Origin of the sequence: Bradyrhizobium prioriisuperbiae (genome assembly GCF_032397745.1) — a bacterium.
Taxonomy (GTDB): Bacteria; Pseudomonadota; Alphaproteobacteria; order Rhizobiales; family Xanthobacteraceae; genus Bradyrhizobium_A; species Bradyrhizobium_A prioriisuperbiae.
Genome location: NZ_CP135921.1, coordinates 6,526,682 through 6,642,024 on the forward strand (window position 1 = coordinate 6,526,682; position 115,343 = coordinate 6,642,024).

Here is a 115,343-nt window from a genome sequence, read left to right on the forward strand (position 1 = left end):
CGGCAGCCCGCACCACAGCCTGCGCCGCCTCCGCAGGGATATATCCCGCCGGCGCAGCCGCGGCCGCAGCCTCAGCAGCAGCCATCCGGCTTCTTCCCGCCGTTCCGCCAATAAGGCAGCGTGACCGGTCGCGGCCGCGCACACCAGGGTTTCCAGCAAACCGGATTGCGGTTCATCGCAAGAAAATCCAAGCTTCGCACAGCGTCACGTCGCAAAATCGACGTTCGCGAGGGCGCATGATGCGCCGTCTCCGTTTAACGTAAAGGCTGTGCCATGACCGTTTCCGTTGCGCAGAAGCGCGCCGACTTTCGCAAGCTGCATGAGAGTGGCTGTTTCGTACTGCCCAATCCCTGGGATCTCGGCAGCGCGCGCCTCCTGGAGTCGCTGGGCTTCAAGGCGCTGGCGTCGACCAGCGCCGGATTTGCCTGGTCGACGGCACGGCCGGACTACGGCCTGAGCTGCGACGATGTGGTGAACCACCTGCATGTGCTGTGCGCCGGCTCCGATCTGCCCGTCAACGCCGACTATGAAAACGGTTTTGCCGACGATCCGCAGGGCGTCGCCGCCAATGTGCGCAGGGCGGTCGACGCCGGTGTCGCCGGCCTCTCGATCGAAAACCGCTCATCCGACAAGGCCAAGCCGCTTTATGACAACGTGCTCGCGGTCGAGCGCATCAAGGCGGCGCGTGCGGCCATCGATTCCGATCGCAGCGGCGCCGTGCTGGTGGCGCGATGCGAAGGGTTTCTGGTGGGAGAGGCCGACCTTGATGCCACCATCGCCCGCCTGGTTGCGTTTGCGCAGGCCGGCGCCGATTGCCTCTATGCGCCTGGACTGCGGACCAAGGAGCAGATCGCGACGGTGGTCAAAGCCGTGGCGCCGAAGCCGGTCAATGTGCTGGTCGGAGGTGCTCCCGGTTTCAGCGTGGCCGAACTCGCCGAACTCGGCGTGCGTCGTGTCAGCGTCGGTGGCGCGCTGGCGCGCACCGCGTGGGGCGGCTTCATGCGTGCGGCGAAGGAGATCGCGGAGCACGGGACGTTCTCGGAATTCAGCAATGGCTATCCGGGTGGCGATCTGCAGAAGGTGTTCGCGCAGCGAGGCTGACTCAAGCCTCAGTGAGAACGGCCAGCGCCTCACGGCCTGACACCGGGCGATCGAGCGGCAGACTGGTAAAGTCGCCGATGCCATCCAGCGCGTCGTCGAGCAGCGTACGATACCGCGTGCGCGACACCTCGACGGCGCCCAGACTGCGCAGATGCTCGGTGACGAACTGGGTGTCGAGCAGCACGAAGCCGCCGGCCACCAGCCGCGCGACGAGGTGCACCAGCCCAACTTTGGAGGCATCGCGTGCGCGGTGAAACATGCTTTCGCCGAAAAACGCCCGTCCCAGGCTGATGCCATAAAGTCCGCCGGCCAGATCGTCGCCGTCCCAGACCTCGACGCTGTGGCAGTGGCCGATCTCGTGCAGCGCCGTGTAAAGCTCGCGGATGCGCCGGTTGATCCAGGTGTCCTCGCGCCCGGCCTGGGGCGCCGCACAGCCGTCGATGACCTGTCGAAACGCAGTATCCACGGTGACACGGAAATGGTCGCTGCGGACGGTGCGGGCGAGGCGGGACGAGATGTGCAGGCCGCGCAGCGGAATGAGGCCGCGGTGCTCGGGCTCGACCCAGAAGATGGTCGGGTCGTCGGCGCTCTCGGCCATCGGAAAGATGCCGCAGGCATAGGCCCGCAACAGCACTTCCGGCGTGATTTCGGACGAGGTGGAGTCGCGCGACGTCATAGCCTTTTATAGCAGGACGGGGCGATCGATGCGACGGTTGCCGTCCCCTGCTATTTTGCCGGGATAGCGGTGGCGGTGGTGCGCGGGAAACGCAGGACAATGCGTGTTCCCTGATGCGCCGGGTCGCGCTCGCTGGTGGCGCCGAGCTTGGTTGCCATCGCGCCGACGATGCGCTGGCCCATCCCGGTCGAGCGAGGATCCGGCCTGGTCTGAAAGCCGACGCCGTCGTCTTTGATCGCCAGCTCAAGGTTCGATCCGTCGGCGCGCAGGTCGACATGGATTGGGCCGGCGCCGTCGGGATAGGCATATTTGACGGCGTTCATCACCAGTTCGTTGACAATGATACCGATGGCGACCGCGCGATCCGGGTCGATCTCGATCGCCTCGGACGTCAGCGTCAGCCGCGACATTCGGTTGCCTTCCGCAGAGCGGCGCAGGTCCTCGAGCAGCGCCTCGAGATACTGGTTCAGCATCACGCTCTTGAGGTCGTGCGATGTGTAGAGACGCCGATGCACCTGCGCCACCGCGGCCACCCGTCCCATGGCGTTGGTCAGCGCGGCCTTGACGTCATCCTGGGTGCTGCTGGTGGCCTGCAGATGCAGCAGCGACGCGATGATCTGCAGGCTGTTTCCGACACGGTGATTGACTTCGCGCAGCAGCACCTCGCGCTCGGCCGCCAGTGCGGCGTAACGGTCGCGCGCGATGCGGATTTCCTCTTCGGCGGCAAGCTGCGCGCGCAGGATGTGCGAGCGTTCCAGCGCGCTGGTCACAGCGACATGGAGCAGGGTGATGAAATCGCCGTGGGTGTCCTTGACCAGATAGTCGGCGGCGCCGGCCTTCAGCGCGGTCACCGCGATGCTGGAATCCTGCGACGCCGTAACGAACACCACCGGCGGCGCGTCCGCAATGGCCTGGATCTGCTCGAGCGTCTCCAGTCCGTCGAGGCCCGGCATGTACTGGTCCAGCGCCACGACGTCGATACCGCCCTGGCTGATACGGGCGACGCCGTCGGCGCCACTGCTGGCGTGCTCGACTGCGAAGCCCTGATGTCGCAGGCCGCGATCGACCAGCCGCGCCAGCGCGGCGTCGTCGTCGATGTAGAGGAGCGTGGGCGTTTCGCTGGTCATGCGTCGGCGGGCGGGACCTGGATCACCGAGAAGAACAGCCCCAACTGGCGAATGGCGTTGGCGAAGCTCTCATAATTGACCGGCTTGGTGATGTAGACGTTGCATCCGAGCTCGTAGCAACGCTTGATTTCCTGGACATCGTCGGTGGTGGTGAGCACCACGACCGGCGCGGCCTTGAGATGCGGACTTTCCTTGACGCGCTTGAGAATGTCGATCCCGGTCATGTCGGGCAGATTGAGATCGAGCAGGATCAGCAGCGCGCTGCCCTTGTGGGCGTTTCCCTGGGCGTCGCTGCCGAACAGATATTTGAGCGCATCGGTGCCGTTGGTGAACGGCACGATCTCGTTATTGACGCCGGCTCGACGAATATTGCGTTCGATCAGACGAGCGTGTCCCTCGTCATCCTCGATCATGATGATTTTCACGGGCAGGCTCACGACCGTCGTCCTTCCTTGATCTGGTTGAGGGGCAGGGTCACGATAAACGTGCTGCCGTTGTTGAGTTCCGAATCGACGCTCATTGAGCCGCCGAGACGTCGCACCAGGGCACGCACGTGCGCAAGCCCGATCCCCTGGCCGGGACGATCCTGCGTGCCGGCGCGGCGAAACAGTTCGAAGATGCGCTGATGATCCTTGGGGTCGATCCCGCGTCCGTTGTCAGATACCTCGAAAATTGCAAATCCCAGCTTGCGGCGGCCCCGCACGACGATCTGGCCCGGAACTCCGGGGGTTAAGTATTTCAGTGCGTTATCAATCAAGTTGGAGAAGATTTGTTCCATTGCCAGGCGGTCGCCAAAGACGCCGGGCAGCTGCTCCACTTCGATATGGGCCTCGGCTTCGAGGGCCTGGTGGGCCACCGTTGCACCGATACCCTTGACCAGTTCTTGCATATCGAGCGACTCGGGGCGGAATTCGCGGCGCCCCTCGCGCGTGAGATTGAGGATCGCCGCGATCAGCCGGTCCATCTTGCCGATCGACGATTTGATGAAGCCGAGCGCTTCGGAAAAATCGTCGGCCAGCTTTTTGTCTTCGTCAGCGAGAACTGGTTGGTGCGGTTCGGCCGTCGGCGGCGCGCCTGCCTGGGCGTCGTGCAGCTTGGCGATCCGGTTGAAGATGTCGGAGCGCAGCTCTTCGAGCTCGCTGGTGAACCCCATGATGTTGACAAGCGGAGAGCGCAGATCGTGACTGACGATGTAGGCGAAGCGCTGGATCTCCTCGTTGGCCTCGCGCAGGTCAACCGTGCGTTCGTCGACCATGGCCTCGAGGTTGAGATTGTTGTCCCGCAGCCTCTGGTCGGCCTGATCGCGCTCCCTTGAGCTTTGCCGCACTAGATAGATCGACAATCCGCCGAGCAAGACGATGAGGGCCGCGCCGGCAAGGGTGACGACCGTCGACAGCGAGCGGCTGCGGCTGGCGGTCTCGCCACGCAGCGCCAGCAACCGGTCTTCCTCGCGCTGCATGCGGTTGGAAATGTCACCGATGAGATTGACCGTGGCCGGCGGTCCGCTGTTGCGGATCATGTCCATCGCGGCCGCCAGGTCGTTCCGCTTGATCAGGTCGATGGATGTCTGCAATTCTTTCAGCCGCGCTTCTGCCGCCGCGCGCAGATCGGCTGTGTTGCGGATCTGGATCGGGTTATCCGTTGTCAGGCGCGCCAGCGTGTCGGTCGCGGGGATGACTTCGGCGGCTCCGCGCTCGTAGTCGTCGAGGAATTGGCGGTTCTGGGTGAGCAGATAACCGCGTGCCGCGCTCTCCGCGCTGCGCAGGTCGAGCAGGACGCGGGAGATCTGGTTTTCCGCCTCGATGGTGTGGACGACCCAGGCGGCTTCGTTTCGCGCCACGTTGAGCAGATACAGCGAGGTCGCGCCGATTGCGATCAGGATCGCGAAGCCCGCGGAGAGCAGCGCAATCTGCCAGATTGTTCGTTGTCGCATGGCGCTATCGGGCACTAATGCCTATGCCCATCTGGCCGAAAAAGAGCCGGGCTATTCCCGGCTTTATATGGTCTGCAATGCTCTGCAATCGAAATACCCGTTCCACGGAAATGTCCCGCCGTGTAACGCGGAGATGGGGGATCGGTTCCCGATCGGAGATGCGATTGCTCGGATACAATGCGTGAGCCGCGATCGGCCTCACTCCGTGGCCGCGCCTCGGGCCAGATATTGTTCGAGCCAGTGGATGTGATAGTCGCCGTCGATGATCTCGGGTTCGCGCACCAGCGCGCGAAACAGCGGCAGGGTGGTTTCGACACCGTCGACCACCATTTCATCGAGCGCGCGACGCAGCCGCATCAGGCATTCCGCGCGGGTCTTGCCATGGACGATCAGCTTGCCGACCATCGAGTCGTAATAGGGCGGGATCACATAACCCTGGTAGGCAGCAGAATCGATCCGGACGCCGAGGCCACCCGGCGGATGATACTGCGTGATCTTGCCGGGGGACGGGCGGAAGGTGACGGGATTTTCCGCGTTGATGCGGCACTCGATCGAGTGACCGCTGATGGCGATGTCCTTTTGCGCGACCGGCAGTTCGCCGCCGGCAGCAACCCGGATCTGCTCCAGCACCAGATCGATGTCGGTGATCATTTCGGTCACCGGATGTTCGACCTGGATGCGCGTGTTCATCTCGATGAAGTAGAATTCGCCGTCCTCATAGAGGAACTCGATGGTGCCGACGCCGAGATACTGCATGTCGCGCATCGCCTTGGCGCAGATCTCGCCGATCCGCGCGCGCGCGGTGGCATCGAGTACCGGAGAGGGGCCTTCTTCCCACACCTTCTGATGCCGGCGCTGCAGCGAGCAATCGCGTTCGCCGAGATGGACCGCGCCACCGCGGCCGTCACCGAGAATCTGGATTTCGATGTGCCGCGGCCTGGTGAGGTATTTCTCCAGATAGACCGTGGCGTCGCCGAAGGCGGATTTGGCTTCATTGCGGGCGGTCGAGAGCGCCAGCGCCAAATCGGCTTCGGTCTGGGCCACCTTCATGCCGCGTCCACCGCCGCCGGCGGCCGCCTTGACCAGCACCGGGAAACCGATTTTTCGGGCGATCTCCAGCGCATCGTCCTCGGGCCCGACCCCGCCGTCAGAGCCGGGCACGACGGGAATGCCGAGCTTGATCGCGGTTTTCTTGGCCTCGATCTTGTCGCCCATCAGGCGGATGTGTTCGGCCTTGGGACCGATGAAGTGCAAATTGTGGTCGGCCAGGATCTCCGCGAAGCGCGCGTTCTCCGACAGGAAGCCGTAGCCCGGATGCACGGCATCCGCGCCGGTGATCTCGCAGGCGGCGAGCAGGGCCGGCACGTTGAGATAACTGTCCTTCGAAGGCGGCGGCCCGATGCAGACGCTCTCGTCCGCAAGCCGCACATGCATGGCATTGGCGTCGGCGGTCGAATGCACCGCGACGGTGGCGATGCCGAGCTCCTTGCAGGCGCGCAGCACTCGCAATGCAATCTCGCCGCGATTGGCTATCAAAATCTTGTCGAACATCGCAGCGGGGCCTTCGGCAGAATTATTCGATGATGACCAGCGGCTCGCCGAATTCCACCGGCTGGCCGTCTTCGATCAGGATTTGGGTGACGGTTCCCGCGCGCGGCGCCGGAATCTGGTTCATGGTCTTCATGGCTTCGATGATGAGCAGAGTCTCACCGGCCTTGACCTTGCTGCCGACGTCGATGAACGGCTTGGCGCCGGGCTCGGAGGCCATGTAAGCGGTGCCGACCATGGGCGAGGGCACGACGCCGGGATGTTTGGAGATGTCCGCCGCAGCGGCGACGGCGGCCGCGCCTGGGGCCACCATGACCGGCTGAAGCGCCGCCGGCAGCACTGCCGATGTCGTGATGTTGCGCGCAACTCGCACGCGCAGGCCCGCACGCTCGATCTCGATCTCGGTGAGATTGGTCTGGTCGAGCAAGGTGGCGAGATCGCGGATCATCTCGCGCTCCTCGGTCAGCTTGCCGTTGGTCGGCTCGGAAGCGGTGGATTTGTCTTGCGGCTGACTGGCCATGTGTCGATCCGAAACTCTCAAATGTCGAATGGAAGATATCAGGCTTTCGCCGCGATGCCGATCTTGGCGGCAAGACCCAGGATCGCGAGCCGATACCCCTCGATACCGAAGCCGGCGAGGCTTGCGAACGCCGCCTTGGCGATGAAGGAATGGTGACGGAAGCTTTCCCGCGCATGGACGTTGGTCACGTGCACCTCGACGGCGGGCAGGTTGACGCCGGTCAACGCGTCATGCAGGGCGATGGAGGTGTGGGTGTAGCCGCCCGCATTGATGATGATGCCCGCGGCCTTTTGAGCGCCGGCCTCGTGGATGAAGTCGATCAATTCGCCTTCGCGGTTTGATTGACGGCAGTCGACATCGAGGCCGTAGCGGGCAGCCGTCTCGCGACACAGCGCCTCGACGTCGGCCAGGGTCGCGTGACCGTATTTCTCGGGTTCGCGGGTGCCGAGCAAATTCAGGTTCGGACCGTTGAGGACGAAGATTGTCTTTGCCATCCAGAATCCAGCTAAATCCATGCCGCAGAGTCTGGCGGGTTATAGGTAACCTCGCCCGCAAGGGGAAGCCCGGGAGGTCCGCCATCCCGGCCTAAAAGCTTCATGTGGCTGACAAAACCCTTGCGGGAACAGCCGGATAATCGGCATTAACCAATTCTTAACGAATGTGGCGGCGATGGTGTTGAAATCGCTGGGATATTATCCCGCCGCCATTTCGGACGGCGGCAGGATCAGGACATCAGGCTCTCAGCAGGTGGCCTTGCCGCAGCGGGCTTCGCCGATCTTCTTGGTCAGATTATCCAGCCCGACCGCGCCCACCACGACCTGCTTGCCGATAACGTAGCTCGGGGTGCCGTTCAGGCCCATGTCCTCGGCGAGCTTGAAATTCTCCTCCAGGGTGGCCCGCACCTCCGGGCTCGCCATGTCCTTGTCGAGCCGCGCCATGTCGAGGCCGGCCTCCTTGGCCGCCGCGACCGCCCGCGCCTTGTCGGCCTGGCCGCGACCGCTGAGCAGCTTCTGGTGGAAGTCGAGATACTTCTTGCCCGTCGGATCCTGCATGCGCACGGCGACTGCGACTTGGGCGGCTTCGACCGAGCCTGGGCCCAACACCGGGAATTCCTTCAGCACGACCTTCAGCTTCGGATCGGACTTCATCAGGCTGAGCATGTCGGTCATGGCATGCTTGCAGTAGCCGCAATTGTAATCGAAGAACTCGACAAAGGTGACGTCGCCATCACGGTTGCCGACAACCACGCCACGCGGCGAGTTGAAGATGACGTCGGCATTCTTCTTCACCGCCGCCTGGTGCTTTTCTGCTTCCGCGACCGCCTGCCGCTTGGTCAGTTCGGCCGACATCTCCTCGAGCACTTCGGGGTGGGCGACGAGATAGTCCTTGATGATGCGCTCGATCTCGCCGCGCTGCGTGTCCGAGAAGCTCTGCGCTCGCACGGCCACAGGCGCGACGCAGAGGGCGAGGGCGACGATGGCGAGGCTGCGAAATGTCGGCATTTCAGATCCTTTGAAAATCTCTGTTCAACCTGTGGCTCAAGCCTGATCGATTTGCGTTAAATCGGACTTTAGCGATTATATTTCCGTTCTGCTGCATGATCGTGTCGAAAAGCCGGTGTGGTCGGCCCTGCGCCAGTCTTCGTGCGCCAGTTTCTTGTTCCCTTATCAGTTTTTTTGTCCCGGCATCGGTTTGGCTGACACGATGTCATCCGCCTTGACCCAGCCCGGGGTTCCGACCGCGAAGCGGGTCTTGGCGCGGGATGCGAGATCGCGCGCGGTCTTGCTGTCGCCGCGCATGAAGGCCGCCTGGGCCGATGCAAGATCGGCTTCCGCATAGTTACCCTTGCGGCCATACGCCATTGCGAGCTGGGTATAGCCAATGGGAGCTTCCGGTTCTCTGCTAAGGGCGGCGCGCAAAATAGCGATCGCCTCGTCCGCGTACGCTGTATTATCCGATGCGACCAGGGCCTGCCCAAGTAACATCTCGATGAGGGGGGCGTTATTTGACAGTTGCACCGCCTTGCGCAGCGGTGCGATCGCCTCCGCCGGCTTGCCGCCTTCCAGCAGGGCCTGGCCCCGGACCTCATAGAAATAGGCATTGGCCGGTTGTTCCCGGATCAGGCCGTCGATCTGGGCCAGCGCCAGCCGCAGATCGCCGTGACGGTAGGTCGAAATCGCCCGCGCATACCTGGCCGGCAGGGTGTCGTTGGAGGACGGATACTTGCGCGCCACGGTATCGGGCCGATCCATGAAGCCGGAGATTTTCGCGCGCATCAGCTCGTGCCTCAGCTGCAGCGCCGGATCGTCTTTCTTGTCCCAATACGGGCTCGAGCGCGCCAGCTGTTCCAGCGCGTTGACACGTTCGGCCGGCATCGGGTGCGACATCAGGTAGGGATCGGAGCCCTGGGCGGCGAACAGGATCTGGTCGGAAAACCGCTTGAAGGTCTCGTGCATGCCCTTCGCGGACTGCCCCGTCGCGGTGAGGAACTTCACGCCGGCCTTGTCGGCGTTTTCTTCCTGCTGGCGCTGATATGACAGCAGGTTCCTGCGGATGACCTCCTGCGGCGCACTGATGGCGGCCGCGCCGATGCTCGCCGCACCGTTGTTGCTGTTGCTGCGCGCCCCGGCGACCATGGCGCCGACGCCAAGCAGCATCGCGATGATGATCTGGGTTTGCGCCTGCGCCAGTTGCTCGCGCAGTTTCGACAGGTGGCCGCCTGCGAGATGGCCGGTTTCGTGGGCCAGCACGCCGATGATCTGGTTCGGCGTCTGCGAATCCATCAGCGCGCCGTAATTGACGAAGATGCGCCGACCATCGGCGACGAAAGCATTGAACGAGCGATCGCTGATGATGGTGACCTGGATGTTCTGCTTCTCCAGACCCGCCGAACGCAGGATCGGGCGGGTATAATCGCGCAGCAACTGCTCGATTTCGGCGTCGCGCAGGGTCGGCGGGCCCTTGGCCTGCTGGGCGGAAGCGGGCATCGATCCCCATGCCACCGCGGCGGCGGTGATCATCGCCGTGATGCGTCCGGCGATCGGCCATCGACCGGGGCCGCGCCGCCCGCGGCCATGCCCGGCAGATCGCGGCGATGACGGCGACCGATCGGGCTGAAGGAGCGATGGCGGCATGTTTTCCAAGATGAATTTGGCGTCTAAGATGGCGGTCGAACGGCTATGGATTCTCTGAATTCTGCCTAACAAACCGCCGAATACGGCAACAGAGCGGCATCTTCGCACAGTCGCGCTCCGGAACCGTTTTCACGCACCCTAATAGCAGATTTGATGCTGGATTGAGACCTTGAGCGACAATTTGAAAGATCGGGCAACCAGGCTTTTGACCCCCTCGGGCCGCAGCGACGTTCCCCCCTTTATGGTGATGGACGTCATGGCGGCCGCGGCGCGGATCGAGGCCTCCGGCGGTCATGTCATCCACATGGAGGTGGGCCAGCCTGCGGCGTCCGCCCCGTCGGTCGCCATCGCCGCAACCCATGCCGCACTGGACCAGGGCCGGATCGACTATACCTCGGCGCTCGGCATTCCCTCGCTGCGTGCCCGCATTGCCCGCCATTATCGGGAGACTTATGCATGCGACGTCGATCCCGAGCGGGTCATCGTCACCACCGGCTCGTCTGGAGCGTTCATCCTGGCCTTTCTGTCGATGTTCGAGCCGGGCGATCGGATCGCCGTGACCGTGCCGGGCTATCCGCCCTATCGCCACATCCTGACGGCGCTGGGCTGTGAGCCCGTGCTGATCGAAACCACCAATGACACCCGCCATGCGCTGACTGGCGAGATGCTGCTCGCAGCACATCGCAAGACGCCACTGAAGGGCGTGCTGGTAGGAAGCCCAGCCAACCCGACCGGGACGATGATGACGCGGGAGGCGCTGGCGACCCTGATCGCGGCGGCGGAAAGCGAGGGTATCCGCTTCATCTCCGATGAAATCTATCACGGCCTCGATTACGCGTTCCCGGCCGTTACCGCTGCGGAACTGTCGCCGCATGCGCTGGTGATCAATTCGTTCTCGAAATACTTCTGCATGACCGGCTGGCGGGTCGGATGGATGGTCGCGCCGGAGCCGCTGGTGCGGCCGATCGAGCGGCTGCAGCAGAATCTGGCGATCTCAGTGCCGATGCTGTCGCAGGTCGCCGCCGAAGCCGCGTTCGATGGCCGCATCGAAATGGATGCCGTCAAGCACAGTTATCAGGACAACAGGAGCGTGCTGATCGAAGGCTTGCCGAAGGCCGGGCTCGACCGGTTTCTTCCGGCGGATGGGGCGTTCTATCTCTACGCGGACGTCTCGAAATTCACCGATGACAGCTTTGTGTTCGCGACACGAATGCTGGAAGAGGCGCATGTGGCCGCGACGCCTGGAGTCGACTTCGATCCGATCCACGGCCGGTCCTTCATCCGTTTCTCATATGCGCGCTCGACCGACGACATGCGCACCGCCGTCGCGCGCATTACGCGCTGGCTGGGGCAGGCTTCGTTTTAGCCGTGCGACTGCGATGGCTCCCGAGGCGTGGCGCAATTGCGGCATCGCAGCGTATCGCCAGTCTGCCGTGGACGCCGTCGGTCCCGTTCACAAACGCGGGGTCTGCACGCGAATAGCATTGGCAGTCCCCCGATCGGACCGTATAGGGTGCGACAGTATGTCCAATCCGACGGGGGGACCTCATGTCACCAACAACAATGCCGGCAACAGCCGGAAAAAAAGCATCGAAGCCCTGGTACAAGGTTCTCTATGTGCAAGTGCTGATCGCCATCGTGCTCGGTGTGCTGCTGGGCTGGCTGGAGCCGGGCATAGCCACCAACGACTGGATCAAGGCGCTTGGTGACGGCTTCATCAAGCTGATCAAGATGGTGATCGCACCGATCATCTTCTGCACGGTGGTGTCGGGGATCTCCCACATCCAGGACGCCAAGAAGGTCGGGCGCATCGGCGTCAAGGCGCTGGTCTATTTCGAGGTCGTGTCCACCCTGGCGCTGCTGATCGGACTTGTGGTCGGCAACCTGGCCCGTCCCGGTGCCGGCCAGGGGAATCGCATATGGCTTTGCGTCCCCTATTGCATTGGAAGGCAAGACGGATTCTGAACATGACTCCCGGATCACGGAGGGAGTCGGATGGAGCAGTTCAGGAGCAGTTTTCGGCAACTGCCGGACCCGCGGGCGGAGAATGCAAGGCACGACCTGCTGGAAGTGTTGTTCATCGCGCTGGCGGCAACGTTGTGTGGGGCGGAGTCCTGCTCGGATATGGCGGACTTCGGCCAGTCCAAAGAGGGGCTGTTGCGGCTGTTCCTGCGTCTGGAGCATGGCATCCCGAGCCACGATACGTTCAGCCGGGTGTTCCGCCTGCTCAAGCCGCAGGCCTTCGAGAACGCATTCCGTCGTTTCATGGCCGCCTTTGCCAAGGCCAATGGGCTCAAGCTTTCTGGAGTGGTGGCAGTCGACGGCAAGGCTTTGCGCGGGGCCTACGAACGCGGTGGCAAGGCCACGCCGCTGCATCTGGTCAACGTCTTTGCGGTGGACGCCCGTATGGCTTTGGCCCAGCAGAAAGCACCCGGTCGCAACGAGACGGCGGGCGCTTTGGAAGTGCTCGAGCTTCTGTCCCTCGAAGGCTGCATCGTTACAGCCGACGCACTGCATTGCCACCGAGCCTTTGCGGCAGCGGTGCGCGAGCGTGGCGGCCACTATGTTCTGGCGATCAAGGCAAACCGCGGGCGTTTGTTCACCGCGGTTACGCAACAGTTTGCGCGATCGGGCAAGCGCAGCGTCGCCGAGCAGATCAACCAATCCACCCACGATCGGCGCGAAGCTCGGCGCGCGACCATCATGCGCAATACCAGCTTGGCCACCCTCTACGGCTTCCCGGGCGCGGCTGCGGTGGGCCGCGTCACATCGCGCAGGCGCTTGCGGGGTCGGCGGGCCGATGCCCCGGCCGTGCGATACTATTTGCTGTCCAAATACATCTCCCCCAAGCGGCTGCTGCACGTCACGCGCAGTCACTGGGGCATCGAGAACCAGCTTCATTGGGTCCTCGACGTCCATTTCGCCGAGGATGGCAATCGTGCGCGAAAAGACAACGCTCCCGAGAACCTCGCCATTCTGCGAAGGCTGGCCCTCAACATTCTGCGAACTCACCCGGATCGAGCTTCTCTGCGCCGCAAAATCAAGCGCGCCGGCTGGGACGATACCTTCCTCATGCAGATCCTCAGCCATATGCGATAGCCCTGCGGTGCCGGCTTTGGCGGCGCCATGGCCAACGCCCAGGCGGTTTCGACTTACGCAAAGCAGGCGGAGGCGCAAAAGAGTGTCGACTTCTTCCTGCATATCATCCCCGATACCGTGGTCGGGGCCTTCGCTAACGGTGAAATCCTGCAAGTCTTGTTGTTTTCGATCCTGTTCGGCTTCGCGCTGATGGCATTGGGCGAGCGTGGGCACACCCTGCGATCGTTTATCGATGACGGAGCGCATGCGGTGTTCGGCGTGATTGCCATCGTCATGAAGGCGGCGCCGATCGGCGCGTTCGGCGCCATGGCGTTCACGATCGGAAAGTTCGGCACGGGAGCGATCCTGAACCTGCTCGGCGTGATCGCCACATTCTACATCACGGCCGCGTTGTTCGTGTTCGTCGTGCTGGGTCTGATCGCGAGGACGGTCGGTTTCTCGATCTTCAAGTTCGTGGCTTATATCAAGGACGAACTGCTGATCGTGCTGGGCACGTCATCGTCGGAAAGCGCGCTGCCGTCGTTGATGGAAAAGCTCGAGCGGGCCGGGTGTTCGAAACCGGTGGTCGGGCTTGTCGTGCCGACCGGCTATTCCTTCAATCTCGACGGCACCAATATCTACATGACGCTGGCGACGCTGTTCATCGCGCAAGCGCTGAGCATCGATCTGACCCTGGGGCAGCAGATCACGATCCTGATCGTCGCCATGCTGACCTCCAAGGGCGCTTCCGGTATCACCGGCGCGGGCTTCATTACGCTCGCCGCTACCCTGGCGGTGGTCGATCCGCGACTGGTCCCCGGCATGGCGATCGTGCTCGGCATCGACAAGTTCATGAGCGAATGTCGAGCGCTGACGAACCTGACCGGCAACGGCGTCGCCTGTGTTGTCGTCGCCTGGTGGGAGGGTGAACTCGATCGCGAGAAGCTGAATGCGGCTTTGAGTGCGCAGGTCGATCCGTCCGATGTCGAGACGGCGGTCACCACGGGCTGACGGGTTCCAAGGTACGCTTCAAAAGAAAACGCCCGGCACATGGTGCCGGGCGTTTCCATATCGATGAAGCGTTGAGGGGTTATTCCCCGTTGCCGAACCGGCGCGACCACCAGCCGGCGCGTCGCGGCGCGGATGCCTCCGTCGCTGCAGGTTCCGGCGCAGGCTCATGTGTTGCGGCTGAGTGCGAAGGTTCCTCGACGCGCGTCTCCTGGTGGGGAGCCGTCGTCGTGTCGGGCTCAGTCTCCGGCTCGACGAAGAAACTGACCTTTTCCCGGATGGTCGAACGACGCCGCGGCTTGTCGGTCTCGTCGGAACCACGATCGTCGGTTGTTTCACTCGTAGCGGCGACAGGGCTTGCCTGCGGCGGTTCGACCGGCGCGGGCTGCGGATCGTGCCAGCTGCTGGAGGCTGCGGGGGATTGCTCGGGCTGCGATGCAGGGGCCGCGAGATCGGCGACGGCCTCCGCCGCCTCCGGAATCGAGGGCGGAATGAATTCGTCGGCGATCGCAGCAACCGATCCTTCTGAATTCGAGCCTTCCGAACCCAAACCTTCTGAGCCTTCCTCATTGCCACCACGCCGGCGACGGCCACCACGGCGTCCGCGCCGCCGCGGGCGGCGTTCGCCGTTCTGATCGGCACGGTCCTGGCCATCGCGCTCCTCGGAGTCATCTTCCGACGATCCCGATTCTTCGCCTTCGGAAACCTCAAGCTGGTCACCTTCGGCTGCAGCGACGTCCGGTGCTGCTTCCTGATCGTCGGACTGGGTGCCCGGATCACGTTGATCACCGGGACGTCCACGGCGCCGACGACGGCGCTTGCGGCGCCGCCCGCTGTCGTCCTCGGCGGCTTCTCCGGTCTGCGGGCCCTCGGCAATCTCTTCGACTTCGTCGGTCTCGCCGTCGAGCTCGGCATCGAGCAGTTCATCCTCCTCGAACGGCTCTTCCAGGGCTGGCGGCGCCGCCGCGGCCTGGGCCACGAGCAGGGCCTTTGCTGCCTCGAGGGTATGCACCTGTTCGCCGCGATCGATCACGAACGACTGCTGGCCGCTGACGGTCGGGTCGGCGATCACCGACAGGGTGACCTTGAAGCTGTTTTCCAGGTCGCGCAGATGGCCGCGCTTGTGGTTGAGAACGTACAACGCAACCTCGGTGCGAGTCCGCACCACCAGATTGTGCGTGGCGCCCTTCATCAGGACCTCTTCCAGGCCGCGCAGCAGCTGCAGCGCAACGGAGGCGACGGAGCGGACGTGGCCGGTGCCGCCGCAATGCGGGCAGGGCTCGGTCGAACTCTCCAGCACGCTGGCGCGGATGCGCTGGCGCGACATCTCCAGCAGGCCGAAATGCGAGATCCGTCCGACCTGGATGCGCGCGCGGTCGTGCTTGAGGCACTCGCTCAGCTTGCGTTCGACGGAGCGGTTGTTGCGCTTCTCGTCCATGTCGATGAAGTCGATGACGATCAGGCCGGCGAGATCGCGCAGGCGCAGTTGTCGCGCCACTTCCTCGGCCGCTTCGAGGTTGGTCTTGAGGGCCGTATCCTCGATGTGATGCTCGCGGGTGGAGCGTCCGGAGTTGACGTCGATCGAGACCAGCGCCTCGGTCTGGTTGATGACGATATAGCCGCCGGAGCGCAACTGCACCGTCGGCGAGAACATGGCGTCGAGCTGGCTCTCCACGCCCATCCGGGAGAACAGCGGCTGTCCGTCGCGATATTGCCTGACCGCGCGGGTATGCGTCGGCATCAGCATCTTCATGAAGTCGCGGGCTTCGCTGTAGCCGGCGTCACCGGCCACCTGGATCTCTTCGATTTCCTTGTTGTAGAGGTCGCGCAACGACCGCTTGATCAGCGATCCCTCTTCATAGACCAGGTTGGGGGCCTGCGACTTCAGCGTCAGGTCGCGAACGGTTTCCCACATCCGGATCAGGTATTCGAAGTCGCGCTTGATCTCGGGCTTGGTGCGCGAGGCACCGGCGGTGCGCAGGATGATGCCCATGCCTTCCGGAACATCGAGGTCCTGCACCACTTCCTTCAGGCGCGAGCGATCCTGGGCCGAGGTGATCTTGCGGCTGATGCCGCCGCCGCGTGCGGTGTTGGGCATCAGCACGGCGTAGCGGCCGGCGAGGGACAGGTAGGTCGTCAGCGCGGCGCCCTTGTTGCCGCGCTCTTCCTTGACCACCTGCACCAGCATGACCTGGCGGCGCTTGATCACTTCCTGAATTTTGTACTGTCGGCGCGGGCGGAAGGTGCGCTCGGGCACCTCTTCGAGGGCATCGTCGCCACCGACGGATTCGACAGCTTCCTCTTCGCTGCCCTCTTCGTCGTCGTCTTCGTCCTCGTCGTCATCGTCTTCGTCGCCGTCGTCGGCATGGGACGGCCCGGCGGTGTGCTCATCGTCGTGGTGCGAGACGAGGTCCGCGTGCTCGTGATCCGCGTGCTCGTGGTCGCCATGATCGGCGTCGTGGCCCTCGTCCTGATGATCGTCTTCCTGCGCTGCGGCGGCTCTCGCCTCGGCGGGATGGTGATCATCGTGCGCAGGTTCCGAGAACACAGGTGCCGAAAACAACGGAGCGGAATCCGCGCTCTCCGTGCGGGCGACCGCGGGGGTCTCGGCGGACGTGTCGTGTTCGCCGTGCCCGTCGTTATGTCCGTGGGCCTCGACAGCCGTTGCATCCGGATGGGAATGCGCGTGGTCGTGATGATCATCGCCGTGGTCGTGATCATGCCCGTGATCGCCATGATGCGCGTGGTCATGCGTCTCATGATCACGGGCTTCATGCGCGTGATCGCCATGAGCATGATCGTGCGAATGATCAGGAACGTGCTCGTCGTGGTGTCCGGCCTCGAAAGGCTGCGGCGCGATCGCGGGATCGACAGTTGCGCCCTCGACGACCTCGCTCCTCACGCGCTCGCCATGGCCGCGGCGACGGGCGCCGCGATGGCGCGAGCGCCGACGGTTGGAGCGGTTCTCGGTTTCCTCTTCAGCTTCGCGATGAGCGCGCTCGTCTGCCTCGATCAGCGCCTGCCGATCGGCGACGGGGATCTGGTAGTAGTCGGGATGAATTTCGCTGAAGGCGAGGAAGCCGTGGCGGTTGCCACCATATTCGATGAAGGCTGCCTGCAGCGACGGTTCAACGCGGGTGACCTTGGCGAGGTAGATATTGCCGCGAAGCTGTTTGCGTTGGGCGGACTCGAAATCAAACTCTTCGACGCGATTGCCGCGGACCACCACGACCCGGGTTTCTTCCGGATGGGTGGCATCGATCAACATCTTGTTGGGCATATGAAAACTCTCGGCGGCGGAGCGCGCGTCTGTCAGCCGGCGCAATGCGCGCGGCGGGGTACCGCGACGGTCCACCTGATTCGGGGGTGAGGGGAAGGCCAAAAGGCAACCCGAGGCGCTCTGCCGACCACGAGCGAGACGCAGGCTGGCGCGCGAACACGTCGCGTCGTCCTGGCGCAGTCGTTGCGTGGGGGTTCGGCAGCACAGTCTGGCGCATCAAGCGTCGGCCCGTTCTATACAGTGCGGCAGGGGAGCCGCGGTAATCATCGCTGGCGGGCCAGCGCGGCGCGGGTGCGCTCGCCGGTTGATTGCAAATCGCCGCCTTGCGGCCGCGATAACCGATTGCGACATGCGAACCCAAAGTCCTGGAGGAGGTTATTCACCTGGACCGGGTGGCCACTCGGGCTTGAAACCGCAGCTTCCGCCGGTCGCGCACTGCGCTGGCCGTGGAGGGCTTCGGAAAGGCACGCAAGACCCGCGAACAAACTCTCATTCGAAGGACCGGCGCTGCACCGGGAGGCTAACGCGACACAACCGGTAGTTTATGCCGTCAGCCCAAGATACATACGTTGATTGGGGGGCCGTGGCAAGGGAAGCGTCTCCGGCCTGCAACACTCGACCTGAATCGATTTCGCGATCTTAAGGCCTGATTAACCCTGTGGTTTTAATCGGGTAGTAAGGTCAGCACGGAGGCTCGGGATTCGTTGGCTAGCCGCGCAAACCAGCGTGTTTTGCTTCGGGTCGCACTTGTGTGCGCCGCAGCATTGCTGTGTCTCGGAGGAACTGCCGGGCAGGCCGTTGAAAGTCAGTCGGTGCAGCCGGTGGTTGCGGCCATTTTTCCAGTCGCGTCCGACGTGCGTATCGCCGGGGACGACAAACAAACCCGTTTTGTCCTGGATCTCGACCGTAAGATCGACGTGCGGGCCTTTACGTTGGCCGATCCCTACCGTGTGATTCTGGACGTTCCCCAGGTCAATTTTCAGCTTCCGGCGGGAGTTGGCCAAGCGGGCCGCGGCCTGATCAAGGCGTTCCGTTATGGACTTGTCATGCCGGGCGGCTCGCGCATCGTGTTCGACCTGACAGGACCGGCAAAAATCGAAAAGGCCTACGTGCTCGACGCTGCCAATGGACAGCCGTCGCGCCTGGTCGTGGAACTGGCAACCGTCGATAAGGCGACGTTCAAGCAAGCCATGGTGGTCCAAGCCTTGGTGGTCGACGGCAAAACCCAGCTGCGCCCGTCGGTCGACGAGCAGGCCAAGACGACCGTCGTTGCAGACGCGGCCGGAGCTCCGAAGGGACCCGGCGGACCCGATTTGCGGCCGGTGATCGTCATCGATCCCGGGCATGGCGGTATCGACAACGGCACCGTGGCAGCCAGCGGCGAAGCCGAGAAAACGCTGGTGCTCGACTTTGCGAAGGCGCTGCGCGAGCACATCGAAAAAGGCGGTAAATACCGGGTGGTGATGACCCGCAGCGACGATACCTTCATCCCGCTCGGGGAACGGGTGCGGATCGCCCGCAATCAGAAGGCCGCGCTATTCGTCTCGATTCATGCCGACGCGCTGCCCCGCGGCGAGGGCGATGCGCAGGGCGCGACCGTCTATACGCTGTCCGACAAGGCGTCGGACGCCGAGGCGGAACGGCTGGCGGAATCCGAAAACAGGGCCGATGCCATCGGTGGCGTCAATCTCACCGAAGAGCCGACCGATGTCGCTGACATCCTGATCGACCTTGCCCAGCGCGAGACCCGGACCTTCTCCAATCGGTTCGCCCGGCTGGTGGTGAACGAATTGAAAAATGTCGCGCGCCTGCACAAGCATCCGCTGAAATCAGCGGGCTTCAAGGTGCTGAAGGCGCCCGACGTGCCTTCGGTGCTGGTCGAGCTCGGTTACGTGTCCAACAAGGACGACCTGCAGCAGCTGGTGTCGGAAAACTGGCGGACCCGGACAGTCGGTTCCATCGGACAGGCCGTCGAGGCGTTCTTCGGCAAACGGGTGGTTTCCGCAGGCTCGGAACACTGACGGATCAGTATTTATTTAGAGGCTGCGAGCCCTAGTTTGGCCACAGCCACCGCAGTATAAAAAATCGATATGCCGCCCCCGGAATCGGCCGGGATTGCGCATGGATGGGCTTGGGGACGGAAAGAGCGAATGCGGTTGCTGCTGCGGTTCATGGGGTTCCTGTTTGCAGCCGGAACAATCGTATTCCTGGTCGGCGTCGCTGCCGCAGCCGGGCTGATCTGGCATTACTCGAAAGACCTGCCGGACTATTCGCAGTTGCAGGACTATGAGCCGCCGGTGATGACCCGCGTGCATGCGGCCGATGGATCGCTGCTCGCTGAGTATTCCAAGGAACGGCGGCTGTATCTGCCGATCCAGGCGATCCCCAAACCGGTGATCAACGCGTTCCTCGCCGCCGAAGACAAGAATTTCTATGAGCACGGCGGTATCGACTTCTCGGGCCTTGCGCGCGCGGCGCTGCTGTATGCCCAGAATTTCGGTTCGAACAAGCGCCCTCAGGGCGCCTCGACGATCACCCAGCAGGTCGCGAAAAATTTTCTTCTGACCAACGAGGTGTCGTTCACCCGCAAGATCAAGGAAGCGTTGCTGGCGATGCGCATCGAGCGCGCCTATTCCAAGGACAAGATCCTCGAGCTTTATCTGAACGAGATCTTTCTCGGCCTCAACGCTTACGGCATCGCGGCAGCCTCGCTGGTGTACTTTGACAAATCGGTCAACGAACTGACCGTCTCGGAAGCCGCCTATCTCGCGGCGTTGCCGAAAGCGCCGTCGAATCTGCATCCGGTGCGCAACCGCGACCGCGCCATCGAGCGCCGCAACTATGTCATCGATCGTCTCTTGGAAAACGGCTGGATCAAGCAGGCTGAAGCCGACAAGGCCCGCAAGGACCCGCTGATCGTCACCAGCCGTTCCAATGCCGCACACATTTTCGCCGGCGAATATTTTGCCGAGGAAGTCCGGCGCGACATCTTCGAGCGCTACGGCGAAAAGAAGCTCTATGAGGGCGGCCTGTCGGTCCGCACCACACTGAACCCCAAGCTGCAGATTGCTGCGCGCAAGGCGCTGACTGATGGCCTCATTGCCTATGATGAGGCGCAGGGTTGGCGCGGCGCGACCAGCAAGCTCGACATCTCCGGCGACTGGGGTCCGAAGCTTGCCGATGTGAAAGCGCTCAACGACATTTCGCCGTGGCGGATGGCGGTGGTGCTGGAGACCAGCGACCAGTCGGCGCGGATCGGATTCCAGCCCGGGCGTGAACTCGGCGGGGCGGTGTTGAAGGAGCGGCAGACCGGCTTGATCAGCCTCGACGGAGTGAAGTGGGCGCGGCCGACGTCGGGGCCGACACGCGGCAAGACGCCGTCATCGATCTCCCAGGTGCTGTCGCCCGGGGACGTGATCTATGTCGATCCGCTGGTCGCCAAGGATGGCACCAAGGTCGAAGGCCAGTTCCGCCTGCGGCAGCTGCCGGAGATCTCCGGCGCGCTGGTGGCGATGGATCCGCTGACGGGGCGCGTCCAGGCCATGGTCGGAGGCTTCTCGTTCGACCAGAGCCAGTTCAACCGTGCCACGCAGGCGTATCGCCAGCCGGGATCGTCTTTCAAGCCGCTGGTGTATTCGGCGGCGATGGACAACGGCTACACGCCGTCGACCGTAGTGATCGACGCGCCGATCGAGGTCGATCAGGGCGCCGGCATCGGCATCTGGCGACCGGAGAACTATTCGACCGGCAAATACTACGGGCCGACCACACTGCGCCAGGCGCTGACCAAGTCGCTCAATACCGTGACCGTGCGGCTGGCGCAGGACGTCGGCATGCCGCTGATCGGCGAGTATGCCAAGCGCTTCGGCGTCTATGACGAACTGCCGAACTATCTGTCCTACGCGCTTGGCGCGGGCGAGACGACGGTGATGCGCATGGTCACCGCCTATTCGATGTTCGACAATGGCGGCAAGCGGATCAAGCCGACCTTGATTGATCGGATCCAGGATCGTTACGGCCGCACCATCTTCCGGCATGATCAGCGGGAATGCCGCGGCTGCGACGCCGACACCTGGAAAAACCAGCCTGAGCCGACCCTGGTGGACCGGCGCGAGCAGGTGCTCGATCCCATGACCGCCTACCAGATCACCTCGATGATGGAGGGCGTGGTCCAGTACGGCACCGCGACCGTGGTGAAGGAGGTCGGCAAGCCGATCGCGGGCAAGACGGGAACGACCAATGACGAGAAGGATGCCTGGTTCATCGGCTTCTCGCCGGACGTCGTGGTCGGCGTCTACATGGGCTACGACAAGCCGAAGCATCTCGGCCGGGGCGGCACCGGTGGCCATCTTGCGGCCCCGGTGGCAAAGGATTTCCTGAAGATGGCGCTTGCCGACAAGCCGGCGATTCCGTTCCGGGTTCCGGCCGGCATCAAGCTGATCCGGGTCGATCCGAAGAGCGGCACGCGGGTTAGCCCGGGGTCGGGCGGTCCCTCGATCCTTGAGGCCTTCAAGCCGGGCACGGCGCCGCCGGACAATTATTCGGTGATCGGCGTGGCCGATGCCGACGGGCGATCGATGCAGATGTCGCCTGATGCCGACCGCGCCATCATGCGGCCGGGCACCGGCGGGCTTTATTGACCCGGGATTGCGTTCCCGGGAACGCAATTGCTTTCCCTGGAACGCAATTGCGTTCCGGGGGTGGAGCCGCTACATCCCGGTTGTCATCATACCCAGCGAATCGACTTCGATACCGTCGAAGCCAATTAAGCGTTGCAAAGCAAAGTTATGCGCCCTGAAATTGAAAGACTTGTCGAAGAGATCAAGCAGTCAGTCGGGCTGCTGAGGAGGCATCTTTGACGTCGATGCATCGACGGCCCGACTTGCGGAGCTGAACAAGCTCGCGGAATCTCCTGATCTCTGGAACGATCCCCAGAAAGCCCAGAAGCTGATGCAGGAGCGCACGGCGCTTGAGGATTCGCTCGGCGGCATCGGCAAGGTCACGCGTGAACTCGAGGATCAGGTCGGCATGATCGAACTCGGCGAGGCCGAGAACGATCAGAGCGTGGTGGTCGAGGCCGAATCTGCCCTTCAAGCCCTGAAAAAAGAGGTTGCGCGACGCGAGCTCGAAGCCCTGCTGTCGGGTGAGGCGGATGGCTTCGACAGCTATCTGGAAGTTCATGCTGGAGCAGGAGGAACCGAGAGCCAGGACTGGGCCAGCATGCTGTTGCGCATGTACACCCGCTGGGCCGAGCAGCATGGCTTCAAGGTCGAATATCTCGAAGAGACCGAGGGCGAAGAAGCCGGCATCAAATCCGCGACCATCCAGATCTCGGGCCGCAATGCCTATGGCTGGCTGAAGACCGAGGGTGGGGTGCATCGTCTGGTGCGCATTTCGCCATTCGATTCCAACGCACGGCGGCATACGTCGTTCTCGAGCGTCGCGGTGTTTCCGGTGGTCGACGATCGCATCCAGATCGACATCAAGGAATCCGACGTGCGCACCGACACCATGCGCTCCGGCGGTGCCGGCGGTCAGCACGTCAACAAGACGGAATCGGCCGTTCGTTTGACCCATATCCCGACCGGAGTTGCTGTGGTTTGTCAGGCCGGACGTTCGCAGCACAAGAATCGCGCTCAGGCGTGGGACATGTTGCGGGCCCGGCTCTACGAAATCGAATTGAAGAAGCGGGAAGCCCAGGCGGTTGCCGATCAGGCCGCCAAGACCGATATCGGCTGGGGTCACCAGATCCGCTCTTACGTGCTGCAGCCCTATCAGATGGTGAAGGACCTGCGCACCGGCGTTCAGACGTCGGATACCCAGGGCGTGCTGAACGGCGAACTCGACGAGTTCATGGCGGCGACGCTGGCGCAGAAGGCGTTCGGAACGTCGCCCGGCGCGATCGAAGACGTCGACTAAGCAGGCGGCCGCATGGCACGGCTTCCCGGAAAACGGGTGGCCGTGGTTGCCGGAGCGGTGATACGGCATCCTCGTTTTGTCGAGGACTGCAGGTGCCTGCGAATTCCACCATCGACGGCGGCACATGGGGCCGTCTTGGATTGCTGTCCGTGCTGTGGGGCGGCTCGTTCTTCTTCAACGGTGTTGCGGTCAGGGATCTGCCGCCGCTGACGATTGTTTTCGTCAGGGTGGCACTCGCCGCCGTCTTGCTCTGGCCTGTCCTGGAATTCGCCGGACTGAAGCTCCCATCCAGCATAGCCGGCTGGTGGCCGTTCATTGGAATGGGACTGCTCAACAACGTAATCCCGATGTCGTTGATCGTCACCGGGCAGACGGAGATCGCAGCGGGCATGGCCTCGGTGCTCAATGCGACGACGCCGATCTTTAGCGTCCTGGTACTGGCGGCGTCCGGGGATGAGCGACTGACCATGCCGCGGATCGCCGGCGTGATCTGCGGGTTTGCCGGCGTTGTTGTGTTGCGCGGCGCTATGTTTGCTGCGCCCGGTGAGACTGTCGGCATGACGCTGTGTGTGGTGGCGGCGCTGAGTTACGGGCTGGCTGGGCTGTGGGGACGGCGCAAGCTTGCCGGTGTGCCGCCGCTGGTCGCGGCTGCAGGGCAGTTGACCGCGTCTGGCGTGATGATGGCGGTGCTGGCCGCGGCCGTGGAGCATCCCTGGCAATTGCCCGTGCCGGGCATTGCGACGTGGCTGTCGTTGCTGGGACTTGCATCCTTGTCCACGGCGTTCGCCTATATCCTGTTCTTTCAGATCCTGGCGCGCTCGGGTGCGACCAACGTCATGCTGGTGACGCTATTGGTTCCGATCACGGCGATCCTGCTCGGATACCTGGTGCTCGGCGAGCGGCTCGGTGCGCGCGAGGTTCTGGGGGCGCTCATGATCGCCAGCGCGCTTTTGATCATGGATGGGCGGATCCTGCGCATGGTCCGGAGAGAGCGACCGACGACAACGCCATGAGCGCGCGATCGTTCGTGGCAGGGGGTTAAACCGACTGCGCCCCGACTGTCCGCTTGGCGCTCCAGGTCTCGAACCAGCCGGTGAAGCGGCCGCTGTCGCGGTCGCCGCCATGCCAGACCGCGAACACCTGGCCGTCGCTGCCGACCATCAGAACCACGTCGAGGCCCTTTGATTTGCGCAGGGTCTCGACGGCGTGCAGGGGCGTCTGCGCAATCGGCCCCGCCACATTGAACGACGTGTTGACCGAGACCTCGACGCCGATATGGCGTCCCAGCGCCTTCAGATAGGCATGGGTCAGGGGATCGTCGTCCTCGCGCACGATCTGCACGCGTCCGGTGCCGTCGGCATGAATGACCGCCGGAATTTTGTCCTGTGCATGCGGTTTCGCGCGCGCCGTCAGCACCATGTAATTGTAGGCGTTGTAGTCCGCGTCGGAGGCGCCATCGAGCAGGTCGAAATAGGCAAGCGCGGCCTCGCGCGTCGCCATCGGTGCCAGCGGGCGGATGGCCTCGCGGTATTTCACCCGTTCGTTCAGCCGCTCGCGGGTGCCGGCATCGCAGGGGTTGGCGAGGATGGAGCGGTGGCCCAGCGCGCGCGGTCCGGTTTCCGCCGCGCCTTGATAGAGCGCAATGACGCCGTTCTCCGCGACCATGTAAGCCATCAGATCGGCAATAGCTTCGCGTCCAGCTGTGGTGGAGATGTCGCCGATTTTTCGCGACGCGATTTCTGGTGCCGCGAGGGCCTGCGCGATGTCGTCCGAGGTCGGCGAGGGGCCACAGTAGAAGGCGTGGCTAATCGGAGCGCCGCGCGCGGCGCCGGCCATATGAGCAAAGTGCCATGCCGCGCCCATGGTGACGCCGGGATCGCCCGGTGTCGGCGGCACCCACAGATGCAGGCGCGCGTCGCGGTTCTGTGCGTCGGCGAACCAGGCTTTGTCGAAATGCTCCAGCAGCCGCATGTTGCCGACCGCGTTGAGCGCCACGCCGCCGGTCAGCACCAGCCTGTTGGCGCCGGTCCTGCGCAGCAGGTCGTCGACGATATGGATCATCGCGTCTTCGAACACCATCTGGGTGGCGGCGGCCTTGTCGAGACGGTACTGGGTGTCGGGACGGTGATGGATGTCCTCGACGCGCAACATGGCGTCGGGATTCCACAGCTCGTTCGGCTTCAGTGGAGGTCCGAGCAGATCGATCAGGGCCGGCGAGTAGGGCTCGACAAAGGGATCGCTGTGCCAGTGGGCGAGCGCGCGATTGAGCTTGATTTCGCCATTGGTGCCGAAATGAAGCACCTCGCGCAGCCGCTTGTAGTAGCGGTTGCTGTCACGGTTGGTGTCGCCCCAGGCGGCGGCGCCCATGTAGCGGCCTTCGCAGGAGAGCCAGGTCCAGCCCCCCTGGGTCGAGGAGATCACGCTGTAGAATGCGCCGAGCGAGTCGAACAGGCTGTCATTGGAGTAGAGCTGGCGCATCTCACCGGCCAGCGTCACGTACAGCGAAATCGATCCACGATCGCCGGTGCCGTCGAGTACCGCGATCGCGACCGGCTCGTTGGTATCGTTGAACGGCGAGACGGCGAATGAATACCAGGCGTGGTTGTCGTGGTGCGACATCAGGATCAGCGGCACACGGCTGTCGCGCCCGAGCTGCCGCCCAACAATTTTGGGCGTCCGCGTCATGGTCTCGATCTGGCGCGGATCCATCGCAACCGTATTGGCCGGATGCAGCAGTTTGAAACTGCGCGGGGCTTCTTCCAGCACCGAGCGGATTCCCATGCCGATCAGCGCCGGATAATCCCAGGTGGTCAGCCAGGCTGCGATATCGTCGACGTCGCGGCCCAAACCGTGCAGCGTCGCCACCATGGCGTCGATGGACAGTCTTGGATACTCGGTGGAATGCTTGTGGCCGGAAAAGCGCTCCTCTTCGTTATTGACGATGAGGCGCGGGCCGCCGGCTTTGGTCACCTCAATTAGCGCCACGCCGGAATTGTGTGTGCCCGACGGGCCGATGCCGGCGAGATAAATGGTCTCGCCTCGCGCCAATCGTTCGCGAACATGGGCGATCCGCTGCTGCGCGAACGTGCTGTCCAGGCTGTGAAAGCCCAACGCTTTCAACAGCCGCGCGCTAAGCCAGCGAGCCGTTGAAAACCCCACGCTGCCCAAACGGGGATACCGGGGACCGATGCGCGTCTCAGCCAGAACTCAACTCCAGGAAACCGGATTGCGGACCATTCGTTCGGGGCCGCAGAAAACACGTTTCGGGATGGCCGACAAGGATCGGACGAATGCTGGAACCGCGGTCAGTTCGAGCTGAGCCGGACGCCCGCGCGCAGGAATTTCTGCGGATCGACCGCTTCGCCCTCGATCCGGGTCTCATAGTGCAGATGCGGGCCGGTCGAGCGTCCGGTCGATCCCACGGCGCCGATGATCTGGCCGATCTTGATGATGTCGCCGACCTTGACCTTGATGTCCGACAGATGCCCGTAGCGTGTGGAGAGGCCATTGCCGTGGTCGATTTCGATCATCCGCCCGTAGCCGCCGCTCCAGCCGGCGTTGTCGACCCTGCCGTTGGCGGTCGCGCGGACCGGATCACCCATCGAGGCCCGGAAGTCGAGGCCGGTGTGCATCGCAGGACGCCCCAGAAACGGATCGGTGCGAACACCAAAACCGGATGAGAATTCGACCTCGCCCAGCACCGGCTTGCGGTAGGGGACTAGCGACAAGGTCCGGTTCAACCTGTCGATCTGCGTCCGTGTCACGTTGATCCGGTAGATCTGGCGCTCGAAGGTCTCGGCGTCCTTTGGCGGTTTGACCGGCACAAACGGCCCGCCGACGCCGCCACGGGGCGGCGGCGGTGCCGCGCCCTGCATCTGGTTGAGATCGAGGCCGAGATCAGTGAAGACGCCACGCATGCGTCGGATGCGCGATTCGTATTGCTCTTCGACCGCATTCAGGGTGGCGATCTGGCGGGTCTCGACCTGATCGAGCGATGTCTGCAGTCGCACCAGGGTGGTGTCGAGACCCTGGATCTTGGCGAATTGGGTTGGCTGGTTGGTCGTCGGCGCGGGTGTACGCGACTCCAGCCGGGCTTCCCGGTCCGGCGGCGCGACAAAAATCACGGTGTCATTGATCGGCGACGGCTTCGGAATTGCGGAACTGCCGGAATCGCTCGACAGGCTGCTGCGCGGTGCGGGTTTGATCGAGCCCGTCACTCCGACATCCGGCATCGCGGTCAGCGCCGATGCGCGCGATTCCAGTGCGGTCTGTCGGCGGACGATCTGGTCGAGCTTCTGGTCGAATTGCTCCTGGTCGAGCAATTGGCGGCTGGTGGTGCGGTCGAGCCGGGCGCGCAGTTCTGCGATGCGGTCTTCGTAGGCATATTGCATGGATGCCTGCCGGGCGAGCAGGCGGGTGAGGACATCGTCCCGGAACGCAAAATAGGTCGCCGTCGCAGCCGACCACGCCCCCATGATGACGACGGTTCCGACCACGATCCAGAACACCACCGGCCCGAAACGGACCTGCTTGCCGGCATGGGCGATGGTGTAGCTGCTCTGGGCCGCCGGACTTGGCGCGGGAGTCAGGAGCGGAGCAGGGCGGCGAGCATGCGGCCGCGCATGATCATGCGGCTGATAGTGTGAATGATCTGCCTGGTGGTTCGCTCGGTACGACATCAGCACTCCCGCAACTCGCCGCGGATACACAGGGGCGGCGAGCTCTACTCCGAGCCTGATTTGACCTCCTCATGGTTAATTTTTGGAAAACGGTTTTGGTTGAATTAGAGCGATCGGACCGCGGCAAGCACCTCTTCGGCGTGTCCTTCGACCTTCACATTGCGCCATATGCGCGCGATCTTGCCGTTTGGGGCAATCAGAATTGTTGTGCGAATAATTCCGAGGAACTTCCTGCCATACATCGATTTTTCGCCCCAGACTCCATACGCTTTCAACATCTCCTGTTGCTCATCTGAAATAAGAGGAGTTTGCAGTTTATGTTTGTTTCTAAACGACTCTTGCTTTTTGGAGGAGTCCGCTGAGGCGCCGACGACATCGGCCCCGGCGGCAGCGAACTCCTTGGCGAGTCGGCTGAAGTCGATGGCCTCCTTGGTGCAGCCCGGGGTGTCGGCGCGGGGGTAGAAAAACAGCACCAGCTTTCGGCCAGCATAGTCGCGCAGCGAAGCGCGCTGCCCGCCGTCGCGTGGCAGGTCGAACGCCGGCGCCGTCTGTCCTTCGCTCAGAATGGGCGCCAAGGGTGTTTTTGCCGGTGCAGGGGCCTTTGATGAAGATTTCTTCACCGAAACAGTTTTAGATGTCTTCAAACTTGCGCGGGCGGCAGTTTTGGCCGCGGCCTCGAGGGGCTTCCCGGAAGGCTTCGAGGGAGATTTCTTGCGCGTTTTCTTGGACATACGCCTTCCTTTCGTCGCTTTCGGCGGGTCTCTAACGGGGCAGGGATTCCCGCGGCCGGGGTGCGGTAATCTGTTTGTTGGCGCGGTGCAAATCTGACCAGTGGAGCGTAGGGTGGCAAGGGATTCTCGAACCCCAGCGTTTCCGGATCAGAGCAGCCGAGCGAAAGAGTACAAGAGTACATTTGAACCGGGGAATGGGCAGCGATGCCGGCAAACGAGCGATCGTTAGACGTCGACGCTCGCGCTTTGGCCGGCAACCATCCTCAACGACAGCGCCATTATCGAGAGACCCTAAACCAAGAGGCAATGGTAAGAACTGAGCCCAAACAGGCGCGGAATTCGCGTGCCGACGATCAGTTGTCCGAGTGGGACGACGCTGGCTGGCAGCTTCATGACGATGAAGCGGCCGGCGCGCGTGCGCGTCGGCTGCTGGCGAGCCCGTCGGGATCGGTGTTGGACCATTGTGGTGACTGGCTGCGCGGTCTGCGGCGCAACCTTCTCGGTGCGCGCTGGGTCAGACTGCTGGCGACAATAGCCGCCGTGCTGCTGGTGGTGTGTGCCAGCAGCTTCGGGATTCTCTGGTGGCGGCTTGGCACCGGGCCGATCAACCTCGATGTGATGACGCCATGGCTGGTGAAGGCGATCGAGGACAATCTCGGAAGGGATCACACGGTCGAAGTCGGTGGCACGCAGATCGAGCGGGCCGGGCGAGTCCGCATCGCGGTACGGATCCGCGATATTGTCGTTCGTGATCGCGCGAAAGCGGTGGTTGCGAGTGCACCGAAAGCGGAAGTCCGAATCTCGACCATGGCGTTGCTGCTCGGGCGTCTGCGCGCCGAGAGCCTCAATCTTGTCGGCGCCGAGTTGTCGGTCCGCATCACCCCGGACGGCCGGGTCATCGTGTCGACAGGAGACAACGCCCGGCCGCTGGCCACCGCGCGCGCGGTGCCGGCCTCCGCGCCAACACAGGTCGTGCCGCTGCAGGCTCCTACGCCGCTGCCAACGGGAGCGGCTCCGGCCGGCAAATCCGTTGTCGCTCCCGCTTCTCCAGTTGCGCCACTGAGCCCGACGACCGGTGGGCTGGCAGGCGTGCTGGCAGGGCTCGACTGGCTCGACGGCCTGGGCAAGAGCGGCCTCGACGGCGAGAATCTCGACGAGGTCGGCCTCAAGAACGGCAACCTGATCGTCGACGACCAGCGTACTGGTAATCGCCTCACATTCGAGAACATCAGTCTGAGCCTGCGCCGTCCAAGCGGCGGCGGCGTTGCGGTCAGTCTCGGGGAAGATGGCAAGAACGCCTGGTATCTGCGGGCCACCGTCGGCGCGCCATCCAACGGGGTGCGTTCGATCGATCTGCAGGCCGACAAGGTGCCGTCGAAGAACATCCTGCTCGCATTGCGGATGAAGGAATTGCACTACTCTGCGGATATGCCTCTGAGCGGGCGGATCCGCGGAGAAATTGGTCGCGACGGCCTGCCGACCTATCTCAACGGCAAGGTGACGATCGGCGCGGGACGCATCATCGATTTCGACACGCCTGATTATCCGATGGATATCGACCAGGCGGACGTCAACATCGAATGGGATGCCGGGCGGCGCGTCATGGTCGCGCCGTTCCAGATCGTGTCGGGCACCAATCGCATCACGCTGCTCGCCCATCTGGAGCCACCGAACGACAGCGTGCCGAACTGGCAGCTCGGCTTGAGCGGTGGCACCATCCTGTTCGGTGGAGCAAAAGGCGACGAGCCGCTGATCTTCAACCGTATCGCGGTTCGCGTTCGTTTCGACACCGACAATCGCCGCGTGCTGCTGACGCAAATGGATTTCAGCAATGGCGAGATCAGCATCGCCGGCTCAGGAAGCGTGGACTATTCGACATCCGAGCCGCGCCTGACGCTGGGACTGGCCGGCACGCCGATGCCGGTGTCCGCCCTTAAGCGTATCTGGCCCATCGTGATTGTGCCTGAGGTCCGGGAATGGATCATCGAACGGGTCGACAAGGGAACGCTGCAACGCATGGAAATCGGCGTCAATGCGCCTGTGCACACGCTGTCACGCAGCGGGCCGCCGATTCCCGACGATGGCCTGGCGATTACCTTCGTCGGCAGTAACGTGACGATGCATCCGGTCGATGAGTTGCCGGGATTGCGCGACGCCGATCTGCGGGCGCGGGTGACAGGCCGTACTGCGACCATCAACATCGGACAGGCGGCGGTCGACACTCCGGCGGGCCGCAAGCTCACCGTGTCCGACCTGGTGTTCGAGATTCCCGACTTCGTGCCGAAGCCGCCGCCGGCGCGGGTCCGCTTCCGCATCGATGGAACGGTTCCGGCGGCAGCGGAGATTCTCGCCTCCGATCGCCTCAGCGAATTCAGCGGCTCGACACCGATCGACCCCAACAACAGCAAGGGCAATGTTTCCGCGCAGGTGATGCTGGGTCTGCCGATCAAGCGAGCGCTCAGCAAGGCGGATACGACCTACACCGTCAACGTCGATCTCAACGGCTTCTCGGCCGAAAAGATGGTGATGAACCAGAAGCTCGAGGGCAACGCGCTGAAGGTGGTGGCCAACAACCAAGGCTATCAGGTTAAGGGCGACGTCAAAATCGGCGGCCAGCCCGCCAGCCTCGAGTACCGCAAGCTGAACGATGGCGATGCCGATGTGCGCTTGCAGGCGACCCTCGACGACGCGAGCCGCGCCAAGCTGGGGGTCGATCTCGGGCCCGCGGTCTCCGGCGCCATTCCGGTGAAAATGACCGGCAAGATCGGCGCGCCTGATCGTGAAAATCGGCTTGGCATCGAGGCCGATCTCACCGCGGCAAAGATCGACAATATCCTTCCGGGCTGGGTCAAGGTCGCCGGCAAGGCGGGTCGGGTCGTTTTCAATGTGGTGCAGAAGCCGCAATCGACCCGGTTGGAAGATATCGTCATTGACGGCGGCGGCGTGCAGATCAAGGGCGCGCTCGAAATCGACCAGAATGGCGACGTCATGAACGCGGCGTTCCCGACGTTTGCGCCCTCGGAGGGCGACAAGGCCTCGCTGAAGGCGGAGCGGGGAGCCGACGGCGCGTTGAAAGTGACCATGCGCGGCGATGTGTTCGACGCGCGCGGTTTCATCAAGTCTGCCGTCTCCGGCAAGGACGCCGACACCAAGAGCAAGCAGAAAGCGCTCGACCTGGATCTCGATCTGAAGATGGGGGCGGTGGCCGGCTACAACGGCGAAGCCGTCCGCAGCGTCGATGTCAAGCTGTCGCGCCGCGCGGGCGTGGTGAAGACATTCCAACTGAGTGGCAAGCTCGGCCGTGATACGCCGCTGATCGGCGACATGCGCCGCAAGAATCAGGGCCGCGAGTTGCTGAACGTCGAAACCAACGACGCCGGCGCGCTGCTGCGCTTCACCGATTCCTATTCCAAGGTAATTGGCGGCAAGATGTTGCTGGCGATGGATCCGCCGGCGTCCGATGCTTCCGCCCAGGAAGGCCTGCTGAACGTCTATGACTTCTCGGTCAAGGGTGAGGCGTCACTGGATCGGACTGTCGCCAACGGGCCGGCTGGCACATCAAGTGGCGTCGGGTTCTCCCACCTGCGCGCGGAATTCACCCGGCAAAGCGGGCAGCTGTCGGTTCGCGAAGGCATGTTGCGCGGGCCGACGGTCGGCGGCACCATCGAGGGCAGCATCAACTATCCCGCCAACCAGGTGCGGATGAGCGGCACTTTCGTGCCGGTGTATGGGCTGAACAATATGTTCGGCCAGATCCCTGTGTTCGGGCTATTGCTTGGCGGCAGCAATGAAGGTCTGTTTGGCATCACCTACGAGGTGGTCGGGTCACCCAGCGCGCCGGTGCTGCGGGTGAATCCAGTCTCGGCCATCGCGCCAGGCATCGTCCGCAAGGTTTTCGAGTTCGGAACGGGCAAGCAGAATAATCAGAGCGACAGCTTCACGGCTCCGTCACCGAACAATAACTGATCCGCAGGGATATCGATGTCGGCCGGTCAAACCGGCCGCAGCAGCACGTGCTTCTTGCGTCCCAGCGACAGCTTGATCACGCCTTCCGGGGTGAGGTGCGAGGCGTTGATGCTCAGCTTCTCGTCGCTCACCGGTGCATCATTGACGCGGATGCCGCCGCCCTTGATCTGCCGCCGCGCTTCGCCGTTCGATGCCACGAGCTCCGCCTTGACGAACAGCGTCAGCACGCCGATCCCGCCGTCCAGCTCGGCGCGGGGAATGGTGAGGGTCGGCAGGCTTTCGGCAATCGCGCCTTCCTCGAAGGTGCGGCGTGCCGTCTCGGAGGCGGCAACAGCAGCGTCGCGGCCGTGCACGAGAGCGGTCGCTTCCGTCGCCAGGATCTTCTTGGCTTCGTTGATTTCCTGGCCCTGCAGCTTGCTCAGCCGCGCGACTTCGTCGAGCGGCATCACGGTGAACAGTTTCAGGAAGCGCTCGACGTCGTCGTCCTCGGTATTGCGCCAGAACTGCCAGTAATCGTAAGCGCTGAGCTTATCGGCGTTGAGCCAAATGGCGCCCGCCGCGGTCTTGCCCATCTTGGCGCCGGTCGAGGTGGTGAGCAGGGGCGAGGTCAAAGCGAACAGCTGCGCATTCGCCATGCGCCGGCCCAGATCGATGCCGTTGACGATGTTGCCCCACTGATCCGAGCCGCCCATCTGCAGCACGCAGCCGGTGCGCTTGTGCAGTTCGACGAAATCGTAGGCCTGCAGGATCATGTAGTTGAATTCGAGGAACGACAGCTCGTGCTGCCGCTCCAGCCGCAGCTTGACGCTGTCGAAGGCCAGCATCCGGTTGACCGAGAAATGCTTGCCGACGTCGCGCAGAAAATCGATGTAGTTGAGTGGCGCCAGCCAGTCGTTGTTGTTGACCATGATGGCGTCGGTCTTGCCGTCGCCGAAGGCGAGAAATTTGTCGAACACGGTGCGGATGCCGGCGAGGTTCTCCGCGATGTCGGAATCGGTCAGGATCTTGCGGGATTCGTCCTTGCCCGAGGGGTCGCCGACGCGGGTGGTGCCTCCGCCCATCAGCGCGATCGGCTTGTGTCCGGTCTGCTGCATCCAGTGCAGCATCATGATCGGCAGCAGCGAGCCGACATGCAGCGAGGGGGCGGTACAATCAAACCCGATATAGCCAGTAATCGGCCCCTTCTGGGCCAGCGCGTCCAGCGCCTCCGGCTCGGAGACCTGGTGGATAAACCCACGGCTTTGCAGCACGTTCAGGAAATCGGATTTAAAGGCGGTCATGTGTGTGTGGTCTGCTTGATTAAATGGTAACCGCTTCGAACGAGGTTCGCTCGAGGGCTCTGCCGCGGGGACGCGCCCTGTGGCATTATAAGAACTGGATGTTCGACACAAGGTTGGGCTCCCGTCGGCCGGCACAGCGGCATTGCTGCCGGTTCCCGGCACCCCTCCAGAGGCCGTTGCTGCCATGGTCATGACCGCGATCGGATTAATGAGCGGCACCTCGCTTGACGGGGTGGACGTTGCGCTGATCGAGACCGACGGCAAGCAGGTGACGTCGTTCGGACCCTCCGGTTATCGTCCCTACAGCGCGCAGGAGCGATCACTGTTGCGCCATGCCCTGGTCGATGCCGTTAATCTGCCCAACCGGGAGGCGCGGCCAGGCGTTCTCAGCGAGGCGGAGCGTGCCGTCACGGTGGCGCATGCGGAGGCGGTGGCTGCCTTCACCGCGCAGCATCATATCGCGCGAGAACAAATCGATATCGTCGGCTTTCATGGTCAGACCGTGCTGCATCGCCCCGAGCAACGCATGACGGTCCAGATCGGCGACGGCCTGGCGCTGGCCAAGGCCATTCATATTCCGGTCATGCACGACTTCCGTGCCGCCGACGTCGCCGCCGGTGGGCAGGGGGCGCCGCTCGTCCCGGTCTATCATCGGGCGCTGGCGACGGCGCTGGGCCGCGAGGGGCCGATCGTGGTGGTCAATATCGGCGGTGTCTCCAACATCACCTATATCGACGGCTTCGATGCCCTGATCGCCTGCGACACCGGGCCGGGCAATGCACTGCTTGACGACTACATGTTTCGCACCACCGGCCAGCCGTTCGACCAGGACGGCCGGCTGGCCGTGCAGGGCACGATCGATGAGGGCTGGGTCGCGCGCGCCCTGCAGCATCCGTTTTTCGGCCAGCGTCCGCCCAAGTCGCTGGACCGCAACCAGTTCGCGTCGCTGGTACTGCCGAACATGATGTCGGCCGCCGACGGTGCCGCGACGCTGACCGCGTTCACGGTCGAAGCGATCGTCAGCATCATTCCGCAACTGCCGAAATCGCCGGGCAGCTGGATCATCGCCGGCGGCGGCGCCCGTAACCTGATGATGTTGCGGATGCTGCGGCAGCGGCTCGATCCGGCGCGGGTCGAAGTCGCCGATTCGCTGGGCTGGGCGGGCGACGCCATCGAGGCGCAGGCGTTCGCATTCCTGGCGGCGCGCAGCCTGCAGGGGCTGCCGCTGAGCTACCCCGCGACCACCGGCGTAGCGATGCCGATGACCGGCGGCGTCATCGCTCGTCCCTGATCCCGATCACGGCTGCTTGATCCGAAACCAGCGGGTTTCTTACATTGAAACCCCCTCATTGAGAAACCCCCTCATTGACTTTTTCATGCATTTGCATCTTGATACATGCAGTTGCATTTAACTGGCCAAGGGAGGGTATTCATGCCCGGGAAACTGAAGCTGATCAGCCACAAACTGTGTCCCTATGTGCAGCGCGCGGTGATCGCACTGACGGAAAAAGGCGTCGCGTTCGAGCGCATCGACATCGATCTCGACAACAAGCCGGACTGGTTTCTGGCCATTTCGCCGCTCGGCAAGACGCCGGTCCTGCAGGTCGGCGACAAGGCGATTTTCGAATCCGCCGTCATTCTCGAATATCTCGAGGAAACCCAGCCCAATCCGCTGCACCCGACCGATCCGCTGACGCGGGCCGAACATCGGGCGTGGATCGAATTCAACTCCGCGGTGCTTGGCGATATCTGGGGTCTCGAGACCGCCAAGGACGAGGCAACGTTTCGCGCCAAGGTCACGGCGGTCGAGCAGAAGTTTGCGAGGCTGGAAACCCGGCTGGTTGCGACGCCGTGGTTCGACGGTGCGACGTTCTCGCTGGTCGACGCGGTGTTTGCGCCGGCGTTTCGTTATTTCGACCTGATCGACCAGATCGGCGATTTCGGCATCTTTGCCGGCAAGCCGAAGCTGAACCGCTGGCGCGCGAGTCTTTCGGAGCGTCCATCGGTGCGCACCGCTGTCAGCGAGACCTATCCGGCGCTGCTGCGTGACTTCTTGAAAAAGCACAGCGCCTATCTGCTGCAGCTCGAAGGCCGTGCCGCAGCCTGACAACAGCAAGTCTTGAACAAACAGGGCGTCAAAAAACAAAGCCAAAAAAACAAGGCCCGGGCGATGAGCCCGGGCCTTGCAAAAACAGACCAGCGCGTGCGGTCAGCGAACGTTGGCGAGGCGCATGTCCAGATAGGACGTGACCGACTCCATCAGCGGCTCGAGCTTGCCGTCAAAGAAATGGTTGGCGCCCGGGATGACCTGATGGTCGATCACGATGCCCTTCTGCGTCTTCAGCTTCTCGACCAGCGTGTTGACGTCCTTTTGCGGGACCACGATGTCCTTGTCGCCATGGACGATCAGGCCCGACGACGGGCAGGGTGCGAGGAACGAGAAATCATAAAGATTCGCCGGCGGCGCGATCGAGATGAAGCCCTCGACTTCCGGGCGGCGCATCAGGAGTTGCATGCCGATCCAGGCGCCGAATGAGAATCCGGCAACCCAGCAGGCGCGTGCTTCCGGATTGATGGTCTGGGCCCAGTCGAGTGCGGCGGCGGCATCCGACAGCTCACCCGTGCCGTGATCGAACGATCCCTGGCTGCGGCCGACGCCGCGGAAATTGAAACGCAGCACGGAAAAGCCGCGCGCGACGAACGAATAATAGACCTGATAGACAATCTGGTGGTTCATGGTGCCGTGGAACTGCGGATGCGGGTGCAGCACCATCGCAATCGGCGCGTTCTTTTGTTTGGCGGGATGGTAGCGGCCTTCAAGCCGGCCAGCCGGACCGGTGAAAATAACTTCGGGCATTCAGGTTCCTTAAAACCGTCTCGGCGGGCGATCCGCGGACTGGAGCCACGCAATCGAGCCGATGTCAGGGCTCTCAGCGCACGACGCCGGATGAACAGAGGCCGCGTTCTAACATAGGGCAAGGGGCAAAAAGCAAGCATATTGCACGCTGCAAGGCCGCTTTTGGGTTTTGCGGAACCGGCAAATCGCCATATGCCAGAGCGCGCGACAGCCACGGCCGGACACTCAAGAGAATGCAGCGAACACGGGTCTATCTCGACTGGAATGCCACCACGCCGCTGCGGCCAGAAGCCAGGGCCGCGATGGCGGCTGCCTGGGATATTGCCGGCAATCCCTCATCGGTCCACACGGAAGGGCGGCTGGCGCGAAAGCTGGTCGAGGAGGCAAGGGCGTCGGTCGCCGCTGCGCTCGGAGCCGACCCGCGCAATGTGGTCTTCACCTCCGGCGGTACCGAGGCCAATGGGCTTGCGCTGGCACCCGGGCTTCGCGATGCCCGCGGCGCGGCGGTCGAGCGGCTGATCGTGTCGGCCATCGAGCATGCCTCGGTTCTGGCCGGGGGGCGATTCCCTGCCGATCGCATCGCACGACTGGCGGTGACGGTGGACGGAGTGGTCGATCTGGACGATCTCAGGCGATTGCTTGCGAGCGGGCCGCCGGCGCTGGTCTCGGTCATGCTGGCTAACAACGAGACCGGGGCCATTCAGCCGATCGCCGAGATCGCCGACATCGTGCATGCGGCAGGTGGGCTGCTGCATGTCGACGCGATCCAGGCGCTGGGGCGAATCGACTGTCACATCAACCGGCTGAATGCCGACCTTTTGGCGCTGTCGTCCCACAAAGTCGGCGGCCCGAAAGGCGTGGGCGCGCTGGTCGTCCGCGATGGCATCGTGCTCCCCGGTCCCCTGATCAAGGGCGGCGGTCAGGAGCAGAACCGCCGCGGCGGCACCGAGAACGTTCCCGGCATTGCGGGCTTTGGCGCGGCCGTGAACGCGGCCATGGCGGCCGAGCGCGACGAGGCCGCCAACATGGAGCGGCTCCAGGCGCGGCTCGAAACGGGTCTGAGGGCCCACGGAGGTGCGGTCATTTTCGGAGAGGGAGTTCGACGGTTGCCCAATACCACATTGTTCTCGGCTCCCGGGCTGAAGGCAGAAACCGCCGTGATCGCCTTCGATCTGGAGGGCATCGCGGTATCGTCGGGCTCGGCCTGTTCCTCAGGAAAAGTGACGCCGTCTCATGTTTTGGCCGCCATGGGCGTGCCGGCCGACATGGCCCAGGGAGCTATTCGATTAAGCACGGGCTGGAATACGACAGAATCCGAGGTCGATCGTGTCCTGGAGGCTTGGAGAAAAGTGTCAGCCGTATTACGTAGAACCTATCTAAGAACCGGGGCTTGAACGGTTCTAAAAAAGGGGTGATTTCCAGAACGAAAGCCCCTACATAAACCCCTTGAAGAGTTCCACCGCGGTCCTTGAAACCGCGAGCGGAGGATACAGATGCCGGCCGTACAAGAGACGGTCGATCGGGTTCGCCAGATCGACGTCGACCAATATCGTTATGGGTTCGAGACCCTCATCGAATCCGAGAAGGCCCCGAAGGGGCTTTCGGAAGACACCGTCCGTTTCATTTCGGCGAAGAAGGACGAACCCGCCTGGATGCTGGAGTGGCGGCTCGAAGCCTATCGCCGCTGGCTGACCATGCAGGAGCCCACCTGGGCGCGCGTGGATTACCCCAAGATCGATTATCAGGATCTGTATTACTACTCCGCGCCGAAGCGCAACGCGCTGGCGTCGCTGGACGAGGTCGATCCGGAGATCCTGAAGACCTACGAGAAACTCGGCATTCCGCTGCGCGAGCAGGAGATGCTGGCCGGCGTGGTGCGCCCCGAGGGCGAGCGCCGCGTCGCTGTCGACGCCGTGTTCGATTCGGTTTCGGTCGCGACCACCTTCAAGGACGAGCTGATGAAGGCCGGCGTGATCTTCATGCCGATCTCGGAAGCGATCCGCGAGTACCCCGACCTGGTGCGGAAGTATCTGGGCACAGTGGTGCCGACATCGGACAATTACTTCGCAACGCTGAATTCAGCAGTGTTCTCTGATGGCTCGTTCGTCTATGTGCCGCCGGGCGTGCGCTGCCCGATGGAGCTGTCGACCTACTTCCGCATCAATGAGCGCAACACCGGCCAGTTCGAGCGCACGCTCATCATTGCCGATAAGGGCGCCTACGTCAGCTATCTCGAAGGCTGCACCGCGCCGCAGCGCGACGAGAACCAGCTGCACGCCGCCGTGGTCGAACTCGTCACCCTCGACGACGCCGAGATTAAATATTCGACGGTGCAGAACTGGTACCCCGGCAATGCCGAGGGCAAGGGCGGCATCTACAACTTCGTCACCAAGCGTGGCGACTGCCGCGGCAAGAACTCCAAGATCTCCTGGACCCAGGTCGAGACCGGCTCCGCGATCACCTGGAAGTATCCGAGCTGCATCCTGCGTGGCGACAATTCGCGCGGCGAGTTCTACTCGATTGCGATTTCGAACGGTTACCAGCAGGTCGATTCCGGCACCAAGATGCTGCATCTGGGCAAGAACACCACCAGCCGCATCATCTCGAAGGGTATCGCGGCAGGCAAGTCGCAGAACACCTATCGCGGCCTCGTCACTGCGCACCGCAAGGCGACCGGCGCGCGCAACTTCACCGCATGCGATTCGCTTCTGATCGGCGACAAGTGCGGCGCGCACACCGTGCCCTACATCGAAGCCAAGAATTCGTCGGCGCTGTTCGAGCACGAAGCGACGACGTCGAAGATCTCCGAAGACATGCTGTTCTATTGCGTGCAGCGCGGCCTGTCGCAGGAAGAAGCCGTGGCGCTGGTCGTCAACGGCTTCGTCAAGGACGTGCTGCAGCAATTGCCAATGGAATTTGCGGTCGAGGCACAAAAGCTGATCTCGATCTCGCTGGAAGGAAGTGTGGGATGAGCGCACTGCTCGAAGTCAAGAATCTGCAAGTCCGTGTCGAGGAACGCGAGATCCTCCATGGGTTGTCGCTGACCGTGAACAAGGGCGAAGTGCACGCCATCATGGGGCCGAACGGCTCCGGCAAGTCGACGCTGAGCCATGTGATCGCCGGCAAGCCGGGTTACGAAGTCACCGGTGGCGAGATCCTGTTCAACGGCGAAGACGTGCTGGAGATGGCGCCGGACGTGCGCGCCGCCAAGGGCGTGTTCCTGGCGTTCCAGTATCCGGTCGAAATCCCCGGCGTCGCCACCATGACCTTCCTGCGCACTGCGCTGAACGCGCAGCGCAAGGCTCGCGGCGAGAGCGAATATTCGACGCCTGACTTCCTGAAGAAGGTGCGCGAGGTCGCTGCTCGTCTCAACATTCCGCAGGACATGCTGCGCCGTGGCGTCAATGTCGGGTTCTCCGGCGGCGAGAAAAAGCGCAACGAAGTGCTGCAGATGGCGCTGTTCGAGCCGAGCCTGTGCATCCTCGACGAGATGGATTCCGGCCTCGACATCGACGCGCTGCGCGTCGCCGCCGACGGCGTCAATGCGCTGCGCTCGAAAGATCGCGCGATGGTCGTGATCACCCACTACCAGCGGCTGTTGAACTACATCATTCCGGATTTCGTGCACGTCATGTCGAAGGGCCGGGTGGTGAAGAGCGGCGGCAAGGAACTGGCGCTCGAACTGGAGGCGTCGGGTTACGCACAGTTCGAAGACGTGGCCGCGTAGGTGAGACAAGCATGAACGTCGCATTGGTGAAATCGAACAGCGAACGGGCGCTCGGCGAGATTTTCGTCGCTGCGCGTGGCCGCTTGCCGGGAACGGGTGCCGTCGCGGAAACGCGACAGCAGGCGTTCGAAGACTTCGTGCAACGGGGACTGCCGCATCGTCGCATCGAAGAATGGAAATACACCGACCTGCGCGTGCTGCTGCGTGAGGTCGCATCGCTGGCCGACGCGCCCGATCAGGCCGCGTTCGCGCGCGCCGCGGTCGCCGTCAAGGCGCTCGGGATCAACGGCAGCCAGAAGCTCGTGCTGGTCGATGGCGTGTTCGCGCCGCAGCTGTCGGACGTGAGCGCGCCGCAGGCCGGCGTCAGTGTCCAGGCTCTGCGCGAGGCGCTGGAAGGTGCCAAGGGACGCGGTGAGCTGCTGAAGACCGACGTACCTGTCGACGCGATGATCTCGCTCAATGCGGCGATGGTCACCGACGGTGTCGTGATCGACATCGAAGATGGAGCCACGCCGGCCAAGCCGATTCATGTCGTGCATGTCGCAACCCGTTCCGGGGCTGCGGCGTTTACCCGTTCGCGGCTGGTTGTCGGGAAGGGCGCGCGCGTCACGTTCATCGAGAGCTTTGTCGCGGCCGAAGGGGCAAAAGCCTATCAGGCGCATGATGCCGTGATCGTCACCATCGGTGACGAGGCCGAGCTTCAGCATATCCGCCTGATGGAGGACGCGCACGATGCCGCCAACATCACCACCGGCATCTTCACGCTTGGCGCGAAAGCGAAGCTTAACACCTTCAACCTGACCCGCGGCGGCAGCGTCAGCCGTTACCAGGGTTTCATCAAGTTCGCCGGCGAGGGCAGCGAACTCGCCACCAACGGGGTCAATCTGCTGGGCGGCCGCCGCCACGGCGATACCACGCTGCTGGTCGATCACGCGGTGCCGCATTGCAGCAGCCGTGAAGTGTTCCGCTCGGTGCTCAACGATCGCGCTCATTCGGTGTTTCAGGGGCGCATCATCGTGCGTCCCCATGCGCAGAAGACCGATGGCAAGATGATGACCCGCGCGCTGCTGTTGTCCGACGAAGCCGAGATGGACAACAAGCCGGAGCTGGAAATCTTCGCCGACGACGTCACCTGCGGTCATGGCGCTACGACCGGCGCGCTGGACGAAAGCCTGCTGTTCTATCTGCGGGCTCGTGGGTTGCCCGAACAGGAAGCCCAGGCATTGCTGATCGAAGCCTTTGTCGGCGAAGCGATCGAGTCGATCGTCGATGACGATCTGCGCGATTTCGCCGTTGCCAGCGCCCAGCGGTGGCTGATCGCGCGGGACTGAATCATGCATCCAGCAATTGCCAACGGATCATACGACGTCAACCGGGTGCGGGAAGATTTCCCTGCACTCGCCATGAAGGTTTACGGCAAGCCGCTGGTCTATCTCGACAACGCAGCGTCGGCGCAAAAGCCGAATGCGGTGCTCGACCGCATGACCCAGGCCTACAAGTCCGAATACGCCAACGTGCATCGCGGCCTGCATTATCTCGCCAATGCCGCCACCGAAGGCTACGAGGGCGGCCGCGAGCGGGTGGCGAAATTCCTCAACGCCAAACGCAACGAAGAGATCATCTTTGCCCGCAATGCCACCGAGGCGATCAACCTCGTGGCGTCGTCCTGGGGCGCGCCGAACATCGGCGCCGGCGACGAGATCGTGATCTCGATCATGGAGCACCACTCCAACATCGTTCCCTGGCATTTCCTGCGCGAGAGACAGGGCGCGGTGATCAAGTGGGCGCCGGTGGACGACGAGGGCAACTTCCTGCTCGACGAGTTCGAGAAGCTACTGACGCCGAAAACCAAACTTGTCGCCATCACCCAGATGTCCAACATGCTGGGCACCATCGTGCCGGTGAAGGATGTGGTGAAGCTGGCTCATGCCCGCGGCATCCCGGTGCTGATCGATGGCAGCCAGGCCGCCGTGCACATGGCGATCGACGTGCAGGATCTGGACTGCGACTTCTACGTCTTCACCGGTCACAAGCTGTACGGTCCGAGCGGGATCGGCGTGCTCTACGCCAAGTACGATCACCTGGTGGCGATGCGGCCGTATACCGGCGGCGGCGAGATGATCCGCGAGGTCACCCGGGACTGGATCACGTATGGCGACCCGCCGCACAAATTCGAATCCGGGACACCGGCGATCGTCGAGGCGATCGGCCTTGGCGCGGCCATCGACTATGTCAATTCGATCGGCAAGGAGCGGATTGCCGCCCATGAGCACGATCTGACGCTGTATGCTCACGAGCGGTTGCGCGAGATCAACTCGCTGCGGATCATCGGCACGGCGCGTGACAAAGGCAGCGTCGTTTCATTTGAAATGCAGGGCGCGCATCCCCATGATATCGCGACCATCATCGATCGTTCCGGTGTCGCCGTGCGCGCCGGCACCCATTGCGTGATGCCGCTTTTGGAGCGGTTCCAGGTGACGGCCACCTGCCGGGCGTCGTTTGCGATGTATAATACCCGCGACGAGGTGGATGCCCTCGTGCAGGCCCTGATCAAGGCACAGGACATGTTCTCATGAGTGAAGCTCAGCAAGAGGCTGCGACGGCGGCCCCTGTCGCGGCTCCCAATAAGGTTCAGACCCAATCGGCGTTGCCGCCGGAGGAGACCGAACGGCTGGGCAGCGACATCGTTGCCGCGCTGAAGACGGTCTATGACCCGGAAATCCCGGCGGATATCTATGAACTCGGCCTGATCTACAAGGTCGACATCAAGGACGACCGCGCCGTGGACGTGGAAATGACCCTGACTACGCCGAATTGCCCGGCTGCGGCCGAGCTGCCGACCATGGTTGAGAACGCCGTCGCCAGTGTCGCCGGCGTGGGACCGGTCAGCGTGAGTATTGTCTGGGATCCGGCCTGGACCCCGGAGCGTATGTCCGACGAGGCCCGCCTCGTCCTCAATATGTGGTGAGGTTGCAAGTTAACCCGACTCAGGCCTCAATGAGGTCCATGCAAGGGCATTGAATTGCCGACGGACGTGACCAAATGACTGGTATGACATCGGATCCCTCAGTTCCCGCCAGCAAGCCGGCCCGCCGGCCGCGGCCACAGGTCATGCGCCTGACGGAAGCAGCCGCCACGCGGGTGCGCGAATTGTCGGCGCGGGCGGATTCCGAAATCGTGGGCTTGCGGGTGGGCGTCAAGAACGGCGGCTGCGCCGGCATGTCCTATACCGTGGAATACGCCCACGACATCCGTCCCAGCGATGAGGTGGTGGAAGACAAGGGCGTGAAGATCCTGGTCGACCCGAAGGCCGTGCTGTTCCTGCTGGGAACGGAGATGGACTTCAAGGTCGACAGAATGGCTGCGCAGTTTGTGTTCAACAACCCGAACCAGACCGGCGCCTGCGGCTGCGGTGAATCGGTGCAGCTGACGCCGGCCAAGATGCCGGTCTAAAGGACAGCGGTTCGGCGATGGACCGCGATTTCCTGCAAGAGCTGTTTTCCGAGTTCGGCCCGGTGGTCCTGCGCCGCATGTTCAGCGGCTATGGCGTGTCCGTCGAGGGCACCAACTTCGCTCTGGTGCTGCGGGGTTCGATCTATTTTCGGGTTGATGATCAGAACAGACCGCAGTTCGCGGACGAGGGCTCAAAGCCCTTCCAGTACGACGCCCGCGGCAAGGTGGTGACGATCAACTCGTATTGGCAGCTCCCCGATCGGCTCTACGACGACCCTGAGGAGCTCGCGCATTGGGCGCGCGGCTCGCTGGCGGCGGCCGAGCGCGCCGCGGCCTCCAAGCGTGCCCGACGCCCACGTGCGAAGCCCAGCAAGACCGACGTAACACCTGCCAAGAAGACGATCAAAAAAGCGGTGACGAAGAAGGTCGTCAAGAAAGCTGCAAAGAAAGCGGCCAAAGCGGCGGTCAAGCCGCGGACATCCAAAGACGCGCGAAAGCGAACGGCGAAAGCGCGGCGCTGAAGAGCGTGACGCGATGCGGCAGTAGAAGCGCAAACGAGTTCGATCAAGCGAACTCGTTTAACCCGTCTTCGCGGATTGGCGGGTTTTTGAAGGGTCGACATCAGCCAGATCAATGGCTTAGCTCGAAAGGTCTTCACTACAGCGGCTGGCTTGGTTGACGGCGGCTGTGGTGATCCTGGGCGGCGGTTGCGGTGGCAGCCGGAGCTTCAGCCGATCAATCAGGAGCTGCAGTTCCGGTTCGGGATGGGTGTAGCGGGTGAGCAGGATCTCGCGCCCATCTGTGGTCGGCAGATGGACGTCGATCATCTGGATGGCGGCGAACTTTTCGAGCGCGCGACGTGCGGTCAAGCCCGATGCGAGGGCATGAAGCCGGCGCGTCAGCGTGACCTGCATGCAGTAGGCCAGGAAGGCGATGAAGATGTGGGCCTCGATCCGGACCTCGTCTTGATGGAACACCGGACGAATCGCCAGGTCGCCCTTGAGATTGCGGAACGCTTCTTCGACGGCAACGAGTTGGACGTAGTATTGCCAGAGCTGGGCGGGGTCATTGTCGGCGAGGTTGGTGCGCAGCAGATAACGGCCTTCGCGACGTCGGGTCTTTCTCAATCTGTTTCGATTGAGTGCGAAGCTGAAGCTCGGGCGCTGCTTGTCGATCTCGATATCGACCAGACGCCAGGCCGCCGGCGCTTTGGATCGCGCGCCGCCAAGCTTCATCAGCAATTCTTCGCGCGTGATCTCCATCGCATCGATTTGCCTGAGCCGTTTCCACAACCACTTCAGCTGCCGCCGGCGCATCGCGCGTTCCTTACTGATCCGATCGGCGCTTTGAGCGAAGACGTAGAGCTCACCGTCCTCGGACAACAATTTGACCTGCACGCCCTCCCGCGCGTCCTGCCAGGGCTTGTCCAGCAGATGCTTCTCCAGCCGGTTCAGGCGTCCCTTCGGCGTACCGACCAGATATTGCACTGGCGGATCGCTGTGGCGCATTTCGGCCAGCACGGCCTCGGTCGGCACGCCACGATCCATCACCCAGACCCGGCGCGCCTTGCCGTATTGCTGCTCGATCTTGGCAAGGAACATCCGCAGTGTCTTGTTGTCAGCGGTGTTGCCGGGCAGCACCTCGTAAGCCAACGGCAAGCCATCGGGCGTCACCACCAGCGCGATTACCACTTGCGGGCAATCCGGCCGCTTGTCGCGGCTGTAGCCGTGGCGGCGCTTGCTGCCTTCCGGCAAGTCCGATGCGTTGACCTCGAAGTAGCTGCTGGTCAGATCGTACAGCAGCACGTCGAAGTCGGCATTGAACAAATCGCGCCAACGCCCGACCAGATGCGAGAATAGCGCCTCCTTATGCGCGAGCAGCAGATCGTGGCAGGCATAGAGTTTGTGCTCTTCCGCGAGGCCGAAGTCTGCTCCCAGAAGATCGGCCATTGCGCTCTGACCGAACCATTGCCGATGCAGCCGCCACTCGCTGCCCGGCGCGATCAGCCGGTAGGTTGCCAGCACCTGCAGGATCTGGTCCCACCTCGTCTTCTTGCGGCTTGGCGGCAGCCGCTCTGCCCAGAACCAATCGAGCTGAAGCTCCTGCCACAACTGTCCGGCCAGCCAGCAGGCGCCCCATTGCCGCGGACGTCGAAGCTGCATCTCGGACAGGCGTAGCTGGACGATCGACGCATCGCCCGCGATCGCCTCGCATCGATCTTCCGGAAACAGCGACAACGTTCGCGCATGTCCGGCGTCTTCGTCGAGCACGTCGATCGCCTTGCGCCACGCCGCTGCCTGCGAGGAATTGATCTCACCGAGATACAGCACATGCCGCTGCACCACTCGCCCGTTATCGAGACGCTTGTTCTCGACAACGTTCCAGTAGCTGTGCGTCTTGCCGTTCTTCTTTCGCTCGGTGCGTCGCAGGAACATGGCGCTGCGAATCTATCCGCACCGTCACGTCATTGGGAATCCGGTAGGTCTTCACTACAGCCGTTTTCGGCCGATTCCGGACACCTCACCCTTTGCAGATCAAAGACTTAGCTCGCCAAAAAATCGCAAAATCGCGATTTTCCAGCGCGAATCCGCGAACTCGGGTTAAGCAACCTGGATGATCAAGCGACCTGGATATGGTCGGTGGGTGCATATTCCGGATCGGCTTCGCAAACCACCCGGTTGCGGCCGTTGCGTTTGGCGGCATACAGGCACGCATCGGCGCGTTCGATCAGCGAGTCGGTGTTGTCACCATTCTGCAGCATCGAGACACCAACCGAAATCGTGACGCGTCCCAGAATTTCGCCGGTCGATTTCTTCTTCAGTTCTTTGGACATCACGGCGCGACGAATGTGGTCGGCGACCGTCAGGGCCTGGCGCAGCGCGGTGTTGGGCAGCACCACCGCGAATTCCTCGCCGCCATAACGGGCGGTGACGTCCTGGCCCTTGATCGAGGCCCGCAGCGACATCGCAACCAGCCGCAGCACCTGGTCGCCGGTGAGATGGCCGTAATTGTCGTTGAACGACTTGAAATGGTCGATGTCGAACATCAGCAGCGACAGCGGCTCGCTGTGCTGAAGGGCGTGCTGCACCGAATCCTCGATGGTGCGATCGAAATACTTGCGGTTGCCAAGGCCGGTGAGGGGATCGGTCAGGGTCTCGGCACGGATCGCCTCCAGGCTCTGCTGGAGGTTGCCGATTTCCTGCTTCGAGACGATCAGTCTGGCTTCCAGCAGCTTGTTGTTTTCACGCATTTCCAGCGTCGACTTCACCAGCGACTGCACCAGGGTCATCACCGTGTTCAGGTCGTGCGCCTTGCCGAGCTTTTGCGTGGCGCCGTCGAGATTATGACCGAACGCGGTGGTCATGCTCAGCGCATCGGTGATCAGCGTCATCACGTCATCGATTTCGTTGATGACGCGCGCGCCGACCTTGTCGATACGGTCGGTGGTTCTGAGCTGGGAGAGGTACGTCTCGTAGATCTGTTCAAGATCCGAGTCGGTCAGGCGGCCCTGACGCGCCAGTGTCTCGTTGATGATCTTGTTCAGCGCCGCGTTGTAACCCGTGGCGTAGACATACCAAATCTCATAATTGCGCGGCACAGCAGGTTGCTTCAGCGACCTGATCTGACCCAATGCGACCTCGGCAAACGCCAGGGTGCGCTGATGTTCGTCCAGCAGTCCAATCACGTCGGCGTCCCCGAGGATGAGCTAAAATGCTCATCGCAACATCCCGTAACAGCCACAAAATCATAAACAACGACAGTGAGGTTACGCCACGACAGTGAATCAGGGGTTAAGCGGTTCTGGGCAGGCAGGCTGAATTCAAAAAAGCGATTTGGGCAATGTCGGTTAGGCGACATTGCTTGTTAGCCGGCTTGGATAAGCCGGCTTCAAACAAATCGCGGTGCCGTCTGATTTTAGACGCGCGCGCGGATCGGGCGCAGCAGGAAGGCCGGCAGATGTGAATGGTCAGCCGGCTCGGAATGCTGGTCGCGCGGGGATTGCGGTGCCGGTGCGCGGCCGATCGAGGGCGGCGGGCTGGCCGCCAGCGGTGCATTCTTACGCTCGCCGCGCGCACCGGTGCGCTCACCGCGATTGTCGTCGTGTCCACGTGTACCCTCAGAACGTGCGCCCTCAGAACGCGCGGCCTCGGAACGTGCACCTTCAGAACGTGCAGCTTCGGGGCGTCCGCCTTCACCACGGCCACTTTCACGTCGGCCGTCGCCGCGTCCACCCGATCGCGGGCGCTTGCCGTCGCGCTCACGCTCGCGGCGCGGCTTGCGATCTCCGGACGATCTTTCGGAGGCATGATGGCCGTCCGACGCCTCGGTGGACGCCGGGAGGCCCGACTCTGCGCGAGCGATGGTCTGACCGATCAGCTTTTCAATCGCGGCGATCGACTTGCTGTCGGCCGACGTCGCGATGGAGATCGCGGTGCCCGAGCGGCCGGCACGGCCGGTCCGGCCGATGCGATGGACGTAGTCGTCCGGATGATGCGGGACGTCGAAATTGAAGACGTGGCTAACCTCGGGAATATCGAGGCCGCGGGCTGCGACGTCGGAGGCGACCAGCAGCGGCATCTCGCCTTTTCTGAACTGATCGAGCGCGGCGGTGCGGGCGGATTGATCCATGTCGCCGTGCAGGGCGACGGCGGCGAAGCCGTGTTTCTGCAGCGAGCGATGCAGCAGGGCGACTTCACGCTTGCGGTTGCAGAAGATGATCGCGTTCTGGAGGTCCTTGGCGGACCGGATCAGATGGCGCAACGTCTCGCGCTTTTCGTGCGGTTCGCGGCCGCAGCCGACGACGGACTGGGTCACGGTGACGGCGGTCGAGGCCGGCTTGGAGACTTCGACCCGTTCCGGATTGTGCAGGAAGGTCTCGGTGATCCTGCGGATTTCCGTCGGCATGGTCGCCGTGAAGAACAGGGTCTGGCGCGTGAAGGGAACCAGTTTGCAGATGCGTTCGATGTCGGGAATGAAGCCCATGTCGAGCATGCGGTCGGCTTCGTCGATCACCAGAAGCTCGACACCCGTCAGCAGCAGCTTGCCGCGCTCGGAGTGATCGAGCAATCGTCCCGGCGTCGCGATCAGCACGTCGACGCCGCGCATCAGTTTGCTGTCCTGATCGTCAAACGAAACGCCGCCGATAATGAGGGCGACATTGAGCTTCTGGCCGACGCCGTATTTGTCGAAGCTCTCTTTGACCTGGGCCGCCAGTTCGCGGGTCGGCTCCAGGATGAGGGTGCGGGGCATCCGCGCCCGTGCCCGGCCCTTTTCCAGCATCGTCAGCATGGGCAGCACGAAGGCCGCCGTCTTGCCGGTGCCGGTCTGGGCGATGCCAAGCACATCCTTGCGCGCGAGCACGTGGGGGATGGCCTGGGCCTGAATGGGGGTGGGGGTGGTGTAGCCGGCGGCCGCGACGGCGGCGACGACCTTGTCGGAAAGTCCAAGATTGGAAAAAGACATTGAGCCTCGAGTCGAAACCGCCGTTCGGATTCTCGGGAATAACTGCCGCGTTCAACCCCGGAACGGCACGCTCTTAAGGCACGGGGGAGGGAAATACGCTGACAGGCGGCTGATCGGGATATCGCGTATCGATTCCGCGCCGCGTCAGGCCGGAACATAGGCGGGAAATGGCCAAAGTCAATGCGTCTGGGCATGACAGAGACCAAAAAGCCGAATGTTTCCGGCTGGAAAGCTTCAATTTGAGGGATTTCCGCATGGCCGGGGACTGAACCCAGGCTGGTTGCCACGAGACCTATGGCATAATGGTTTTTGGGGGCTCCCAGGCTGGTTTGGGGCTCGTTTCATGGAAAGTCAGGACGTTCGATGACCCCACGGTTTGCCGTCAGAATGGTGGTTCTCGCCGGCCTCGCACTGCTGTCGTGGGCCACGCCCGCGATGGCCGAAAAGCGCGTCGCGCTGGTCATCGGAAACAACGACTATCGCAACATCCCGACGCTGCAGAAGGCCGTGAACGACGCCCGTGCCATGGGCGATGCGCTGAGGCAGCTCGGCTTCACGGTGATGGCGGCCGAGAACCAGACCCGCAAGGGCTTCACCGAAACCCTGCTGGCCTTCGACCAGGTGGTGGAGCCGGGCGACACCACCTTCGTGTTTTTTGCCGGGCACGGCTTTGAGATCGGTGGCGAAAATTATCTGCTGCCGACCGACGTGGCCGCGGCCAGCGCGGGCCAGGAAGAACTGGTGCGCGACGGCGCCATGGCGGCGGAGCGGCTGATCTCGCGGCTGCAGAAGCGCGGCGCCAGAACCTCGATCTTCGTGTTCGATGCCTGCCGCAACAATCCATTCGAGCGCACCGGGACACGGGCGCTGGCCGGCGGCGGCGGTCTCGCGGCGATGACGCCGCCGGAGGGCGTTTTCGTGGTGTTTTCCGCGGGCGCCAAGCAGACCGCGCTCGACCGGCTCTCGAACGATGACACCAATCCGAATTCGGTGTTCACCCGCAACTTCGTGCGCGAACTGGCCAAGCCCGGATTGAACCTGGTGCAGATCGCCAAGCGAACGCAGTTTGACGTGCGTGACATGACGGCGAACGTCAAGCATCTGCAGACGCCGGCCTATTACGACCAGATCGTCGGCGATGTGGTGCTGAACGGCGCGCCAGTCGTTCCGGGCAGTGAACGGGCCATCGCCGTCGTGCCACAGCAACAGCAACCTCAGACGCAGCTTGCGGCGCTGCCGCCGGTGAATCCGGGCTCGAAGCTGCTCGCGCCCGACAGCACCAATGCGCCGATCGCGAGCTTCTCGCGGCACAATGGCGGCTGGACGGTGGTGATTTCGATTGCCGATCCGGCGCTGGCGATTTCGTGGCGCATGGGCGAGAGCGGCGACTTCAAGGATACCGGCTTTCTCGACACGCTCGATCCGCGCACCCGGCGGCGCCTGCCGAGTCCGTCGTTTGAGATGGCGTCGGACGCACCGGCGGCAACGCTGCAGGTGAGGTATGTCGACGTCAATGGCGAGACACAGGGCCCGTTTCCGATCCGGTTCGATCCGCAGGCCGCGCTGGTTCGCGACCAGCGCAAGATCCTCGATCTGACGTCGACAAGCTGGCTGTCGTTCCGCGAGTTCAACGGCCTGCTGGTCTACTACACGCACCTGGTGTCATATCGCTGCGCCATCCGCGAACTGCGGGTCGGCATCGACACCGGCGTGCCCGACAAGGTGATCAAGCTGCCGGCCTGCAATCAGAGAGATCCCGTTGCCATCCCCAACGACGCGCAGACCTATCTCAAGCTGCCGCCGTCGACCAGGTCGGTCTCGGTCGAACTGACGTTCCAGGACGGCAGCATCTCGGAGATCAAGAGCTTTCGACGCTGAGCGTTTGTTGATGAGGATGCGCGACGCATGGACATGAGTGCCGAACAACGGGATCAGTCTGTCAATCGCGAGATCACCACGCGCTGCTGCATTGTCGGTGGCGGCCCGGCGGGCATGATGCTGGGATTTCTGCTGGCGCGGGCCGGCGTGCAGACGGTGGTGATCGAAAAGCACGCCGATTTCCTGCGCGATTTTCGCGGCGACACCGTGCATCCCTCGACCCTGCAGATCATGCGCGACCTCGGCCTGCTGAATGAATTCCTCAAGCGGCCGCACCAGCAGCTGGACCGGATGCAGGGCCAGTTCGGCAAGACACTCGTCCGCATGGCGGATTTCCGTGGGCTGCCGTGCCCGTTCATTGCCCTGATGCCGCAGTGGGAGTTTCTCGACTTCCTGTTCGAGCAGTCGTCACGCTTTCCCGCTTTGACGGTGCTGCGCCGTACCGAGGCGACCGACCTTGTCCGGGACGGTGAAACGGTTGTCGGCGTGGTGGCGCACGACGAGCAGGGACCGCTCACGATCAAGGCCGACCTAACAATTGGATGCGACGGCCGGCATTCGACCATCCGGGCGCGTGCGGATCTTGCGGTCGAAGACATCGGTGCGCCGATCGACGTGCTCTGGTTTCGCATCGGCAAGACCGCCGGCAGCGGTGACAACCTGCTGATGCATGCCGACCAGGGGCGCATGCTGGTGACGCTTGATCGCGACGATTACTGGCAGTGCGCCTATGTGTTTCCGAAGGGGCAGTTCGACGCGGTCAAGGCACGAGGCCTGGACAGGTTTCGCCAGGACATCGCCGCGACCGCGCCGGGGCTCAGGGATGGCGTCGGCGAGCTCAAGAGCTGGGATGACGTGAAGCTCCTGACCGTCACCGTCGACCGGCTGACGCGCTGGACCAGGCCCGGGCTGCTTTGCATCGGCGATGCAGCGCATGCGATGTCGCCGGTCGGCGGGGTCGGCATCAATCTCGCGATCCAGGACGCGGTGGCCACCGCAAATATCCTGGCCTCGCAACTTGTGCAGGGATGCCCGCCGGAGAGCGAACTCGACAAGGTGCGCCAGCGCCGGCTGTTTCCCACCCGGATGACCCAGGCGCTGCAGGTGCAGATGCATCACCGTATCATCTACCCGACGCTGCAGGGCGGCGGGACGCCGAACACCGAGACAACAGTGCCGCTGCCGATCCGGCTGATCAATGCGCTGTCGCCGTTGCAGCGGCTGCTGGCACAGCTGCTCGGGATGGGCGTGCGGCCGGAGCACGTGCGATCGCCGGCCGTTGCTGCAGGCGACTAACCCGCGACCGAGTATCCGCCATCGATCGGAATCGCCGTGCCGGTGACGAAATCCGACGCGCTGGAGGCCAGGAACACCGCAACCCCGGCGAGGTCAGCCGGCACGCCCCATCGCGCCGCAGGCGTGCGGGCCAGCACCCGCTCATGCAGCCCTTCGACCTGTTCGCGTGCGTCCTGCGTCAATTCGGTGTCGATCCAGCCCGGCAGCACGACGTTGGCCTGGATGTTGTCAGGCGCCCAGGCGCACGCCAGCGACTTGGTGAACTGCACGATACCGCCTTTGCTTGCCGCATAGGCCGGTGCGAACGATGCGCCGAAGATCGACATCATCGAGCCGATATTGATGATCTTGCCGCCACCGGCGGCCTTCATCACCGGATAGACCGCTTGGACGGCATAAACAGCACTGGTGAGATTGGTCTCGATCACCTGGTGCCACTCGTCGAGCGCCATCACATGTGGCGGTTTGCGGATGTTGATGCCGGCGTTGTTGACGAGGATGTCGACACTGCCGAACGCGCGCTTGGTCGCCTCGACCATCCCGGCGACATCGTCCTTCGAGGTCACATCAGCCGTCACCGCCATGGCGCGGCCGCCCGCGGCGGTCAGTTCGTCTGCGGCCGCTTTGGATTTGGCCTCGTTGCGGCCGACGATGGTTACTGCCGCGCCCGCCGCCGCAAGCCCGCGGGCCATGCCGAGCCCGATACCGCCATTGCCGCCGGTGACGACAGCGACTTTTCCGGAGAGATCGAAGGGTGAGGTGGCCATGCTGGATGTCCTTGCAGATGAGGCGTCGCGGTGGCGAGAGCGAGGGAAAGGCCGAGTTCGCACCGGATCAGACGCGGCGCGACGAGGCTATCAGCACCAGTCCGAGCAGCGCCAGCCCGCCGCCGTAATAGGCCCATTGCGTCTGCCGCACCATGAAGCTCGACGCCGGATAGGGGAAATACCCGGTGCCCTGGCCGACCCAGAGCACGCCAATAATCAGCGTAAGAAGGCCGAGCGTCAGAAGAGGCGGGCGCATGGTTCGATCTCCGCCGGAACGACGCAAGAGGACCTACACGTCCAGCAACTCCTCGCTGGCGAACTCAGCCTTTTCCGTAATGAAGGCGAAGCGCGCTTCGGCCTTGCTGCCCATCAGGCGCTCGACCGAGTCCGCGGTGCCCTCGCGATCGTCCGGCAACAGCACCACGCGCAGCATGGTGCGCTTGGCGGGATCCATGGTGGTTTCCTTCAATTGCGCCGGCATCATCTCGCCGAGGCCTTTGAAGCGTCCGATGTCCACCTTGGCGTTGGCGTGAAATTCCTTTTTCAGGATTTCATCCCGGTGCGCGTCGTCACGGGCGTAGAACGTCTTGCCGCCGTGGGTCAGCCGATACAGCGGCGGGATCGCCAGATAGAGATGTCCCTCGTCGATCAGCCGCGGCATCTGCCGGTAGAAATATGTGATCAGCAGCGAAGCAATGTGTGCGCCGTCGACGTCGGCGTCGGTCATGATGATGATGCGGCCGTAGCGCAGGTCTTCATGCCGGTAGTGCGCGCCGGTGCCGCAGCCGATCGCCTGCATCAGGTCGGAGATCTGCTGGTTGGCGGCGAGCTTGTCCTTGGTCGCGGAGGCGACGTTGAGGATCTTGCCGCGCAGCGGCAGGATCGCCTGGGTCTTGCGGTCACGCGCCTGCTTGGCGCTGCCGCCTGCGGAATCGCCTTCGACAATGAACAGTTCGGAGCCTTCGGACGCGGTGTTGGTGCAGTCGGCAAGCTTGCCGGGCAGGCGCAGCTTGCGCACCGCGGTCTTGCGCGAGATTTCCTTTTCCTGGCGGCGGCGCAGCCGCTCGTCCGCGCGCTCGACCACGAACTCCAGGAGTTTGTTGGCCTGCACCGGGTTGCCGGACAGCCAGTGGTCGAACGGATCCTTGATGGCCTGCTCGACGATCTTCTGGGCCTCGGCGGTGGCGAGACGGTCCTTGGTCTGGCCCTGGAATTCCGGCTCGCGCACGAATACCGACAGCATGATCGCAGCGCCGACCATCACGTCCTCGGACGTGATCGAGGCAGCGCGCTTGCCCTGGCCGACGCGCTCGGCATGGTCCTTGAGGCCGCGCAGCATGGCGCTGCGCATGCCGGCTTCGTGGGTGCCACCGTCGGGCGTCGGCACCGTGTTGCAGTAGGAGGAGAGGAAGCCGTCGGCGTCCGCGGTCCAGGCCACCGCCCACTCGCAGGCGCCGTGGGCGCCGTTGCGCCCCGACTTGCCGGAGAAGATGTCGGGATGCACCAGTGTGTCGGCGTGGATCGCCGCGGCCAGATAGTCCTTCAGGCCGCCCGGGAAATGGAAGGTGTCTTCTGCAGGCACATCGTCGATGCCGCGCAGCAATTCCGGATCGCAGTGCCAGCGGATTTCGACGCCACCGAACAGGTAGGCCTTCGAGCGGGTCATCTTGAACAGGCGCTGCGGCTTGAACACGGCCTTGGCGCCGAAGATGTCGGTGTCCGGCTTGAAGCGGATGCGGGTGCCGCGGCGGTTGTGCACCTTGCCGAGGTCTTCCAGCTTGCCCTTGGGATGGCCGCGTTCGAACGACATCTTGTAGAGCTTCTGCTCGCGGGCGACCTCGACCTCGAGGCGCGAGGAGAGGGCGTTGACCACCGAGACGCCGACGCCGTGCAGGCCGCCCGAGGTCTCGTAGACCTTGGAGTCGAATTTGCCGCCGGAGTGCAGCGTGCACATGATGACTTCGAGCGCCGACTTCTTCGGGAACTTCGGGTGCGGGTCGATCGGGATGCCGCGGCCGTTGTCGCTGACGGTCAGAAAACCGTCCGTCGTGAGACTGACCTCGATGAAGGTCGCGTGGCCGGCCAGCGCCTCGTCCATCGAGTTGTCGATCACTTCGGCGAACAGATGGTGCAGCGCCTTCTCATCAGTGCCGCCGATATACATGCCCGGGCGACGCCGGACCGGCTCCAGCCCCTCCAGCACCTCGATATCGGCCGCGGTGTAGGCGGCCTCGGCACCCGTGGCCCGGGGCGCCGGCTTGGCGGCAGCGGGCCGCCCCTTCGGAGGGGCTTCGAACAAATCGTCCGATTTGTCGTTCTTTTTAGCTTTCAATGGCTTGGGCATATTTCTTCATACTTTTAAGGAGCCCGGGCGGGCGAATCGCTGACCCCCAATATGCCACGGAAGAGGTTAGCAATGTGACGGGCCGGTGTGGGAACCGGCCCTGTATATAGGGACCCGCAGGCCGCATTTACACGGGCAAAGTGTCGGCTTTCGCGGTCCGGGCCACGATGATCAGGAACAGGATCATGGCCGCCAGCACCATGAACGAGCCGACCACGACGACGACCTCCAGGGATTGTCTGCCGGTGACTGTGAGGCCGATCCCGAGCGGGAAGACGATGCTGCCGACGATGTGCAGCCAGCCCTGGACCTTCGCCAGGGTCATCGCAGCCGCCTTCGGCACCACCCGGTAGTACAGCCCGAACAGGAACAGCAGGACGCCGCCGATCAAATTGAGATGGGCGTGCGCCGGCCCGAGCTGGAAGTCGTGCTGGATGCCCATCACGATGCCGGCCACCATGCCGACGACCAGCAGGACAGCGCTCGTGCACATCATCAGGGAAGGGATCATGTCTGTGTCTTTCCGGCTGTTATCAGAGCGGATGAAAAGCGAGCCCACGCGAGAGCCGCGTCACACGTCTGGCGTTGCGGGGATGGTCGGTGGCCCGGTTGGGCGCGGTTCAAATTGTGCGGCGTGTCAAGGGCTGCGTCTTCAACATTGATTTGAACATCATTGACTTGGTCTTCAGGCACGTAGTCTGGTTCATAATCGACAACGGCGAAAGACTCTCAAATGGAAGATGCAGTGCGTTTCCTTGTCGACTTCGTCCGCGGTCATGGATCGTGGGCGGCGCCGATCATGTTCGTGCTGGCCTTCGGGGAATCGCTCGCTTTTCTGTCGCTGCTGATTCCCGCATGGGGCGCGCTGATCGGGATCGGCGCATTGATCGGTCCGAGCGGCATCAGCTTCTGGCCGGTCTGGATCGGCGGCGCACTGGGGGCAGCCTGCGGCGACTGGCTGTCCTACTGGTTCGGCGACAAGTTCAAACATCGCGTTGCGCACATGTGGCCGCTGTCGCGTCATCCCGACCTGCTGCCGCGCGGCGAAGCGTTCGTCCGCAAATGGGGCATCCCGGGAATCTTCATCGGCCGTTTCTTCGGGCCGCTGCGGGCAACAGTCCCGCTGGTGGCGGGCATTTTCGAGATGCCCTATGGCAAGTTTCAGGTTGCGAACTTTGCCTCGGCCTTCGTGTGGTCGGCAGCGCTGCTGGTTTTCGGCGACGTTCTGTCCAAGGCCGCGACATGGTTATGGGGAGCCATGTGATGCGAGGGCAGTTCCGTGTGACGCAGATTTGACAAGCCGCATTCGAAGTCCGGCGTGGCCGCGGCGGCAAAAAAAGGAATAAGGTGCGCCGCTGGTTGTTTGTCCGGTCGAAGCCGGAGGGGCTTTTGCGCGTCACACGTCGCGCGACATTGGGAGGGACATTCATGGACATCACACGACGTCTTGCACTGACAGGAGCTGCCACCATGGCCGCCGCGCCGTTCATTCCGACATCGTCCGCCAAGGCCGCGGTTGCGCCCGTGGGCAAGCAGGCTCCGAGCTTCTATCGCTACAAGGTCGGCGACATCGAGGTTGCCGTCGTCTCCGATGGCGCGAACACGTTTCCGCTGGCCGACAATTTCGTGCTCAACGCCAAGAAGGATGACGTCAACAACGCGCTCGAAAAGGCCTTCCTGCCGCGCGACAAGATGACGATCCATTTCGCGCCACTCGCCATCAACACCGGCGGCAAGCTGGTGGTGATCGACACCGGCAACGGCGCGGCCGCCAATGCGGCGACAAAGGGGGCGGTCGGGCAGTTTGCGGCCAATCTCACCGCCGCCAGCATCGATCCGAAAAATGTCGATGTGGTGGTGATTTCCCATTTCCACGGCGATCACGTCAACGGCCTGCTCACGGCCGACGGACAGCCGGTGTTCGCCAATGCCGAAGTGCTGGTGCCGTCAGTCGAGTGGAAATACTGGATGGACGACGGCGAGATGAGCCGCGCGCCGGCCGGGCGCATGCAGGATCTGTTCAAGAACAATCGCCGGGTGTTCGAAGCCGGCCTGAAGAAGAAGGTCACGCCCTATGAGTGGGGCAAGGAGGTCGCGCCGGGACTGCTGGCGGTGGAAACGATCGGCCACACGCCGGGCCACACCTCCTATGTGCTGTCGTCGGGGGCGGACAAGGTCTTCATCCAGTCCGACGTCACCAACCATCCCGATCTGTTTGTGAAGAATCCGGGCTGGCATGCGGGCTTCGACCAGGACGGCGCCAAGGCGGAAAGCACACGCCGCAAGGTCTATGACATGCTGGTGGCGGACAAGCTCAAGGTGCAGGGCTTCCACTATCCGTTCCCGGGCCTCGGCAATATCGAGAAGGACGGCGCCAGCTATCGCGTGGTGCCCGCACCCTGGTCCCCGATCATCTGATCGGAGGAGCAAGTTCCTCATCGGGCCGGCGAAGTGGCCGGTCCGAACCTATCGGGGGACTGCCAGCTTGACGCACTGGGGGCGCGGTTCTATATCCGCGCCCATGATCAACACCGCGACCATACTGTTTGCTCGCCGCCGCCGCACTCGCGCGGCATGGGCGGGCGTTCGCGCCTGAGATCGTACCCCCCCTGCCGCCGGAACTGGTCCGCGGCAGCTTTTTCCCCTTCCCATAACCTGCCGCACGACCGCCTCCGACGGCTTTTGCCTCGTGAAAGGAACAGGTCATGGCTGCAAAGAAGACAATCGGTATCCTCGGCGCCTCCGGTTACACCGGGGCCGAACTGGTGCGGCTGCTGCTGCGCCATCCCAATGTCGAGATCGCACTGCTGACGGCGGACCGCCGCGCCGGGCAAGCGATGGGCGACGTGTTTCCGCAGTTCGCGCCCTACGACCTGCCGAGGCTGGTGACCATCGACAGCGTTGACTGGCCGAATGCCGGGCTCGATCTGATCTTCTGCGCTTTGCCGCATGGCACCACCCAGACGGTGATCAGGGATGTGCTGATAAAAGCGCCGCAGAGCAAGATCGTCGATCTCTCGGCGGACTTCCGGCTGGAAAGTCCCGAGGCCTATGCCACATGGTACGGCCACGATCATTATGCGTTGGATCTGCAGAAAGAGGCCGTTTACGGCCTGGCTGAGATCTACCGGTCTGAGATCATGAAGGCGCGCCTTGTCGCCAATCCCGGCTGTTATCCCTCCTGTGCGCTGCTGCCGGTGATCCCGCTGCTGGCGGCGCAGGTGATCGAACCCGCAGAGATCGTGGTCGATGCAAAATCGGGCATGACCGGCAGCGGCCGTTCCGTGAAGGAAGAGATGCTGTTCTCCGAGGTCTCCGAGGGATTTCACGCCTATGGCGTAGGCCGTCACCGGCACGTGGCCGAGCTCGATCAGGAGTTTTCCAAGGCGGCCGGGCAGGAGGTGCTGGTCAGCTTCACGCCGCACCTTTTGCCGATGAGCCGCGGGCTGCTTTCGACCATCTATGTGAAGTTGCGCGGTGTCTACACGGCTCATGATCTGCACGCGGTCTTGTCGGCTCAATACGGCAGCGAGCCGTTCATCCATGTGCTGCCGTTCGGCAAGACGCCGCACACGCGGCATGTGCGGGGATCGAACATGACCTTCATCGGCGTGGCCGCCGACCGCGTTCCGGGCCGCGCGATCATTGTTGCAACCCTCGACAACCTGACCAAGGGCGCGTCGGGGCAGGCGGTGCAGAACATGAACCTGATGCTCGGCTTTGCCGAGACCACGGGGATCGATCAGCCACCGATGTTCCCATGATGCACGTCTCAGCCATGAAAAAAGGGACGGCCGATGCCGTCCCTTTTGCCGACCGTCACTGAAGCGACGATTTAAAGAAACCTGTCAAACGATCTGGAAAATCCCCAGCACCAGCACGGCCTGGGCGATGAAGCCGACCGTGAACGCCACCGTGCGAAACACCGGAACGCCGAGCATGTAGACGAACACGTGCGCGACACGGGCCCAGAAATAAACCGCCGCGGCCAGCACCGTCCATTTGCTGGAATAGTCGATTGCGTTGAGGATCAGGATCAGCGGCGCGAAGATGACGAGATTTTCCACCGCATTGTCGTGGGCGAACATCAGCCGGTTGGCCCATTCCGCATGCGGCTTGTCGGTGCGGGTCGGATTGCCCATCGTGCCACCGAGGCCGCGCACCTGAGATCGATTGATCATGTAGGGGACCCACAACAGGCCCGTCAGAATAACCGTGAGGGTCAACCAGAACAATTCGCGCGTCATTGCAAGCTCCCGGCCTTGATTCCGTCGATCGAGGTCATCCTCGTCGCCAACTCATAAAACATTTCCGGCCAAATGTGGAATCCGGCCCGGCCCCAGCAACTGGCGGCCGGTCACGTTCATCTGCAGGCTCGGGGTCAGGCGCGCACCCGGACGTAGCTGCCGGGCGCATCCTCGAGTGCGGGCAGGGCTTCGGTCCCGACACTGCGCGCGGGAATCTGCTCGGGATCGTTCGCTTCGATCCACTGCCGCCAGTCCAGCCACCACGAGCCTTTGTGCTCCTGCGCGTCCTTCAGCCAGTCGGCCAGCGTGATGTCCTTGATGCGGTCGTTGGTCCAGAACTGGTACTTGCCGAGCGCCGGCGGATTGACGACGCCTGCGATATGGCCGGAACCGGCGAGCACATAGCGCACCGGGCCACCGAAGAACTGCGAGCCATACAGCACCGATTCCGCCGGCGCGATGTGGTCTTCCTTGGTGGCAAGATTGTAGACGGGGACCTTGACCTTGGAGAGGTCGAGCAAGGTGTTGTCGAGCACCATGGTGCCGGCCGATAGCCGGTTTTCCAGATAGCAGTTGCGCAGATAGTAGGAATGATTGGCCGCGGGCATGCGGGTGGCGTCGGAATTCCAGTGCAGCAGGTCGAACGCCGCCGGCGGCTTGCCCTTCAGGTAGTTGCTGACAACGTAGGACCAGATCAGGTCGTTCGACCGCAGCATGTTGAAGGCCATCGCCATCTTGCTGCCTTCGAGTACGCCGGCGCGCTGCATATCGCGCTCCAAAGCAGAGATCTGCTCTTCGTCGACGAACACCAGGAGTTCACCTGCGTGGGTGAAGTCGACCTGGGCGGCGAGGAACGTTGCCGAGGTGACGCGCACCCGCCGTTTTTCCGCAAGCCAGGCCAGCGTCGAGGCGAGCAGGGTGCCGCCCACGCAATAGCCCATGGTGTGCACCTTCATCTCGCCGGTCGCCTTTTCGATGGCGTCCATGGCGGCGAGGGGCCCCTCCTTCATGTAGTCGTCGAAGGTCTTTTCACCGAGCCGCCGGTCCGGATTGACCCAGGAAATCACGAACACCGTGAGGCCCTGATCGACGCACCACTTGATGAAGGATTTCTGCGCGTTCAAGTCGAGAATATAGAACTTGTTGATCCAGGGCGGCACGATCAGGAGCGGCGTGCGCAGCACGTTCTCGGTGCTCGGATCATACTGGATCAGCTGCATCAGGTCGTTCTGATAGATGATCTTGCCCGGCGTGGTGGCGAGCTGCTCGCCGACATTGAGGTTCGAGGAGTCGGACTGGCGGATGCGCAGGTTGCCATGCCCCGCCACCACGTCCTCGGCCAGCATCTTCATGCCGCGAACCAGGTTCTGGCCGCTCGAGGCCAGCGTTTCGCGCAGCACTTCGGGATTGGTCAGAACGAAGTTCGACGGTGACAGCGCGTTGGTCAACTGCTGGACATAGAACTCGGCCTTCTTGCGGGTGCGCGGATCGAGCCCTTCGGCATCACGGACCACGTCGAAAGCCCACTGTGTGGTCAAGAGATAAAGCTGCATGACGAAATCGAAAAACTGATTCGATTTCCATTCGGCGTCCTGGAAACGCTTGTCGCGCGGCGCCGGCGAAATCGCGGGGGCGGTGTTTTCGCCCACCATGCGCCGCATCGATGCCCCCCACAAATCGAGGTAGGATTTCCCCAGTTTGAACTGCAGATCGGACGCGCGCGTCTTGTCCGACATCCAGTATTCGGCGACGGCGCTGAAGGTCTTGACCAGTTCGCTCAGCTCGCTCGGAGCTTCGTTCGGCGGGATGCCTTCGCGCGATTTGAGGTAGGCCGACAGCGCCTGACCGCTGCTTTCCATGGCTCGCGCGAGATTTTGCGCGAATGCCTCGGCATTGAAGCTTCCATTGGCCTTCGTATCTGTATTGGGAAGAGCGTCGGTCATTGGCGGCGGGACACTACTGGAGCTTGGAGAGAATTCGGGTGCTTAACACAGGTGCAGTCACCGCGATGATGGCACAGTTGCGAAGCTATTCCAGAAATCCTTGTGCTGCACCGCGACAAAATTCTTGGTTTGGTCATATTGGAGCCCCACCGCATCGCTCTATTCATGACGTTATTAATGATTTGGCGTGATAGAATGTTCGGCATTGCGATGATCAACGTGCAAAAATTTCAAGCAGTGGCGCGATGCCGCACGCGGCCTATATGAGCCTTCGATGACAGTTCGCGGGACAGAGGCGAGACCTGGGACGAGACTTGGGATTCGCTGGCGGCGCGGTGCGCGTGTCGCCACAGCCTTGCTGTGCCTTGGATCGGGCGTGGGCCTCGGGGCCTGTTCGGTGCCGATGGCCGACCTGCCGGTGGTTGGAATGCCGGCCGGCGCACCGGCCCGGCCGACCGGGCCGACCGCCTATCCAGCCGTCCATGACATGCCTGCCGACCGGGGCGACCCGATGCTGGACCCGGCGGAACAGGCCAAGCTCTCAAACGACCTCAAGGCCGTCAGGGATCGGCAGGAGAAAGCCGCAAATCAGTGAATTTGGGGCCATTCTGACGCTGGTACTGGGGACCCGCCGTGCTAAAAAGGGCCCGATTCAACCGCAAATAAGCATCCTGCCGTTTGCGGGTTCCGGAGCCCGAGGTCCATGGAAGAGTTCTATCGCATTCGCCGCCTGCCGCCTTACGTGTTCGAGCAAGTCAACCGGGCCAAGGCGGCCGCACGCAATGCCGGGGCCGACATCATCGACATGGGCATGGGCAATCCGGACCTGCCGACCCCCGCCCATGTGATCGAAAAGCTCAAGGAAACCCTGGGCAAGCCCCGGACCGACCGCTATTCGGCGTCCCGCGGCATCACCGGGCTGCGCAAGGCCCAGGCCGGCTATTACGAGCGCCGGTTCGGGGTCAAGCTCAATCCCGAAACCCAGATCGTGGCGACGCTCGGCTCCAAGGAGGGCTTTGCCAACGTGGCGCAGGCCATCACCGCGCCGGGCGACGTCGTGCTCGTTCCCAATCCCAGCTATCCGATTCACGCCTTCGGCTTTTTGATGGCGGGCGGCGTGGTGCGCTCGGTTCCGGCCGAGCCGACGCCGGAGCTGTTCGAGGCGCTGGAGCGGGCGATCATTCACTCGATCCCCAAGCCGATCGCCATGATCGTCTGCTACCCGTCCAATCCGACGTCCTATGTGGCGACACTCGATTTCTACAAGGACCTGGTGGCGTTCGCGAAGAAACACGAGATCTTCATTCTCTCCGATCTCGCTTATGCCGAACTTTATTTCGACGGCAATCCGCCGCCGTCGGTGCTGCAGGTGCCCGGCGCGATCGATGTCACCGTCGAGTTCACCTCGATGTCGAAGACGTTCTCGATGGCCGGCTGGCGCATGGGCTTTGCGGTCGGCAACGAGCGGATCATCGCGGCGCTGGCGCGGGTCAAATCCTATCTCGACTACGGCGCGTTCACGCCGGTGCAGGTGGCCGCGACCGCGGCGCTGAACGGCCCCGACGATTGTATCCGCGAGATGCGCGAGATCTATCACAAGCGCCGCGACACCCTGGTGGAGTCGTTCGGTCGTGCCGGCTGGGATATCCCGCCGCCGAACGCATCGATGTTCGCCTGGGCGCCGCTGCCGGAGAAGTTCCGCAGCATCGGCAGCATGCAGTTCGCCACCTTGATGGTCGAGAAATCGGGCGTCGTGGTGTCACCGGGCGTCGCCTTCGGCGAGCACGGCGAGGGTTATGTGCGCATCGCCATGGTGGAAAACGAGCAGCGAATTCGCCAGGCCGCCCGCAATCTGCGGCGCTTCCTTGAAAGCGGCATCGAAACGTTGCACAACGTGGTTCCTCTCGCCAATCGGCGATAATTTTCCAGCAGGTTTTGTTAGGTATGGTCGCTCCACTCAGAGTGGGTATTGCGGGGCTCGGCACCGTGGGTGCCGATGTCGTTCGTCTGATCGAGGTCCAGAGTCGCGTTTTGTCGGCACGCTGTGGCCGTGGGGTGCGTGTGGTCTCGGTGACCGCGCGCTCGAAGGCCAAGAAGCGCGGCATCGATTTGCGTGGCATCACCTGGGCGAAAAATCCGCTCGAAATCGCCGACGATCCGAACGTCGATTGCTTTGTCGAATTGATGGGCGGCGTGGGCGATCCCGCGCTGTCCGCGATCGAGGCGGCGCTGCGTAACGGCAAGTCGGTGGTCACCGCCAACAAGGCGCTGATCGCCAAGCACGGCTCCAAGCTCGCCGCACTCGCCGAAAAGCACGGCGGCGCGCTGAATTTCGAAGCCGCTGTCGGCGCCGCGATCCCGGTCATCAAGACCCTGCGCGAAGGCCTTGCCGGCACCAGCATCAATCGCGTCTACGGCATTCTCAACGGCACCTGCAATTACATCCTCACCCGGATGGAGCTGGAGGGATTGTCGTTCGCCGATTGCCTGAAGGATGCGCAGCGGCTCGGTTATGCCGAAGCCAATCCGTCGTTCGATGTCGACGGTCATGACACCGCGCAGAAGCTCGCGATCCTCGCCAGCCTCGCGTTCGGCACCAAAGTGGCGCAGAACGCCGTCTATGTAGAAGGCATTTCGTCGATCGCGCCGGCCGATCTGCGCGCCGCCGATGAACTCGGCTATCGCGTCAAGCTGCTCGGCGTTGCGGTGCGCACCGCAAAGGGCATCGAGCAGCGCGTGCATCCGACCATGATTCCGAAATCATCGTCGATCGCGCAGGTGATGGGCGTCACCAATGCGGTGACGATCGATGGCGATGGTGTTCCGCCGATCACACTGGTGGGGCCGGGCGCCGGTGGTGCGGCAACCGCATCCGCCGTCGTCGCCGATATCGCCGACGTGGCGCGCGGCATTCGCGCCAATCCATTCGGCCGTCCGGTCGAGCGGCTGCGCGTGACCAGCAAGGCGCCGATGGAGCGCCATGAGGGCGGCTATTACATTCGCCTGATGGCGCGCGATCTGGCAGGCACTGCCGCAACCATCGCCACGCGTCTTGCGGAACAGAAAATTTCGATCGAATCCATTGTGCAGCGTCATCCCGATGGCGCATTCGATGCGATAAATAACAGCGCGAAGCCGGCGCCCGTTCCGGTTATCCTCATCACCTACGCGACCAGCGAGGACGCCGTTTACCGTGCGTTGCAGGCCGTGCAGAAGGACAAGGTGATCACCGGACGTCCGCAGGTGATCCGCATCGAAAAGAATTGAGCCGGGGCAATTCGCCCCCGCCGTTATGTTCAGGAGTTAAAGCCGATGTCGAATACGATTTCCGTTCCGCCCCAGCAGTTGCTGGAACGCATTCTGACGCTGGAGATCGTCCGCGTCACGGAGCGAGCGGCGGTGTCGGCGGCTCGGCTGCGCGGCCATGGCAACGAAAAGGCCGCTGACCAGGCCGCGGTCGACGCGATGCGGCGCGAATTAAATAAAATACCGATCGAAGGCACCGTGGTGATCGGCGAGGGCGAGCGCGACGAAGCGCCGATGCTGTTCATCGGAGAGAAGGTCGGCATCCAGGCCGGCCCCAAGGTCGACATCGCTGTCGATCCGCTGGAAGGCACCACGCTGTGCGCCAAGAATATGCCGGGCTCCATTGCCACCATGGCGATGGCCGATGGCGGCACGCTGCTCAATGCACCCGACGTCTATATGCAGAAGATCGCCGTCGGTCCGGGCTATGACAAGGGCGTTGTCGACCTCGACGCGTCGCCGGCGGACAACATCCGACGGCTGGCCAAGGCCAAAGGCGTCGATCCCTCGGCGATCACCGCGCTGGTGCTCGACCGTCCTCGCCACGCCGACATCATTGCCGGCGTCCGCAGCACCGGTGCCGCGGTGCGCCTGATCACCGACGGTGACGTCGCCGGCGTGATCCACACCGCCGATCCGCACAACACCGGCGTCGACATCTATATCGGCACCGGTGGTGCGCCCGAAGGCGTGCTGGCGGCGGCGGCATTGCGCTGCATCGGCGGCCAGATGCAGTGCCGGCTCATCCTTGATACCGAAGAGAAGCGCGCGCGCGCGTTCGACATGGGCATCAAGGATCCGAAGATGATCTACGGCATCGAGGATCTCGCCAGGGGCGACTGCCTGTTCGCGGCCACCGGCGTCACCGACGGCTCGCTGCTGTCGGGCGTCAAGTTCCGCAAGCATGTGATCGAAACCGAAACCGTTGTGATGCGCTCCGTCACCGGCACGGTCCGCTACATCAAGGCCGAGCACCGGCAGTTCGAGAAATTCCACCTCGATTGAGGATCAATCTTCCATGGGCGGCATTCTCAACGTACGGCCAGTCACTGACGCTGACCGCGCGGAATGGGATCCGCTATGGCAGGGCTACCTGACATTCTACGAGACGGTGCTGCCGGCTGACGTGACCGAGGCGACGTGGAAACGTTTCCTCGATCCGGCCGAGCCGCTGCATGCACTGGTGGCCGAAATCGACGGGCATCTGGTGGGCTTTGCCCATTATCTGCTGCACCGCTCGACCTGGGCACCGGACAGCTACTGCTATCTGGAAGACCTGTTCGTCTCATCGGTGGTGCGCGGGCATGGTCTGGGCCGCGCGCTGATCAAGGCCGTGGAGGCCGCAGCCCTCGACGCCAATGCGAGCCGGCTCTACTGGTTGACTCACGAAGACAACACACAGGCTCAGACGCTTTACAACAAGCTCGCGGAGCGGACCCGTTTTGTCCACTATCGCAAGAAGTTTGAATAATTTGGAGGATCGCCCGTGCCGGCACCGCAATCCACTTCCGGCGTCAAGGCGCTGGTGTTCGACGTATTCGGCACGGTTGTCGACTGGCGCGGCAGCCTGATTGCCGATTTCACCAATTGGTCGCGGACGCGCGGCATCACGGCTGACTGGGCGGCGCTGGTCGATGCCTGGCGCGGGGCGTACATGCCATCCATGAACGAGGTGCGCAAGAATCCGGCGCGCGGGTTTCTCAACCTCGACACCTTGCACCGGACCTCGCTGGAGCGTTTGGTCACCGAGCAGGGCATCAAGGGGCTGACCGACGCCGATCTCGCTTATATCAACCGGGGCTGGCACCGGTTGACGCCCTGGGCGGACAGCGTCGCCGGGCTGACCCGGCTGAAGACCAAATTCGTCATCAGCCCGCTGTCGAACGGCAATGTTGCGCTGCTGGTCAACATGGCCAAGCATGCCGGGCTGCCGTGGGACCTGATCCTTTGTGCCGAGGTGTTCCGGCATTACAAGCCCGATCCCGAGACCTATCTCGGGGCTGCCAAGATGCTGGGCCTCGAACCCGGCGAGGTGATGCTGGTGGCCGCGCACAATTCGGACCTCAAGGGCGCGCAGGGCTGCGGTCTCGCCACCTGCTTCGTGCCGCGCCCGACCGAATACGGCCCGCACCAGAACCGGGATTTCGGCCCGGAGGGCGAATGGACTATGGTGGTCAGCGATATCGGCGATCTCGCGGATCGATTCGGCTGCTGAGGGAGCGGTCGTCTCGGCGACACGACGGTCGATTCGTCAGGCGCGACCCGCAGCAAGGATAACCCCCGTTTCATGAGCCCGCCGACAGCCTTGCCCGTCGAAACGCCGGTCGCCTTTCTCGGCGTGACGCGCTCGGCGACCGGCTGCCTGTGGCGCGACCGGCTCGATCCGCGCGGCGCGGCCAAGGCGCTGGCGATCGCGCAGCGCCATCGATTGCCGGAAATGCTGGCGCGGGTGATCGCCGGACGGGGCATCGACATCGACGCCGTCGACGACTTCCTCGATCCGACCATCCGCAAGCTGCTGCCCGATCCCTACAGCGTGACGCAGATGGAGGCCGCCGCAAAACGCATCGCGGATGCGGTAGTGCGTGGCGAGAAGGTCGCGATCTTCGGTGACTATGACGTCGACGGCGCGACGTCGTCGGCGCTGCTCGCCTGGCACCTGCGCCATTGCGGGCTCGATCCGCTGATCCATATCCCGGATCGCATTTTCGAAGGCTACGGCCCCAACGTCGAGGCGATCAAGACGCTGGCCGGCAAGGGCGCCACGCTGCTGGTCACCGTCGATTGCGGCACCACCAGTTTCGAGCCGTTTGTCGAGGCCAAGCGTCTGGGCATGGATGTGGTGGTGATCGACCATCACCAGGCCGGCGACGAACTGCCTGTGGTCGACGCGCTGGTCAATCCCAACCGCCTCGATGACCTCTCCGGATTGGGCTATCTCGCCGCGGTCGGCCTCGTGCTGGTGACACTGGTGGCCGTCAACCGCGAACTGCGCGGACGTGGTTTCTGGAGCGATGTGCGGCCGGAGCCGGACTTGCTCGGGCAATTGCATCATGTCGCGCTTGGCACCGTGGCCGACGTGGCACCGCTGGTCGGACTGAACCGGGCCTTTGTGGCGAAGGGGCTGATCGCGATGCGCCGGCGCGATCATATCGGCCACACCGCGCTGATGGACGTGTCGCGGCTCAACGGTCCGCCGGAAGCCTGGCATCTCGGCTTCATGCTGGGACCTCGCATCAATGCGGGCGGCCGCATCGGCCGCGCCGATCTCGGTGTGCGGCTGCTGCTGGAAGGCGATATTTCCGAAGCAGCGCGCATCGCCGCCGAGCTCGATCGACTGAATCAAGAGCGTCGGGTGATCGAGCAGGCGGCGGAAGCGCAGGCTGAAGCCGAAGCGCTGGCGTCGCTCGGGCTCGAAGACAAGGGCGCGGTCATTGTCACCGCGTCGGAAGGCTGGCATCCGGGCGTGGTCGGGCTCGTTGCGTCGCGATTGAAGGACAAGTTTTCCCGCCCGGCGTTTGCCATTGCACTGGAGCCCGGCGGCACCGGCACCGGCTCGGGGCGTTCGATCGCCGGTGTCGATCTTGGCAAGGCGGTGCGTCAGGCGGTGCACGACGGCTTGCTGGCGAAGGGCGGCGGACACGCCATGGCGGCGGGCGTGACGCTGAGGAAGGAGCGCCTCGGCGAGTTTCGCGCCTATATCGAGGCGGCGCTGGCCGATGACGTTCGCAAGGCACGCCACATCAATGAGCTGTTCATCGACGGCGCGATCACCGCACGCGCGGTGACGCCGGAATTCGTCACCATGCTCAATCGTGCCTCGCCCTACGGCGCCGGCAATCCGGAACCGATGATCGCGCTGCCGTCGCATCAGCTGATGTATGCGGAGGAGGTCGGCCAGGCCCATCTGCGGGTGCGCTTCAAGGCCGGCGACGGTGCGATCGTCAACGGCATGGCGTTTCGTTCGGTCGGCCAGAAGCTCGGCAATGCATTGCTGGAAAACCGCGGACAGCCGCTGCATGTGGCCGGCACGCTGTCGATCGACCGCTGGCAAGGCAATGAGCGCGTGCAGTTGCGAGTCACGGATGTGGCGGTGCCGGATCACGGGCCGGCGGTGATCCGATAACGCGCGTCACGATCTGTTTGTTATGATCCCTGTCGCAGCCGCGCCAGCACCTTCAGCCCGCCATATCCGTCGGCCGGCGTCAGTCCGGACTTGAGCTGAAAATCCTTGATCGCCTTCATGGTGTCGTTGCCGACACGGCCGTCATTTCCGCCGGTATCGAATCCCTGACGGGTGAGGCGGGTCTGCATCTCCTGCACCTCGGCGAGCGTGAGCGCACGCTCCGAGCCGGGGAAGGGCTGGATGAAGGGGCTGCCGCCCAGGATACGATCGCCGAGATGGACGATCGCCAGCGCGTAGTTCATCGACGGATTGTAGCTGCGCACCGCGTAGAAATTCGGCCCGAGCAAGAACGAGGGGCCGCCCGGCACCGGCGTCCAGAGTTGCGCGGTGGCGTTTGGCTGCGGGAACGGCTGTCCGTCGGCGCGTTTGACGCCTGCCGAACCCCAGGCGTCGTAGCTGCGGCTGCCACCGGCACTCACACCGGATGTGCGGACCTCGTAACCCCAGTGTTCGTTGCGATGGTATTTGCCGCGGTTGACCAGATAGCGCGCGGTGGAGCCCAGCGCGTCGTCCGGCTTGCCGAACGGCGACACCCGACCGTCGCCATCATAGTCGAAGCCGACATTGAGCCAGACCTCGGGCATCCACTGCGTGTGCCCCATGGCGCCGGCCCAGGAGCCGCGCATTTCATCTGGCGTGCTCCAGCCGCGCTGCACGATTTTCAGCGCGTTGATCAGTTCGGTTTCCCAATAGGTCTTGCGGCGCGGTTCATTCCAGGCAAGCGCGGCCAGCGACGGAAACACCGGCCGCATATGGTTCTGCTGCACCAGCGGATCGCCATAGGCGCTCTCCACACCCCACAGTGCCAGCAGCGTGCCGCGCTCGACGCCGAAGTCGCGCTCGATGCGCGAGAACACCGCGCCATTCTTCTGCAGCGCCTCCTTGCCGGCGATCAGCCGCCAGTCGGAAACGCGGCGGTTGATATATTGCCAGGCCTGTTCGTTGAACTCCGGCTGATTGCGCATCTTGGTGAACACGCTCATGTCAGGCTCGGTGCGGCCCATCACGCGGGTGTAAGTCGCCTCGGAAATGCCCCGCGCCTCCGCCTTGGCGCGGAAGACATCGCGCCATTGGTCGTAGCCCGGCGGGGCGGCGTGGGCCGCTGACGTCCATGGCCTTGAAACGAGGACAGCCGCTGCCCCCAGCAGCGTCCGTCGCGTCAAACGTTGGGAATCGATGCGGGTCATCGCGGCAGTCTAGAATGAAAATCGCTCGAATTGAATCCGGTTACGGCTCTCAAACCAGATATTGGGACGATGCTGGTTCCCATTGGGTATGACTTGGCTCCGGGATGCGGCGTGAATTAACATCGCGCGTCACTGACCTGGAGCCTGTCATGCCGCAACCCGACCGTTCAGCTCGATATCCACGCCTTGCCGGGCGCTATGCGCTGGTAACAGGTGCTTCGCAAGGTATCGGGCGCGCCATCGCCATTCGTTTTGCCGAGGAGGGCGCCAACGTCGCCATCAATTTCGTTGGCGCCAGCACCGGTGCGGACGAAACTTTGGCGCTGGTGCGGGCAGCATCGACCCGCAACGGGCATGACGAGCGCCAGCATCTCGTGCTGCATGCCGATATCGGTGTTGAGGCGGACATCGTGGCGATGTTCGAGGCGCTGCTGAAGCAGTGGCCGCGGCTCGATTGCCTGGTCAACAATGCGGGATTTCAGCGGGAGTCGGCGACCGAGTCACTTGATGTGGAAACCTATCGTCGCATCATCGAGGTCAATCTGAACGGCGCCGTGCTCTGCGCCCAGCAGGCGCTCGCGCACTTCGTCAAGCGCGGCGGCGGAGGCACCATCGTCAATTGCTCCAGTGTGCACCAGATCATCCCGAAGCCGGGATATCTGGCGTATTCCATCAGCAAGGGAGCGATGTCCAACCTGACCCGCACCCTGGCGCTGGAGTTCGCGGACCGTGGCATTCGCGTCAACGCTGTCGGCCCAGGCGCAATCGATACGCCGATCAATGCGGCCTGGACCGGCGATCCAACCAAACGCGCCGTGGTCGAGAGTCACATTCCGCTCGGGCGCGTCGGAACGGCTGAGGAAATCGCCGGTGTGTTCGCCTTTCTGGCGTCGGACGAAGCGAGTTACATCACCGGGCAGACGATTTTTGCTTGTGGTGGCCTGACGCTGTTCGGCGAATTCCGCGAGAACTGGGCAAGCTAGCAGCGGCGCGGCTACTCGCCGTCGCCTTCCGATGAGAGCCCCGGCTTGTGCGGCTCTTCCGGCACCGCGTGGGCCATCGAAGCCGGCGCGACCGGTTCCGGCAAGATCTCGGTGCCGCGTGCACCGAGCAGCCGTTCATAGGCCGAGATCAGCGTGACGTACGGATTGACCCAGAGCCAGCCGTCGCGGGTGAACACCTGAAGGTCGAAATGCAGGTGTGTCGAGGTGCCGCCAGGATAGTCCTGATAGTTCGAGACCATGCCGATTGTCTCGCCCTCGCTCACGCGCCGGCCGTTCAGCAGACCGTCGGAGTCCATGTGCGCCGGGTTCATGTGCATGTAGCGAACGCGGATATGATCGGTCATGGTGTCGACCAGAAGAAAGGCCGCCTGCTGTGCCGGCCCCCGCACGATCACGCCGTCGCGCACCGCGACAATGGAGAAACGATTGGCCTCGCAGCGGTCGGCGCCGTCGTTGCGCATCGGACACGATGAGGGGCGGATGTCCTGGCCCTGGTGCCCAAAGCCGCTGGCGCACTGTCCCACGCCGAAACTGCGGGTCTCGCAGAAATTGTCCTGCCAGGGATAGCTGTAATTCTCCCGGGCCGACTCGTCGAACACCAGCGGCTTGTCGTTGCGCTTGCAGCGATAGGAGCCGCCCTTGTTGTGCGGTGATGCCGTGCGGCCGGTGTAGTTGCAGTCACCCCAGTTCAGGAACGACTGCGAATTGGCGTAGGCGGGCGCGTCATGCAGCGGAAAGCGCAGTTGGACGTAGGCGGTCGGATCGGCCCGACCGGTCTGCCCGTGATAGCCGCTGTTGGTGATGATCTCGCCGACCGGGCGATAGGTGAAATCGGGGGAGACATTGCCTGGCCGTTCGACGGCCGTGGAGACGATGTCGCCGCGCAACGGGCGCGGCTTGCCGCCATTGATCCGCAGTGCTTTCAGAAAACGCTCGGCGACAACGGAGGCCTCGCGACAGGCGAGGCGGTTGCGTCGCGGCACGCTGTCGAGACACTGGACCGAGACCACATAGGGGATGCCGAACCGCGTGAATGCGTAGCGGAGATAACCCTCGCGCAGGGTGCGGCGCAGGTCCGGGAATTGCTGCGACAGCGCCTTCACCGGTTCGCCCTTGCCGGCGAGCAGATCGTTGATGTCGTAGATCAGCGTCGAGCCGGTGATGTGGATCTCGACGGGACGGGCAAAAGTACGCTGCGGCAAGTCGTCGATGCTGGTCTGGGCCAGCGAGAACACCGCGTCATAGCCGGCGGGACCGGCGTCGAACATCTCCGTCCGGAAGCCGTCCTGATAATGCGCGGCTGACAGGATGGCCGTCGTGCCGCTGAGGCGGTGACCGATCAGCTCCGCTGCATCGAACGGCAGCAGGACCGGCACCGGGCTCTGGGTGATGGCCGGAAAAAATGATGCGGTGATCGCATTCAACTGCACCAGTGCAGGCCATCGCCGCGGATCGCGGCGCGGCAGACGCCGTGCGCCATTGAATGTCAGCGCGCCCACGGTCTCCGGTCGCGCATTGAATTCGCTGCGAAGCTGATCGTTGGCGGCGCGCCAGTCGGCGCGAAGCACCGTGACTGCCGGAGTCCTGAACTCTCCGGCTGCGGCCGGGACGGCAAGACAAACATTGGCCAGACAAACGATGGCTGCCAAAGCCAGACACAGGCGCCAGATTGAAAAACCGGGGGCCGCCGCTCTCGTTTGCGTGTTGCCCCCGGTCAAGTCTCTGTCACCGCCGCCTGGATGTCATGTGTCGGACTGCTTAGTCCTTGGCGCGCTCGACGTACGAGCCGTCTTCGGTCAGGACCACGATCCGGGTGCCGGTGCCGACGTGCGGCGGGACGGCGGTGCGCACGCCGTTGGACAGGATCGCTGGCTTGTAGGACGACGATGCAGTCTGGCCCTTGGTCACCGGTTCGGTATCGACCACTTCGAGGGTCGCGCGCTGCGGCAAGGTGATGGCGACGGGCACGGACTCATACATCGACAGCTTGACCGTCATGTTTTCAGCCAAATACGGCGCGCCGGAACCGACCACGTCCTTCGGCACCAGGATCTGGTCGAAGGTCTCGTTGTTCATGAAATGGAAGCCGTCGCCGTCCGAATAGAGAAAATTGTAGTCGCGGTCTTCGATGGTGGCCCGCTCGACCTGATCAGTGGTCTTGTACCGCTCGGAGACCTTCACGCCATCGCTGATGCGTCGCATTTCGATCTGGCTGACCGGGGTTCCCTTGCCGGGATGGATGTTCTCGGCGGTCAGAACCACATATAGCTTGCCATCCATATCGATGACGTTGCCCTTGCGAATAGAACTTGCGATGACTCTCACGGATCAATTTCCTAACATTTCGGGCTGGAGCCGGGCCGGGACCGGACGTCCGGCGGCGCACGAAGCAGTTTCGGGCCGCAACATACTGATTTGCGGGTCAGATGCCAGCTTTTTAGGGCGATTCCGGGCGGAACGCGCATGAACCCGGCTGATTTGCCCGCGCCATGGTGGGCTCCGACGCGCCATGCCGACCGCAGGCCGTTTTTAAGGGCCCGGGCGGCCATTACCCGGGCTTTGCGGGCCTGGTTCGAGGCGCGGGGCTTCATCGAGGTGGAAACCGGCATCCTCCAGGTCTCGCCTGGCAATGAAACCCACCTGCATGCGGCGTCGGCCCGGCTGACACTGCCCTCGGGGCAGCATTTGACCCGGTATTTCCGAACCTCGCCGGAATTCGCCTGCAAGAAGCTGCTGGCCGCCGGCGAGCCCCGGATCGTGGAATTCGCCCGGGTGTTCCGCGACCGCGAGCGCGGCGATCTGCATTTGCCCGAGTTCACCATGCTGGAATGGTATCGCGCTGGTGAGCCCTACGAGAGCGTTATGGACGACTGTGTCGCGTTGATTACAGAGGCGGCCAGAACGATGAACACCGGTAGGTTCTCGTTTCGCGGCCGCACCATTGATCCCTTTGCCGACCCGGAGCGGCTGACGGTGGCCGATGCGTTCCATCGCCTGGCCGGCATCGACCTGCTGGCGACGGTGGTGGATGGCCAGCCGGACCGCGCGGCGCTGGCTGACGCCGCGGCGACATCGGTCCGCGTCAGCGATGACGACACCTGGTCGGATATCTTCAGTAAGGTGCTGGTCGCCCATATCGAGCCGAAACTGGGGCAGGGGCAGATCACGGTGCTCCATGATTATCCAGCGCCGGAGGCGGCGCTGGCGCGCGTCAAGCCGTCCGACCCGCGGGTCGCGGAACGCTTCGAGATCTATGCCTGCGGTGTCGAACTCGCGAACGGCTTTGCCGAACTGACCGACGCCGCCGAGCAGCGCAGCCGTTTCACCGAAGCCATGGACGAGAAGGAACGGCGTTATGGCGAGCGTTATCCGCTCGACGAGGATTTTCTTGCGGCTGTTGCCAGGATGCCTCCAGCCAGTGGTGTCGCGCTCGGGCTCGACCGGCTGGTGATGCTGGCAGCGGGTGCGGTCCGCATCGACCAGGTGGTGTGGGCGCCACCGGAGGCGAGCGTGTGATGACCAAATCGAATGTGGCAGCGACGCTGCGAACCGCCGACGATCTGATTGTGCAGGGATTGGCGCCCGCCCACGCGCGCGCGGATCTCGACAAGGTCGCGGCGCGGTACGCCATTGCCGTCACGCCGGATGTCGCCGCGCTGATCGATCCGAACGACCCGAACGATCCGATTGCGCGGCAGTATATTCCGTCGCCGGATGAACTGGTCGCGCGGCCGGGCGAACGTCCCGATCCGATTGGCGACCATGCGCACGCGCCGGTGCCCGGCATCGTGCATCGTTACCCAGATCGCGTGCTGCTCAAGCTCGTGCATGTCTGCGCGGTGTATTGCCGTTTCTGCTTCCGCCGCGAAATGGTCGGGCCCGGCAAGGACAGCGCGCTGTCGCAGCAGGCCTATGCCGATGCGCTCGGCTATATCCGCGCCCACCCCGAGATCTGGGAGGTGATCCTGACCGGTGGCGATCCGCTGATGCTGTCGTCCCGACGCCTTGCCGAGATCATGGGCGATCTCGCCGCAATCCCGCACGTCAGGATCATCCGGCTGCACACCCGCATTCCGGTGGCCGATCCGGCGCGGATCAGCGCCGAGGTGATCGACGCCTTGCGGGTCAAGGATGCGACGGTCTGGGTGGCGCTTCATGCCAATCATCCGCGCGAATTCACCGCCAAGGCGCGAGATGCCTGCGCGCGGCTGGTCGACGCCGGCATTCCGATGGTCAGCCAGTCGGTGCTGCTGCGCGGCGTCAATGACGATGCGCCGACGCTGGAAGCGTTGATGCGGACGTTCGTCGAAAACCGCGTCAAACCGTATTACCTGCATCATGGAGATCTCGCGCCGGGCACGGCCCATCTGCGGACCACCATCGCGACCGGCCAGGAGCTGATGCGAACCTTGCGAGGCCGCGTCTCCGGATTGTGTCAGCCGGATTATGTGCTCGATATTCCGGGAGGCCATGGCAAGGCACCGATCGGGCCGGCCTATCTGTCGCAGGAGCCTGAGAGGCCAGCCGACTCACGGTACCGTATCGTCGACTACTGCGGCGATGTTCACACTTACGTGTCTGAATAGTTCTGTGTTGAAATGACGCAACCGGAGTCGCCACGGGATCCGAACGGCAATGATGACAGTAATCGGGCTGTTGAAAACGCCGTGATGATCGGCTTTTTTGTAGTCCTGGTGGCTGCGGGCGTGTGGCTGTTAAGTACAATGGCTGACGTGCGCAAGGTACAGGATTGTGCAGCCCAGGGCCGACGCAATTGCGGAACAGTTACCGGGCGTTCGGAGTAGAATGTGTCGAAGCGATCAATACTGGGAGATTTAAAATGTCGCGGCTGATCACTGCAATCTTCATCCTTTCGTTGGCGAGCGGCGGCGCGGCGATCGCGCAGAGCGGTGGAACATCCGCCAAGTCGGGCGGCCTTCCGCAGGCGCCGGTCGGCCATCGTCAGCCGACCAAGGCCGACGTTTCCAAGGCGGAATCGAAGGACAATCGCGGCCTGCTCGGTGCTGACGCAGCTGCGGCCGACAAAGAGCTCGATCGCAAGATCAAGAACATCTGCCGCGGCTGCTGATTATCTGACGTTGCCAATTGCTTGACGTTGTCGTGGGTCAGCGGCTTCGTGCGGCGAGCGCCATGCTGATCAGCGAGGTGCCGCCGAACACCAGATTGATACCGACCAGAAGTCCGATGGCCCATGCCGCGGAGCCGGGCAGGCCGGTGACGATGATTGCGGCCATGACCAGGTCGACGACGCCGGCGGCGATCAGCCAGCCCCAGCGCTCGGACAATTGCTTGCGGTGAGCGAGCGCGTACATGATGGTGGCGACGCCTTCCATGGTGAAGTACACGCCGACCACGATGGTCAGCGAGAGCGTGCCTTGCACCGGCCACAGCAACAGGATGATGCCGGCGGCAGCGGCGAGGATGGCCGACATCAGCGACCATGTGAATCCCGGCAGTCCGCGGGCGGAAAACGTCAGGATGAACTGGATGATGCCGCTGACCAGAAACATCCATCCGAGAAAGATCGTGATGGCGAGGCTGGCGAGCGGTGGCACGATGATCGCGGCGAGGCCGAGGATCACCAGCACGATGCCCTCGATCAGGAACGCCTTCCAGTGATCGCGAACCGCTGCGGTCATTTTGGTCTGCAGGCGCGTGATGTCGTCGGGAAGTGTCATCGCATGTCTCCTGTCATCGGCTGCATGCTGTCTGGAGACAGTCTAGCGCCGGCCGTTGCGTCCTGACAACAAGCGGCTGTTGCTGTCTGTTCCCATTGAATCGCGACGCAAAAAAATGCCCCCGGGGAATCCCGAGGGCATGACAAAGACGAACCAATCAACTCGGACGTCGGCGGCTTCAGCCGTCGATGATCGCCACGGCGCGGGTCCATCCCGCGGAGGCCCGCTCGATCTTGACCGGGAAGCACGACACCATGAATCCGGTCGACGGCAGCTGCTCGAGATTGTGCAGTTTCTCGATGTGGCAATAGCCGATGTGGCGGCCGGCCTTGTGGCCTTCCCAGATCAGGCTGGCATCCTTGGTTTCGGCATATTTCTTGGCGGTGTAGACAAACGGCGCATCCCAGCTCCAGCCGTCGATGCCGGTCAGCCGCACGCCGCGCTCCAAGAGATACATGGTGGCCTCGTAGCCCATGCCGCAGCCCGAGGTAACGTAGTCCTGCCGGCCGTATTTGATCCCGGCGCTGGTGTTGACCACCACGATCTCGAGCGGCTTCAGGGTGTGGCCGATGCGTTTCAACTCCGCCTCGACATCGGCGGCGGTGACGACATAGCCGTCAGCGAAGTGCCGGAAGTCGAGCTTGACGCCGGGCTGCAGGCACCAGTCCAGCGGCACTTCATCGATGGTCCAGGACCGCTCGCCGCGATTCATGGTGGGATGGAAATGGTAGGGGGCATCGAGATGGGTGCCGTTGTGGGTTGAGAGATTGACTTGCTCCACCGCCCAGCCCTGGCCATCGGGCAGGTCTTCCGCCTTCAGCCCGTCGAAGAATTGCAGCATGCGCGGCAATCCCTGCTGGTGATCGATGTACTGAATGGTTGGATGACCGCCCGGCGGATCGGCGGGCACGTCATTCTGCAGCGGAACGGAAATATCGATCAGTCGTCGCGCCATGGCGTTTTGGTCTCCCGGATGTGATGTCGGAGTATTTTTAAACGAAGCATTATCAGACGAAGTGAGTACCGCTTCGCATCGAGGGCGCGCGTCAAAACAAAATTGATGACGCGCCGTCAGGCGTGGGGTCGATGTGGCACTGTGTCGATCAGGCGTCCTGCCGTTCGACCTTGTTCTTGAGAACGCCGATTTTCTCGATCTCGAGCTCGATGGTGTCACCGTGTTCGAGGAAATGCCCGATCTCGAGACCGCAGCCGTTGCCGACAGTGCCGGAGCCGATGAATTCACCGGGCATCAGGGTTTCATCCTTGGTGACATGTTCGATGATTTCCTCGAACGAGAACAGCATGCCGTCGCTGACGCCGCGCGAGCGTCGCTCACCATTCACCCGCACTTCCATTGCGAGCTTGGCGGGATCGCCGATCTCGTCCGCGGTCACGATCCAGGGCCCGAGCACGTTGCCGCCATCGAAACTCTTGCCCTTGAGTGGGCCGAGGCGGCCTTCCATTTCGATGCGCTGGGCATCGCGCGCCGAGAAGTCATTGAAGATGGTGAAGCCGAAGATGTGATCCCTGGCCTTGCTCGCCGGGATATTGGCGCCCTTGCCCTTGGTGATCATTCCGAGCTCGAGTTCATAGTCCATCACCTGGCTATAGCGCGGCCATTTCACCGTGGTGTTGGTGCCGCGCACGCTGAAGCGGTTGGTGATGTAGAGGATTGGCTGCTTGCGATAGATCTCGGGCAGTTCGGGCAGGGGCTCGGCGTCGATCCGCGCCAGCTCAGCCGTATCGCCCTTGTTGCGGGCGGCCAGCTTTCGCATGCCGCGCGGGGACTGCAGGATGTGAATCGGGAACGACATGCCGTCGCGCATCTGCCGCGGTTCGGGCAGCGGGGCCAGGATTTCGGCTCCGGCGACCGGCACCGAGAGGTCTTGATCCTTGCCGTAGGTTTCGAAGGCCGCGCGCGCATCGTCGAGCCCCGACGGGCCGGCGTCGATCAAGCTCAGCATTGATTCAAAAGCGGAATTTGGCTTTCCGCTGCGCCCGGCGGCGGCTGCAAGATCGAAAATCCGGGCATCGCCGCCATGGACCAGTCCGATCCGGTTCTGGCCGTTGGTTCGGTATGTCGCAAGCTTCATGAGACGTCTCCTCTTGTTCTTTCAAAAAATATATGATCAAAAATAATATCGATAAACAAGAGGCGATGCAGAAAATCGCATTCCGGGAGGGACGTATGAGAAAATGGTGGATCGGACTGGCCGCGGCTGCGGGGATGGCTTTGTCCGGGAGCGCGCACGCGCAGAAAATCCTGATCGGCTGCACGGCGACGACGGACTGCGCGTCGGCCATGGTCGCGGCCGACGAAGGCATCTTCAAAAAGCACGGCCTTGATGCCGAGATGCTGCTGATCGGCATCAACTCGAATATCCCGGCCGCGGTGCTCTCGAACTCGATTCAGATCGGCGGCCCCACCTCGACGGTGTTTCTGCAGTCGGTCGATGGCGGACTGGACCTGGTCGCGATCGCAGGTGCCTCGATCATGAACAAGACGTCCAACGACGCGATTGCGGCATTCGTACGCAACGGCGTCGAGATCAGGGACGCGAAGGATTTCGTCGGCAAGAAAGTCGGCGCGCCTGGGCTGGGCGCCTTCCTGCACGTGCTGTTTCGCAAATGGCTGATGGAGAAGGGTGTCGATCCGAAGAGCGTCAATTTCGTCGAGGTCACGTTCCCGACCATGAACGATGTCCTGAAGTCGGGGACCGTCGACGCGGTGCTGACCGCGGAACCGTTCGTCGCGCGCATGACTGCCGCGGGCACCGGTTATGTCGGCGCGCGCTACGGTGCGGAGCTTGCGCGTACCGAGCCGATCATCTTCTATGCGGCATCGCGCGACTGGGCCGAGAAGAATCCGGACATCGTCAAGAAATTCCGCGCGGCCATTGCTGAAGCCGCGCCTCTCGTCAATACGGACCGCGACAAGGCGGGGGCTGCCATCTCCAAGTTCACCAAGCAGCCGCTTGAACTGGTCAAGATCGCGCCGCCCAACTATTCCGAGCCCGTGCTCAAGTCCGAGCAACTGGCGTGGTGGATCGACGTGATGGGGCAGCAAAAGATGCTGCAATCGAAGCTCGATCTGGGCAAACTGATACTGAAATAACACCAGCAGGTTGTCCCGATGGCTGCTCCGCGCACCGCCGTTGTCGAAGGTCCGGTTTCGGATACGCTGAGCGAGCGGGCTGCGGGCCTGCTCCAGCGCGATATCCTCGCCGGTACGCTGGCGCCGGGGGCGCGGCTCGGGATCGTCGAGCTCGCGCAACGCTATGAGATCGGCGCCACGCCGCTGCGGGAAGGGCTGTCGCGGCTGGTGTCCCGCGGCCTGATCGTGGCGATCGGGCAGCGTGGCTTCCGTGTCGCCGATGTCAGCCGCGACGATCTCGCCGATATCACCAAGATCCGCTCCGTGATCGAGGTCGAAGCTTTGCGGCTGGCGATGGAGCAGGGCGGCGACGCCTGGGAGGCCGGCATCATCTCCGCGCTGCATCAGTTGCGCCGCTACATCGAGCGCAGCGGCAAGCACTTCAGCGAGGGGGCCGAGGATTTCGACACCCTGCACAAGAGTTTCCACACCTCGATCCTGCAGGCCTGCGGTTCGCCGCGGCTGTTGGCGGCGCACTCCGATCTCTATGACCAGGCCTACCGCTATCGCCGGGTGATGATGCGCGGCTTCGACGACGGCCAGCAATTCTTCGCCATCCACCAGACGCTGGCGGAACGGGTGATGGCACGCGATATCGACCCCGCCTGCACCATGCTGGTGGGTCATCTCCAGTCCACCCTCAATTTCGTCTATCCGCCCGAAGGAGGCAGCACATCTTGACGGCGCAGATCCTGAAGACAAAGGACATGAGAGCGGGCAACGACGTCGGTGTGAAGGGGGCCGTGAGCCGCCCGCTGATCGAGTTCTCCAACGTGACCATTGATCTCGGCGGCAAATCGATCATCAAGGATCTCAGCTTTGCCGTGAAGCCGGGTGAATTCGTCTGCATCATCGGCGCGTCGGGCTGCGGCAAGACCACGGCGCTGCGGTTGGCCGCCGGCCTCTATCAGCCGACCGCGGGCTCCGTGAAATTCTCTGATGACGCGATGACCGGGCCGCGCCGCGACATCGCGGTCGTATTCCAGGACTATGGCAAGGCGCTGCTGCCGTGGCGTACCGCCGCGGGCAACGTCTCACTGGCGCTGGAAGCGGCGGGGACGCCGACAGCACAACGTCAGGCGCGCATTGGCGCGCTGCTGGCCAAAGTCGGCCTGCCGACCCACGGCGACAAGTATCCCGCGGAGATGTCCGGGGGCATGCAGCAGCGGCTGCAGATCGCGCGCTGCCTGGCGCAGGATCCGGTGGTGCTGTTGATGGACGAGCCGTTCGGCGCGCTCGACGCCATGACGCGCCAGGGCCTGCAGGACGAGGTGCTGTCGCTGGTGGCCGCGAGCGGCGTGACCGTGATCTTCGTCACCCATGATTTGGAGGAGGCGATCTATCTCGGTGATCGCGTGATCGGGCTGCTGCCGCATCCCGGCCGCATCGGTATCGACGTTCCGGTCGACCTGCCGCGCCCGCGCGATCAACTGGCCACCCGCGAAAATCCCGAGTTTCTGCGGTTGCGGCGGCATCTGTTCGATTTCATCAAGGCGTCGGAATCGTAAGATGGCCGGTACGACAGCGGACCGGCTCAAGCCGCTCATTCTTCCGGTGGCCATCGTGGTCGCGCTGGAATGCGCGGCGCGTGCGACGCATCTGCAGAGTGACTCGCTGGCGCCGCCGAGCGCCATCGTCATCGCTTTTTTTGAGAGCATCGGTGATGGTTCGCTGCTGATTGCGACGCGCGATACGCTGGTCTCGGCCTTTGCCGGCCTCGCCATCGGCGCGGCGATCGGCCTGCTGTTCGGGCTGGCACTGGGCATGTCGACGCTGTTCGACCGCAGCATGGAGGTGACGATCGAGAGCATCCGCCCGATCCCATCGGTGGCGCTGTTGCCGATTGCGCTGATTGCACTGGGGTTCGGCTACCGAATGGAAATCGCCATCGTCGCCTTTGCTTGTGTCTGGCCGCTGCTGATCCTGACTCGGTCCGCGGTTCGCGGTGTCGAGCCGCGTTTGCTGGAAGTATCGCGCGCGCTGCGGCTCGGAACCGTGGCGCAAGTGACCAAGATCATTATTCCTGCGGCGATGCCGCGAATCTTCATTGCGTTCCGGCTGGCCGCCGGCATTGCGCTGATCGTGGCCGTGACCGTCGAGATCACCGCAAATCCGCTCGGACTTGGAGCTGCGATCATGACGGCGCAACAGGCGCTGCGCCCGGACCTGATGCTGGCGCTGCTGGTCTGGATCGGCCTGGTCGGCTTCGGTCTCAATGCAGGGCTGATGCAGATGCAGCAGCGGCTGTTCGGCCGCGCCGCGACCGTGGAGCAGGGTGCATGATGCCGGCGGTGATTGTCTGGCGCCTCGTGAGTTTTGCCGTGGCGGCCGCATTGGTGGCGCTGTGGCAGCTCATCGCCAACCTGCGGCTGGTGTCGCCGGTGTTCCTGCCCGGGCCGGATCGAGCCTGGACCTCGCTGACCCGCGGCTTTGCCAGTGGTGAGCTCCTGGACAAGCTCGTCGGCACCCTGCAGCACATGGCAATCGGCTGGCTGCTTGCTTCGCTGGTGGGCATCGTCCTCGGTGCGCTGATCGGATCGTCGAAAGCGATGCGGATTTATGTCGCGCCGACGCTGGAGTTCCTGCGGCCGCTGCCCGTGTCCGCCATCATTCCGGTTGCGATTGCACTGTTCGGCCTGACCCAGAGCATGGCGCTGTTTGTGATCGCGTTCGGCTCGCTCTGGCCGCTGCTGCTCGCGACCATCCATGGATTCGCGGCGGTAGAGCCGCGGCTTTATGAAGTTGCGCGGGCGCTGCACATGTCGCGTCTCGCGGTGATCTTCAAGATCGCGTTGCCATCGGCGAGCCCGGACATTCTGGCCGGCATGCGTCTCAGCCTGACCGTGGCGTTGATCCTGTCGGTGGTCTGCGAGATGCTGGCAGGTCTCGATGGTCTGGGACACTGGGTGCTGCTGTCGGCGCGCTCGTTCCGCTCCGCCGACCTGTTTGCCGGCGTGATCCTCCTGGGCGCTGTCGGTTATGTGACGGCGCTGGCGATGTCGATGGCCGAGCGGCGGCTGCTGGCTTGGCGCTCCCGGGGATATTGAGAGATCCACAAGGGGGCGAGAGGGCGCTTGCCGCGCCCGCGAAACGTGATTATACGTTGCGCCACGCCGCGCCGCCGGAATCGGGACCAGGAAGCGAAAGCTCCCTAAAGCTTTGATTTTGCTGCAGATGTCGGTGTAACGACTGTGCAGGATGGCATCCCGCGGATATGTCCGGGCCGTCGTTTTGCTCCCTTCGTCTATCGGTTAGGACGCCACCCTTTCACGGTGGAGAGAGCGGTTCGATTCCGCTAGGGAGCGCCACTTCATCCTATGCCCTGACATTGTCCAAGGTCGCTCCGGTTTGGGAGCGCCATGTTGCCTGATCACCGGCTGATCGCGCAGGTTGCATCGGCGGCTTTTGCCTGTCGCGCCGTCACAGAAAGTTTGTCCTAACTTTGCTCGGTTTCGATCACGGGGCTGGCTCGAGCCGTTGCCGCGCGGAGGCTGGTGATCTTTTGCGCGACACCTGCAACCCGAACACAGGCGTGCGTCCATGCGCGGCACGGAAAATGCTTTCACCTCTCTTGCATGGATCAACGGTTTGATGAGACGGTCGCGGCTTCGGGTCTGGCCGCTGACTCGAATACGTTCGCTGCGCTTCGGCACGGGAGCCCTGACACATGGTGCGTTTGATTGCCCGGCGGCTCGTTCTCGGCCTGCTGGTCGCGCTCACCGTGATGACGCTCGCATTCCTGCTGACGCGGCTGTCCGGTGACCTTGCCATTTCAATTGCCGGCCCGCAGGCGACGCAAGCCGACATCGACATCGTGCGCAAGGCCTATGGCCTCGATCGTCCGCTGTACATCCAGTTCTTCTCCTGGGTGGGCCGCGCCATGATCGGCGATTTCGGCCAGAGCTACTTCTTCAAGGACAGCGTGGCCAACCTGATTGCAGGGCGTTTGCCCATTACGCTGACACTCGGCCTGGTGGGCCTGAGCCTCGCTTTGATCATCTCGATCCCGCTCGGCATTCTGGCCGCAGTCCGCGAGAACACCTGGCTCGACCGCGCTGTCACCATGTTCACGATGGTGGGGCAGGCGATCCCGAGCTTCTGGCTGGCGTTGATCCTGATGATTGTGCTCGGTCTGAATCTCGGCCTGCTGCCGATCTCCGGTACCGGAACCTGGCAGCACTTCGTGATGCCGGGCATCGTGCTCGCTTTTACGGCAATCCCGGCGCTGACCCGGCTGACGCGCTCCGGCATGATCGAGGCGATGGCGTCCGATTACATCCGCACCGCCCGCGCCAAGGGCCTGTCGCGCGCGCGCATCATTTTCAAGCACGCCTTGCGCAATGCCGCCATTCCGGTGGTCTCGATCGCCGCGGTCCAGCTTGGCTTCATGCTGGGCGGCTCCATCGTGATCGAGACGGTGTTCGCGCTGCACGGCGTCGGGTATCTCGGCTGGGAAAGCATTGCCAAGAACGATTTCCCGGTGGTGCAGGCGGTGGTGCTGGTGCTGGCCGCGATCTATATCGGCCTCACTCTGCTGGCCGACATTCTCAATGCGCTGCTCGATCCGAGGCTGCGGACCGGATGAGCGCGCCGATTGCCATTCAGGAGCCTCAGACCTCGCGCGTCGGTTTGACGGGATTCGCGATCGGGATCGCCATTGTCGCTGTTGTGGTCGCGCTCGCGCTGGTCGGCAACGCGCTGGTGCCGTACGACCCGTTCACCCAGGACCTCGGAAACCGCCTGCAGCCGCCATTCTGGATGGACGGCACCCAGCCCGGGCATTGGCTCGGCACCGATCAGCTCGGCCGCGATTATCTGGCACGGCTGGCGTATGGCGCGCGCATTTCGCTGCTGATCGGCCTCATGACGGTGATCATGTCGGGATTGATCGGCATCACCCTTGGCGTGCTCGGCGGCTTCTTTGGTGGCCGCGTCGACGACGCCGTGCTGTTCGCCATCACCACGCGCCTGTCGATCCCGGTGGTGCTGGTTGCGCTCGCGGTGGTTGGCCTGATGGGGCAGGGGCTTGGGCTCGTGGTCGCGACGCTGGGGCTTCTGTTGTGGGATCGCTTCGCCGTTGTCGCGCGCGCGACCACCATGCAGATTCGCAACCTCGATTATGTCAATGCCGCCCGGTGCGCCGGCGCCTCGACGCCGCATCTGCTGATCAAGGAGATTCTTCCAAACATCGCGAGCCATCTGGCGGTGGTGGCGACACTGGAAATGGCGCTGGCCATCCTGCTGGAAGCGGCCCTGTCGTTCCTCGGCCTCGGCGTGCCGCCGCCGCTGCCGTCGTGGGGGCTCATGATTGCCGAGGGCAAGGACTACATGTTCTTCTCGGCTTGGGTGATTTTGGTGCCCGGCGTCGCGCTGTTCGTTCTGGTGCTCGGCATCAATCTGGTCGGCGATGGGCTGCGCAACCTGCTCGGTTCGGAGCGGTCGCGATGAGCGCATTGCTGGACATCGAGGACCTGGAGGTCATGTTCGGCGGCCGCAGCGCGGCAGTGCGTGGTATTTCGCTGCAGATCGAGAAGGGCGAGACTCATTGCCTGGTCGGCGAATCCGGCTGCGGCAAATCGGTGACGGCGCTGGCGATCATGAACCTGCTCGCCCGCGGCGGGCACCGCTCCGCGAAACGGCTGAGCTTTGCCGGCACGGATCTCCTGCCCCTGTCCGATCGCGAGATGGCGCGTTTCCGCGGCAATCGCATCTCCATGATCTTCCAGGAGCCGATGACGAGCCTCAACCCGGCGTTCACCATCGGCTCGCAGATGGCGGAGGTGCTGACCCGGCACAAGGGCGGCTCGCGCGCGGCTGCGCTGGAGCGCGCCGTCGAACTGATGAGCCGCGTCGGGATCACCGCGCCGGAGATGCGGCTCGGCCAGTTCCCGCACCAGCTCTCGGGCGGGCTGCGTCAGCGCGTCATGATTGCCATGGCGCTGATGTGCGATCCGCAATTGCTGGTCGCCGACGAGCCGACCACCGCACTCGATGTCACCGTGCAGGCGCAGATCCTGCGGTTGCTGGCCACGCTCAAGCGCGAGCTCGGCCTCGCCATCCTGCTGATCACTCATGACCTCGGCATTGTCGCGCGTGTCGCCGACCGGGTGTCGGTGATGTATGCGGGCGAGGTGGTCGAGCGCGCCACGGCTGCCGAGCTGTTTCGCGCCCCGCAGCATCCTTATACGCGCGGCCTGCTGACCTGCGTGCCGGTGCCGGGCCGGGTGCAGCGGGACCGGCCGCTCGGCTCGATCCCGGGCGTGGTGCCGGCTATCGGGCCCGGCTTTGCCGGTTGCGCGTTTCGCTCGCGCTGTTCCCATGCGGATGACACCTGCGAACGCGAGATCCCACGCCGGCAGGCAGGCCGAGCCCACGATTATCTTTGCCGGCTCGCGCCCGACGTCGCGGAGCCGCAACCCGCATGAGCACCGCGATTGAAGTCCAGAGCCTGCGGTGCGAGTTCCGGGTGCATGCCGGGGCGCTGGCGGCGGAAAAACGCGTGGTTGCGGTCGATGATGTCACGTTCAGCGTGCCGGCCGGCAGTGTGCTCGGCATCGTTGGCGAGTCAGGTTGCGGGAAATCCACCCTCGCGCGCCTGATCCTCGGACTGCTGAAGCCGACGGCGGGGAGCGTGCTGGTCGACGGCAAGCGCCTGTTCGACCTCGACCGCAAGGCGCGCGCCCGGCTGATCCAGCCGGTGTTCCAGGATCCGTTCGCCTCGCTCAATCCACGCCAGCGGATCAAGGATATCGTCGCGTTGCCGCTGACTGCGCAGGGCACGTTCTCACGGGCCGAAATCGAGCGCCGGGTCTCCAGCATTATCGAGCGCGTCGGTCTCTCGGCCACGATGGGCGAACGCATGCCGTCGCAGCTCTCCGGCGGGCAGCGCCAGCGCGCGGCCATCGCGCGCGCGCTGGTGCTCGAGCCGCGGATCGTGATCTGCGACGAGCCGACCAGTGCGCTTGACGTTTCAGTCCAGGCGCAAATCCTCAATCTGCTGGCCGATCTGCGCCGCGATCTCGGACTGACTTATCTTTTCATCAGCCACAATCTCGCTGTGGTGGAACATGTGGCGAGCGAAGTCGCCGTCATGTATCTGGGACGTTTTGTCGAGCGCAACGAAACCGATGCGCTGTTTCGCGCGCCCGGGCATCCCTACACGCAGGCGTTGCTGCAGAGCGTGCTGACGCCGGAGCCGGGCCTGGGCGTCCCGGACCTCGGCCTCGGCGATGTGATGCCGGATCCGGCCAATATTCCGCCGGGATGCCGGTTCAATCCGCGCTGCCGCATCGCGATCGAGCGCTGCCGCAGTGTGGCACCAACGCCCATGGTCCGCATCCCAGAGGGAATGGTAGAGTGCCATTTGGCATGAGGCATTGGCACCGGGCGTGCATCGCACCGGTTCGGATAGCTGTAATTCGGATAGCTGCAAGAAGAGGGACATTATGCGCGTGAACATGAAGCTCGGTGCTGCAATTCTCGCAACGGCTTTGCTCGGCGGCGGCGTGATGCCGGCGGCGGCGCAGAAATCCGCCGACACGCTGCGGGTGGTGATGCGCGACGCATTGCCGAACATCGATCCCTATTACAACAACCTGCGCACCGGCGTGATCATGCACCACATGGGGTGGGATGCACTGATCTATCGCAATCCAGCCACCTTCGCTCTCGAACCGCTGCTCGCGACCGAATGGAAGCAGCCGGATCCGACCACCATCGATTTCACGCTGCGGCCGGGAGTCAAATTCCACGACGGCAGTCCGTTTACCGCCGATGATGTGGTCTACACCATCAACCTGGCATCCGATCCGGCGAGCCGCGTGTCGACGCCGGCCAACTACAACTGGCTCGAGAAGGCGGAGAAGACCGGGGAGCTGTCGGTGCGGGTCAAGCTCAAGCGGCCGAACCCCGCGGCGCTGGAATATTTCGCGTTGGTTCTGCCAATCTATCCCAAGGCCTATCGCGAAAAAGTCGGTCCGGAAGGCTATGCCAAGGCGCCGGTTGGTGCAGGTCCCTACAAAATGGTCAAGGTCGAACCTGGTGCGTCGATCAGCTTCGAGCGGTTCGAGGATTACTGGGCCGGCAGCCCGAAGGGAAAACCGGCGATCTCCAAGGTCAGCGTGCGGTTTGTGCCCGATGCCGCGACCGAGATGACCGAATTGCTGGCCGGTCGCGCCGACTGGATCTGGAACCTGAATCCGGACCAACTCGAGCCGATGAGCCGGATGCCGCACCTGGAGGCCCTGCGTAAAGAGTCGATGCGGATCGGTTATCTCTCGATCGATGCCGCCGGTCGCACCGGTGCGGACAATCCCGTGACCAAGCTCAAGGTGCGCCAGGCAATCTGGTACGCGATCGACCGCAAGGCGATCGCCGACAAGCTGGTCACCGGCGGCAGTCGCGTTCCGCTCGCGCCCTGTGTCCCAACGCAGTTCGGCTGCGATGGCGAGATCGCGGCGCGCTACGATTACGATCCGGCGAAGGCGAAGCAGCTTCTCGCCGAGGCCGGCTATCCCGACGGTTTCGACGTGGAACTTGCCAGCTACGTGCTGCCGCAGTGGGGCTCAGCGGTCCAGAACTACCTGCATGCGGTCGGCATCCGCGCCAAGCTCAACCAGTTGCAGACGGCGGCGCTGATCCAGCGCGCAAAGGCCGGCGAGCTGCGTTTGTATCTCGGAAGCTGGGGCAGCTTCTCGATCAACGATGTCTCGGCCATCCTGCCCAACTTCTTTGACGGCGGCGCCGATGACTATGCGCGCGATCCGGACGTGCAGAAATGGCTGCTCGAGGGTGGATCATCCACAGACCCTGATGTCCGCAAGAAGAACTATTCGAAGGCGATCCAGCGCATCACGGAGCAGGCGTACTGGGCGCCGCTGCACAGCTACGTGACGACCTATGGCATTTCCAAGCAGCTCGATTTTACGCCGTATCCGGATGAATTGCCGCGCTTCTTTCTGGCGAAGTGGAAATAGGCGAGTGTCCCGAATCCGAAGTTCGCATCACTTAACCGCACCTTCGGAGCGAACTTCGGATTCGATAAGGACACTCGCAAATATATGATTCGAGTGTGGTCTTTGGTTCAGAAGTTCGCTCGAGGAGCGCGCGGCGATGGTGGAGCGAACTTCTGAACCACCACACGAGGCAAGGGCGGGGCGGAGACCAACGCTGCGGTGCTCGGTAATCACACCATGTTGCAGGCGGACTCCACCGGCTGGCGGCCGCTGATCGATGCCGGCGAGCTGCGGTTGATGATGTGGACCGCGCGGCGCTCTCCGACTTCCCGGACGTGCCGTCGCTCAAGGAGCTCGGCAGGCGGCGCCTTGATTGCGCTGTTGACACTGGGCATTCCGCCCAACGTGGTGCTGGCGTTCGTGCTCGGGCCGTTGCTGGAGAACAATCTGCGCAAGGCGCTGATCCTGTCGCAGGGCGATCTGCTGACCTTTGTGGAGCGACCGATTTCGGCGGCGTGCCTGGTGCTGGCGCTGATCCTTCTGGTCGGCCCGCTGCTGCCGGCGTTGCGTCGGAAGCGCGAGATGGTCGCTCTGGATGAGGGCGGCTGAGCTGCCGGCTGCGCGGGATCGTTCGCATATCATCTGGGCAGAGCTGGTTGAAATTTAACCTTGCTGGCGTTGTGAGCGCGCCATATCGTCCGACCGTCCAACGCGACGATGCGGGAGAGATCGGAGCGAAAACAACATGTTTTCGTGTTCGGCGCCGACGGAGCAACCGCCCCGGAAACTCTCAGGCACAAGGACCGTGTCGTCAGGACGATCTGGAGAGAGACGCCATATGTGCAATATGGCGTCCACCGAAGGGGATATCCGTTAGTGAGCCATGCATCGCGCAATGGCTCGGGCGGATCAAGCTCTCAGGTACCGTGACAGATGGGGCGCCTTTACCGGTCGATGCCGGAGATGAGGCGACTCTAATGCGCGGGAGCTTCTTCAAGGCCATGCCTATCCCAGCAAGTCTCGTCGCCGGACATCGCGGCGCAACGATTAGCCATGCGCCGCGCCAGCGCGACAGCGGGCAAGCCGTCTCCATTGCGAGATCATCAACATCCGCTCAACGTCAATCCAGGGAAAATGATGTCCGTCACTCAGCAAGGCGAAGATTCACCAATATCGGTCAGGCAGGCGCTGCGCTGGCTGCTGGTCGTGGTCATATTGCTATGGCCGACCTGGTCGCAGGCCAAGACGATCCGAGCGGTTATGCATTCAGACTTGCGGGCGCTCGATCCGATCCTTTCATCGGCCTATATCACGCGCGACCACGGCTACATGGTCTACGACACGCTGGTGGCGATGGACTCCAGCTTCACGATCAAGCCGCAGATGGCCGACTGGAAAGTATCCGACGACAAGCTGACCTACACCTTCACGCTGCGCGACGGATTGAAATGGCATGACGGCACGCCGGTCACCTCGGAGGACTGCGTTGCGTCGTTGAAGCGCTGGGCTGCGGTCGACGGCATGGGCCAGAAGCTGATGGAGTTCACCGCCAGCCTGGAAGCCACCGACGCCAGGACGATCACGCTCAAACTCAAGGAGCCCTACGGCCTGGTGCTGGAGGCGATCGGCAAACCGTCCACGCTGGTCCCCTTCATGATGCCGAAGCGGCTGGCCGATACGCCGCCGAGCAAGGCGATCCCGGAGCAGATCGGCTCAGGTCCATTCAAGTTCATTCAGGCGGAGTTTCAGCCGGGTGTCAGGGCCGTCTATGAAAAGAACAGGGATTATGTGCCGCGCACCGAGCCGCCGAGCTGGGCGTCGGGCGGCAAGGTGGTGAAAGTCGATCGCGTCGAATGGGTCACGATGCCCGACGTGCAGACGGCGGCCAACGCGCTTCAGGTCGGGGATATCGATTTCCTGGAGCGGCCGTCGTTTGATCTGCTGCCGGTGCTGCAGGCCAACAAGGACCTGACATCGCGCCCGCTGAATGGCCTCGGCTTTCAGACCATCGGACGGATGAACTTCCTTCATCCGCCGTTCGACAACGTGAAAATTCGCCGCGCCGCCTTGATGGCGATGAACCAGAAAGACGTGCTCGACGCGCTGATCGGAAACCCGCAACTTTACAAGATCTGTGGCGCCGTGTTCGGCTGCGACACACCGCTGGCAACCGACATCGGATCGGACTCCCTGGTCAAGGGCAACACCATGGCGGAGGCCAGGAAGCTGCTCGTGGAATCAGGCTATGACGGGACACCGGTCGTGATTTTGGCGCCGACCGATGTGGTCACGCTCAAGCCTCAACCCATCGTCGCGGCGCAGGCGCTGCGTCAGGCCGGATTCCAGGTGACTGTCCAGACGGCGGACTGGCAGACGGTGAACACGATCTTCGCAAGCCAGAAGCCGCCGAAGGATGGTGGCTGGAACATGTTCTTCACCAATTGGGGCATCGCCGACATCATGAATCCCATTGTCAGCGCTCCCCTGAACAGCAGGGGCCGCAAGGGCGCCTGGGTAGGTTGGCCGGACGACCCGCAGATGGAGGAATTGCGCGATGCCTTCGCGCGGGCCGGTTCGTCGGACGACCAGAAGATCATCGCAAGCAAGATCCAGGCGCGGACCTTCGAGCAGGTGACCTATATTCCGTTGGGACAATATTTCGCTCCAAGCGTCTGGCACAAGGAGCTGACCGGCGTGCTCGATGGTCCGGCCACACCTGTGTTCTGGAATATGGACAAGCCGGAGTGATCGGACGAGATCTCTCGTTCCAACTACGGATCATTGCCTCTCATAGGCATCTGACGCCTGCACGAACACGTCATTCGCTGACCTAGCGATCTGGACGTAAATCAATCTATGATGGGGACTGCCGTCCGCGCCCGTCGATAGTTCGGAGTGTCTAAAACCATGTATGATGTCATTGTTGTCGGTGGCGGCTCTGCCGGTGCCGCAATCGCCGCGCGGCTGTCCGAAGCGAGAGACCGCCGCGTGCTGTTGCTGGAAGCGGGCCTCGACTGGCGCGCCGCTGAGGCGCCCTGGGAGATCAGCACACCCAATCCGATTCCGATCATCCACCAGCGTGAGTTCCAGGAGAAATGGCAGTGGCCCAATCTCTTGACCCGCCGGATTGCTGGGCAGGAGCCACGCTTCTATTGGCGCGGCAAGGGACTGGGCGGCAGCTCGATGATGAACGGCCAGATCGCCATTCGTGGCGTGGCGGATGCATTCGACGAATGGGCCGCCAATGGCTGCACCGGCTGGTCCGCGCGCGAAATCATGCCGCTGTTCTCGGTGATCGAGGATGATGAGGACTTCGGCGACACCAGGGGACACGGACGCGGGGGTCCGCTGCCGGTCTATCGCGCGCCGCCGGACACCTGGGGGCCCGTCGACCGGGGGCTGCGCGATGCGGCGCTCGCCAGCGGCTATCCCTGGTGCGCGGACCTCAACGGGCCGGACGGCGAGGGTGTGGCCTGTTATCCGATCAACAGCCGCAACGGCCGGCGCATCTCCACCAATGAAGGCTATTTGGAGCCGGCGCGCGGCCGCTCTAATCTGGAAATTCGCGGCCACGCACTCGTCGATCGTGTCTTGATCGAGCAGGGGCGGGCCACCGGCGTGCGGGTTCATATCGCGGGCCAGGGCGTCAGCGAGATCCGCGGGCGCGAGATCGTCCTGTGCGGCGGCGCCATCCACAGTCCGGCGATCCTGATGCGCTCGGGCATCGGTCCGGCGGACGACCTGAAATCTTTAGGCGTCGCCGTGCAACGCGATCTGCCGGTCGGCTGTGACTTCTTCGATCACCCGCTGTTCCGCACCACCATCGAACTGCGCGAGGACCTGCGTGCCACGGATCGCGACACCCGTCATACCAATTGCTGCGTGACCTATTCCTCTGGCCTCGCCGACGGCGGCAAGCGCGACATGATCCTGATCGCGTTCAATCATCGCGGCATCGGAATTCCCGCCGCCATCGGCGCCGGACTGTTCAATGCCTATTCGCGCGGCTCGCTCAAGCTTGCCTCCGCTGATCCGGAGATCGATCCCATCGTTGAGGAGAACATGCTGGCGGATTCCCGTGACATGCTGCGGATGACCGACGTGGTGAGACGGATGGCGGTGCTGACGGCGCAGCCGGCGCTTGCCGGCATTGCGGACTGGATTCGTCTGGCGGATACCGAGCTGACTCTGCCGGAGGCCGCGGCGTTGCCCGATGGCGAACTCGAAGCCGTGTTGCGCCAGGTGACCGGAGACATCCAGCATGCCGCCGGCTCCTGCCGGATGACCGGCTTCGGGGATGAGGACGGCGTGGTCAATCCGGATGGCACCGTCAAGGGCATCGCCGGCCTGCGCGTTGCTGATGCGTCGATCATGCCGTCCGACTGCCGGGCCAATACTCACTTCACCACGGTTGTGATCGGCGAAGCCATCGCACGGATGATGATGCGCGCCGGTTGAAATCAAAAATCTGAGATCCAGGACATTCCATGCCCACCAATGCTGAAACAGAAATCACCGAATGGCTGGCGTCGCAGAAGGACGCCATGGTTACGTTGCTGCGGGAGGTGGTCGATATCGATTCTGGATCCTACGACAAGGCCGGCGTCGACGTCGTGGGGACGCGTTTCGAAAAACACTTCGCCGATCACGGCATCTCGGCGTGGCGAGAACAGCATGACACGTTCGGTGACGCGATCCATGCCCTGGTGGCGAAGCCCGGCAGCAACGAGAAGCCGATCCTGCTGATGGGCCATCGCGACACGGTGTTTCCGAAAGGTGAGGTGGCGCGGAGGCCATTCAGCATCGAGGGCAACCGCGCCCATGGCCCCGGCGTGGCCGACATGAAGGCGGGCCTGGTGATGAACGTGTTCGTTGCCGCTGCATTCCAGCGCTTCGGCAGTGCGCCGTGTCCGATCAAGCTATTGATCACGTCCGACGAGGAGATCGCGTCGCCCTCATCGCGTCCGGTGATCGAGCGCGAGGGCCGCGCCGCGCGCGCGGTCTACAATTCCGAGCCCGGCCGTCCCAGTGGCAATGTCGTGACTGGCCGCAAGGGCGGTGTGTTCATGCGTTTTGAGGTGTTCGGCAAGGCGGCGCATTCCGGCACGAGTTTCTTCGACGGCGTGAGTGCCATCGGTGAAATGGCGCACAAGATCGTGCGGATTCATGCGCTGACCAATGCCGACAAGGGCATTACGCTGAATGTGGGGCTGGTCGCGGGCGGACAGTCCGTCAACACCACCGCGCCCCATGCTGAGGGCCAGATCGACCTGCGTTATGTCGATCCCGCGGACCGGGCCGCGACACTGGCCGCGATCGAGGACATCATCGCGACCCCGACCGTCTCCGGCACGTCGGCGAAACTGCACATCAATGGCGAGTTCCTGCCGCTGGTCCAAAGCGAGGGTTCAAAGCACATTTACGACGGGTATCGGGCCGCAGCGAAGGATGTGGGGCTGCCAAATGTCGCCGGCGAATTTACCGGCGGTTGCGCCGATTCCGGTTTCACCGCGGCGGTCGGCGCGCCGACCATCTGCGCCGTCGGCCCCGTCGGCGGCAATGCGCACACGCCGCAGGAGTATCTCGACCTCGACAGTTTCGTTCCGCGCGCCCAGGCACTCGCCCTGGCGATCCTGCGGACGCGCGTCGAGGCCGCCGGATGATCGCTGCAGGCGCAGCGGGAGTCGGTCCTATTTTGTTCGGATCGGCGAGTCCTTCAGTCCGTTGTTGTCATAGGCGCGGCGCAGCTGGCCGTTGGATGTCGCTTCGGTCATGAATTTTGTGACGAATGCCAGCGCGAGCGGGTGGTTCAGCGGCACCGCGACCGCCGTGGTGGTCTGCTTGAAGGTTTCATCCAGCACCCGCGTGCCCGGAATTTTCTTCGCCATGGCATTGAGCTGATCGCGCGACAGCGCGAAGGCGTCGATGTCGCCGGATTTCAGCAGTCCAAAGATTTCGTCATAGGTCTGATAACCCGTCACCTTGGCGGTCTTCAGATGCGCGATGGCGCCACGCATGGTGGTGGTGTTGTTGACGGCGGCGACCTTGATGCCGGCCTGGTCGAGCTGCTGGAAATTGGCGACCTGTGAGCCCGGCTTCACGATGTAGGTCGCATCGGCCACTTCATAAGTCGGCCCGAATGCCATCTTGGTCGCGCGCTCGGGATCCTGCGGCAGGAACGTGACATCCCATTTTCCGCTCGATGCCGTGTCTGTGATCTGTCCTGAATTCTGATGGGCGACATATTCGAGGGGAATGCCGAGTTGCGTGGCCATCTCCTTGCCGAGATCGACCGGCACGCCCGCGTAACCGTCCCCGGTCTTGGTGGACCAGAACGCGCCGCCGGCCGGGCTGATGGCAATGGCGACCCGCAGCTTGCCCGTAGGCGCGATCTCGTCCCTGAGCGGATCGGCGTAGCCAGAATTCATCGTCATCAACACAACTCCCAGAACAAGACCTGACGTCCGCAACCGCGCAAAGCTCTTCATGATATCCTCCAAACCGGATCTGCGCCCGGTCAGCTACTCATACCCCGTCATTTCGAGATAGCCCACTCCACCGTGGCTGCCGCGGATGGTGATCGGCCCCTCCCAGTAGAAGAAGCGCGTGCCCATCCAACTCTGTGCATTCAGCGGAACCGTGTCGATCCGCAGGTTTTTTGCGGGGATATCGACGTGCCAGGAGGTCGGCAGCTCGCGCCCGGCGACGCGGGTCCGCGCCGTTGACGTCATCGTGATCGATCCACCATCGAGCTCTTGCGTGGTACCGTCGGCGCTAATCCAGTTGCCGGCCAGATGATGCTTGCCGTCCTTCTGGCGCAGGCGATACAGCATCAGCTTGTCTCCGCCATCGAGATGCAGCGAGAACCAGTCCCACCCGGTCTGGTCCGGCGCCAGCGGCTGGCTGCTCCACTCCCGGTCCATCCATGCGTTGCCCGTCACGCGGACCGATTTGTTGTCGATGGTGACGGTGCCCGACGCCTGGAAAAACGGTTGGCTGTAATAATACGAGGCCTGGCCGCGTTCCGATTTGCGGCTGTAGCCGGCGTGTCCCTGCAGGACCAGCGGCCTGTCGGCTTCCAGTCTCAGGTCGTAGCTGAAGTTGTCCGCGGATGCGCTGAGCTGCAGCGGCGCAATGGTCTTCTCGGAGACCCCATCGAGCCCGCGCATGTCCCAGGCATCGATCCAGGCATGAAACGGCTGAGCCTCGATGCCGGCTTGCCCGATGCCGCCACGCGAGAGTCGTTCGCTGAAGCGATGCAGGTCGGCGCGGGTCACCGCCGCGTGTCCCATCCAGAGCTGCTTGTCGGCCCAGCCGCTTGCTTGCGGTCCGGAGAGGATGGCCTGTCGAAACAGTGTCCACTGCACACCATGAGGCGTGCCGGTCGCGTCCATAAGATTGGCGGTGACGTACCACCATTCGATCCGGTAGTCCGGATGCGCGCCATGGTCGGCGGGGAAGGCGAATGTCCGGCCCGGCGTCACGGCACTGAAGCCGTCGGCGTTGCCGTCCATGCCGGCGAAACCTTGTGCGCGAGCGGCCTTGCCGCCGATGGCCAGCAGCAGGGAGCTGGCGATGAGAGAGCGCCGGCTGAGATCAGCGTTCATTGGCGAAAATCTTGATCAATTGCGCCGGCGGCATGCGGCGCAGTTTCAGGATCGGCCAAAGCGTGGCGAGCAGGGCGGCCGACAGCGCCACGGCCAGCAGCATCAGCAGTTGCGACGGAAAGACATGCAGCGGCAGCCGCCAGCCGAAGGCTTTGACATTGACCACGGCCAGAAGGCACCAGGCGACGGCGAGGCCGAGCGGCAGCGACAGCAGTGTGGTGACCAGCGCCAGGGTCATGGTCTTCAGCAGTTCGATCGCGGAGAGGCGTCCCAGCGTCAGGCCGATGGCCCATAGCGGCGCGATCTGCGGCAGGCGCGTCATGCTCAGGATCAGGAGGCTGGTCAGCAACGCCAGGCCGGCGACGCCCAGCGTCAGCGTGTTCAGCGCCGCTGTGACGGCGAAGGTGCGATCGAAGATCCGGTTCGACTCCGCCTTCACGGCGGACTGGTCCGCGATCTGCCGGTCGCCCAACCCGAACTGAGCCTGGATCGCAGCGATAAGGGCGGGAACATGGTCCGGCAGAACGCGCAGTCCAAATCGCGTCTGCGGCGTTTGTGGAAACCGCTCGATCAAGCTGCCGATGGCGACGGCGATCTGCCCCTTGGGATTGCCGTAGTCGGCATAGACGCCTGCGATTGTCAGCGGCCAGACTCCCGAGGGCGTGGGTACGCGCAAAGTATCGCCGACGGCGACTTTCAACCGGCGTGACAGTTGTTCGCTGACAAACGCGTCGCCGCGCTGCAGGCGATCCCATGGATTCGCCGATGTCTCGAGCAGCGGCCAGCGCTCCCGGTAGCTCGGATGATCCGCCAGCCCAAACAGCTCGATCGGCTGGCCGCCCAATTGGGTGTCCGCGCGCGCGCCCGGCAGCACCGCGGTGACGTCGGGACGCCGCAACAGCCACTGCTTGAGTGCCACGGCTTGCGTTTCGTTGGCAGCGCTCAGATAGACTTCGGCGAACAGTCGCCCATCCAGCCAGCTGATGAAGGTGGTCCGGAAACTTCCGACCATGGTGCCGACACCGACATTGACCGCAAGCGCAAGCAGCAGCGCCATCAAAGCGAGTGAGAGCCCTGACAATTGCTGTCGGCTGTCGGCCCAGAACCATTGGACCAGCGGACCGCGGGCCCAGCGCTGCGCCAACGATAGTATGAGATTCAGGATCACCGGTAATCCCAGCGCCGCCCCGAGCAGCAGCGCGCCAAGAACGATAAACCCGGCGAGCAGCGAGTCCCACAGCATGAGGACGACGATCGCCATCAGCAGGATGCCGATGGCGAGCAGCCCCTGATAGGTCAGCCAGACCTGTTGTGCGTGTTGCCAGGCGCGCGGCTGGGCGCCTTCAAGCAAGGACAGTCGGGACAATTTTGCGAAGCTGCCGGCGGCGGCCACCAACGCGCCCGCAACGCTCATGGCGAGACCGGCGGCCCACCACACGGGCTTCAGCGTGAGTTGTCCCCCGATCTGCGCGCCATACAGTCCGCGCAGGCTGGCTGCAACATCGGGGAGAAGAGACGCGGCAATCAGATAACCAAGGATCAGCCCGATCAGGCCTGATCCCAGCGCCAGCACCACCAGTTCGATCGTCAGGCAGGCATTGAGAGTGACGGTGGATACGCCGCAGGCCCGAAGCGTCCGCAACATCGGCAGGCGCTGCTCGAAGGCGAGGCCGATGGCGGAGTTGACGATGAACAGGCCGACCAGGAACGACAGCAGGCCGAACGCGGTCAAATTGAGATGAAAACTGTCGGTGAGTTGTTCCAGGTCGCTCTCGGTGTCGGGCTCGACGCGCCGCAACCGGTCGCCGGCAATGTCATTGAGCGGTTTTGCCGGGCCGACGGCTTTTCCGATCAGCAGGCGGGAGATCTGACCGGGCCGTCCCAGCAGCTGCTGCGCGATGCCGATATCCACGAGCAACACGCCCGGTGCCAGCTGTTGCTGAACCCGCAAAGGCGGAAGCGGCACGCCGGCCCGCGATCGCAGCGTCGCGCCGTCCTGCGCGCCCAGGCTCGGAAGCGTTTCCGGTGCGACAAAGGTCTCGCCCGGAGGCAGCAGAAACTTCGTCAGACCATCTCCGGCCATCGATGACGCAAAGCCGGCGTCCCGGGGCAGGGTGATCGGCTCCACGCCGATCAGCCGGAACGAGCGCTCGCCGATCTCGATGCGGCCTTCCAGCACGGGCGACACCGACCAGCCGGCCCGGCGCAGGTCGACAAAAAGCTGCTGTGGGATGGTTCCGCCGTCGCGATCGACCAGCATCGGCGAGCGGGCGCCGCCGAAAATCGCCGCGGCGCGATCGTAACTGATGCGGGCCTGCTGGTTGAGGGCCTGGACGCCACTCCACAACGCGGTGGCCGCGATCAGGCCCAGCAAAAGCGTCGCCAGCTGGACCGGATGCCGGCGCCAATGGCTGAGAAGAACCGCGACGATCCAGAGGGCTTGCCTCACGCTACACGACCGGCGCTGAGATGAACCTGGCGATCGAGCCGCGCCGCCAGCCGGCTGCTGTGCGTTGCCATCAGCAAAGCGCAGCCGGTGCTGCGCACGAGGTCAAGCGCAAGCGCGAGGACTTCGTCGGCTGTGGCCTCATCGAGATTTCCGGTAGGCTCGTCGGCTAGCAGAAGCGCCGGCTTCGCGGCCAGCGCCCGTCCGATCGCGACCCGCTGCTGCTGTCCGCCCGACAATTGCTCCGGATAACGCTTTAGCAGATGACGCAGCCCCAGCCGGTCGATCAGCTCTGCTTGCCATTCGGGATAGGATCGCCCGGCCAGGCGCGCCTGGAAGACCAGATTGTCAGCGACCGTCAGGCTGGAGACGAGATTGAACTGCTGGAACACCAGGCCGATCTTGTCGCGACGAAACCCGGCGGTGGCGCGCTCCGACATCGTCGACAGCAGACTGTCCTCGAACCAGATCTCGCCGCTGTCGGTCCGGTCGAGGCCTGCAATGACATGAAGCAGGGTGCTCTTGCCGCTGCCGGATTCACCACTGAGTGCGACGGTCTCGCCTGCAGCGAGCTCGATGTTCACGCCGCGCAACACCTGAAGAGTTTCTTCGGAACTGCGGTAGCTCTTGTGCAGGTTGGAAACGCGGAGAACCATGTTTTCGTTAAGACGCCGAATTCTTGTTAAGATATGGCGTGAGAGTGATCCGCAGGCCATCCTTCGGCTTCGGGATCGGCCACATCTGCCAACCGGGGACATAACCAGGCTTGATCGAGACGGTGATGTTGCGCAGCAGATGCAACGCGAAGCATTTGGCCTGCATGTAGGCGAAATGCAATCCCAGGCACATGTGCGCGCCGCCACCGAACGGAACATACGCAAAGCGATGCCGTGCGCGCTGGGCCTCGTCGGTGAAGCGCAGGGGATCGAAGGTTTCCGGATTGGGCCAGAGTTCAGGCATGTGATGGGTATACAGCACGTTGATGCCGGTCAGGGTGCCGGCCGGGATGGTGTATCCCCGGAACGAAAATTCGCGCATGGCCCGGCGCGGCATCGACGGCACCGGCGGCTTCAGCCGCATCGCTTCCTTGAACGCCATCTCGGTCAGCGACATTGCGTTGAGTTTGTCGAACGGCAGCGGCTCGCCCGGCGCAAGTCCGAGCGACATCACTTCCTCGCGCAGCTTGTCCTGCCACTGCGGATTGGCGGCGAGGTAGTAGACAAACGATGTCAGCGACGATGTCAGCGTATCGTGCGCGGCCATCACCAGGAAACTCATGTGATCGACCACGTCCTGGGTCGAGAGCAGCGCGCCGTTCTCGTGGGTTGCCTGACAGAGCTGGGAGAACAGGTCGCCGCCGCCGCGGGCGCGCCGAATCGGAATCTGTTCCGAGAAGTAGGCAACGATCCGCTTGCGGCCGGCGACACCACGCGCCATCTGGGTGCCCGGCAGCGGCTTGCGGATGACGGCGACCGAGGCCGCGACCATGTCGATGAACGCGCGCGTGACCTCATCGACTTCAGGACCGATGTCGGTTCCCAGGAACGACGTTGCTGCAAGATCGAGGGTGAGCTGTTTCATGGCTGGATAGAACAGCAGCTCTCCGGGCGTCTTGCGCCATTGCGCAACCCGCGCGGCGATCCCGAAATCCAGCTGCGCGAGATAGGCTTTCATCGGTTCGGACTTGAAGGCCACCGACAGCGCACGGCGATGCAACCGATGCTCGTCAAAATCGAGCAGCATCAGCCCATGCGGGAACAGCAGGCCCAGAATGGACTCCCAGCCATGGGTCGAGGAGAACAGCTTGGTCTGGTCCATGTATTGCAGTTCATTGGCCTCGGGGCCGAGAAGCGTGATGTTGGTCTCGCCGAGAATGCGCGAGCGGTAGATCGGGCCAAACCGCTGTGCCATTCTTTGGACTTCGCCCAGCGGGTCGGCAAGAACGTTCAAGGTGCGGCCGACCAGGGGCCAGCCTTCATCGCCGGGAATGTGGGCGAGCGCTGACCGGTCGACCCGTTCCAAGCCGGGGGTGGTGGTCACAGCAGACGGTGTCAGAGTTTGCATCGACATCAAGACCTCCCGGATCGGTCCCCTGCGGGTGAGGATGTCGTGTTGTCAGGCCTTTGACAAGCCGGGTGGGATCAGCAGTCAGCTTGACTAAGTCAATGTTTCTGTTGCTTAAAATTCCAGCGGGGCGTTGTCGACGACTTCTTTCATGACAAAGAATGTGCGCGTTTGCCGGACGCCGGGTAGCGCAATCAACTGGTCGCCATGGATGCGGTTGAAATCCGCCATGTCGCAGACCCGGATCTTGAGGAAGTAATCGAAATCGCCGGCGACCAGATGGCAATCGAGGACGAACTTCAGTTTCGCCACCGCTTTTTCGAATGCGGCAAAACTCTCCGGCGTCGAGCGGTCGAGAACCACGCCGAGCATCACCAGCGCGCCCCGGTTGACCTTATGCGGCGCCACCATCGCGCGGACCTGCTTGATAAAACCGCTCTCGAACAGCGCCTGCGTCCGCCGGTGGCAGGTCGCGGGACTGACGTCGACCATTTCGGCCAGGTCCGCATTGCTCAGGCGTCCATTGCCCTGGAGCAGGCGAAGCATTTTCAGATCAATTCGGTCCGGCTCTGTGCTCACGGAAGAATCTTCCATAATTTGAATATATTTTCGAAGATATATAAGTAATAGCCACGAATGGGTCGGAAAGAAAGCAAATCAACGCCTATCTTTGAGAGCACATTTCCGGCCCAAAAGGCTAGATACCTCCGCATCAAAGCCCCCTCGACAAGGATCACGCATGCTGGAGAAATTCGAACGATATCCGCTCACCTTTGGCCCGACGCCGATCGAAAAGCTGGAGCGCCTCGGCGCGCATCTCGGCGGCAAGGTCCAGATCTATGCCAAGCGTGAGGACTGCAATTCGGGGCTCGCTTATGGCGGCAACAAGCTGCGCAAACTCGAATACATCGTTCCCGACGCCATCGCGTCGAATGCCGATACCCTGGTCTCGATCGGCGGCGTGCAATCCAACCACACCCGGATGGTCGCGGCCGTGGCGGCGAAGATCGGCATGAAGTGCCGGCTGGTTCAGGAGACTTGGGTGCCGCATGAGGACGCGGTCTATGACCGGGTCGGCAACATCCTGCTGAGCCGAATCATGGGCGCCGATGTCCAAATGGTCGACGACGGATTCGACATCGGCATCCGCAAGAGTTGGGAAGACGCGATCGCGGACGTCAAGGCCAAGGGCGGCAAGCCCTATGCGATTCCGGCCGGCGCCTCGGAACATAAATATGGCGGTCTCGGCTATGTCGGTTTTGCCGAAGAAGTCCGAGCCCAGGAGAAGGCACTCGGGTTCGCCTTTGATTACATCGTGGTCTGCACGGTCACCGGCTCCACCCACGCCGGCATGCTGGTCGGTTTCGCCAAGGACGGCCGCGCGCGCAAGGTCATCGGCATCGACGCGTCGTTCACACCGGCGCAGACCAAGGCGCAGGTGCTGCGGATCGCGCAGAACACCGCCAAGCTGGTCGAACTCGGCCAGGAGATCGTTGACGACGATGTCGTGCTGGTCGAGGATTATGCCTATCCGACCTATGGCGTTCCCTCGGAGGAGACCAAGGACGCGATCCGTCTGTGCGCACGCCTGGAAGGCATGATCACCGACCCGGTCTATGAAGGAAAATCCATGCAGGGCATGATCGACCTGGTGGGCAAGGGTTATTTCCCGGAAGGATCGAAGGTGCTCTACGCTCATCTCGGCGGTGCGCCGGCGCTCAACGGCTATGGCTACGCCTTCCGCAACGGCTAATACGGTTATCGCAGATCACCATCGAAATTCTTGCACGCGTGGCGTTCAGCTGCGCGTGCATTTTTTCTTGCGTGTAGACGCTGCGCTCATCAAATTTCGCTGATCGGTTCCTGAGCCTGCGCGCTTTACAAGGGCTGTGGTCCCCTGAACACTTGGTAACGCCGTTGATCGTGTGACGGCGAAATGGCTTCCGCTGTGGCGGGAGTCTCCGGATGTGAAGAGGACAGAGAGCCATGGCATCTCCCAGCGCGCCGCGCGTTCCCGCCGACATGGCGAAACAGATCGTCAATCCGTTCGCCTATGGCGAGTGGAAGGACCTGCAACGGACGTTTGCGACATTGCGCCGGGACAATCCGGTCGCTTTGGTCGAGGTCGAAGGCTATCGGCCGTTCTGGGCCATCACCCGCCATGCGGACATTCTGAAGATCAGCAAGGATAACGCCCGCTTCCTCAACGCACCGCGGTCGGTGGTGCTGGGGCCGCTGGCGAACAGCAGTCTTGTCCAGCAGGTCACCGGCGGCAGTCCTCATCTGGTGCGCTCGCTGGTGACCCTCGATGCGCCCGAGCACATGGCCTATCGCAAACTGACCCAGAGCTGGTTCATGCCGCCGAACCTGAAGCGGATCGAAGACGATATCCGTTTGCTGGCGAAGGCGGCAGTCGATCGCATGCTCGCCAGCGGCGGCCGGTGCGATTTCGCGCGTGATGTCGCGGCGGAATATCCACTCCATGTCATTATGAAAATTCTGGGCGTACCGGCGCAGGACGAGCCGCTGATGCTCGCGTTGACGCAGCAGATGTTCGGCAGCGAGGACCCCGATCTCAATCGCTCGCGCATGGTGGTCAAGTCTGCGGAAGAGATCACCGCGACGGTCATCAAGGTGGTCGGCGACTTCGAACACTATTTCGAAGCCTTGGCGGCGCAGCGCCGTGCCGAGCCCCGCGATGATGTCGCCAGCGTCATCGCCAACGGCACCATCGACGGCAAGCCGATCGATCCGCGGATGGCCGCCGGTTACTACATCATCGTGGCCGCGGCGGGCCACGATACGACGTCCGCCTCCACCTCCGGAGCGATGTGGGCCCTGGCGGAAGATCCCTCGGAGTTTGCCAGGGTGAAGGCGAACCCGGACCTGCTGCCGGGCCTGATCGAGGAGGCGATCCGCTGGACCACGCCGGTGCAGCATTTCATGCGCACCGCCGGGGAGGACGTGGAGATCGGCGGCCAGGTGATCGAGAAGGATGACTCGCTGATGCTCTGTTATGTCAGCGGTAACTATGACGAGACTGTGTTCGAGGAACCCAATCGGTTCCGCTCCGACCGTGAACCCAACCGTCATGTCGCGTTCGGGTCGGGGGCGCACATGTGCCTGGGGTTGCATATGGCGCGACTGGAGATGCGTATCCTGTTCGAGGAATTGCTGAAACGGATCGCGCACGTCGAGCTTGCGGGGGAACCGAAGCGCTCGAACTCGACCTTCGTCAGCGGTCCCAAGACATTGCCGTTGCGTTTTGTTGCTGCGTGAAGCGAGCGACCGTACATGCAGCGGCGTGATTGCCTCTGCAATCCCGCAGCTCTGCTCTGAAGAAAAATAAACCGCTCGTTTGTCAAAAATATAAGTAACCCGATTTCTCGCGTGGCGCGAAAAAGAGACGGTCTTGGACTGGCTCGTTCAATACTGTTTTGCGAGACTTGCTCATCGTCATCAATGGAACCTCTCGCGAGGATGTCTGATGAAACACGTGGGCTCGTCGAGGTTTTCAAGCATCTTCTCTACGAGGAAGGCTGCGATCGGTATCGCGTGCACGCGCCGCGCGGTCCGCTGTCGGAGCTGCTGAAGACACCTATGTGATGCGCGGCTGAACTCGCACATCACTCAACAAAATCAATTGAGTATCTGACATCGAAGCGCCTCCGATCGGAGGCGGCGGAAACGCCTGCGCACTCTGCGGCGGGTGATGTCGATCTGTTGCCCTCTTTCTTCTCTCTCAACCATCGAGGTGGATTCCATGACTGTGCCGCGCGATCCGATCAAATTCGCCTATTGGGTGCCGAATGTGTCCGGCGGTCTCGTCATCAGCAAGATCGAGCAGCGGACAAGTTGGGACATCGATTACAATCGGCGCCTTGCGCAGATCGCGGAGGACAGCGGTTTCGACTATGCACTGAGCCAGATTCGTTTCACCGCCGGCTACGGCGCGGAGTTCCAGCATGAATCGGTGGCGTTCAGTCATGCGCTGCTGGCGGCGACCAAGAAACTGAAGGTCATTGCCGCACTGCTTCCCGGGCCGTGGAATCCGACACTCGCGGCCAAGCAGATCGCGACCATCAGCCAACTGACTGAGGGGCGTGTCGCCGTCAACATCGTCAGCGGCTGGTTTCGCGGCGAGTTCACCGCCATCGGAGAGCCGTGGCTCGATCACGACGAGCGTTATCGCCGTTCCGAAGAGTTCATCCGGGCGTTGCGCGGAATCTGGACCCAGGACAACTTTACGTTCCGCGGTGATTTCTATCGTTACAGCGATTATTCGTTGAAACCCAAGCCGCTGGACCCGCAGCCCGAAATTTTCCAGGGCGGCAGCTCACGCGCCGCCCGCGACATGGCGGCACGCGTGTCGGATTGGTACTTCACCAACGGGAACTCTCCGGAAGAGATCAGGAAGCAGGTCGACGACATCCAGACCAAGGCCGCGGCGAACGGTCATGCAGTCAAGGTCGGAGTCAACGCTTTCGCGGTCGCGCGCCAGAACGAAGCCGAGGCGCGCGGCGTGGTCGACGAGATTGTCGCCAAAGCCGATCCCGAGGCCGTTCACGCCTTTGGCCATGAGGTGAAAAACGCCGGCAAGTCCTCCCCGGAAGGCGAGGGCAACTGGGCCAAATCGAGTTTTGAGGACCTTGTTCAATATAATGACGGCTTCAAGACCAATCTGATCGGAACGCCGCGGCAGATCGCCGAGCGTATCGTGGCGCTGAAGAACGTCGGCGTCGACCTTGTCCTGCTCGGTTTCCTGCACTTTCAGGAAGAGGTCGACTATTTCGGCAAGCACGTCATCCCACTTGTGCGCGAGCTTGAGGCGGCGGCGTTGCCGCGCGTTGAAGCGGCGGAATAGGCGCGGCAACGGGTTGGGGCCGGCTTGACGGCAACGGATCGTACGCCGGGTCGGGCCGCAGTGCTCGCCGTTCCGCCCGGCCTGCCGCTGGAATTGTTTTACGTACGCGGCCAGTAGCCTGCGGACGCTTGTTGTCTCACGGCTCGTCATGATTGAAATCGTTGAGCGTGGGCGAGCCACGCTCAACTGTGATCGAAACGCTTGCTGGCTCGGTTCGGCGTTCCGGCGGGATCGCCGGCCCCTCATGGTGACGCTTCGGCGCTTAATCGTGCCGATGTCGGGGGGTCCATGAGGATTTCGCGCCCATCGGCAGCTGCTCGGCGCCCGCCATCTTCCATCCTGCTCATGGACAAGCCTTTGCTGCTCCGCGCCGGGCTGCATGACGCCGTGCGGTCCGCGCCGGCTGCGATGGTATCGCAGCGGCTGGTTTCCACAGCTTCAGCTATTGACAGTCTAAAATCGGAAAGATACTTCTGGGGATACAATATTTCCTGTGAGGAAAGTAATGTGCGGAATTGCCGGGTTGTTCCTGAAGACACGCTCGCTTGAACCGGAACTCGGATCGATGCTGAGCGGGATGCTCGCGGTGTTGTCGGATCGCGGGCCGGATAGCGCCGGATTCGCTGTCTACGGCAAGGGAACGGATCATCTGGTCAAGCTGACGCTGCGGCTGCCGCCGCGCCCCGACGCCGGCGGTGCGGTCATCGTGGCCGCTCGGCAGTTCGAATTGGCGAGTCCCATCTTTCATGCCAACCATGTGATCATTTCCATTCCGGCTGACAAAGTGCAGGCGGTGCAGGCCTTCATCCTGCAGTCGCCGTCGCTCAGCGGCGTCGAAATTGTCGGCCGCGGTAGGCGGATGGAGATCTACAAGGACGTGGGACTTCCCGCCGACGTCGCCAAACGCTTCGATCTGCCCCAAATGTCGGGAACCCATGCGATTGGGCACACGCGGATGGCGACGGAATCGGCGGTCACCACCAAGGGCGCGCATCCGTTTTCGACCGGGACGGATCAATGCCTCGTCCATAACGGTTCGTTGTCCAACCACAACGGGGTGCGGCGGGAATTGCAGCGCGAGGGGTTGTCGTTTGAAACCGACAACGATTCCGAGGTCGCGGCCGGCTATCTGACCTGGCGGATGCGCGAAGGCGCATCCCTGCGGGAGGCGCTGACGCAAAGCCTGAGGGATCTCGACGGCTTCTACACATTCGTCGTTGGAACAGAGTCCGGCTTCGCCGTGCTGCGGGACGCCATAGCCTGCAAGCCGGCGCTGATGGCCGAGACCGACGATTATGTCGCGTTCGGCTCGGAATATCGCGCGCTGGCCGGTCTGCCGGGTATCGCGGCCGCGCGCGTGTTCGAGCCCGAGCCTGCGACCGTCTATGCGTGGGAGCGCCACTGATGCCGACCGTCGATCTGGCGGAGGTCAAGTTGCGCGACCTCAATGGCGCCCTGCACAAGCTGCCCAGGGATACCAATGAAACCCACTGGGTCATCACCAATCCCGGCGGCAAGCATGCGATCGCCTGCGGCGTCAATCTGCCGCTCACCATCGAGGTGGAGGGACACGTCGGATATTACTGCGGCGGGATGAACAGCGATGCCACCATCATCATCGAGGGCAATGCCGGCGTTGGCGTCGCCGAGAACATGATGTCGGGCGAGGTACGTGTGAAGGGGGATGCGAGCCAGGCCGCAGGCGCCACCGGCCGCGGCGGCCTGCTGGTCATCGAAGGCAACGCATCTGCCCGATGCGGGATCTCGATGAAGGGCATCGACATCGTGGTCAAGGGCTCGATCGGTTCGATGAGCGCGTTCATGGCGCAGTCGGGAAACCTGGTCGTGCTGGGAAATGCGGGCGAAGCGCTCGGCGACTCGATCTACGAGGCCCGCCTGTTCGTGCGCGGCTCCGTCGCCAGTCTCGGCGCCGACTGTATCGAGAAGACGATGGGCGCCGAGGACCGTGCGGCGCTCGAAGCGGTGCTCGAGAAAGCCGAGCTCACCGAGGTGTCGGCGGATGATTTCAAACTCTACGGATCGGCCCGTCGGCTCTACCATTTCCATGTCGACAACGTCGATGCCTACTGATCGGAGCCGCTCCATGACCGTGCAAGATCCGTCGCCCCAAGATCTGCCGGCGGCAGCCCCGCACCGGACGCTTCCGCGTTATTCCGCGACGTTTGATCCGCATACGATTTCCGAGATCCAGCGTGCCGCGGCGACCGGCATCTATGACATCCGTGGCGGCGGCGCGAAACGCAAGCTGCCGCATTTCGACGATCTGCTGTTCCTGGGAGCCTCGATCTCGCGGTATCCGCTCGAGGGCTATCGGGAAAAATGCGGCACCAACGTGGTGCTGGGGACGCGTTTCGCCAAGACCCCGATCGAGCTCAAGATTCCCGTCACCATCGCGGGCATGAGCTTCGGGGCATTGTCCGGTCCCGCGAAGGAAGCGCTGGGACGTGGCGCATCGGCGAGCGGCACCTCCACCACGACCGGCGACGGCGGCATGACGGCGGAGGAGCGCGAGCATTCCAGGACATTGGTCTATCAATATCTCCCGTCGCGTTACGGCATGAATCCGGAAGACCTGCGCAAGGCCGATGCGATCGAGGTCGTGGTCGGGCAGGGCGCGAAGCCCGGCGGCGGCGGCATGCTGCTGGGACAGAAAATTTCGCCGCGGGTCGCCAAAATGCGGGATCTTCCCGAAGGGATCGATCAGCGTTCCGCCTGTCGCCATCCTGATTGGACCGGCCCCGACGACCTCGAAATCAAGATCGAGGAGCTGCGCGAGCTCACCGATTGGGAAAAGCCGATCTACGTCAAGGTCGGCGCCAGCCGGCCCTATTACGACACAGCCCTGGCGGTGAAGTCGGGCGCCGATGTGGTCGTGCTCGACGGCATGCAGGGCGGCACCGCAGCCACCCAGGACGTCTTCATCGAAAATGTTGGGCTGCCCATTCTCGCCGCGATCCGTCCCGCCGTTCAGGCGCTGCAGGATCTCGGCATGCACCGCAAGGTGCAATTGATCGTCTCCGGTGGAATTCGCACCGGCGCCGATGTCGCCAAGGCGCTGGCGCTGGGCGCGGATGCGGTCGCGATCGGCACCGCGGCCTTGATTGCGCTGGGTGACAACGATCCGCGCTTGGAGGACGAGTACCGAAAACTCGGCACCACCGCGGGCGCCTATGACGACTGGCACGAAGGCCGCGATCCGGCCGGGATCACCACGCAGGATCCCGTGCTCGCCGCGCGGCTCGATCCGGTCAAGGCTGGCCGCCGGCTCGCCAACTATCTCGCGGTCCTCACGCTCGAGTGCCAGACCATCGCGCGCGCCTGCGGCAAAAGCCACGTGCACAATCTGGAGCCGGAAGATCTCGTGGCCCTGACAGTGGAGGCAGCCGCCATGGCTGGCATTCCGCTTGCAGGCACCAACTGGATACCTGGAAAGTTTTAACGCCACCAGCTGCCGGCACAGGGGACGCTCATGACTGTCAATCTCGAAGATGTCGCCAAGCAGAAGGGCATCAAGTCGTTTCTCATCTCCTACACCGATCTGTTCGGGGTGCAGCGCGCCAAGCTCGTGCCCTCAGCGGCGATCAATGCGATGGCGAAAAACGGCGCGGGATTCGCCGGCTTTGCGACCTGGCTGGACATGACACCCGCGGATGCGGACCTGTTTGCGGTCCCTGATCCCGACAGCCTGGTGCAACTGCCCTGGAAGCCCGAGGTTGGTTGGCTCGCGGCCGATCTCTGGATGAACGGTGCCGAGGTTGTGCAGGGGCCGCGCAATCTGCTCAGGAAGCTCAAGTCGGAAGCCCAGGCCAAAGGCCTTCAGGTCAAGACCGGTGTCGAATGCGAGTTCTTTCTGACGACGCCCGACGGTCTTGCGGTGTGCGACAGCGCTGACCGGCAGGCCAAGCCCTGCTACGATCAGTCGGCCTTGATGCGCCAGTACGACATCATTGCCGAGATGTCCGACGCCATGCTGGCGCTGGGCTGGAAGCCTTACCAGAGCGACCACGAGGATGCGAACGGCCAGTTCGAGATGAACTGGGAGTACGACGATGCGCTGGTCACTGCGGATCGTCACTCGTTCTTCAAGTACATGGCGAAATCGGTCGCCGAGAAGCACGGCCTGCGCGCGACCTTCATGCCGAAGCCGTTTCTCGATCTCACCGGGTCCGGCTGCCACGCTCACGTGTCGCTGTGGCGCGACGGCAAGAATCTGTTCGAGAGCGAGGGGGGCGAACTCGGCGTTTCCGAACTCGGTTATCACTTCATCGGTGGAATCATTCACTCGGCGGATGCGCTGTGCGCCCTGTTCAATCCGACGGTGAATTCCTACAAGCGCATCAACGCGCCGCGAACGACGTCGGGCGCGACATGGGCTCCCAACACGGTGACCTATACCGGCAACAACCGCACGCACATGATCCGCATTCCAGAGCCGGGGCGATTTGAGCTTCGGCTTGCCGATGCAGCCGCCAACCCATATCTGCTGCAGGCAGGAATCATTGCGGCCGGTCTCGACGGCATCGAGAACAAGCGGGATCCCGGTAAGCGGCTCGACATCAACATGTACACCGACGGCCATACCGTGAAGGAAGCCAAGCGACTGCCGCTCAACATGCTCGATGCGCTTCGCGCGCTCGGCGACAATTCCACGATCAAGGACCGGCTCGGCGCGTTTGTTCCCTCATTTCTCAAACTGAAACATGACGAGTGGAACAGCTATTGTCGGCACCTCACGCAATGGGAGCGGGACGCAACGCTGGACTGTTAGAGCGTTTTCAACGCTCTGGGATCAGCTGCGCCGCGGATAGATGATGATCGACAGGTAGGTCATCGGCGCCTTGATCAGCTCTTCCGGGCCGTGACGCGCGGCGGCGTCGAAGAACAAGGCATCTCCGGGCTCCATGACATAGCTGCGGTCAGCATGGCGGTACCGGACCTTGCCCGACAGCATGTAGATGAACTCGACACCGGCATGGCGGAAATCGGTGTAGGGAACGGCGTCGCCCTTCAGCGTGATCAGATAGGGTTCGACGGTGACCTCGCCGCCGAGCGAATGCCCGAGCAGATCGTAGAGATGCCCGGCCTTGGTGCCGCGGCGTTCGATCCGAACGCCCGTTCCCGCTTTGACGAACGAACAGTCGCGCTGCTCGCCGGTTTCGTGAAACAGACGGCTGATCGGAACATTGAGCGCTTTTGCCAGGGACGACAGCGTGGCGAGTGACGGTGAAATGCTGCCGTTCTCGATCTTGGACAACATTCCGGTCGAGATTCCGGACGCCGCGCTGAGCTCCGAGACGGTGAGATCGAAGCTTTTGCGCAGCCTGCGGACCTCGGCGCCGATTTCGGATTCGAGCGTGGGGGCAACGTCCTTCGGTGCAGACGAGCCGGTCAGAAGGTCGACCTCTTTCGCGCGGACGCTTCCGGATTTACGGCGCTGCACGGCAGCTTTTTTCACGATTTGCTCCTGTCTTGTCGTCGTTCGAATCCACGCCGGGTCGATGCAGCCCGGCGCGGACTCCCGCGCTGGACTCCACAGCCAATCGATGACGGGGCAGGCCGCCTTTGATGGCATTTCCGAGTGCTCCTGCTCGAAATAGCAGCAAAAATCGAGCTGGCGTTTCCCGAACCGAAGTACCACGGCCTTCCTCAATAGCCCGTCAGCGGCTCAAGGCAAACCCGCGCAAGCCAAAAACACCGCAAAACATCTTGCGTTTCAAAGTCCAAGCGATGGACGTTCCTGCATCCGATCTCTTTCCTCTGAGGAAACATCTGGCACGATATTTGTATGAAAATTTGTTGTCTCTCAGGAAACATTGGGTCCGGAGAGGGGGCCGGACGAAACCCGATCAAAACGATGGAAACCACATGAAGTTCATCATCGCCGTCCTCAAGCCTTCCAGATCGAAACTTCGTTCGATCCGGACACTGCAGCGGGTGGTGCGCGATCGCCCCGCCCGGATCTACCGCCGCCGGAAACCGCAGGATTCATCGTTCCAACCCTGGAGCGGACCCGGCCGATCCTGACCAACATGCACGTCACAGCAATCCATCCACAGCTCACTTCAAAACGGGGAGATACCATCGTCATGTTCAGCTTGAAGACTGCTTGTAACGCCGTCATGGCCGCATCCGCGGCCATGGTCGCCAGTGTGGGGGTGGCGCTCGCCCAGACGGCGCCCGCCGCCGCTCCGGCAGCGACACCGGCACCGACGCTCAATTCCGGCGATACGGCCTGGATGCTGGTCTCGTCGCTGCTTGTTCTGATGATGCTGGTGCCGGGCCTGGCGCTGTTCTACGGCGGCATGGTGCGCAAGAAGAACGTTCTGGCGGTGCTGATGCAGAGCTTCTTTGCCGCCGGCATTCTGTCGCTGATCTGGATCGTGATCGGATATACGCTGGCCTTCAGCGAAGGTAATCCATTCTTCGGCGGCATGAGCAAGTTCATGCTGCAGGGCATCGCTCCCGATACGCTGGCTGCGGGGGCCCCGACAATTCCCGAACTTGTGTTCGCGATGTTCCAGCTCACCTTTGCCATCATCACCCCGGTGATCATCCTCGGCGGCCCGGCGGATCGGATGAAGTTCTCGGCGGCGATGATCTTTCTGTCGCTCTGGCTAGTCCTCGTCTATGCACCGATCGCTCACATGGTATGGGGCCCGGGCGGGTTTCTTGCCGATGCCGGCGTGCTGGACTTCGCCGGCGGCACAGTCGTGCATATCAATTCCGGCATCGCCGGTTTGGTCGCCGCCTTCATGGTCGGCAAGCGCACGGAATTCGGCAGCACGGCGCTCGCGCCGCACAACGTCATCCTGACCATGATCGGGGGCTCGCTGCTCTGGGTCGGCTGGTTCGGTTTCAATGCCGGATCGGCGCTCTCGGCCGGCGGTTCGGCCGCGATCGCCATGATGAATACCCATGGCGCGACCGCCGCTGCGATCGTGGCGTGGACGATCGTGGAATGGGTGGTGCGTGGCAAACCCAGCCTGCTCGGGGCGGTGTCCGGCGCGATTGCTGGACTTGTCGCGATCACTCCGGCCTGCGGATTCGTCACCGTCAGCGGTGCGCTCTTCATTGGCCTTGCCGCCGGTGTGGTCTGCTTCTGGGGAGTGTCCAGCCTGAAGAGGCTGTTCGGCTATGACGACGCGCTGGACGTGTGGGGCGTGCATGGCGTCGGCGGCATCCTCGGCGCGCTGCTGACGGGCGTGTTTGCCGTCGCATCCATCGGCGGAGCCGGCAAGGCCGGCCTTATCGACGGGAATCCCGGCCAGGTTCTGCTTCAACTGGAAGGCATCGCGGTCACGCTGGTCTGGTCCGGCGTCATCAGTGCCGTGCTGCTGAAGCTGATCGACATGACCGTCGGGCTGCGTGTCGATGCCGAAGTGGAAGCGACCGGGCTTGATCTGGCGCTGCACGGCGAAACTGTCCACGGTTGATCCGTGAGCCTCTCGCCGGATGGCCGCGGCATGAGGCCGTTGCCATCCGGGGTCCGTTATGTGTCGTTATGATCACGCGGGTGCTATGCCCGCGATCAGCCGCAGCGACAATATGTCAGCGCGCGTGCAGCGTGACCCAGCCAGCATTTTCCAGTTGTCGGCGACAGCAAAATCGCGCGTCAATTGCATTTCATTCGTTCTGGCGTAGAGTTAGGTCTACGTTTCCCAAACAAATCGGACTGAATGAGGATATGAACCCCAGTGGTACGGGCAATAGTTGGCGGGTCGGTGTACTGTTTTCTCAAACAGGCGTGACCGCGGCGACCGAGCAAACGCAGCTCAATGCCACTCTTCTCGCAATCGAGGAAATCAACGCAAATGGCGGTGTCCTCGACCGTAGGGTCGAGCCGGTCATCTATGATCCGGCGTCGGATCCAAAGCTGTCCCGCACGCTGGCCGAGCGCCTGTTTCAGGTCGATCGCATTCGCCTGCTGTTCGGATGCTATATGACAAGCACGCGCAAGGCCGTCCTTCCGGTGGTGGAGAGCCACCGCGGCCTGCTGTTTTATCCGACGTTCTACGAAGGCTTTGAGTATTCCCGCCACTGCATCTATTCCGGCGCCGCGCCGAACCAGAATTCGCTGCAGCTTGCGAAATACCTGTTGTCCACCTACGGCAACCGTTTTTTGCTCGTCGGGTCCAACTATGTCTATCCCTATGAATCGAACCGTCTGATGACGGATTTCGTCATGCAGGATCGCGGCAAGATCCTCGACGAAATCTATGTTCCGCTGGACGCCGGAAGCAAGGATTTCGACAAGGTCATCCGGCGGATCAAAAAGACATCCCCCGACGTCATCTTTTCTACAATCGTTGGTCGCTCGACAGCGCTGTTTTACGAGGCCTACAGGGCCGCAGGTTTCGATCCCAGGACAATGCCTATTGCGAGCCTGACCACCAGCGAGGCCGATGTCGCTGATATGCGGCCGGAAGCGGCTGAAGGCCACATCACGGCAGCGCCGTTCTTTGCCACCTTGTCGACGGCTTCGGCGCGCCGTTTTGTCGGCAGCTTCAGGGAGAGATACGGTCCGGACGCGCCGGTGACGGCTGCAGCCGAAGCTGCCTACTTCCAGGTTCATCTGGCGATGCGCGCAATGGCACGTTGCGGCTCCGATGATCCCGAGCGGGTCTTGCTCGAGCTGAGAGATGCCGAATTCGATGCTCCACAAGGGAGGGTCAGGATCGATCCGGAAAACAACCACGCCTACCTCTGGCCGCGGATCGCGCGGCTGGATCAACACGGCCGCTTTCAGACCGTGTGGAATCCCGGCGTCCGCATCAAGCCGGATCCTTATTGTGTCGTGCAGAGTCTGGATGACTGGTCAGCCGACGACCTCCAGTCGAGCAGTCACTGAAGGTCTGGCGCAGGGAGCTGGTGGTGGCGATCCAAATTCTTCGGGATC

General features: G+C 63.1%; 96 protein-coding genes, 1 tRNA gene, 4 pseudogenes and 2 riboswitches (2 of these 103 running past the window's edge). Of the genes and pseudogenes, 64 read left to right on the plus strand and 37 right to left on the minus strand.

Annotated features, from left to right (window positions below):
• Together RS897_RS30855 and RS897_RS30860 are read left to right on the plus strand one after the other, a co-directional pair.
• Window positions 1–114, plus strand: partial view of a DUF2155 domain-containing protein gene (locus tag RS897_RS30855; protein WP_315832473.1) — the 3' end only. It extends 888 nt beyond the left edge of the window; 114 of the gene's 1,002 nt are visible here — the last part of the coding sequence; its start codon lies beyond the left edge, outside the window; it ends in the stop codon at window positions 112–114.
• 159 nt (window positions 115–273) lie between these two features.
• A complete protein-coding gene (locus RS897_RS30860; RefSeq protein WP_315832474.1) occupies window positions 274–1,101 on the plus strand; it encodes an isocitrate lyase/PEP mutase family protein in 828 nt (275 codons plus the stop codon).
• Window position 1,102: 1 nt separating this feature from the next.
• Here the strand turns inward: RS897_RS30860 and aat are convergent, their stop codons facing one another.
• The 9 genes from aat to RS897_RS30905 form a co-directional block, all read right to left on the minus strand.
• Complete coding sequence (gene aat / locus RS897_RS30865) at window positions 1,103–1,777, minus strand: leucyl/phenylalanyl-tRNA--protein transferase (protein WP_315832475.1); 675 nt, start codon at window positions 1,775–1,777, stop codon at window positions 1,103–1,105.
• 50 nt (window positions 1,778–1,827) lie between these two features.
• The gene (locus RS897_RS30870; RefSeq protein WP_315832476.1) at window positions 1,828–2,904 is read right to left on the minus strand and encodes a sensor histidine kinase; all 1,077 of its coding nucleotides are present in this window, start codon (window positions 2,902–2,904) and stop codon (window positions 1,828–1,830) included.
• Window positions 2,901–3,341 carry a response regulator gene (locus RS897_RS30875; protein WP_315832477.1) on the minus strand — a complete coding sequence of 147 codons (441 nt, stop codon included), beginning with the start codon at window positions 3,339–3,341 and terminating at the stop codon, window positions 2,901–2,903. The genes RS897_RS30870 and RS897_RS30875 overlap by 4 nt, the downstream gene beginning before the upstream one ends.
• The gene (locus RS897_RS30880) at window positions 3,338–4,837 is read right to left on the minus strand and encodes a sensor histidine kinase (protein ID WP_315832478.1); all 1,500 of its coding nucleotides are present in this window, start codon (window positions 4,835–4,837) and stop codon (window positions 3,338–3,340) included. Before RS897_RS30880 ends, RS897_RS30875 begins: the two co-directional genes overlap by 4 nt.
• 198 nt (window positions 4,838–5,035) lie before the next feature.
• A complete protein-coding gene (gene accC, locus RS897_RS30885) occupies window positions 5,036–6,388 on the minus strand; it encodes an acetyl-CoA carboxylase biotin carboxylase subunit (protein ID WP_315832479.1) in 1,353 nt (450 codons plus the stop codon).
• Between the two features lie 22 nt (window positions 6,389–6,410).
• Entirely contained in the window at window positions 6,411–6,905 is a 495-nt protein-coding gene (gene accB, locus RS897_RS30890) for an acetyl-CoA carboxylase biotin carboxyl carrier protein (RefSeq protein WP_315832480.1), read from the minus strand.
• Between the two features lie 38 nt (window positions 6,906–6,943).
• Window positions 6,944–7,399, minus strand: a complete 456-nt coding sequence (gene aroQ, locus RS897_RS30895; protein ID WP_315832481.1) for a type II 3-dehydroquinate dehydratase — start codon at window positions 7,397–7,399, stop codon at window positions 6,944–6,946.
• A 246-nt stretch (window positions 7,400–7,645) separates the two neighbouring features.
• Window positions 7,646–8,407, minus strand: a complete 762-nt coding sequence (locus RS897_RS30900; RefSeq protein ID WP_315832482.1) for a DsbA family protein — start codon at window positions 8,405–8,407, stop codon at window positions 7,646–7,648.
• A 165-nt stretch (window positions 8,408–8,572) separates the two neighbouring features.
• Window positions 8,573–9,925: a M48 family metalloprotease gene (locus RS897_RS30905; RefSeq protein ID WP_315838799.1), complete on the minus strand. Its 1,353-nt coding sequence runs from the start codon at window positions 9,923–9,925 to the stop codon at window positions 8,573–8,575.
• A gap of 355 nt (window positions 9,926–10,280) precedes the next feature.
• On the opposite strand from RS897_RS30905, the gene RS897_RS30910 reads away from it, so the two are divergent.
• The 4 genes and pseudogenes from RS897_RS30910 to RS897_RS30925 all read left to right on the plus strand — a co-directional run.
• Complete coding sequence (locus tag RS897_RS30910; RefSeq protein ID WP_315838800.1) at window positions 10,281–11,405, plus strand: pyridoxal phosphate-dependent aminotransferase; 1,125 nt, start codon at window positions 10,281–10,283, stop codon at window positions 11,403–11,405.
• Window positions 11,406–11,587: 182 nt separating this feature from the next.
• Window positions 11,588–11,950, plus strand: a pseudogene (locus RS897_RS30915) (cation:dicarboxylate symporter family transporter); the annotation flags it as partial.
• Window positions 11,951–12,034: 84 nt separating this feature from the next.
• The gene (locus tag RS897_RS30920) at window positions 12,035–13,138 is read left to right on the plus strand and encodes an ISAs1 family transposase (RefSeq protein WP_315832483.1); all 1,104 of its coding nucleotides are present in this window, start codon (window positions 12,035–12,037) and stop codon (window positions 13,136–13,138) included.
• A gap of 6 nt (window positions 13,139–13,144) precedes the next feature.
• Window positions 13,145–14,128 (plus strand): annotated as a pseudogene (locus RS897_RS30925) (cation:dicarboxylate symporter family transporter); the annotation flags it as partial.
• A gap of 79 nt (window positions 14,129–14,207) precedes the next feature.
• Here the strand turns inward: RS897_RS30925 and RS897_RS30930 are convergent.
• Complete coding sequence (locus tag RS897_RS30930) at window positions 14,208–16,688, minus strand: Rne/Rng family ribonuclease (protein WP_425476420.1); 2,481 nt, start codon at window positions 16,686–16,688, stop codon at window positions 14,208–14,210.
• A 57-nt stretch (window positions 16,689–16,745) separates the two neighbouring features.
• On the opposite strand from RS897_RS30930, the gene RS897_RS42440 reads away from it, so the two are divergent.
• The 5 genes from RS897_RS42440 (at window position 16,746) to RS897_RS30950 (ending at window position 24,337) form a co-directional block, all read left to right on the plus strand.
• A complete protein-coding gene (locus RS897_RS42440) occupies window positions 16,746–17,495 on the plus strand; it encodes a hypothetical protein (protein ID WP_425476421.1) in 750 nt (249 codons plus the stop codon).
• A 614-nt stretch (window positions 17,496–18,109) separates the two neighbouring features.
• A complete protein-coding gene (locus RS897_RS30935) occupies window positions 18,110–19,426 on the plus strand; it encodes an N-acetylmuramoyl-L-alanine amidase (RefSeq protein WP_315832485.1) in 1,317 nt (438 codons plus the stop codon).
• Between the two features lie 129 nt (window positions 19,427–19,555).
• Window positions 19,556–22,045, plus strand: coding sequence for a penicillin-binding protein 1A (locus tag RS897_RS30940; RefSeq protein ID WP_315832486.1), 2,490 nt, complete (start codon window positions 19,556–19,558; stop codon window positions 22,043–22,045).
• Window positions 22,046–22,192: 147 nt separating this feature from the next.
• A protein-coding gene (gene prfB, locus RS897_RS30945) for a peptide chain release factor 2 (RefSeq protein WP_315832487.1) occupies window positions 22,193–23,324 on the plus strand; the annotation gives its coding sequence in 2 pieces (ribosomal slippage) (window positions 22,193–22,261 and window positions 22,263–23,324; 1,131 coding nt in all).
• 92 nt (window positions 23,325–23,416) lie between these two features.
• Window positions 23,417–24,337 (plus strand): DMT family transporter, encoded by a 921-nt coding sequence (locus tag RS897_RS30950; protein WP_315832488.1) that lies wholly within the window; start codon window positions 23,417–23,419, stop codon window positions 24,335–24,337.
• Between the two features lie 25 nt (window positions 24,338–24,362).
• Here RS897_RS30950 and RS897_RS30955 read toward each other — a convergent pair whose 3' ends face one another.
• The 3 genes from RS897_RS30955 to RS897_RS30965 all read right to left on the minus strand — a co-directional run bounded on the left by RS897_RS30955 (window position 24,363) and on the right by RS897_RS30965 (window position 28,734).
• Window positions 24,363–26,444 (minus strand): carbamoyltransferase C-terminal domain-containing protein, encoded by a 2,082-nt coding sequence (locus RS897_RS30955; protein WP_315832489.1) that lies wholly within the window; start codon window positions 26,442–26,444, stop codon window positions 24,363–24,365.
• Window positions 26,445–26,629: 185 nt separating this feature from the next.
• A complete protein-coding gene (locus RS897_RS30960; RefSeq protein WP_315832490.1) occupies window positions 26,630–28,003 on the minus strand; it encodes a M23 family metallopeptidase in 1,374 nt (457 codons plus the stop codon).
• A 104-nt stretch (window positions 28,004–28,107) separates the two neighbouring features.
• The gene (locus RS897_RS30965) at window positions 28,108–28,734 is read right to left on the minus strand and encodes a peroxiredoxin (RefSeq protein WP_315832491.1); all 627 of its coding nucleotides are present in this window, start codon (window positions 28,732–28,734) and stop codon (window positions 28,108–28,110) included.
• A gap of 204 nt (window positions 28,735–28,938) precedes the next feature.
• Between RS897_RS30965 and RS897_RS30970 the strand changes: the two genes are divergently transcribed.
• Complete coding sequence (locus RS897_RS30970; RefSeq protein WP_407654353.1) at window positions 28,939–32,700, plus strand: hypothetical protein; 3,762 nt, start codon at window positions 28,939–28,941, stop codon at window positions 32,698–32,700.
• Between the two features lie 26 nt (window positions 32,701–32,726).
• Here the strand turns inward: RS897_RS30970 and tyrS are convergent, their stop codons facing one another.
• Complete coding sequence (gene tyrS, locus RS897_RS30975) at window positions 32,727–33,980, minus strand: tyrosine--tRNA ligase (RefSeq protein ID WP_315832493.1); 1,254 nt, start codon at window positions 33,978–33,980, stop codon at window positions 32,727–32,729.
• Window positions 33,981–34,164: 184 nt separating this feature from the next.
• On the opposite strand from tyrS, the gene RS897_RS30980 reads away from it, so the two are divergent.
• Both RS897_RS30980 and RS897_RS30985 read left to right on the plus strand, forming a co-directional pair.
• Entirely contained in the window at window positions 34,165–35,271 is a 1,107-nt protein-coding gene (locus RS897_RS30980) for an anhydro-N-acetylmuramic acid kinase (protein ID WP_315832494.1), read from the plus strand.
• A 141-nt stretch (window positions 35,272–35,412) separates the two neighbouring features.
• Window positions 35,413–36,087, plus strand: a complete 675-nt coding sequence (locus tag RS897_RS30985; protein WP_315832495.1) for a glutathione S-transferase family protein — start codon at window positions 35,413–35,415, stop codon at window positions 36,085–36,087.
• A gap of 102 nt (window positions 36,088–36,189) precedes the next feature.
• On the opposite strand, the gene RS897_RS30990 is transcribed toward RS897_RS30985, so the two are convergent.
• Window positions 36,190–36,837 (minus strand): alpha/beta hydrolase, encoded by a 648-nt coding sequence (locus tag RS897_RS30990; RefSeq protein WP_315832496.1) that lies wholly within the window; start codon window positions 36,835–36,837, stop codon window positions 36,190–36,192.
• 233 nt (window positions 36,838–37,070) lie between these two features.
• On the opposite strand from RS897_RS30990, the gene RS897_RS30995 reads away from it, so the two are divergent.
• The 8 genes from RS897_RS30995 (at window position 37,071) to RS897_RS31030 (ending at window position 44,538) form a co-directional block, all read left to right on the plus strand.
• Window positions 37,071–38,231, plus strand: coding sequence for a cysteine desulfurase family protein (locus RS897_RS30995; RefSeq protein WP_315832497.1), 1,161 nt, complete (start codon window positions 37,071–37,073; stop codon window positions 38,229–38,231).
• Between the two features lie 99 nt (window positions 38,232–38,330).
• Complete coding sequence (gene sufB, locus RS897_RS31000) at window positions 38,331–39,809, plus strand: Fe-S cluster assembly protein SufB (protein WP_315832498.1); 1,479 nt, start codon at window positions 38,331–38,333, stop codon at window positions 39,807–39,809.
• Window positions 39,806–40,564 (plus strand): Fe-S cluster assembly ATPase SufC, encoded by a 759-nt coding sequence (gene sufC, locus RS897_RS31005; RefSeq protein ID WP_315832499.1) that lies wholly within the window; start codon window positions 39,806–39,808, stop codon window positions 40,562–40,564. Before sufB ends, sufC begins: the two co-directional genes overlap by 4 nt.
• Before the next feature lie 11 nt (window positions 40,565–40,575).
• A complete protein-coding gene (gene sufD / locus RS897_RS31010; protein ID WP_315832500.1) occupies window positions 40,576–41,895 on the plus strand; it encodes a Fe-S cluster assembly protein SufD in 1,320 nt (439 codons plus the stop codon).
• Between the two features lie 3 nt (window positions 41,896–41,898).
• On the plus strand, window positions 41,899–43,140 hold the full coding sequence (locus RS897_RS31015; protein ID WP_315832501.1) for a cysteine desulfurase: 1,242 nt from the start codon (window positions 41,899–41,901) through the stop codon (window positions 43,138–43,140).
• Window positions 43,137–43,532, plus strand: coding sequence for an SUF system Fe-S cluster assembly protein (locus RS897_RS31020; protein ID WP_315832502.1), 396 nt, complete (start codon window positions 43,137–43,139; stop codon window positions 43,530–43,532). Before RS897_RS31015 ends, RS897_RS31020 begins: the two co-directional genes overlap by 4 nt.
• A gap of 74 nt (window positions 43,533–43,606) precedes the next feature.
• Window positions 43,607–44,017, plus strand: a complete 411-nt coding sequence (locus tag RS897_RS31025; protein WP_315832503.1) for a HesB/IscA family protein — start codon at window positions 43,607–43,609, stop codon at window positions 44,015–44,017.
• Between the two features lie 17 nt (window positions 44,018–44,034).
• A complete protein-coding gene (locus tag RS897_RS31030) occupies window positions 44,035–44,538 on the plus strand; it encodes a TfoX/Sxy family protein (RefSeq protein WP_315832504.1) in 504 nt (167 codons plus the stop codon).
• A 117-nt stretch (window positions 44,539–44,655) separates the two neighbouring features.
• On the opposite strand, the gene RS897_RS31035 is transcribed toward RS897_RS31030, so the two are convergent.
• From RS897_RS31035 to RS897_RS31045, 3 genes are all read right to left on the minus strand, one after another.
• Complete coding sequence (locus RS897_RS31035; RefSeq protein WP_315831529.1) at window positions 44,656–46,452, minus strand: IS1634 family transposase; 1,797 nt, start codon at window positions 46,450–46,452, stop codon at window positions 44,656–44,658.
• A 182-nt stretch (window positions 46,453–46,634) separates the two neighbouring features.
• Window positions 46,635–47,702: a GGDEF domain-containing protein gene (locus RS897_RS31040; RefSeq protein ID WP_315832505.1), complete on the minus strand. Its 1,068-nt coding sequence runs from the start codon at window positions 47,700–47,702 to the stop codon at window positions 46,635–46,637.
• 230 nt (window positions 47,703–47,932) lie between these two features.
• Complete coding sequence (locus RS897_RS31045; RefSeq protein WP_315832506.1) at window positions 47,933–49,480, minus strand: DEAD/DEAH box helicase; 1,548 nt, start codon at window positions 49,478–49,480, stop codon at window positions 47,933–47,935.
• Between the two features lie 363 nt (window positions 49,481–49,843).
• Between RS897_RS31045 and RS897_RS31050 the strand changes: the two genes are divergently transcribed.
• Together RS897_RS31050 and RS897_RS31055 are read left to right on the plus strand one after the other, a co-directional pair.
• Window positions 49,844–51,358: a caspase family protein gene (locus tag RS897_RS31050; RefSeq protein ID WP_315832507.1), complete on the plus strand. Its 1,515-nt coding sequence runs from the start codon at window positions 49,844–49,846 to the stop codon at window positions 51,356–51,358.
• Window positions 51,359–51,385: 27 nt separating this feature from the next.
• On the plus strand, window positions 51,386–52,654 hold the full coding sequence (locus RS897_RS31055; protein WP_315832508.1) for an FAD-dependent oxidoreductase: 1,269 nt from the start codon (window positions 51,386–51,388) through the stop codon (window positions 52,652–52,654).
• Here RS897_RS31055 and RS897_RS31060 read toward each other — a convergent pair.
• From RS897_RS31060 to RS897_RS31075, 4 genes are all read right to left on the minus strand, one after another.
• Window positions 52,651–53,421 carry an SDR family NAD(P)-dependent oxidoreductase gene (locus RS897_RS31060; RefSeq protein WP_315832509.1) on the minus strand — a complete coding sequence of 257 codons (771 nt, stop codon included), beginning with the start codon at window positions 53,419–53,421 and terminating at the stop codon, window positions 52,651–52,653. The two genes, RS897_RS31055 and RS897_RS31060, sit on opposite strands and share 4 nt — an antisense overlap.
• A 67-nt stretch (window positions 53,422–53,488) precedes the next feature.
• Window positions 53,489–53,677 carry a hypothetical protein gene (locus RS897_RS31065; protein ID WP_315832510.1) on the minus strand — a complete coding sequence of 63 codons (189 nt, stop codon included), beginning with the start codon at window positions 53,675–53,677 and terminating at the stop codon, window positions 53,489–53,491.
• Window positions 53,678–53,710: 33 nt separating this feature from the next.
• Entirely contained in the window at window positions 53,711–55,765 is a 2,055-nt protein-coding gene (gene parE, locus RS897_RS31070; RefSeq protein ID WP_315832511.1) for a DNA topoisomerase IV subunit B, read from the minus strand.
• Window positions 55,766–55,892: 127 nt separating this feature from the next.
• The gene (locus RS897_RS31075) at window positions 55,893–56,276 is read right to left on the minus strand and encodes a hypothetical protein (RefSeq protein ID WP_315832512.1); all 384 of its coding nucleotides are present in this window, start codon (window positions 56,274–56,276) and stop codon (window positions 55,893–55,895) included.
• 222 nt (window positions 56,277–56,498) lie between these two features.
• Between RS897_RS31075 and RS897_RS31080 the strand changes: the two genes are divergently transcribed.
• The 3 genes from RS897_RS31080 to argC all read left to right on the plus strand — a co-directional run bounded on the left by RS897_RS31080 (window position 56,499) and on the right by argC (window position 59,529).
• Window positions 56,499–57,029, plus strand: a complete 531-nt coding sequence (locus RS897_RS31080; RefSeq protein ID WP_315832513.1) for a DedA family protein — start codon at window positions 56,499–56,501, stop codon at window positions 57,027–57,029.
• A gap of 164 nt (window positions 57,030–57,193) precedes the next feature.
• Complete coding sequence (locus tag RS897_RS31085; protein WP_315832514.1) at window positions 57,194–58,183, plus strand: MBL fold metallo-hydrolase; 990 nt, start codon at window positions 57,194–57,196, stop codon at window positions 58,181–58,183.
• A 287-nt stretch (window positions 58,184–58,470) separates the two neighbouring features.
• A complete protein-coding gene (gene argC, locus RS897_RS31090) occupies window positions 58,471–59,529 on the plus strand; it encodes an N-acetyl-gamma-glutamyl-phosphate reductase (protein ID WP_315832515.1) in 1,059 nt (352 codons plus the stop codon).
• Window positions 59,530–59,613: 84 nt separating this feature from the next.
• Here the strand turns inward: argC and RS897_RS31095 are convergent, their stop codons facing one another.
• Window positions 59,614–60,012, minus strand: a complete 399-nt coding sequence (locus RS897_RS31095) for an MAPEG family protein (protein WP_315832516.1) — start codon at window positions 60,010–60,012, stop codon at window positions 59,614–59,616.
• A gap of 134 nt (window positions 60,013–60,146) precedes the next feature.
• The gene (locus RS897_RS31100) at window positions 60,147–61,955 is read right to left on the minus strand and encodes a PHA/PHB synthase family protein (RefSeq protein ID WP_315832517.1); all 1,809 of its coding nucleotides are present in this window, start codon (window positions 61,953–61,955) and stop codon (window positions 60,147–60,149) included.
• A gap of 376 nt (window positions 61,956–62,331) precedes the next feature.
• Here RS897_RS31100 and RS897_RS31105 point away from each other — a divergent pair, with 376 nt between their 5' ends.
• The 7 genes from RS897_RS31105 to recJ all read left to right on the plus strand — a co-directional run bounded on the left by RS897_RS31105 (window position 62,332) and on the right by recJ (window position 69,387).
• The gene (locus tag RS897_RS31105) at window positions 62,332–62,550 is read left to right on the plus strand and encodes a hypothetical protein (protein ID WP_315832518.1); all 219 of its coding nucleotides are present in this window, start codon (window positions 62,332–62,334) and stop codon (window positions 62,548–62,550) included.
• A gap of 108 nt (window positions 62,551–62,658) precedes the next feature.
• Window positions 62,659–63,876, plus strand: a complete 1,218-nt coding sequence (locus tag RS897_RS31110; protein WP_315832519.1) for an LL-diaminopimelate aminotransferase — start codon at window positions 62,659–62,661, stop codon at window positions 63,874–63,876.
• 23 nt (window positions 63,877–63,899) lie between these two features.
• Window positions 63,900–65,222 carry a homoserine dehydrogenase gene (locus tag RS897_RS31115; protein ID WP_315832520.1) on the plus strand — a complete coding sequence of 441 codons (1,323 nt, stop codon included), beginning with the start codon at window positions 63,900–63,902 and terminating at the stop codon, window positions 65,220–65,222.
• A gap of 45 nt (window positions 65,223–65,267) precedes the next feature.
• Entirely contained in the window at window positions 65,268–66,266 is a 999-nt protein-coding gene (gene glpX / locus RS897_RS31120; RefSeq protein ID WP_315832521.1) for a class II fructose-bisphosphatase, read from the plus strand.
• A 13-nt stretch (window positions 66,267–66,279) separates the two neighbouring features.
• The gene (locus RS897_RS31125) at window positions 66,280–66,732 is read left to right on the plus strand and encodes a GNAT family N-acetyltransferase (RefSeq protein ID WP_315832522.1); all 453 of its coding nucleotides are present in this window, start codon (window positions 66,280–66,282) and stop codon (window positions 66,730–66,732) included.
• 15 nt (window positions 66,733–66,747) lie between these two features.
• Window positions 66,748–67,476, plus strand: a complete 729-nt coding sequence (locus tag RS897_RS31130; protein ID WP_315832523.1) for a haloacid dehalogenase type II — start codon at window positions 66,748–66,750, stop codon at window positions 67,474–67,476.
• Window positions 67,477–67,548: 72 nt separating this feature from the next.
• Entirely contained in the window at window positions 67,549–69,387 is a 1,839-nt protein-coding gene (recJ, locus tag RS897_RS31135) for a single-stranded-DNA-specific exonuclease RecJ (protein ID WP_315832524.1), read from the plus strand.
• Between the two features lie 20 nt (window positions 69,388–69,407).
• On the opposite strand, the gene RS897_RS31140 is transcribed toward recJ, so the two are convergent.
• The gene (locus tag RS897_RS31140) at window positions 69,408–70,634 is read right to left on the minus strand and encodes a lytic murein transglycosylase (RefSeq protein ID WP_315832525.1); all 1,227 of its coding nucleotides are present in this window, start codon (window positions 70,632–70,634) and stop codon (window positions 69,408–69,410) included.
• Between the two features lie 149 nt (window positions 70,635–70,783).
• Between RS897_RS31140 and RS897_RS31145 the strand changes: the two genes are divergently transcribed.
• Window positions 70,784–71,617: a glucose 1-dehydrogenase gene (locus tag RS897_RS31145; RefSeq protein WP_315832526.1), complete on the plus strand. Its 834-nt coding sequence runs from the start codon at window positions 70,784–70,786 to the stop codon at window positions 71,615–71,617.
• Between the two features lie 11 nt (window positions 71,618–71,628).
• Here RS897_RS31145 and RS897_RS31150 read toward each other — a convergent pair whose 3' ends face one another.
• Window positions 71,629–73,293 carry a M23 family metallopeptidase gene (locus RS897_RS31150; RefSeq protein ID WP_407654578.1) on the minus strand — a complete coding sequence of 555 codons (1,665 nt, stop codon included), beginning with the start codon at window positions 73,291–73,293 and terminating at the stop codon, window positions 71,629–71,631.
• 103 nt (window positions 73,294–73,396) lie between these two features.
• Complete coding sequence (gene efp / locus RS897_RS31155) at window positions 73,397–73,963, minus strand: elongation factor P (protein WP_315832528.1); 567 nt, start codon at window positions 73,961–73,963, stop codon at window positions 73,397–73,399.
• A gap of 138 nt (window positions 73,964–74,101) precedes the next feature.
• On the opposite strand from efp, the gene epmA reads away from it, so the two are divergent.
• The 3 genes from epmA (at window position 74,102) to RS897_RS31170 (ending at window position 76,727) form a co-directional block, all read left to right on the plus strand.
• The gene (epmA, locus tag RS897_RS31160) at window positions 74,102–75,154 is read left to right on the plus strand and encodes an EF-P lysine aminoacylase EpmA (protein ID WP_315832529.1); all 1,053 of its coding nucleotides are present in this window, start codon (window positions 74,102–74,104) and stop codon (window positions 75,152–75,154) included.
• The gene (locus RS897_RS31165; RefSeq protein ID WP_315832530.1) at window positions 75,154–76,224 is read left to right on the plus strand and encodes a lysine-2,3-aminomutase-like protein; all 1,071 of its coding nucleotides are present in this window, start codon (window positions 75,154–75,156) and stop codon (window positions 76,222–76,224) included. Before epmA ends, RS897_RS31165 begins: the two co-directional genes overlap by 1 nt.
• A 254-nt stretch (window positions 76,225–76,478) precedes the next feature.
• On the plus strand, window positions 76,479–76,727 hold the full coding sequence (locus RS897_RS31170; RefSeq protein ID WP_315832531.1) for a hypothetical protein: 249 nt from the start codon (window positions 76,479–76,481) through the stop codon (window positions 76,725–76,727).
• A 37-nt stretch (window positions 76,728–76,764) separates the two neighbouring features.
• Here RS897_RS31170 and RS897_RS31175 read toward each other — a convergent pair whose 3' ends face one another.
• The 3 genes from RS897_RS31175 to RS897_RS31185 form a co-directional block, all read right to left on the minus strand.
• On the minus strand, window positions 76,765–77,337 hold the full coding sequence (locus tag RS897_RS31175) for an HdeD family acid-resistance protein (protein ID WP_315832532.1): 573 nt from the start codon (window positions 77,335–77,337) through the stop codon (window positions 76,765–76,767).
• A 178-nt stretch (window positions 77,338–77,515) separates the two neighbouring features.
• Window positions 77,516–78,292 (minus strand): cyclase family protein, encoded by a 777-nt coding sequence (locus RS897_RS31180; RefSeq protein ID WP_315832533.1) that lies wholly within the window; start codon window positions 78,290–78,292, stop codon window positions 77,516–77,518.
• Window positions 78,293–78,440: 148 nt separating this feature from the next.
• Complete coding sequence (locus tag RS897_RS31185; protein ID WP_315832534.1) at window positions 78,441–79,430, minus strand: fumarylacetoacetate hydrolase family protein; 990 nt, start codon at window positions 79,428–79,430, stop codon at window positions 78,441–78,443.
• A gap of 95 nt (window positions 79,431–79,525) precedes the next feature.
• Between RS897_RS31185 and RS897_RS31190 the strand changes: the two genes are divergently transcribed.
• From RS897_RS31190 to RS897_RS31265, 16 genes and pseudogenes are all read left to right on the plus strand, one after another.
• A complete protein-coding gene (locus RS897_RS31190; RefSeq protein WP_315832535.1) occupies window positions 79,526–80,452 on the plus strand; it encodes an ABC transporter substrate-binding protein in 927 nt (308 codons plus the stop codon).
• An 18-nt stretch (window positions 80,453–80,470) separates the two neighbouring features.
• Complete coding sequence (locus RS897_RS31195) at window positions 80,471–81,172, plus strand: GntR family transcriptional regulator (RefSeq protein WP_315832536.1); 702 nt, start codon at window positions 80,471–80,473, stop codon at window positions 81,170–81,172.
• Between the two features lie 26 nt (window positions 81,173–81,198).
• Window positions 81,199–81,999 carry an ABC transporter ATP-binding protein gene (locus tag RS897_RS31200; protein WP_407654579.1) on the plus strand — a complete coding sequence of 267 codons (801 nt, stop codon included), beginning with the start codon at window positions 81,199–81,201 and terminating at the stop codon, window positions 81,997–81,999.
• Window position 82,000: 1 nt separating this feature from the next.
• Entirely contained in the window at window positions 82,001–82,774 is a 774-nt protein-coding gene (locus RS897_RS31205) for an ABC transporter permease (protein WP_315832538.1), read from the plus strand.
• Complete coding sequence (locus RS897_RS31210) at window positions 82,771–83,538, plus strand: ABC transporter permease (RefSeq protein WP_315832539.1); 768 nt, start codon at window positions 82,771–82,773, stop codon at window positions 83,536–83,538. The genes RS897_RS31205 and RS897_RS31210 overlap by 4 nt, the downstream gene beginning before the upstream one ends.
• Before the next feature lie 186 nt (window positions 83,539–83,724).
• Window positions 83,725–83,799 (plus strand) — tRNA-Glu (locus RS897_RS31215).
• 359 nt (window positions 83,800–84,158) lie between these two features.
• Window positions 84,159–85,076: an ABC transporter permease gene (locus RS897_RS31220; RefSeq protein ID WP_315832540.1), complete on the plus strand. Its 918-nt coding sequence runs from the start codon at window positions 84,159–84,161 to the stop codon at window positions 85,074–85,076.
• Complete coding sequence (locus tag RS897_RS31225) at window positions 85,073–85,939, plus strand: ABC transporter permease (RefSeq protein ID WP_315832541.1); 867 nt, start codon at window positions 85,073–85,075, stop codon at window positions 85,937–85,939. The genes RS897_RS31220 and RS897_RS31225 overlap by 4 nt, the downstream gene beginning before the upstream one ends.
• Window positions 85,936–86,916, plus strand: a complete 981-nt coding sequence (locus RS897_RS31230) for an ABC transporter ATP-binding protein (protein ID WP_315832542.1) — start codon at window positions 85,936–85,938, stop codon at window positions 86,914–86,916. Before RS897_RS31225 ends, RS897_RS31230 begins: the two co-directional genes overlap by 4 nt.
• On the plus strand, window positions 86,913–87,863 hold the full coding sequence (locus tag RS897_RS31235) for an ABC transporter ATP-binding protein (protein ID WP_315832543.1): 951 nt from the start codon (window positions 86,913–86,915) through the stop codon (window positions 87,861–87,863). Before RS897_RS31230 ends, RS897_RS31235 begins: the two co-directional genes overlap by 4 nt.
• Before the next feature lie 73 nt (window positions 87,864–87,936).
• Window positions 87,937–89,466, plus strand: coding sequence for an ABC transporter substrate-binding protein (locus RS897_RS31240; RefSeq protein ID WP_315832544.1), 1,530 nt, complete (start codon window positions 87,937–87,939; stop codon window positions 89,464–89,466).
• A gap of 171 nt (window positions 89,467–89,637) precedes the next feature.
• A pseudogene (locus RS897_RS31245) lies at window positions 89,638–89,804 on the plus strand (tripartite tricarboxylate transporter substrate-binding protein); the annotation flags it as partial.
• Window positions 89,805–89,841: 37 nt separating this feature from the next.
• Window positions 89,842–90,054, plus strand: a pseudogene (locus tag RS897_RS31250) (tripartite tricarboxylate transporter permease); the annotation flags it as partial.
• A gap of 101 nt (window positions 90,055–90,155) precedes the next feature.
• Window positions 90,156–90,261: riboswitch (glycine riboswitch) on the plus strand.
• Between the two features lie 3 nt (window positions 90,262–90,264).
• A riboswitch (glycine riboswitch) is annotated at window positions 90,265–90,380 on the plus strand.
• Between the two features lie 202 nt (window positions 90,381–90,582).
• On the plus strand, window positions 90,583–92,193 hold the full coding sequence (locus RS897_RS31255; protein ID WP_407654354.1) for an ABC transporter substrate-binding protein: 1,611 nt from the start codon (window positions 90,583–90,585) through the stop codon (window positions 92,191–92,193).
• Window positions 92,194–92,352: 159 nt separating this feature from the next.
• Window positions 92,353–93,903, plus strand: a complete 1,551-nt coding sequence (locus RS897_RS31260; RefSeq protein WP_315832546.1) for a GMC family oxidoreductase — start codon at window positions 92,353–92,355, stop codon at window positions 93,901–93,903.
• Between the two features lie 29 nt (window positions 93,904–93,932).
• Complete coding sequence (locus tag RS897_RS31265; RefSeq protein ID WP_315832547.1) at window positions 93,933–95,108, plus strand: M20 family metallopeptidase; 1,176 nt, start codon at window positions 93,933–93,935, stop codon at window positions 95,106–95,108.
• Window positions 95,109–95,135: 27 nt separating this feature from the next.
• Here RS897_RS31265 and RS897_RS31270 read toward each other — a convergent pair whose 3' ends face one another.
• The 6 genes from RS897_RS31270 to RS897_RS31295 all read right to left on the minus strand — a co-directional run bounded on the left by RS897_RS31270 (window position 95,136) and on the right by RS897_RS31295 (window position 102,141).
• Complete coding sequence (locus tag RS897_RS31270) at window positions 95,136–95,879, minus strand: transporter substrate-binding domain-containing protein (RefSeq protein WP_315832548.1); 744 nt, start codon at window positions 95,877–95,879, stop codon at window positions 95,136–95,138.
• Between the two features lie 87 nt (window positions 95,880–95,966).
• Window positions 95,967–97,052 (minus strand): lipocalin-like domain-containing protein, encoded by a 1,086-nt coding sequence (locus RS897_RS31275; protein WP_315832549.1) that lies wholly within the window; start codon window positions 97,050–97,052, stop codon window positions 95,967–95,969.
• Window positions 97,042–99,501 (minus strand): ABC transporter permease, encoded by a 2,460-nt coding sequence (locus RS897_RS31280; RefSeq protein ID WP_315832550.1) that lies wholly within the window; start codon window positions 99,499–99,501, stop codon window positions 97,042–97,044. The genes RS897_RS31275 and RS897_RS31280 overlap by 11 nt, the downstream gene beginning before the upstream one ends.
• The gene (locus tag RS897_RS31285; RefSeq protein WP_315832551.1) at window positions 99,498–100,154 is read right to left on the minus strand and encodes an ABC transporter ATP-binding protein; all 657 of its coding nucleotides are present in this window, start codon (window positions 100,152–100,154) and stop codon (window positions 99,498–99,500) included. Before RS897_RS31285 ends, RS897_RS31280 begins: the two co-directional genes overlap by 4 nt.
• A 7-nt stretch (window positions 100,155–100,161) precedes the next feature.
• Window positions 100,162–101,568: a cytochrome P450 gene (locus RS897_RS31290; RefSeq protein ID WP_407654355.1), complete on the minus strand. Its 1,407-nt coding sequence runs from the start codon at window positions 101,566–101,568 to the stop codon at window positions 100,162–100,164.
• A 108-nt stretch (window positions 101,569–101,676) separates the two neighbouring features.
• Complete coding sequence (locus RS897_RS31295; protein ID WP_315832552.1) at window positions 101,677–102,141, minus strand: Lrp/AsnC family transcriptional regulator; 465 nt, start codon at window positions 102,139–102,141, stop codon at window positions 101,677–101,679.
• A gap of 160 nt (window positions 102,142–102,301) precedes the next feature.
• Between RS897_RS31295 and RS897_RS31300 the strand changes: the two genes are divergently transcribed.
• The 7 genes from RS897_RS31300 (at window position 102,302) to glnT (ending at window position 111,215) form a co-directional block, all read left to right on the plus strand.
• Window positions 102,302–103,315: a 1-aminocyclopropane-1-carboxylate deaminase gene (locus RS897_RS31300; RefSeq protein ID WP_315832553.1), complete on the plus strand. Its 1,014-nt coding sequence runs from the start codon at window positions 102,302–102,304 to the stop codon at window positions 103,313–103,315.
• A 233-nt stretch (window positions 103,316–103,548) separates the two neighbouring features.
• Window positions 103,549–104,841, plus strand: a complete 1,293-nt coding sequence (locus RS897_RS31305) for a cytochrome P450 (protein WP_315832554.1) — start codon at window positions 103,549–103,551, stop codon at window positions 104,839–104,841.
• A gap of 484 nt (window positions 104,842–105,325) precedes the next feature.
• On the plus strand, window positions 105,326–106,426 hold the full coding sequence (gene sfnG / locus RS897_RS31310; protein ID WP_315832555.1) for a dimethylsulfone monooxygenase SfnG: 1,101 nt from the start codon (window positions 105,326–105,328) through the stop codon (window positions 106,424–106,426).
• A gap of 505 nt (window positions 106,427–106,931) precedes the next feature.
• Window positions 106,932–107,831, plus strand: a complete 900-nt coding sequence (locus tag RS897_RS31315; protein ID WP_315832556.1) for a class II glutamine amidotransferase — start codon at window positions 106,932–106,934, stop codon at window positions 107,829–107,831.
• Complete coding sequence (locus RS897_RS31320; RefSeq protein ID WP_315832557.1) at window positions 107,831–108,517, plus strand: GltB/FmdC/FwdC-like GXGXG domain-containing protein; 687 nt, start codon at window positions 107,831–107,833, stop codon at window positions 108,515–108,517. The genes RS897_RS31315 and RS897_RS31320 overlap by 1 nt, the downstream gene beginning before the upstream one ends.
• Window positions 108,518–108,530: 13 nt before the next feature.
• The gene (locus tag RS897_RS31325) at window positions 108,531–109,886 is read left to right on the plus strand and encodes an FMN-binding glutamate synthase family protein (protein ID WP_315832558.1); all 1,356 of its coding nucleotides are present in this window, start codon (window positions 108,531–108,533) and stop codon (window positions 109,884–109,886) included.
• Window positions 109,887–109,916: 30 nt separating this feature from the next.
• Window positions 109,917–111,215 (plus strand): type III glutamate--ammonia ligase, encoded by a 1,299-nt coding sequence (glnT, locus tag RS897_RS31330; protein WP_315832559.1) that lies wholly within the window; start codon window positions 109,917–109,919, stop codon window positions 111,213–111,215.
• Between the two features lie 21 nt (window positions 111,216–111,236).
• On the opposite strand, the gene RS897_RS31335 is transcribed toward glnT, so the two are convergent.
• Window positions 111,237–111,905: a helix-turn-helix domain-containing protein gene (locus tag RS897_RS31335; protein WP_407654580.1), complete on the minus strand. Its 669-nt coding sequence runs from the start codon at window positions 111,903–111,905 to the stop codon at window positions 111,237–111,239.
• 628 nt (window positions 111,906–112,533) lie between these two features.
• Between RS897_RS31335 and RS897_RS31340 the strand changes: the two genes are divergently transcribed.
• The 3 genes from RS897_RS31340 to RS897_RS31350 all read left to right on the plus strand — a co-directional run.
• Window positions 112,534–113,880: an ammonium transporter gene (locus tag RS897_RS31340; protein ID WP_315832561.1), complete on the plus strand. Its 1,347-nt coding sequence runs from the start codon at window positions 112,534–112,536 to the stop codon at window positions 113,878–113,880.
• A gap of 251 nt (window positions 113,881–114,131) precedes the next feature.
• Window positions 114,132–115,295 carry a transporter substrate-binding domain-containing protein gene (locus RS897_RS31345; RefSeq protein WP_315838802.1) on the plus strand — a complete coding sequence of 388 codons (1,164 nt, stop codon included), beginning with the start codon at window positions 114,132–114,134 and terminating at the stop codon, window positions 115,293–115,295.
• Window positions 115,296–115,318: 23 nt separating this feature from the next.
• Window positions 115,319–115,343 carry the beginning of an ANTAR domain-containing response regulator gene (locus RS897_RS31350; RefSeq protein ID WP_315832562.1) on the plus strand. The gene runs 584 nt beyond the window's last position, so only the first 25 of its 609 coding nucleotides appear in the window; the start codon lies at window positions 115,319–115,321; the stop codon falls past the right edge of the window.

What these genes read in the sequence shown, in the direction of transcription:
- RS897_RS31175 (WP_315832532.1), bottom strand. Translation starts at nt 77,337, where the DNA reads ATGACACTTCCCGACGACATCACGCGCCTGCAGACCAAAATGACCGCA.
- RS897_RS31285 (WP_315832551.1), bottom strand. Translation starts at nt 100,154, where the DNA reads ATGGTTCTCCGCGTTTCCAACCTGCACAAGAGCTACCGCAGTTCCGAA.
- RS897_RS31145 (WP_315832526.1), top strand. Translation starts at nt 70,784, where the DNA reads ATGCCGCAACCCGACCGTTCAGCTCGATATCCACGCCTTGCCGGGCGC.
- RS897_RS30870 (WP_315832476.1), bottom strand. Translation starts at nt 2,904, where the DNA reads ATGACCAGCGAAACGCCCACGCTCCTCTACATCGACGACGACGCCGCG.
- RS897_RS31200 (WP_407654579.1), top strand. Translation starts at nt 81,199, where the DNA reads ATGAGAGCGGGCAACGACGTCGGTGTGAAGGGGGCCGTGAGCCGCCCG.
- RS897_RS31255 (WP_407654354.1), top strand. Translation starts at nt 90,583, where the DNA reads ATGTCCGTCACTCAGCAAGGCGAAGATTCACCAATATCGGTCAGGCAG.
- aroQ (WP_315832481.1), bottom strand. Translation starts at nt 7,399, where the DNA reads ATGGCAAAGACAATCTTCGTCCTCAACGGTCCGAACCTGAATTTGCTC.
- RS897_RS30920 (WP_315832483.1), top strand. Translation starts at nt 12,035, where the DNA reads ATGGAGCAGTTCAGGAGCAGTTTTCGGCAACTGCCGGACCCGCGGGCG.
- RS897_RS31345 (WP_315838802.1), top strand. Translation starts at nt 114,132, where the DNA reads ATGAACCCCAGTGGTACGGGCAATAGTTGGCGGGTCGGTGTACTGTTT.
- epmA (WP_315832529.1), top strand. Translation starts at nt 74,102, where the DNA reads ATGAACCCGGCTGATTTGCCCGCGCCATGGTGGGCTCCGACGCGCCAT.
- RS897_RS31025 (WP_315832503.1), top strand. Translation starts at nt 43,607, where the DNA reads ATGACTGGTATGACATCGGATCCCTCAGTTCCCGCCAGCAAGCCGGCC.
- RS897_RS31195 (WP_315832536.1), top strand. Translation starts at nt 80,471, where the DNA reads ATGGCTGCTCCGCGCACCGCCGTTGTCGAAGGTCCGGTTTCGGATACG.
- tyrS (WP_315832493.1), bottom strand. Translation starts at nt 33,980, where the DNA reads ATGACCGCCTTTAAATCCGATTTCCTGAACGTGCTGCAAAGCCGTGGG.
- RS897_RS30900 (WP_315832482.1), bottom strand. Translation starts at nt 8,407, where the DNA reads ATGCCGACATTTCGCAGCCTCGCCATCGTCGCCCTCGCCCTCTGCGTC.
- RS897_RS31265 (WP_315832547.1), top strand. Translation starts at nt 93,933, where the DNA reads ATGCCCACCAATGCTGAAACAGAAATCACCGAATGGCTGGCGTCGCAG.
- RS897_RS31140 (WP_315832525.1), bottom strand. Translation starts at nt 70,634, where the DNA reads ATGACCCGCATCGATTCCCAACGTTTGACGCGACGGACGCTGCTGGGG.
- RS897_RS31050 (WP_315832507.1), top strand. Translation starts at nt 49,844, where the DNA reads ATGACCCCACGGTTTGCCGTCAGAATGGTGGTTCTCGCCGGCCTCGCA.
- accC (WP_315832479.1), bottom strand. Translation starts at nt 6,388, where the DNA reads ATGTTCGACAAGATTTTGATAGCCAATCGCGGCGAGATTGCATTGCGA.
- accB (WP_315832480.1), bottom strand. Translation starts at nt 6,905, where the DNA reads ATGGCCAGTCAGCCGCAAGACAAATCCACCGCTTCCGAGCCGACCAAC.
- RS897_RS31305 (WP_315832554.1), top strand. Translation starts at nt 103,549, where the DNA reads ATGGCATCTCCCAGCGCGCCGCGCGTTCCCGCCGACATGGCGAAACAG.
- RS897_RS31340 (WP_315832561.1), top strand. Translation starts at nt 112,534, where the DNA reads ATGTTCAGCTTGAAGACTGCTTGTAACGCCGTCATGGCCGCATCCGCG.
- RS897_RS31170 (WP_315832531.1), top strand. Translation starts at nt 76,479, where the DNA reads ATGTCGCGGCTGATCACTGCAATCTTCATCCTTTCGTTGGCGAGCGGC.
- RS897_RS31085 (WP_315832514.1), top strand. Translation starts at nt 57,194, where the DNA reads ATGGACATCACACGACGTCTTGCACTGACAGGAGCTGCCACCATGGCC.
- RS897_RS31080 (WP_315832513.1), top strand. Translation starts at nt 56,499, where the DNA reads ATGGAAGATGCAGTGCGTTTCCTTGTCGACTTCGTCCGCGGTCATGGA.
- RS897_RS31030 (WP_315832504.1), top strand. Translation starts at nt 44,035, where the DNA reads ATGGACCGCGATTTCCTGCAAGAGCTGTTTTCCGAGTTCGGCCCGGTG.
- RS897_RS31180 (WP_315832533.1), bottom strand. Translation starts at nt 78,292, where the DNA reads ATGGCGCGACGACTGATCGATATTTCCGTTCCGCTGCAGAATGACGTG.
- RS897_RS31270 (WP_315832548.1), bottom strand. Translation starts at nt 95,879, where the DNA reads ATGACGATGAATTCTGGCTACGCCGATCCGCTCAGGGACGAGATCGCG.
- RS897_RS31055 (WP_315832508.1), top strand. Translation starts at nt 51,386, where the DNA reads ATGGACATGAGTGCCGAACAACGGGATCAGTCTGTCAATCGCGAGATC.
- RS897_RS30905 (WP_315838799.1), bottom strand. Translation starts at nt 9,925, where the DNA reads ATGATCACCGCCGCCGCGGTGGCATGGGGATCGATGCCCGCTTCCGCC.
- recJ (WP_315832524.1), top strand. Translation starts at nt 67,549, where the DNA reads ATGAGCCCGCCGACAGCCTTGCCCGTCGAAACGCCGGTCGCCTTTCTC.
- RS897_RS31035 (WP_315831529.1), bottom strand. Translation starts at nt 46,452, where the DNA reads ATGTTCCTGCGACGCACCGAGCGAAAGAAGAACGGCAAGACGCACAGC.
- RS897_RS30985 (WP_315832495.1), top strand. Translation starts at nt 35,413, where the DNA reads ATGCCCGGGAAACTGAAGCTGATCAGCCACAAACTGTGTCCCTATGTG.
- glnT (WP_315832559.1), top strand. Translation starts at nt 109,917, where the DNA reads ATGACTGTCAATCTCGAAGATGTCGCCAAGCAGAAGGGCATCAAGTCG.
- RS897_RS31020 (WP_315832502.1), top strand. Translation starts at nt 43,137, where the DNA reads ATGAGTGAAGCTCAGCAAGAGGCTGCGACGGCGGCCCCTGTCGCGGCT.
- parE (WP_315832511.1), bottom strand. Translation starts at nt 55,765, where the DNA reads ATGCCCAAGCCATTGAAAGCTAAAAAGAACGACAAATCGGACGATTTG.
- RS897_RS30880 (WP_315832478.1), bottom strand. Translation starts at nt 4,837, where the DNA reads ATGCGACAACGAACAATCTGGCAGATTGCGCTGCTCTCCGCGGGCTTC.
- RS897_RS30960 (WP_315832490.1), bottom strand. Translation starts at nt 28,003, where the DNA reads ATGTCGTACCGAGCGAACCACCAGGCAGATCATTCACACTATCAGCCG.
- glpX (WP_315832521.1), top strand. Translation starts at nt 65,268, where the DNA reads ATGTCGAATACGATTTCCGTTCCGCCCCAGCAGTTGCTGGAACGCATT.
- RS897_RS31110 (WP_315832519.1), top strand. Translation starts at nt 62,659, where the DNA reads ATGGAAGAGTTCTATCGCATTCGCCGCCTGCCGCCTTACGTGTTCGAG.
- RS897_RS31260 (WP_315832546.1), top strand. Translation starts at nt 92,353, where the DNA reads ATGTATGATGTCATTGTTGTCGGTGGCGGCTCTGCCGGTGCCGCAATC.
- sfnG (WP_315832555.1), top strand. Translation starts at nt 105,326, where the DNA reads ATGACTGTGCCGCGCGATCCGATCAAATTCGCCTATTGGGTGCCGAAT.
- RS897_RS31225 (WP_315832541.1), top strand. Translation starts at nt 85,073, where the DNA reads ATGAGCGCGCCGATTGCCATTCAGGAGCCTCAGACCTCGCGCGTCGGT.
- RS897_RS31220 (WP_315832540.1), top strand. Translation starts at nt 84,159, where the DNA reads ATGGTGCGTTTGATTGCCCGGCGGCTCGTTCTCGGCCTGCTGGTCGCG.
- RS897_RS31240 (WP_315832544.1), top strand. Translation starts at nt 87,937, where the DNA reads ATGCGCGTGAACATGAAGCTCGGTGCTGCAATTCTCGCAACGGCTTTG.
- RS897_RS31205 (WP_315832538.1), top strand. Translation starts at nt 82,001, where the DNA reads ATGGCCGGTACGACAGCGGACCGGCTCAAGCCGCTCATTCTTCCGGTG.
- RS897_RS31235 (WP_315832543.1), top strand. Translation starts at nt 86,913, where the DNA reads ATGAGCACCGCGATTGAAGTCCAGAGCCTGCGGTGCGAGTTCCGGGTG.
- RS897_RS31325 (WP_315832558.1), top strand. Translation starts at nt 108,531, where the DNA reads ATGACCGTGCAAGATCCGTCGCCCCAAGATCTGCCGGCGGCAGCCCCG.
- RS897_RS30995 (WP_315832497.1), top strand. Translation starts at nt 37,071, where the DNA reads ATGCAGCGAACACGGGTCTATCTCGACTGGAATGCCACCACGCCGCTG.
- sufC (WP_315832499.1), top strand. Translation starts at nt 39,806, where the DNA reads ATGAGCGCACTGCTCGAAGTCAAGAATCTGCAAGTCCGTGTCGAGGAA.
- RS897_RS31015 (WP_315832501.1), top strand. Translation starts at nt 41,899, where the DNA reads ATGCATCCAGCAATTGCCAACGGATCATACGACGTCAACCGGGTGCGG.
- sufD (WP_315832500.1), top strand. Translation starts at nt 40,576, where the DNA reads ATGAACGTCGCATTGGTGAAATCGAACAGCGAACGGGCGCTCGGCGAG.
- RS897_RS31060 (WP_315832509.1), bottom strand. Translation starts at nt 53,421, where the DNA reads ATGGCCACCTCACCCTTCGATCTCTCCGGAAAAGTCGCTGTCGTCACC.
- sufB (WP_315832498.1), top strand. Translation starts at nt 38,331, where the DNA reads ATGCCGGCCGTACAAGAGACGGTCGATCGGGTTCGCCAGATCGACGTC.
- aat (WP_315832475.1), bottom strand. Translation starts at nt 1,777, where the DNA reads ATGACGTCGCGCGACTCCACCTCGTCCGAAATCACGCCGGAAGTGCTG.
- RS897_RS31320 (WP_315832557.1), top strand. Translation starts at nt 107,831, where the DNA reads ATGCCGACCGTCGATCTGGCGGAGGTCAAGTTGCGCGACCTCAATGGC.
- RS897_RS31100 (WP_315832517.1), bottom strand. Translation starts at nt 61,955, where the DNA reads ATGACCGACGCTCTTCCCAATACAGATACGAAGGCCAATGGAAGCTTC.
- RS897_RS31065 (WP_315832510.1), bottom strand. Translation starts at nt 53,677, where the DNA reads ATGCGCCCGCCTCTTCTGACGCTCGGCCTTCTTACGCTGATTATTGGC.
- RS897_RS31190 (WP_315832535.1), top strand. Translation starts at nt 79,526, where the DNA reads ATGAGAAAATGGTGGATCGGACTGGCCGCGGCTGCGGGGATGGCTTTG.
- RS897_RS31230 (WP_315832542.1), top strand. Translation starts at nt 85,936, where the DNA reads ATGAGCGCATTGCTGGACATCGAGGACCTGGAGGTCATGTTCGGCGGC.
- RS897_RS30965 (WP_315832491.1), bottom strand. Translation starts at nt 28,734, where the DNA reads ATGTCCAAGAAAACGCGCAAGAAATCTCCCTCGAAGCCTTCCGGGAAG.
- RS897_RS31275 (WP_315832549.1), bottom strand. Translation starts at nt 97,052, where the DNA reads ATGAACGCTGATCTCAGCCGGCGCTCTCTCATCGCCAGCTCCCTGCTG.
- RS897_RS31075 (WP_315832512.1), bottom strand. Translation starts at nt 56,276, where the DNA reads ATGATCCCTTCCCTGATGATGTGCACGAGCGCTGTCCTGCTGGTCGTC.
- RS897_RS30910 (WP_315838800.1), top strand. Translation starts at nt 10,281, where the DNA reads ATGGTGATGGACGTCATGGCGGCCGCGGCGCGGATCGAGGCCTCCGGC.
- RS897_RS31095 (WP_315832516.1), bottom strand. Translation starts at nt 60,012, where the DNA reads ATGACGCGCGAATTGTTCTGGTTGACCCTCACGGTTATTCTGACGGGC.
- RS897_RS30860 (WP_315832474.1), top strand. Translation starts at nt 274, where the DNA reads ATGACCGTTTCCGTTGCGCAGAAGCGCGCCGACTTTCGCAAGCTGCAT.
- RS897_RS31315 (WP_315832556.1), top strand. Translation starts at nt 106,932, where the DNA reads ATGTGCGGAATTGCCGGGTTGTTCCTGAAGACACGCTCGCTTGAACCG.
- RS897_RS31290 (WP_407654355.1), bottom strand. Translation starts at nt 101,568, where the DNA reads ATGTCGATGCAAACTCTGACACCGTCTGCTGTGACCACCACCCCCGGC.
- RS897_RS30990 (WP_315832496.1), bottom strand. Translation starts at nt 36,837, where the DNA reads ATGCCCGAAGTTATTTTCACCGGTCCGGCTGGCCGGCTTGAAGGCCGC.
- RS897_RS31115 (WP_315832520.1), top strand. Translation starts at nt 63,900, where the DNA reads ATGGTCGCTCCACTCAGAGTGGGTATTGCGGGGCTCGGCACCGTGGGT.
- argC (WP_315832515.1), top strand. Translation starts at nt 58,471, where the DNA reads ATGGCTGCAAAGAAGACAATCGGTATCCTCGGCGCCTCCGGTTACACC.
- RS897_RS30940 (WP_315832486.1), top strand. Translation starts at nt 19,556, where the DNA reads ATGCGGTTGCTGCTGCGGTTCATGGGGTTCCTGTTTGCAGCCGGAACA.
- RS897_RS31125 (WP_315832522.1), top strand. Translation starts at nt 66,280, where the DNA reads ATGGGCGGCATTCTCAACGTACGGCCAGTCACTGACGCTGACCGCGCG.
- RS897_RS30970 (WP_407654353.1), top strand. Translation starts at nt 28,939, where the DNA reads ATGCCGGCAAACGAGCGATCGTTAGACGTCGACGCTCGCGCTTTGGCC.
- RS897_RS31210 (WP_315832539.1), top strand. Translation starts at nt 82,771, where the DNA reads ATGATGCCGGCGGTGATTGTCTGGCGCCTCGTGAGTTTTGCCGTGGCG.
- RS897_RS31045 (WP_315832506.1), bottom strand. Translation starts at nt 49,480, where the DNA reads ATGTCTTTTTCCAATCTTGGACTTTCCGACAAGGTCGTCGCCGCCGTC.
- RS897_RS31185 (WP_315832534.1), bottom strand. Translation starts at nt 79,430, where the DNA reads ATGAAGCTTGCGACATACCGAACCAACGGCCAGAACCGGATCGGACTG.
- RS897_RS31300 (WP_315832553.1), top strand. Translation starts at nt 102,302, where the DNA reads ATGCTGGAGAAATTCGAACGATATCCGCTCACCTTTGGCCCGACGCCG.
- RS897_RS30980 (WP_315832494.1), top strand. Translation starts at nt 34,165, where the DNA reads ATGGTCATGACCGCGATCGGATTAATGAGCGGCACCTCGCTTGACGGG.
- RS897_RS31165 (WP_315832530.1), top strand. Translation starts at nt 75,154, where the DNA reads ATGACCAAATCGAATGTGGCAGCGACGCTGCGAACCGCCGACGATCTG.